The sequence below is a fragment of the Streptomyces sp. NBC_00461 genome, from assembly GCF_036013935.1.
GTDB lineage: Bacteria > Actinomycetota > Actinomycetes > Streptomycetales > Streptomycetaceae > Streptomyces.
In genome coordinates, this window is record NZ_CP107902.1 from 8100344 (window position 1) to 8215686 (window position 115343).

The 115343-nt window shown below is 70.3% G+C and carries 93 protein-coding genes, 1 tRNA gene and 6 pseudogenes (2 of these 100 running past the window's edge); 61 read left to right on the forward strand and 39 right to left on the reverse strand.

Annotated elements, in window-relative coordinates:
- The 8 genes in view from pqqC to OG870_RS37605 are tightly spaced (at most 12 nt apart) and all read left to right on the forward strand, a layout consistent with a single transcriptional unit that may run on beyond the window.
- Positions 1-608 carry the 3' portion of a pyrroloquinoline-quinone synthase PqqC gene (gene pqqC / locus OG870_RS37570; RefSeq protein WP_266591314.1) on the forward strand. 127 nt of this gene lie to the left of the window's left edge, so the window shows 608 of its 735 coding nt (coding positions 128-735); its start codon lies off the left edge, out of view; it ends in the stop codon at positions 606-608.
- Positions 605-859 (forward strand): pyrroloquinoline quinone biosynthesis peptide chaperone PqqD, encoded by a 255-nt coding sequence (pqqD, locus tag OG870_RS37575; protein WP_266525257.1) that lies wholly within the window; start codon positions 605-607, stop codon positions 857-859. The genes pqqC and pqqD overlap by 4 nt, the downstream gene beginning before the upstream one ends.
- A complete protein-coding gene (pqqE, locus tag OG870_RS37580) occupies positions 856-1932 on the forward strand; it encodes a pyrroloquinoline quinone biosynthesis protein PqqE (protein ID WP_266591316.1) in 1077 nt (358 codons plus the stop codon). Before pqqD ends, pqqE begins: the two co-directional genes overlap by 4 nt.
- On the forward strand, positions 1929-3122 hold the full coding sequence (locus OG870_RS37585; RefSeq protein WP_266591318.1) for a glycoside hydrolase family 88/105 protein: 1194 nt from the start codon (positions 1929-1931) through the stop codon (positions 3120-3122). Before pqqE ends, OG870_RS37585 begins: the two co-directional genes overlap by 4 nt.
- A gap of 4 nt (positions 3123-3126) precedes the next feature.
- Complete coding sequence (locus OG870_RS37590; protein ID WP_266591320.1) at positions 3127-3915, forward strand: heparin lyase I family protein; 789 nt, start codon at positions 3127-3129, stop codon at positions 3913-3915.
- Positions 3916-3927: 12 nt separating this feature from the next.
- On the forward strand, positions 3928-7179 hold the full coding sequence (locus tag OG870_RS37595; RefSeq protein ID WP_266591321.1) for a glycosyl hydrolase family 28 protein: 3252 nt from the start codon (positions 3928-3930) through the stop codon (positions 7177-7179).
- The gene (locus OG870_RS37600; RefSeq protein ID WP_266843300.1) at positions 7176-9443 is read left to right on the forward strand and encodes an alpha-galactosidase; all 2268 of its coding nucleotides are present in this window, start codon (positions 7176-7178) and stop codon (positions 9441-9443) included. The genes OG870_RS37595 and OG870_RS37600 overlap by 4 nt, the downstream gene beginning before the upstream one ends.
- Before the next feature lie 11 nt (positions 9444-9454).
- Complete coding sequence (locus OG870_RS37605) at positions 9455-11485, forward strand: PQQ-dependent sugar dehydrogenase (RefSeq protein ID WP_266843298.1); 2031 nt, start codon at positions 9455-9457, stop codon at positions 11483-11485.
- Positions 11486-11522: 37 nt separating this feature from the next.
- Here the strand turns inward: OG870_RS37605 and OG870_RS37610 are convergent, their stop codons facing one another.
- The 3 genes and pseudogenes from OG870_RS37610 to OG870_RS37620 all read right to left on the reverse strand — a co-directional run bounded on the left by OG870_RS37610 (position 11523) and on the right by OG870_RS37620 (position 15086).
- Entirely contained in the window at positions 11523-13349 is a 1827-nt protein-coding gene (locus tag OG870_RS37610; RefSeq protein WP_266591324.1) for an AMP-dependent synthetase/ligase, read from the reverse strand.
- A gap of 255 nt (positions 13350-13604) precedes the next feature.
- Positions 13605-14204, reverse strand: a pseudogene (locus tag OG870_RS37615) (MFS transporter); the annotation flags it as partial.
- Between the two features lie 9 nt (positions 14205-14213).
- Positions 14214-15086, reverse strand: a complete 873-nt coding sequence (locus OG870_RS37620) for a LysR substrate-binding domain-containing protein (RefSeq protein WP_266591325.1) — start codon at positions 15084-15086, stop codon at positions 14214-14216.
- A 169-nt stretch (positions 15087-15255) separates the two neighbouring features.
- Here OG870_RS37620 and OG870_RS37625 point away from each other — a divergent pair, with 169 nt between their 5' ends.
- A complete protein-coding gene (locus OG870_RS37625) occupies positions 15256-16278 on the forward strand; it encodes a bile acid:sodium symporter family protein (protein ID WP_266525849.1) in 1023 nt (340 codons plus the stop codon).
- Here OG870_RS37625 and OG870_RS37630 read toward each other — a convergent pair.
- The 5 genes from OG870_RS37630 to OG870_RS37655 all read right to left on the reverse strand — a co-directional run bounded on the left by OG870_RS37630 (position 16214) and on the right by OG870_RS37655 (position 21766).
- Positions 16214-17440, reverse strand: a complete 1227-nt coding sequence (locus tag OG870_RS37630) for a DUF4185 domain-containing protein (protein ID WP_266591326.1) — start codon at positions 17438-17440, stop codon at positions 16214-16216. The genes OG870_RS37625 and OG870_RS37630 overlap by 65 nt on opposite strands.
- 10 nt (positions 17441-17450) lie before the next feature.
- Entirely contained in the window at positions 17451-19316 is a 1866-nt protein-coding gene (locus OG870_RS37635; RefSeq protein WP_266591327.1) for a sialidase family protein, read from the reverse strand.
- 106 nt (positions 19317-19422) lie between these two features.
- The gene (locus OG870_RS37640) at positions 19423-20184 is read right to left on the reverse strand and encodes a collagen-like triple helix repeat-containing protein (protein WP_266591328.1); all 762 of its coding nucleotides are present in this window, start codon (positions 20182-20184) and stop codon (positions 19423-19425) included.
- Positions 20181-20453 (reverse strand): hypothetical protein, encoded by a 273-nt coding sequence (locus OG870_RS37645; RefSeq protein ID WP_266591329.1) that lies wholly within the window; start codon positions 20451-20453, stop codon positions 20181-20183. The genes OG870_RS37640 and OG870_RS37645 overlap by 4 nt, the downstream gene beginning before the upstream one ends.
- Before the next feature lie 389 nt (positions 20454-20842).
- Positions 20843-21766: a quinone oxidoreductase family protein gene (locus OG870_RS37655; RefSeq protein ID WP_266591330.1), complete on the reverse strand. Its 924-nt coding sequence runs from the start codon at positions 21764-21766 to the stop codon at positions 20843-20845.
- 117 nt (positions 21767-21883) lie between these two features.
- On the opposite strand from OG870_RS37655, the gene OG870_RS37660 reads away from it, so the two are divergent.
- Both OG870_RS37660 and OG870_RS37665 read left to right on the forward strand, forming a co-directional pair.
- Entirely contained in the window at positions 21884-22342 is a 459-nt protein-coding gene (locus OG870_RS37660) for a MarR family winged helix-turn-helix transcriptional regulator (RefSeq protein WP_266591331.1), read from the forward strand.
- 16 nt (positions 22343-22358) lie between these two features.
- Positions 22359-22886 (forward strand): isochorismatase family protein, encoded by a 528-nt coding sequence (locus tag OG870_RS37665; RefSeq protein WP_266591332.1) that lies wholly within the window; start codon positions 22359-22361, stop codon positions 22884-22886.
- A gap of 183 nt (positions 22887-23069) precedes the next feature.
- Here OG870_RS37665 and fdhD read toward each other — a convergent pair whose 3' ends face one another.
- Genes fdhD through OG870_RS37690 form a run of 5 tightly spaced genes read right to left on the reverse strand, consistent with a single transcriptional unit; the run spans position 23070 to position 29496 of the window.
- Positions 23070-23918 (reverse strand): formate dehydrogenase accessory sulfurtransferase FdhD, encoded by an 849-nt coding sequence (gene fdhD, locus OG870_RS37670; protein ID WP_266525289.1) that lies wholly within the window; start codon positions 23916-23918, stop codon positions 23070-23072.
- A gap of 5 nt (positions 23919-23923) precedes the next feature.
- Positions 23924-24784 carry a 2Fe-2S iron-sulfur cluster-binding protein gene (locus tag OG870_RS37675; protein ID WP_266591333.1) on the reverse strand — a complete coding sequence of 287 codons (861 nt, stop codon included), beginning with the start codon at positions 24782-24784 and terminating at the stop codon, positions 23924-23926.
- On the reverse strand, positions 24781-26604 hold the full coding sequence (locus tag OG870_RS37680) for an NADH-ubiquinone oxidoreductase-F iron-sulfur binding region domain-containing protein (RefSeq protein WP_266591334.1): 1824 nt from the start codon (positions 26602-26604) through the stop codon (positions 24781-24783). Before OG870_RS37680 ends, OG870_RS37675 begins: the two co-directional genes overlap by 4 nt.
- A gap of 4 nt (positions 26605-26608) precedes the next feature.
- Complete coding sequence (locus OG870_RS37685) at positions 26609-28528, reverse strand: molybdopterin oxidoreductase family protein (protein ID WP_266591335.1); 1920 nt, start codon at positions 28526-28528, stop codon at positions 26609-26611.
- The gene (locus OG870_RS37690; protein WP_266525297.1) at positions 28525-29496 is read right to left on the reverse strand and encodes a 2-dehydropantoate 2-reductase; all 972 of its coding nucleotides are present in this window, start codon (positions 29494-29496) and stop codon (positions 28525-28527) included. Before OG870_RS37690 ends, OG870_RS37685 begins: the two co-directional genes overlap by 4 nt.
- Positions 29497-29748: 252 nt before the next feature.
- On the opposite strand from OG870_RS37690, the gene OG870_RS37695 reads away from it, so the two are divergent.
- The 4 genes from OG870_RS37695 to OG870_RS37710 all read left to right on the forward strand — a co-directional run bounded on the left by OG870_RS37695 (position 29749) and on the right by OG870_RS37710 (position 33121).
- Positions 29749-31089: an OFA family MFS transporter gene (locus OG870_RS37695; protein ID WP_266591336.1), complete on the forward strand. Its 1341-nt coding sequence runs from the start codon at positions 29749-29751 to the stop codon at positions 31087-31089.
- On the forward strand, positions 31058-31192 hold the full coding sequence (locus OG870_RS37700; RefSeq protein ID WP_266525301.1) for an MFS transporter small subunit: 135 nt from the start codon (positions 31058-31060) through the stop codon (positions 31190-31192). Before OG870_RS37695 ends, OG870_RS37700 begins: the two co-directional genes overlap by 32 nt.
- Before the next feature lie 173 nt (positions 31193-31365).
- Positions 31366-32304 (forward strand): beta-ketoacyl-ACP synthase III, encoded by a 939-nt coding sequence (locus OG870_RS37705; RefSeq protein ID WP_266591337.1) that lies wholly within the window; start codon positions 31366-31368, stop codon positions 32302-32304.
- Positions 32305-32443: 139 nt separating this feature from the next.
- Positions 32444-33121 carry a GntR family transcriptional regulator gene (locus tag OG870_RS37710; RefSeq protein WP_266525305.1) on the forward strand — a complete coding sequence of 226 codons (678 nt, stop codon included), beginning with the start codon at positions 32444-32446 and terminating at the stop codon, positions 33119-33121.
- Here OG870_RS37710 and OG870_RS37715 read toward each other — a convergent pair.
- Positions 33100-34278, reverse strand: coding sequence for a low temperature requirement protein A (locus tag OG870_RS37715; protein WP_266525307.1), 1179 nt, complete (start codon positions 34276-34278; stop codon positions 33100-33102). The genes OG870_RS37710 and OG870_RS37715 overlap by 22 nt on opposite strands.
- A 202-nt stretch (positions 34279-34480) precedes the next feature.
- On the opposite strand from OG870_RS37715, the gene OG870_RS37720 reads away from it, so the two are divergent.
- The 16 genes from OG870_RS37720 to OG870_RS37795 all read left to right on the forward strand — a co-directional run bounded on the left by OG870_RS37720 (position 34481) and on the right by OG870_RS37795 (position 54782).
- The gene (locus OG870_RS37720) at positions 34481-35662 is read left to right on the forward strand and encodes an ROK family transcriptional regulator (protein ID WP_266525309.1); all 1182 of its coding nucleotides are present in this window, start codon (positions 34481-34483) and stop codon (positions 35660-35662) included.
- Between the two features lie 88 nt (positions 35663-35750).
- Positions 35751-37268: a sugar ABC transporter ATP-binding protein gene (locus OG870_RS37725; protein WP_266591338.1), complete on the forward strand. Its 1518-nt coding sequence runs from the start codon at positions 35751-35753 to the stop codon at positions 37266-37268.
- The gene (locus OG870_RS37730; RefSeq protein WP_266525313.1) at positions 37265-38284 is read left to right on the forward strand and encodes an ABC transporter permease; all 1020 of its coding nucleotides are present in this window, start codon (positions 37265-37267) and stop codon (positions 38282-38284) included. The genes OG870_RS37725 and OG870_RS37730 overlap by 4 nt, the downstream gene beginning before the upstream one ends.
- Positions 38285-38349: 65 nt before the next feature.
- Positions 38350-39390 carry a substrate-binding domain-containing protein gene (locus OG870_RS37735; protein ID WP_266525315.1) on the forward strand — a complete coding sequence of 347 codons (1041 nt, stop codon included), beginning with the start codon at positions 38350-38352 and terminating at the stop codon, positions 39388-39390.
- A gap of 59 nt (positions 39391-39449) precedes the next feature.
- Positions 39450-40658, forward strand: a complete 1209-nt coding sequence (locus OG870_RS37740) for a Gfo/Idh/MocA family protein (RefSeq protein WP_266591339.1) — start codon at positions 39450-39452, stop codon at positions 40656-40658.
- Between the two features lie 15 nt (positions 40659-40673).
- A complete protein-coding gene (locus OG870_RS37745) occupies positions 40674-41672 on the forward strand; it encodes a sugar phosphate isomerase/epimerase family protein (protein WP_266525319.1) in 999 nt (332 codons plus the stop codon).
- A gap of 164 nt (positions 41673-41836) precedes the next feature.
- Positions 41837-44341 (forward strand): PQQ-dependent sugar dehydrogenase, encoded by a 2505-nt coding sequence (locus tag OG870_RS37750; protein ID WP_266843287.1) that lies wholly within the window; start codon positions 41837-41839, stop codon positions 44339-44341.
- Between the two features lie 14 nt (positions 44342-44355).
- Positions 44356-45714 carry a ThuA domain-containing protein gene (locus OG870_RS37755; RefSeq protein WP_266591341.1) on the forward strand — a complete coding sequence of 453 codons (1359 nt, stop codon included), beginning with the start codon at positions 44356-44358 and terminating at the stop codon, positions 45712-45714.
- Positions 45715-45840: 126 nt separating this feature from the next.
- Positions 45841-47166 (forward strand): inositol-3-phosphate synthase, encoded by a 1326-nt coding sequence (locus OG870_RS37760; protein WP_327691943.1) that lies wholly within the window; start codon positions 45841-45843, stop codon positions 47164-47166.
- The gene (locus OG870_RS37765) at positions 47163-48425 is read left to right on the forward strand and encodes an SCO3242 family prenyltransferase (protein ID WP_327691944.1); all 1263 of its coding nucleotides are present in this window, start codon (positions 47163-47165) and stop codon (positions 48423-48425) included. Before OG870_RS37760 ends, OG870_RS37765 begins: the two co-directional genes overlap by 4 nt.
- A complete protein-coding gene (locus tag OG870_RS37770) occupies positions 48422-49396 on the forward strand; it encodes a sugar phosphate isomerase/epimerase family protein (RefSeq protein WP_327691945.1) in 975 nt (324 codons plus the stop codon). The genes OG870_RS37765 and OG870_RS37770 overlap by 4 nt, the downstream gene beginning before the upstream one ends.
- A gap of 62 nt (positions 49397-49458) precedes the next feature.
- Complete coding sequence (locus OG870_RS37775; protein WP_266843282.1) at positions 49459-50184, forward strand: EboA domain-containing protein; 726 nt, start codon at positions 49459-49461, stop codon at positions 50182-50184.
- Positions 50184-51032: a TatD family hydrolase gene (locus OG870_RS37780; RefSeq protein ID WP_266525333.1), complete on the forward strand. Its 849-nt coding sequence runs from the start codon at positions 50184-50186 to the stop codon at positions 51030-51032. Before OG870_RS37775 ends, OG870_RS37780 begins: the two co-directional genes overlap by 1 nt.
- A 3-nt stretch (positions 51033-51035) precedes the next feature.
- Positions 51036-52241, forward strand: coding sequence for a metabolite traffic protein EboE (gene eboE, locus OG870_RS37785; RefSeq protein ID WP_266591350.1), 1206 nt, complete (start codon positions 51036-51038; stop codon positions 52239-52241).
- Positions 52238-53635, forward strand: a complete 1398-nt coding sequence (locus OG870_RS37790) for a nucleotide pyrophosphatase/phosphodiesterase family protein (protein ID WP_266843279.1) — start codon at positions 52238-52240, stop codon at positions 53633-53635. The genes eboE and OG870_RS37790 overlap by 4 nt, the downstream gene beginning before the upstream one ends.
- A gap of 100 nt (positions 53636-53735) precedes the next feature.
- Complete coding sequence (locus tag OG870_RS37795; protein WP_266843277.1) at positions 53736-54782, forward strand: sugar phosphate isomerase/epimerase family protein; 1047 nt, start codon at positions 53736-53738, stop codon at positions 54780-54782.
- 110 nt (positions 54783-54892) lie between these two features.
- On the opposite strand, the gene OG870_RS37800 is transcribed toward OG870_RS37795, so the two are convergent.
- The 5 genes from OG870_RS37800 to OG870_RS37820 form a co-directional block, all read right to left on the reverse strand.
- On the reverse strand, positions 54893-56299 hold the full coding sequence (locus OG870_RS37800; RefSeq protein ID WP_266591356.1) for an OFA family MFS transporter: 1407 nt from the start codon (positions 56297-56299) through the stop codon (positions 54893-54895).
- 1 nt (position 56300) lies between these two features.
- Positions 56301-57689: an OFA family MFS transporter gene (locus OG870_RS37805; RefSeq protein WP_266843274.1), complete on the reverse strand. Its 1389-nt coding sequence runs from the start codon at positions 57687-57689 to the stop codon at positions 56301-56303.
- A 119-nt stretch (positions 57690-57808) separates the two neighbouring features.
- Positions 57809-59953, reverse strand: coding sequence for an acetate--CoA ligase family protein (locus OG870_RS37810; protein ID WP_327692357.1), 2145 nt, complete (start codon positions 59951-59953; stop codon positions 57809-57811).
- Between the two features lie 4 nt (positions 59954-59957).
- The gene (frc, locus tag OG870_RS37815) at positions 59958-61199 is read right to left on the reverse strand and encodes a formyl-CoA transferase (protein WP_266525345.1); all 1242 of its coding nucleotides are present in this window, start codon (positions 61197-61199) and stop codon (positions 59958-59960) included.
- A gap of 10 nt (positions 61200-61209) precedes the next feature.
- A complete protein-coding gene (locus OG870_RS37820) occupies positions 61210-62892 on the reverse strand; it encodes a thiamine pyrophosphate-binding protein (RefSeq protein ID WP_266591363.1) in 1683 nt (560 codons plus the stop codon).
- 176 nt (positions 62893-63068) lie between these two features.
- Here OG870_RS37820 and sucC point away from each other — a divergent pair, with 176 nt between their 5' ends.
- From sucC to OG870_RS37840, 4 genes are all read left to right on the forward strand, one after another.
- The gene (sucC, locus tag OG870_RS37825) at positions 63069-64208 is read left to right on the forward strand and encodes an ADP-forming succinate--CoA ligase subunit beta (protein ID WP_266591365.1); all 1140 of its coding nucleotides are present in this window, start codon (positions 63069-63071) and stop codon (positions 64206-64208) included.
- A gap of 11 nt (positions 64209-64219) precedes the next feature.
- Positions 64220-65137 (forward strand): succinate--CoA ligase subunit alpha, encoded by a 918-nt coding sequence (sucD, locus tag OG870_RS37830; protein ID WP_266843271.1) that lies wholly within the window; start codon positions 64220-64222, stop codon positions 65135-65137.
- Positions 65138-65204: 67 nt separating this feature from the next.
- The gene (locus tag OG870_RS37835) at positions 65205-66767 is read left to right on the forward strand and encodes an aldehyde dehydrogenase family protein (protein ID WP_266525353.1); all 1563 of its coding nucleotides are present in this window, start codon (positions 65205-65207) and stop codon (positions 66765-66767) included.
- A gap of 623 nt (positions 66768-67390) precedes the next feature.
- Positions 67391-67478, forward strand: a tRNA-Leu gene (locus tag OG870_RS37840).
- A 118-nt stretch (positions 67479-67596) separates the two neighbouring features.
- Here OG870_RS37840 and OG870_RS37845 read toward each other — a convergent pair.
- Positions 67597-68247: a hypothetical protein gene (locus OG870_RS37845; RefSeq protein ID WP_266525355.1), complete on the reverse strand. Its 651-nt coding sequence runs from the start codon at positions 68245-68247 to the stop codon at positions 67597-67599.
- Between the two features lie 562 nt (positions 68248-68809).
- Positions 68810-69958 carry an acyltransferase family protein gene (locus OG870_RS37850; RefSeq protein ID WP_266591371.1) on the reverse strand — a complete coding sequence of 383 codons (1149 nt, stop codon included), beginning with the start codon at positions 69956-69958 and terminating at the stop codon, positions 68810-68812.
- 92 nt (positions 69959-70050) lie between these two features.
- Between OG870_RS37850 and OG870_RS37855 the strand changes: the two genes are divergently transcribed.
- Entirely contained in the window at positions 70051-70488 is a 438-nt protein-coding gene (locus OG870_RS37855) for a BlaI/MecI/CopY family transcriptional regulator (RefSeq protein WP_266525359.1), read from the forward strand.
- Between the two features lie 220 nt (positions 70489-70708).
- On the opposite strand, the gene OG870_RS37860 is transcribed toward OG870_RS37855, so the two are convergent.
- On the reverse strand, positions 70709-71164 hold the full coding sequence (locus tag OG870_RS37860) for a tellurite resistance TerB family protein (protein ID WP_232650709.1): 456 nt from the start codon (positions 71162-71164) through the stop codon (positions 70709-70711).
- Positions 71165-71734: 570 nt separating this feature from the next.
- Here OG870_RS37860 and fusA point away from each other — a divergent pair.
- Positions 71735-73777: an elongation factor G gene (gene fusA, locus OG870_RS37865; RefSeq protein ID WP_266591373.1), complete on the forward strand. Its 2043-nt coding sequence runs from the start codon at positions 71735-71737 to the stop codon at positions 73775-73777.
- A gap of 45 nt (positions 73778-73822) precedes the next feature.
- Here fusA and OG870_RS37870 read toward each other — a convergent pair whose 3' ends face one another.
- Positions 73823-75595, reverse strand: coding sequence for a coagulation factor 5/8 type domain-containing protein (locus tag OG870_RS37870; RefSeq protein WP_353962343.1), 1773 nt, complete (start codon positions 75593-75595; stop codon positions 73823-73825).
- On the opposite strand from OG870_RS37870, the gene OG870_RS48300 reads away from it, so the two are divergent.
- The 7 genes and pseudogenes from OG870_RS48300 to OG870_RS37900 all read left to right on the forward strand — a co-directional run.
- On the forward strand, positions 75486-75764 hold the full coding sequence (locus OG870_RS48300; RefSeq protein ID WP_353962344.1) for a hypothetical protein: 279 nt from the start codon (positions 75486-75488) through the stop codon (positions 75762-75764). The two genes, OG870_RS37870 and OG870_RS48300, sit on opposite strands and share 110 nt — an antisense overlap.
- Positions 75765-75836: 72 nt before the next feature.
- A complete protein-coding gene (locus OG870_RS37875) occupies positions 75837-77153 on the forward strand; it encodes an ABC transporter substrate-binding protein (RefSeq protein WP_266591375.1) in 1317 nt (438 codons plus the stop codon).
- Between the two features lie 5 nt (positions 77154-77158).
- Entirely contained in the window at positions 77159-78184 is a 1026-nt protein-coding gene (locus OG870_RS37880; RefSeq protein WP_266591377.1) for a carbohydrate ABC transporter permease, read from the forward strand.
- A gap of 7 nt (positions 78185-78191) precedes the next feature.
- On the forward strand, positions 78192-79031 hold the full coding sequence (locus OG870_RS37885) for a carbohydrate ABC transporter permease (RefSeq protein ID WP_266592588.1): 840 nt from the start codon (positions 78192-78194) through the stop codon (positions 79029-79031).
- 41 nt (positions 79032-79072) lie between these two features.
- Positions 79073-80437 carry a GH1 family beta-glucosidase gene (locus OG870_RS37890; protein WP_266591379.1) on the forward strand — a complete coding sequence of 455 codons (1365 nt, stop codon included), beginning with the start codon at positions 79073-79075 and terminating at the stop codon, positions 80435-80437.
- Positions 80438-80447: 10 nt separating this feature from the next.
- Positions 80448-81074 (forward strand): annotated as a pseudogene (locus OG870_RS37895) (ABC transporter permease); the annotation flags it as partial.
- Positions 81032-81328 (forward strand): annotated as a pseudogene (locus tag OG870_RS37900) (MFS transporter); the annotation flags it as partial. The pseudogenes OG870_RS37895 and OG870_RS37900, both read left to right, overlap by 43 nt.
- A 278-nt stretch (positions 81329-81606) precedes the next feature.
- On the opposite strand, the gene OG870_RS37905 reads toward OG870_RS37900, so the two are convergent.
- On the reverse strand, positions 81607-82392 hold the full coding sequence (locus OG870_RS37905; RefSeq protein ID WP_266525372.1) for a CDP-alcohol phosphatidyltransferase family protein: 786 nt from the start codon (positions 82390-82392) through the stop codon (positions 81607-81609).
- Positions 82393-82500: 108 nt separating this feature from the next.
- On the opposite strand from OG870_RS37905, the gene OG870_RS37910 reads away from it, so the two are divergent.
- The 5 genes from OG870_RS37910 to OG870_RS37930 all read left to right on the forward strand — a co-directional run bounded on the left by OG870_RS37910 (position 82501) and on the right by OG870_RS37930 (position 87578).
- On the forward strand, positions 82501-83484 hold the full coding sequence (locus tag OG870_RS37910) for a zinc-dependent alcohol dehydrogenase (RefSeq protein WP_266525374.1): 984 nt from the start codon (positions 82501-82503) through the stop codon (positions 83482-83484).
- 164 nt (positions 83485-83648) lie between these two features.
- Complete coding sequence (locus tag OG870_RS37915) at positions 83649-84047, forward strand: 6-pyruvoyl trahydropterin synthase family protein (protein WP_266591381.1); 399 nt, start codon at positions 83649-83651, stop codon at positions 84045-84047.
- Positions 84044-85234, forward strand: a complete 1191-nt coding sequence (locus tag OG870_RS37920) for a glycosyltransferase family 4 protein (protein WP_266525378.1) — start codon at positions 84044-84046, stop codon at positions 85232-85234. The genes OG870_RS37915 and OG870_RS37920 overlap by 4 nt, the downstream gene beginning before the upstream one ends.
- Positions 85231-86217, forward strand: coding sequence for a class I SAM-dependent methyltransferase (locus OG870_RS37925; protein WP_266525380.1), 987 nt, complete (start codon positions 85231-85233; stop codon positions 86215-86217). Before OG870_RS37920 ends, OG870_RS37925 begins: the two co-directional genes overlap by 4 nt.
- 236 nt (positions 86218-86453) lie before the next feature.
- Complete coding sequence (locus OG870_RS37930) at positions 86454-87578, forward strand: lysylphosphatidylglycerol synthase transmembrane domain-containing protein (RefSeq protein ID WP_266592590.1); 1125 nt, start codon at positions 86454-86456, stop codon at positions 87576-87578.
- Here OG870_RS37930 and OG870_RS37935 read toward each other — a convergent pair.
- Positions 87464-88210, reverse strand: a pseudogene (locus tag OG870_RS37935) (creatininase family protein); the annotation flags it as partial. The gene OG870_RS37930 and the pseudogene OG870_RS37935 sit on opposite strands and share 115 nt — an antisense overlap.
- Before the next feature lie 38 nt (positions 88211-88248).
- On the opposite strand from OG870_RS37935, the gene ribA reads away from it, so the two are divergent.
- From ribA to OG870_RS37950, 3 genes are all read left to right on the forward strand, one after another.
- A complete protein-coding gene (ribA, locus tag OG870_RS37940; RefSeq protein ID WP_266525382.1) occupies positions 88249-88908 on the forward strand; it encodes a GTP cyclohydrolase II in 660 nt (219 codons plus the stop codon).
- Between the two features lie 158 nt (positions 88909-89066).
- Positions 89067-90146 (forward strand): saccharopine dehydrogenase, encoded by a 1080-nt coding sequence (locus tag OG870_RS37945; protein ID WP_266591383.1) that lies wholly within the window; start codon positions 89067-89069, stop codon positions 90144-90146.
- The gene (locus tag OG870_RS37950) at positions 90139-91302 is read left to right on the forward strand and encodes a saccharopine dehydrogenase family protein (protein ID WP_327691946.1); all 1164 of its coding nucleotides are present in this window, start codon (positions 90139-90141) and stop codon (positions 91300-91302) included. The genes OG870_RS37945 and OG870_RS37950 overlap by 8 nt, the downstream gene beginning before the upstream one ends.
- 6 nt (positions 91303-91308) lie before the next feature.
- Here the strand turns inward: OG870_RS37950 and OG870_RS37955 are convergent, their stop codons facing one another.
- The gene (locus OG870_RS37955; RefSeq protein WP_266525388.1) at positions 91309-92538 is read right to left on the reverse strand and encodes a serine hydrolase domain-containing protein; all 1230 of its coding nucleotides are present in this window, start codon (positions 92536-92538) and stop codon (positions 91309-91311) included.
- A 65-nt stretch (positions 92539-92603) separates the two neighbouring features.
- Positions 92604-92795: pseudogene (locus OG870_RS48305) on the reverse strand (hypothetical protein); the annotation flags it as partial.
- Between the two features lie 66 nt (positions 92796-92861).
- Here OG870_RS48305 and OG870_RS37965 point away from each other — a divergent pair.
- Together OG870_RS37965 and OG870_RS37970 are read left to right on the forward strand one after the other, a co-directional pair.
- Positions 92862-93299 carry a PPOX class F420-dependent oxidoreductase gene (locus OG870_RS37965; protein WP_266525389.1) on the forward strand — a complete coding sequence of 146 codons (438 nt, stop codon included), beginning with the start codon at positions 92862-92864 and terminating at the stop codon, positions 93297-93299.
- Between the two features lie 227 nt (positions 93300-93526).
- A complete protein-coding gene (locus OG870_RS37970) occupies positions 93527-93871 on the forward strand; it encodes a VOC family protein (protein WP_327691947.1) in 345 nt (114 codons plus the stop codon).
- Between the two features lie 148 nt (positions 93872-94019).
- On the opposite strand, the gene OG870_RS37975 is transcribed toward OG870_RS37970, so the two are convergent.
- Together OG870_RS37975 and OG870_RS37980 are read right to left on the reverse strand one after the other, a co-directional pair.
- Complete coding sequence (locus tag OG870_RS37975; RefSeq protein WP_266525393.1) at positions 94020-95378, reverse strand: MFS transporter; 1359 nt, start codon at positions 95376-95378, stop codon at positions 94020-94022.
- 186 nt (positions 95379-95564) lie between these two features.
- Positions 95565-96230 carry a TetR/AcrR family transcriptional regulator gene (locus OG870_RS37980; protein WP_266525394.1) on the reverse strand — a complete coding sequence of 222 codons (666 nt, stop codon included), beginning with the start codon at positions 96228-96230 and terminating at the stop codon, positions 95565-95567.
- Between the two features lie 143 nt (positions 96231-96373).
- On the opposite strand from OG870_RS37980, the gene OG870_RS37985 reads away from it, so the two are divergent.
- Positions 96374-97255, forward strand: coding sequence for a shikimate dehydrogenase (locus tag OG870_RS37985; RefSeq protein ID WP_327691948.1), 882 nt, complete (start codon positions 96374-96376; stop codon positions 97253-97255).
- Positions 97256-97282: 27 nt separating this feature from the next.
- The gene (locus OG870_RS37990) at positions 97283-99133 is read left to right on the forward strand and encodes a bifunctional sugar phosphate isomerase/epimerase/4-hydroxyphenylpyruvate dioxygenase family protein (RefSeq protein ID WP_327691949.1); all 1851 of its coding nucleotides are present in this window, start codon (positions 97283-97285) and stop codon (positions 99131-99133) included.
- Here OG870_RS37990 and OG870_RS37995 read toward each other — a convergent pair.
- Both OG870_RS37995 and OG870_RS38000 read right to left on the reverse strand, forming a co-directional pair.
- Positions 99120-100583, reverse strand: coding sequence for a membrane-associated oxidoreductase (locus OG870_RS37995; protein WP_266591393.1), 1464 nt, complete (start codon positions 100581-100583; stop codon positions 99120-99122). The two genes, OG870_RS37990 and OG870_RS37995, sit on opposite strands and share 14 nt — an antisense overlap.
- A 127-nt stretch (positions 100584-100710) precedes the next feature.
- A pseudogene (locus OG870_RS38000) lies at positions 100711-101412 on the reverse strand (peroxidase family protein); the annotation flags it as partial.
- A gap of 256 nt (positions 101413-101668) precedes the next feature.
- On the opposite strand from OG870_RS38000, the gene OG870_RS38005 reads away from it, so the two are divergent.
- Positions 101669-101884, forward strand: coding sequence for a hypothetical protein (locus OG870_RS38005; protein WP_266591395.1), 216 nt, complete (start codon positions 101669-101671; stop codon positions 101882-101884).
- A gap of 33 nt (positions 101885-101917) precedes the next feature.
- Here OG870_RS38005 and OG870_RS38010 read toward each other — a convergent pair whose 3' ends face one another.
- Genes OG870_RS38010 through tkt form a run of 7 tightly spaced genes read right to left on the reverse strand, consistent with a single transcriptional unit; the run spans position 101918 to position 110793 of the window.
- A complete protein-coding gene (locus OG870_RS38010; protein WP_266525402.1) occupies positions 101918-102505 on the reverse strand; it encodes a histidine phosphatase family protein in 588 nt (195 codons plus the stop codon).
- Between the two features lie 7 nt (positions 102506-102512).
- Positions 102513-103388, reverse strand: a complete 876-nt coding sequence (gene gnd, locus OG870_RS38015; protein ID WP_266525404.1) for a phosphogluconate dehydrogenase (NAD(+)-dependent, decarboxylating) — start codon at positions 103386-103388, stop codon at positions 102513-102515.
- Position 103389: 1 nt separating this feature from the next.
- Positions 103390-105078: a glucose-6-phosphate isomerase gene (pgi, locus tag OG870_RS38020; protein WP_266591397.1), complete on the reverse strand. Its 1689-nt coding sequence runs from the start codon at positions 105076-105078 to the stop codon at positions 103390-103392.
- Entirely contained in the window at positions 105071-106006 is a 936-nt protein-coding gene (gene opcA / locus OG870_RS38025; RefSeq protein WP_266591399.1) for a glucose-6-phosphate dehydrogenase assembly protein OpcA, read from the reverse strand. Before opcA ends, pgi begins: the two co-directional genes overlap by 8 nt.
- A complete protein-coding gene (gene zwf, locus OG870_RS38030; RefSeq protein WP_266525410.1) occupies positions 106003-107556 on the reverse strand; it encodes a glucose-6-phosphate dehydrogenase in 1554 nt (517 codons plus the stop codon). The genes opcA and zwf overlap by 4 nt, the downstream gene beginning before the upstream one ends.
- Positions 107553-108698 (reverse strand): transaldolase, encoded by a 1146-nt coding sequence (gene tal / locus OG870_RS38035; protein WP_266591401.1) that lies wholly within the window; start codon positions 108696-108698, stop codon positions 107553-107555. Before tal ends, zwf begins: the two co-directional genes overlap by 4 nt.
- Before the next feature lie 19 nt (positions 108699-108717).
- A complete protein-coding gene (tkt, locus tag OG870_RS38040; protein WP_266591407.1) occupies positions 108718-110793 on the reverse strand; it encodes a transketolase in 2076 nt (691 codons plus the stop codon).
- A 146-nt stretch (positions 110794-110939) separates the two neighbouring features.
- Between tkt and OG870_RS38045 the strand changes: the two genes are divergently transcribed.
- From OG870_RS38045 to OG870_RS38060, 4 genes are all read left to right on the forward strand, one after another.
- Positions 110940-111845 (forward strand): helix-turn-helix transcriptional regulator, encoded by a 906-nt coding sequence (locus tag OG870_RS38045; RefSeq protein ID WP_266591409.1) that lies wholly within the window; start codon positions 110940-110942, stop codon positions 111843-111845.
- 193 nt (positions 111846-112038) lie between these two features.
- Entirely contained in the window at positions 112039-112929 is an 891-nt protein-coding gene (locus OG870_RS38050; RefSeq protein ID WP_266591411.1) for an alkaline phosphatase family protein, read from the forward strand.
- 5 nt (positions 112930-112934) lie between these two features.
- The gene (locus OG870_RS38055) at positions 112935-114230 is read left to right on the forward strand and encodes an MFS transporter (RefSeq protein ID WP_266525418.1); all 1296 of its coding nucleotides are present in this window, start codon (positions 112935-112937) and stop codon (positions 114228-114230) included.
- Positions 114227-115249 carry a TolB family protein gene (locus OG870_RS38060; protein WP_266525420.1) on the forward strand — a complete coding sequence of 341 codons (1023 nt, stop codon included), beginning with the start codon at positions 114227-114229 and terminating at the stop codon, positions 115247-115249. The genes OG870_RS38055 and OG870_RS38060 overlap by 4 nt, the downstream gene beginning before the upstream one ends.
- Before the next feature lie 85 nt (positions 115250-115334).
- Here the strand turns inward: OG870_RS38060 and OG870_RS38065 are convergent, their stop codons facing one another.
- Positions 115335-115343: the final stretch of a glycoside hydrolase family 16 protein gene (locus tag OG870_RS38065; protein WP_266591415.1), read on the reverse strand. The gene runs 1377 nt beyond the window's last position; only the last 9 of its 1386 coding nucleotides appear in the window; its start codon lies off the right edge, out of view; its stop codon occupies positions 115335-115337.

Sequence of the window (115343 nt, forward strand, 5' to 3'; positions counted from 1 at the left end):
GCGGTGAACTGAGCCCTGCCGAGCTGCGCCGCTGGATCGCCAACCGCTTCCACTACCAGCGCCACATCCCCGTCAAGGACGCCCTGATCCTTGCCAAGCTGGACCGGCCGGAGCTGCGCAGATCGTGGTTGCGCCGTATCCAGGACCACGACGGTACGGCCGAGGGGGAGGGCGGGATCGAGCGCTGGCTGCGGCTCGGCGAAGCGGCCGGCCTGCGCCGCGACGAGCTGTGGGACGGCTCCCGGGTGCTGCCCGGAGTGCGCCTCGCCGTCGACGGATACGTCAACTTCTGCCGTCTGCGTCCGGCGCTGGACGCGATCGCCGCCTCCCTGACCGAGCTGTCCGCACCCGACCTGATGCGCACCCGCATCGCCGCCTTCGAGCGCCACTACAACTGGATCGACCCCGACGGCCTCGCCTACTTCCGCACGCGCATCGGACAGGGCGGCCGCGACGGAGCCGAGGCCCTGGCCCTGGTCCTCGACCTCGCCCGCACCCACGAGCAGCAACAACGCGCCCTGGCTGCACTTGAGTTCAAGTGCGACGTGCTGTGGTCGCTGCTGGACGCGATGGACGGTTCCGACGTGGTGCACGGGAGCGGGCCATGAGGTGGCTCCCGGCGCTCTCCCGCGGCGTCGTCCTGCGCCACGACCGCGTGCGGGGCACCGATCTGCTGCTGCTCCCCGAGCGCGTGGTCGTGCTGCGCGGCAGCGCCGGCCCTGTCGTCCGCCTCTGCGACGGGACACGCGCGGTGGACGACATCGTCACCGAACTCGGCGAGCGGTACCCCGGCGCGCCCGTCGCCGGCGAAGTCCCCGGCTTCCTCACGGCGTTGAGAAAGGAGGGCTGGCTGACATGACCGTGGAGGCCCCCTGGGCGCTGCTCGCCGAACTCACGCACGGCTGTCCACTGCGCTGCGGATATTGCTCCAATCCCGTCGAACTGGTCGGTCGGTCAAAAGAGTTGGACTCTGGTCAGTGGTCCGACGTGTTCCGGCAGGCTGCCGACCTCGGCGTCGTACAGACACACCTGTCCGGCGGCGAACCCCTGCTCAGACGCGACCTGCCCCGCATCGTCACGGCCGCGGACGGCGCCGGCCTCTACACCCAGCTGGTCACCAGCGGGGTGGGGCTGAGCGAGCGGCGCATGTCGGAACTCGCCGAGGCCGGCCTGCGCAGCGTCCAGCTCTCGGTGCAGCACGCCGATCCGCGGGTCTCCGAACGCATCGCGGGCGCCCGCTCGTTCGCGGCCAAGGAGCGCGCCGCCCGGCTGATCCGCGCCTCCGGACTCCCCTTCGGCCTCAACATCGTGCTGCACCGCGCCAACCTCGACGCCCTGGACGACCTGATCGACCTCGGTCTGCGGTGGGGCGCCGGCCGTATCGAACTCGCGCACACCCAGTTCCACGGCTGGGCGCTGCGCAACCGCGCCGCCTTGCTGCCGACCCGCGAACAGGTCGAGCAGGCCCGGGCCTCGGTCGCACATCGGCGTGAACTCCTCGACGGATCGGTGGAGTTGGTGTGGGTCGCTCCCGACTGGGTGGACGCCACGGCGAAACCCTGCATGGGCGGCTGGGGTGCGCTCTCGCTCACCGTCACCCCGGACGGCACGGTCCTGCCCTGCCCTGCCGCGGCAGCGCTGCCGGACCTCGACCAGCCCAACGTGCGCGACAGTCGACTCGCCTGGATCTGGCGGGAGTCGAAGGCCTTCAACGCCTACCGCGGCGAGTCCTGGATGCCGGACCCCTGCCGCGGCTGCGCGCTCCGCTCCACCGACCACGGCGGCTGCCGCTGCCAGGCCCACGCGCTCACCGGCGACGCGACCCGCACCGACCCCGCCTGCCGGCACGCCCCCGACCACCATCTCGTACGTGAACTCGTGCAGGGGCCGCGCGGCGGCCTCGCGTACGCCTACCGAAAGGGAGGAACATGAGACGCAGTCGTCTGCGGACGGCACTGACGACCCTCACTCTCGTCACCGCCGGCCTGGTCACCCTGCCGGCGGCCGTCCCACCTCCGGCCGCCTCCGCGTCCGTCGTCCCAGCGCACCGTCCGGCCGCCGCCCCCGACTGGTCCGTGGCGATGGTCGACTCCACCATGGCCCGCTACACGTCGAGCACCATCGGCGGCTGGTCCTATCCCGTGGGCCTCTACCTCTACGGCCAGTACCTCACCTACCGGCGCACCCACGACGCCCGCTACCTGACGTACATCAAGAGCTACGTCGACCGGTTCGTGAGGAGCGACGGCTCCATCGACCAGTCCTTCAACAGCCTGGACAGCATGCAGGCCGGCCGACTGCTGGTGATCCTGCACCACGAGACGGGCCAGGACCGCTACCGCAAGGCGGCGAAGAAGATCCTCGACCGCCTGCGCACCTACCCGCGCACGGATGACGGCGGCTTCTGGCACGCGGACACCTCCAGCCGCGCCCACCAACTCTGGGCGGACGGCGTCTACATGGTCAACCCGTTCCTGGTCGAGTACGGCAAGGAGTTCCGCAACGGCGGGTACACGGATGACGAGGCGACGAATCAGCTCTCCGTGTACGGCAGCCACCTACAGGTCGCGAACGGGCTGCTCAAGCACGCCTACGACGAGTCGAAGAGCGTGAGCTGGGCCGACCCGCAGACCGGGCTCGCCCCCGAGCACTGGTGCCGCGCGGTCGGCTGGTACTCCATGGCGATCGTGAACGTCCTCGACGCCGTCCCGGCCGATCAGCCCCGCCGACCCCAACTGCTCACGATATTGCGCAAGTTGGCGGTCGGTCTGGAGAAGTACCAGGATCCGGCGACCGGACGCTGGTTCCAGGTGATGGACAAGGGCGGCCGCAGCGACAACTGGACCGAGACCTCCTGCTCCAGCATGTTCACCTACGCCCTCTCGCGCGGCGTCCAGCAGGGCTATCTCGATCCGCACTACGCGGCCGTGGCCCGTCGCGGCTACCAGGGTGTGCTGGCGAAGCTGTCGGTCGGCTCCGACGGCCGGACGAACCTCGCCGACATCACGATCGGCACGAACGTCGGCGACTACGCGTACTACATCGACCGCACCCGGGCCACCAACGACTTCCACGGCCTGGGCGCCTTTCTGATCATGAACGAACAGCTGCGAGGTGACTAGTGTCATGAACGCATCCAGAAGGGTGCTGCTGGGCGCAGCCCTGGGCGGAGCCGCCACCGCGGCCGTCGGGCTGCCCGCGACCACCGCCCACGCCGCATCCTGGCAGCAGAAGTGGTCCCCGTCCGCGAGCGGTGACGGGCTCGGCGCCTTCGAGACGATCGAGGACGACCGCGCCGGCTCGCATCCCGCCGGCCATCCGCACATCCTCGCCACCGGGAACAACTGGCGCTTCAACATGCACACCGTCGACCGCGACACGTCGACCGACCGCCAGCGCCAGGAGGTCACCGGCCTGCGCAACGGCAGCGGCAGCAACTACCTGAAGTGGACCCAGGGCCAGACCTGGCGGCTCACCTACTCCATGTACATCCCGAGCTCGCTGAAGGCGACCACCACCTTCACCCACATCATGCAGATGAAGCAGCCCGGTACCGGCTCCTCGCCGATCGTCGTGCAGTCGCTCCGCAGGGTGAACGGCAAGCAGACCATCGAGCTGAGGCTGGCCATCGAGGACATCCTCGTCGGCCGCACCGACCTGGACCCACTGCACGACAAGTGGACGGACGTCGACTTCCAGATCAAGGTCGGCAACGGCTCGGCCGGCTCGATCCGCTGGATCCTCAAGTCCGGCGGCTCCACCGTCATCGACGCCTCGAAGACCGGCGTCGACACCTTCCTGGCCGACCGCGTGCGCCCGAAGTGGGGCATCTACCGATCCCTCGGCGACACCTCCGGGTCCCTTCAGGACACCTACCTCCTGCTCACCGGTCTCCGGGGCTACCAGCTCGTGTGAGGAGCAGTCCACATGAAACCCCCCACCGTTCCACGACACAGAGCGGCGGCCGTCGTCCTGTTCGTCCTCGCGGTCGTCCTCGGACTCACCCACCCCGCGGCCGTCGCGGGGCCACAGCGCGCCCCACGTGCCGCCGCCGTCTTCGACGTACGCGACTACGGCGCAAAGGGAGACGGCTCCGCCAACGACACGCCGGCCATCAACAAGGCGATCACGGCAGCGAGTTCGGCCAGTGGCGGCGGCACCGTCCGCTTCCCCGCCGGCAGCTACAAGTCCAGGAACACCATCCACATGAAGAGCCATGTGACGCTCCAGGTCGACAAGGGCGCCACGATCCAGGGCTCCAGCGCGGACACCTACGACAAGGCCGAGTCCAACCCGTACGACGCCTACCAGGACTACGGGCACAGCCACTTCCACGACGCCATGATCTACGGCGACAAGCTGACCGACATCGGCTTCGTCGGACAGGGCGCGATCGACGGCATGGGCAACCTGATCACCGGCAACCCGAAGTCCGGCGAGGCCGACAAGATCATCTCGCTGACCCGCTGTGACGGCCTCCGCATCGGGGACGGGCTCACGCTCCGCCGCGGCGGCCACTTCGCGGCCCTCGTCAACGGCTGCGAGAACGTGACGTCGGACCACCTCACCATCGACACGGCGAGCGACCGCGACGGCTGGAACGTCATCTCCACCACGGACGTCACGATCACCAACGCCCACATCGAGGCCAACGACGACGCGCTGGTCTTCAAGAGCGACTACGCCCTCGGCGCCAAGCTCGCCAGCGGCCACGTACGCGTCAACGACTCCTATCTGTCGGCCCGTTGCTGCAACGCCCTGATGTTCGGCTCCGAGACCTGCGGCGACTTCTCCGACTACCGCTTCGAGAACATCCGCATCGACGGCGCCGAGAAGTCAGGGCTCGGCATGGTGTCGATGGACGGCGCGAAGATCTCCGACGTCCACTACCGCGACATCACGATGACGAACGTCCACTCGCCGATCATGCAGAAGATCGGCACCCGAAAGCGATGCGGGAACAGTCCCGGCATCGGATCGATCAGTGACATCACGTACGACAACATCACGGCCACCGGCAGCGGCCCCTCCTTCAGTCCGACCCTGTGGGGCGAGACCGGCCACCGCATCGACGGCGTCAGCTTCAACAACGTCAACATCACGGTCCCGGGCGGCAACGGCACCCTGTCCACCGCGGTGCCGGGCAACGACCCGAACGACTACAACCCCAAGAGCATCGGCACCCGGCCGGCGTACGGCTGGTATCTGCACAACGCCGACAACGTCCACTTCACCGACAGCTCGGTGAAGTTCGCGGCGAACGACGGCCGGCCGGCCGTCATCGCCAACGCGGCGAGCGGCATCCGTCTCACCCGGTTCACCGCGCAGAAGGGCAGCAACTCGCCGCACGACGTGGGCTTCCAGAACGTCACGGGCTACTGCCTGAGCGACAGCCACACCACCTCCGGCGGTGCGCTGCGGGTGTCGAGCAGCGGGTCGAGCGAGGACTGCGGTGCCGGTCCGGCCGTGAAGCCGCTCGACCTCGACAACCCCCGCCAGGACTTCCTCCGCGCCTCCGTCGGCGGCCTCTTCCTGCACTGGGGCCTGCGCACGGCGTCCGCCCACACCAGCTGCTCCGCCTGGGAGAACGACGTCACCAGCAGCGGCTGGACACCCGACTACTGGGTGGACGAGGCCCAGAAACTCCACACCCAGTACCTGGTCCTCGCCACCTTCCACAGCCGCCTCGGCTACGCCCGCCCCTGGCCCTCCAAGATCCCCGGCTCCTGCTCCACCAAGCGGGACTTCCTCGGCGAGCTGATCACTGCGGCCAAGGCCAAGGGCATGAAGGTCATCCTCTACATGACCGACGACCCCCAGTGGCACGACGAGGGCGGTCACGAGTGGCTCGACTCGGCCGCCTACTCCGCCCACAAGGGCAAGAACGTCGACCTGACCACCCGCGACGGCTTCGGGCAGTTCAGCTACGACAACTTCTTCGAGGTCATGGACCGCTATCCCGACCTCGGCGGCTTCTGGATCGACAACGACAACGCGTACTGGGAGAGCCACGACCTCTACCAGCAGATCTACCAGAAGCGCCCGAACTACACGCTCAGCAACAACAACGAAGACACGCCGATCATGGACATGATCAGCAACGAGCAGAAGACGGGAATGACCCCCGCCTACGACTACCCGCAGGCGATCTACACCGCCCAACCCCGCCTGACCGAGGCCGACTTCAAGCTGCCCTCGACCGGCGCCTGGTGGTACGACGGCTCCGACCCGGCCGTCGACAAGAAGCTCACCCTCGGCCGGCTGATCACCAACGCGGGCTCCTCCGTGAAGGCACTGATGGCCGAGACCGCCCAGGTCAACGGCCGCTTCCCCAGCAACCAGGCCTCCTTCAACACCTTCGCGAACTCCTATCTCGCCCCCATCTGGGAGTCCCTGCACGGCACCGAGGGCGGCGGCTACATGTACGGCGGCCTCAAGCCCGGCTTCTGGAACGACGGTGCGCACGGTGTCACGACGATCAGCAAGACGGACCCGAACCGGCAGTACGTGCACGTCCTGACCCCGCCCGGCACCAGCACCCTGCGTATCCGCGACAACGGCTACCGCATCGCCTCGGTCACCAACCTCCGTACGGGAGCGGCGGTTTCATGGTCGCAGTCGGGCGGCGTGCTGACGCTGACCGGACTCGGCGGCTGGGACCCGTACGACACCGTGTTCAAGGTCATCACCGCCGGACGGCAGGGCATCCTCACCGGCGTCGACGCGACCGCGAGCACCTCCGCGAGCGGCCACGCAGGGTCGGCCGCGAGCGACGGCGACCACCTCACCTACTGGGACAACAACAAGAAGCTGCCCGCGAACCTCACCTTCGACCTCGGCTCGGCCAAGAAGGTCCAGTACATCGGGCTCAACCAGCGCGAGGACTCCGTCGCCTACGCCCGCTCGGACACCGAGCAGTCGGCGCGGATCAAGGACTACAAGGTGTACCTGAGCAACGACGGCTCGACCTGGGGGAGCGCCGTCAAGACAGGGCAGCTCCCAAGTCGCCGTGGAATCCAGGGCATTGACCTCACCGCGGCCGATGCCCGCTACGTCCGCCTGGAGGTCGACACCACCTGGGCCGGGTCCGGCGACACCACGCGCTACAAGCGGCTGCGGATCGACGAGGCATGGATCGGCACCAGCTACGCGACGCCCGTGAACGGGGGACATTCATGATCCGGATCAGATCACTCGCGGCGACCGTGGCCGGCCTGCTCGTCGCCGCCGCCGTGCCGCTCATGGGCACCGCGCACACGGCGGCCGCCTCCGACAACGGCCAGTCGGTCCGCCCCGCCATGGGCTGGAGCAGCTGGAGTTTCGTGCGTCGCACGCCGACCGAGGCGAAGATCAGGGCCCAGGCGGACGCGCTCGTGTCGAGCGGCCTCAAGGACCACGGTTTCGTCTACGTCAACCTCGACGACTTCTGGCAGAAGTGCGACTCGAACGGCTTCGTCGTCGACAACTACGGCCGCTGGACGGCCGATTCGGCCAAGTTCCCGGCCGGCATCAAGGCACTGGCCGACTACGTCCACTCCAAGGGCCTGAAGTTCGGCTTCTACGTGACGCCCGGCATCGCCAAGAACGCCGTCACCAGGAACACGCCGATCGAGGGGACCTCGTACCACGCGAAGGACATCGCGGACACCTCGAAGACCGAGAAGAACTACAACTGCAAGAACATGTACTACATCGACTACTCCAAGCCGGGAGCGCAGGAGTTCGTGAACTCGTGGGCCAGGCAGTTCGCCTCCTGGGGAGTCGACTACCTGAAGATCGACGGCGTAGGCAGCCAGGACGTCCCCGACGTGCAGGCCTGGGACAAGGCCCTGCGGGCGAGCGGACGGCCCATCAACTTCGCGCTCTCCAACAACCTGCCGATCGCCGACGCCACCACCTGGCGCAAGCTCGCGAACAGTTGGCGTACCCAAGGTGACGTCGAGTGCTACTGCGGCCCCGGCTCCAACGGCAGCGGCTATCCGCTCACCGACTGGTCTCATGTCTCGGCCCGCTTCAACACGGCCGCGTCCTGGCAGCCGCACGCAGGTCCGGGCGGCTGGAACGACCTGGACTCGCTGGAGGTCGGCAACGGCGATCAGGTGGGCCTCACAGCCGATCAGCGCCGCTCCCACTTCACGCTGTGGGCGATGGCAGCCTCGCCGTTGCTGCTGGGCACCGACCTCACCCACCTCGACTCCGTCGACAAGGCGATGCTCACCAACGACCGGCTGACAGGCGTGGACCAGGATGGGGTCGCCGCGAAACGGGTTGTGAACAGTGGTGTCAAGCAGGTCTTCAGTAAACGGGAGAACAGCGGCGAGTACGTGGTCGCGCTGTTCAACACCGGGACGTCCGGCAATGCCACGGTCAGTGTGAACTGGTCGCAGGTCGGCTTCACCGGTTCCGGCGACGTCACCGACCTGTGGTCCGGCGCGCACAAGGGCGTGATCGCGGACTCGTACAGCGCAACGCTGCGACCGGGTGAAACACGACTTGTGCGTGTGAAGCCGGTTAACAGCGACAACGTTTCTGCAGCCTCGGTGACCACCGCAGCCGCCCCCGGCATGGCCGTCGCCCCCTACGAATACCTCGGCTGGGGCAACCCGCAGAACCCCACCTCCGTGATGTCCGCGACCGGCGTCAAGTGGTTCACCCTGGCCTTCGTCCTCTCCGACGGCACCTGCAACCCGAAGTGGGACGGTTCCCGTCCGCTGACGAGCGGCAGCGACCAGTCCACGATCAACGCGATCAGAGGGGCAGGCGGTGACGTCGTCGTGTCCGTCGGCGGCTGGAGCGGCGCGAAGCTCGGCGAGAAGTGCTCCAGCGCCGCCAAGCTCGCCGGCGCCTACCAGAAGGTGATCGACGCCTACAGGCTGAAGGTCCTCGACATCGACATCGAGAACACCGAGTGGTCCAACGCCACCGTCCGTCAACGTGTCGTCGACGCGCTGAAGACGGTCAAGGCGGACAACCCGGGCCTCAAGACGGTCATCACCTTCGGCACGACCACCAGCGGCCCCGACTCCACCGGCGTCGACATGATCAAGCGAGCGGCCAACTCCGGTCTGGCGAACGATGTCTGGTGCATCATGCCGTTCGACTTCGGCGGCGGCTCGACCACCATGGGCACGCTCACCACCCGGGCCATGGAAGGCCTCAAGGCCAGGGTCAAGTCGGCATACGGCTACAGCGACGCCAGTGCCTACGCGCACATCGGCCTGTCGTCGATGAACGGCAGGACCGACGACTCCGGCGAGCGCGTCCGGGTCGCCGACTTCAAGACCATGCTCGCCTATGCCCAACAGCACCACATCGGGCGCCTCACGTACTGGTCCGTCAACCGCGACCGCGCCTGCGGCTCCGGCACCGACGGCGACTCCTGCAGCGGTGTCCCGCAGCAGCCCTACGACTACCTCAAGGTCTTCACCCAGTACACGGGTTGAGGGGAACACCCATGAATCTGAAGAGAGTCCTGCCGTACGGCGTGGCCGCGGCCCTCGCCCTGCCCCTCGCGGGCCTGAGCCAGGGCACCGCGCTCGCCGCCACCGACTACCAGGCCGAGAACGCCCAGATCTCGCAGGGCACCGTGGCCACCAACCACACCGGATACACGGGCACCGGCTTCGTCGACTACACCAACGTCAAGGGTTCCTCCGTGGAGTTCACGGTGAGCGCGGCCGCCGCGGGCACCTCGGCGGTGACCTTCCGGTACGCCAACGGCACGTCAGTGGACCGCCCGATGGACATCTCGGTGGGCGGCACGGTCGTCGCCTCCGCTGTGTCCTTCCCGGCCACAGCCGACTGGAACACCTGGACCACGAAGACCGTCAACGTCCCGCTCACCGCCGGCTCCGACAAGATCCGCGCGACCGCCACCACCGCGAACGGCGGCCCCAACCTGGACCGGATCAGCGTCGACGCGGCGGCCGACGCCCAGGCTCCGACCCGCCCCGGCCCGCCCAGTTGCTCCGACATCGGGGAAGACACGCTCACCCTGGCCTGGGGTGCCTCGACGGACAACGTGGCCGTGACGGCGTACGACCTGTACGAGCACGGCAACAAGATCGGTGAGGTGCCGGGGAGTTCGACCTCCAGGACGCTGACCGGGCTGACCCCGAACACCACCTACGACCTCACCGTCATCGCCCGCGACGCGGCGGGCAACACCTCCTCCGCCAGCCCCGTCGTCGACTGCACCACCAAGCCCAGCTCCGACACCACCGCGCCGACCAGGCCGGGCACCCTGTCCGCCGCCGGCGTCACGGCGAACAGCGCCGACCTGACGTGGGGTGCCTCCACGGACGACCGGGCCGTCGTCGCCTACGACGTGCGCAGCGCCGGCACCGTCTACAAGACCGTTACCTCCGGCACGTCCACGACGCTCACCGGGCTCGCCTGCAACAGCCCGTACTCGCTGAACGTGGCAGCCCGCGACGCAGCGGGCAATGTCTCACCGGAGAGCAACACGGTGAGTTTCACGACCAAGGCGTGCGCGACGGACGGCGGCGTCCCGTCCTCCGTCTCCACCCTCTCCACCGGCTGGACCATCCCCTGGGGCACCTACTGGATGCCCGACGGGAAGACCGCGCTGGTCACCGAGCGGGACGACTTCCGGGTCTGGAAGGTGACCAAGGACGGCACGCGGACCCAGGTCGGCACGGTCCCCAACGCCGTCACCACCAACGGCGAGGGCGGTCTGCTCGGCGTGGCGGCCGACCCCAGGTGGGACACCAACCACTACGTCTACTTCATGCACACCGCGTCCGAAGGCAACCGCGTGGTCCGCATGACCTACGACGGCACGAGTCTCAGCGACTACAAGGTCCTGCTCCAGGGCATCAAGAAGAACCGCTACCACAACGGCGGCCGCCTCCTCTTCGGCCCCGACGGCTACCTGTACGTCTCCACCGGCGAGGCCCAGACGCCCGACCTCGCGCAGGACAAGAACTCCCTCAACGGCAAGATCCTGCGCATGACGACGGACGGGAAGGCGGCCCCCGGCAACCCGTTCGGCAACTACGTCTACAGCCTCGGCCACCGCAACCCGCAGGGCCTCGCCTTCGACCGCAACGGCCGCCTGTGGGAAGCGGAGTTCGGCAACAGCTCCAAGGACGAACTGAACCTCATCAAGCCGGGCGCCAACTACGGCTGGCCCACCTGCGAGGGCAACTGCAGCGTCTCCGGGATGACCAACCCGAAGGCCACCTGGAACGTCTCCGAGGCCTCGCCCAGCGGCATCGCGATCGTCCGCAACGTCGTCTACATGGCCTCGCTGCGCGGCGAACGGCTGTGGCGGATCCCGATCAACGGCGACAACGAGAGCGTCGGCACACCGACGGCGTACTACGTGGGAACGTACGGCCGTCTGCGGACCGTGACCAAGGTGCCGGGCTCCGACCAGCTGTGGCTGTCGACCACCAACTGCGACAACAACGGAAACGAGCCGGACGGATCGGACAAGCTCTTCCGGGTGAACATCAGCTGAGTGAACATCAGCTGAGCGAACGTCGCCTGACGGGACGTCAGGCCCGGTAGAGCGCCTCGACCTCGTTGGCGTAGGCGTTCTCGATGGCCTTCCGCTTCAGCTTCAGGGACGGGGTCAGCAGACCGTGTTCCTCGGTGAACGGCTGGGCCAGTATGCGGAAGGTGCGGATCGACTCGGCCTGGGAGACGAGGGTGTTGGCGGCGACCACCGCGCGCCGCACCTCCGTCTCCAGGTCGGCGTCGCGCACCAGCTGGGCCGGTGACATCTGCGGCTTGCCACGCATCGTCAGCCAGTGCTCGACGGCCTCCTGGTCGAGGGTGACCAGGGCGGCGATGTACGGGCGGTCGTTGCCGACGACTATGCACTGGTTGACCAGCGGATGGTCGCGGACACGCTCCTCCAGCACCGCCGGGGAGACGCTCTTGCCGCCGGAGGTCACGAGGATCTCCTTCTTGCGGCCGGTGATGGTGAGGTAGCCGTCCTCGTCGAGGGCGCCCAGGTCACCGGTGGCGAGCCAGCCGTCGTGCAGGGTCGCGTCGGTGGCCTTCTGGTTGTTCAGGTAGCCCTGGAAGATGTTGGCGCCGTGCAACCAGATCTCGCTGTCGTCCCCGATGTGCACGGTGACGCCCGGGATGGGCTGCCCGACGGTGCCGTAACGAGTGCGCCCCGGCGGGTTGGCGGTCGCGGCCGCCGTCGACTCCGTGAGGCCGTAGCCCTCGTAGATCTGCACACCCGCGCCCGCGAAGAACAGGCCGAGCCGCCGGTCCATCGCCGAGCCGCCCGAGATGGCGTTGCGGAGGCGGCCGCCCATGGCGGCCCGGACCTTGGAGTACACGAGCTTGTCGAACAGCTGGTGCTGCATGCGCAGACCCGCCGACGGGCCCGGACCGATGCCCCAGGCCTTCGCCTCGACGGCGTCCGCGTACTTCACGGCGACGTCGACGGCCTTCTCGAACGGCCCCGCCTTGCCCTCCTTCTCGGCCTTGCGGCGGGAGGCGTTGAAGACCTTCTCGAAGATGTACGGCACCGCGAGGATGAACGTCGGCTTGAACACCTGCAGGTCCGGCAGCAGTGCGGCGGCGTTCAGCTGCGGCTGGTGGCCGAAGCGGATCCCGTGGCGGATCGCGGTGACCTGCACCATCCGCCCGAAGACGTGCGCGAGCGGCAGGAACAGCAGGGTCGCCGCCTCGTCGCCCTTCTTGGAGTGGAACACCGGCCCCATGTGCTCGGCGACCGTGTCCGCCTCGTACATGAAGCTGGCGTGCGTGATGACACAGCCCTTGGGGCGGCCCGTGGTGCCCGAGGTGTAGATGACCGTCGCGGTCGAGTCGGGCGTGACCGCCTGACGGTGCCGGTGGACCACGTCGTCGTCGATGTACGCGCCGGCGTCGTACAGCTCCTGCACGGCGTCGGAGTCGAGCTGCCACAGCTGGTGCAGGTGCGGCAGCCGGTCGATGACGGTGGCGATCGTCATCGCGTGGTCCTCGTGCTCCACGACCGCCGCCGTGCACTCGGCGTCGTACAGCGCCCAGAAGCACTGCTCGGCCGACGAGGTGGGGTAGATCGGCACCACCTGCGCGCCGATCGTCCACAGCGCGAAGTCGAAGAGGGTCCACTCGTAGCGGGTACGGGACATGATCGCGACGCGGTCGCCGAACCGGATGCCGCGGGCGAGCAGCCCCTTGGCGAGGGCCAGCACCTCGTCCCGGAACTCGGCCGAGGTCACGTCACGCCACTGTTCCTGCTCGTCCTTGCGGCCGAGAGCGATGTGCAGCGGGTCGTCCTGGGCACGCTCGAAGACGACGTCGGCCAGGCCGCCCACCGGCGGTGACAACGCCAACGGAGGGTTGGTGAACTCGCGCAAACCCCGCTCCCCGCTCCTCAGCGCCCTGTAATGAGTGACACTCCGTGCAGCGCCGTGAAAGCTACCCCACACGGGGAGAGGGCGGGAGGGGGGTCGAAGCCGGGCGGTGGCCTCGTGCGTGCTGGTCACGGCCCGGAAAATGCGCTCACATCGGTAAGGGTCGGACAGAAACCTGACGGTTGAGTAAGTTTCGGTCCCCTAATCTCCACCGAATCTGTACGACCTTGCCGCGGCCCCCGCCGCACGTCAGCGGCCTCATCCGCGGGCCCCGGTCCTCTCCCCCGTCAGCGCAGGAACGGCGGATTCCGTCACACCCTTCCGGGGCGCCCGCACCGTCCTGACCAGCGTGGCCACGAGGGCTCCCGCGGCCGTCGCGGTCAGTCCCGCCACCACCGCCGCCGAGTTGAGCCCCGAGGCGAACGCGGCCCGCAGCGTGTGTTCGGAGAAGGTGCCGCGCAGTGCGCCGGCCGCGCCGCCCGCCAGGGCGTGGGCCGCGTCGTGCGGCAAGGTGCCTTGCATACGCGATGTCACCACGGTTCCGTAGACCGCGATGCCGAGCGCATAGCCGAGCTGGCGGAAGGTGTTGACCGCGCCGCCCGCCATCCCCGACCGCTCCGGCTCCACGGCGGCCAGCGCCGCACCCGCTATACCGGGTGAGACCAGCCCCGTACCGACACCGACCAGTACCAGTCCCGGCACCAGCGCTGTCGCCGTCGACTCCGCGCCCAGGACGGTCGTGCAGAACTGCCCGGTGCCGACCAGCAGCAGCCCTCCGCCGACGGTGATCCGGGCCGGCACACCGTGCAGCAGCCGTCCGCCGACCCCGGCCACCACGAAGGCCGGCACGGACATCCAAAACTCAAGCTAGCCGGTGCGCCGGCGCTGCAGCCGGTCCCCGCCCGCCAGGATCACTCCCGCGAGGGCGTCCGCCGCGCCCTGTGCCGAGGCGCGGCGGCGGCCGTGGACGAGGACGAAGTCGACGCGGCCCAGCTCGGGGAGGCCGGAGCGTTCGGGGACGCGGACCAGGCCCGGCGGGACCAGACCCCGGGAGTGGGCCATCACACCCAGGCCCGCGCGGGCCGCGGCGATCAGCCCGTTGAGGCTGCCGCTCGTGCACGCGATGCGCCACTGCCGCCCCTGGCGCTCCAACGCCTCCAGGGCGAGGGCACGCGTGATGCCCGGCGGCGGATACACGATCAGCGGCACCGGGCGGTCGGCGTCCAGACGCAGCCGTTCCGCGCCGATCCACACCAGCTCGTCGTGCCAGACCAGCTCGCCCCTCGGCTCCTCGGGGCGCCGCTTGGCCAGCACCAGGTCCAGCTTCCCGGCGGCGAGCTGCTCGTGCAGGGTGCCCGACAGCTCGACCGTCAGCTCCAGGTCGACCTCGGGATGATCGTGCCGGAAGCCCTCCAGGATCTCCGGCAACCGGGTCAGCACGAAGTCCTCGGAGGCGCCGAAGCGCAGCCGACCGCGCAGCCGGGTGCCCGTGAAGAACGCCGACGCCTGCTCCTGCACCTCCAGGATCCTGCGCGCGAACCCGAGCATCGCCTCGCCGTCCTCCGTCAGCTCCACGGAGTGGGTGTCCCGGGTGAACAACTGCCGCCCGGTGGCGTCCTCAAGCCGCCGCACATGCTGGCTCACCGTCGACTGGCGCAGCCCGAGCCGCCGGGCGGCCTGCGTGAAGCTCAGGGTCTGGGCGACCGCCAGGAAGGTACGCAGGTGAGAGGGGTCGTACATACCGACAACGGTAGCCGCTTATCGCGGAACGCGATGACAGTCAGAGCGGTATGACGGATTCCCGATCAGCTGCCGGAGGAGGACGATGAACAGGGGCCCTGCGGGCCTCGGACAGCGACCAGCAATCAGCAAGTGGAGCACCGTGAAACGCCTGCAATGGCCGGCTTGGATGCCGATCGACCCGTACATCCTGCTGCTGCTCGGGACGGTGGGTCTCGCGGCCCTCCTCCCGGCGCGCGGGGCCGCGGCCGACGTGGCCTCCGGCGCCTCCACGGCAGCGATCGCCTTCCTCTTCTTCCTGTACGGCGCACGGCTCTCGACCCGTGAGGCGATGGACGGGCTCAAGCACTGGCGGCTCCACGTCACCGTTCTGGCCTGTACGTTCGTGATCTTCCCGCTGCTGGGCCTGGCCGCCCGCGGTCTCGTCCCGGTCCTGCTGACCCAACCGCTCTACCAGGGCCTGCTCTTCCTCACGCTCGTCCCGTCGACCATCCAGTCCTCGATCGCCTTCACGTCGATGGCCCGCGGAAACGTGCCCGCCGCGATCTGCGCGGGCTCCTTCTCCTCCCTGGTCGGCATCGTCATCACCCCGCTCCTGGCGGCCGCCGTGCTCGGCAACAGCGCCGGCGGGTTCTCCACCGACTCGCTCGTCCAGATCGTGCTGCAGCTGCTGGTGCCGTTCCTGGCGGGACAGCTGCTGCGCCGCTGGATCGGCGGGTTCGTCGCCCGGCACAAGAAGGTCCTCGGCCTGGTCGACCGCGGCTCGATACTCCTCGTCGTCTACACGGCGTTCAGCGAGGGCATGGTCCAGGGCATCTGGCACCAGGTGAGCCCTGCCAGGCTGGGCGGTCTGCTGGTCGTCGAGGCCGTGCTGCTCGCCGTGATGCTCGCCCTGACCTGGTACGGCGGCAGGGCACTGCGGTTCAACCGGGAGGACCGGATCGCCATCCAGTTCGCCGGCTCCAAGAAGTCCCTCGCCTCCGGACTGCCCATGGCGAGCGTCCTGTTCGGCGCGCACGCCTCACTGGCCGTGCTGCCGCTGATGCTCTTCCACCAGATGCAGCTGATGGTGTGCGCGGTGATCGCCAAGCGCCGCTCGCACGATCCCGTTGAGGAGAACGCGCAGGTCACCGGGTCCGCGCCAGCCGCACCGTCACGAACCGCGGTCGGTACAGGGTCACGTTCGCGTTGATGCTCGCCGAAGCGCCGCCCGTCTCCAGCCAGTTGACGTCGTAGCTCAGCACCAGACGTCCGTCGCCGCTCAGTTCGGGATGCACCTGCGGGTTGTACGCGGCGACTCCCGCACCGGGCAGCGAGGGGCTGAAGTCCTTCGCCGGGCCGTGCCACGGCCCGGTGGGGGAGCAGGACCAGTACGAGGTCACCGTGGTCAGCCCCGCGGTGCCGGCGGCCATCGTGAACAGCACGTACGTACCGCCCTCCCGCACCACCGAGAAGGCGCTGCCCACCCCGGTGCGCCGTCCGTCGCCGAGCACCGCGCGCGGGCGCGCACCGGTCGCCCACCCGGAACCGTTCCAGTACTGCCAGGCGGCCGGCTCCCCGAGCCGCCCCCTGGGCACCCGCGCCACATACGCCGACGAGGCCGGCCGGGACGCGGCCTGCCCGTCGTCACCGCCGAACACATACGTCCAGCCGCCCTTCGCGACCAGCGTCGTGCCGAACAGGACCCGCCGCGAGGGATCGGCGACCAGGCTCTGGTCGAGCACCCTCACCACCGACTCGACCCGCAGACCGGGCAGCGAGAGGGTGGCCACCTCGGTGGCGGTCGGCACCCCGTAGATCCACGGCGGCTGCCCGGCGGCCCGCACCCACAGCAGCACCCGGACGACCTGCTCCGAGGAGCCGGGGGAGCGGGGCTCGACCCGGGCCGCCACGGGCCAACGCCACTGGCCCGGGGCGGGGTCGGGGAAGAGCGGGGCGGGAAGCGTGCGCTTCAGCCGGCCCCCGCCGTCCATCACCACGGCCGAGTTGCGCACCAGCGGAGCCGTCGCGTCCCGCCAGGCGGATGACTCGCCGACCGGGCCGGGCGGGCCGTGCACCCGGCCGAGATAGGTGTCGGAGAACAGCCACAGCAGCCGCCCGTCCGGCAGCCGCACCGAGTGGGTGCCGTCGCCGCCGGTCCAGTCGTCGCTGCGGCCGGCGTCGTCGCCGTAGCGGGAGAACTCGTCGGTGAGGCGGTCGTCCGCCGACCACGCGGCGACCGTGTGCGGGGTGCAACCGCCCTCCCGTTCACCGTCGTCCGGGAGGGCGGTGAGCAGCACGGCCCCGAGAACCAGGGCCAGCAGCAGGCCGAGGCCGGTTCCCGTCCGCTGTCGTGCTCGTACGTCGTCGGGCACCCACGGGACGTTAGTGGCTGCCGCTCACATGGTCCATGGGCAGCCACAGGACGGTGTCCCGCCTGGAGGAGTCACGGCCGGCGAGTTCCTCGTCGCTCAGCGCCCGGTCCCACACGCGGACGTCGTCGATCGCACCGGTGAAGAAGGCCCGGCTGTCCATGCGCTGCCCGATGTGCACGCCGAACGGCGAGTTGCGGCTGACCGACCCCGGTACGTCCGCGGCGCTCGACTGCACCCCGTCGACGGCGATCGTCAATTGGCCCCCGCCGCGCCGCAACGTCAGGTGGTGCCACCGGCCGTCATTGTGGGCGCCGGCCGCGCGGACGGACACCGACCGCGGGGCCGAAGCGCCGTCGCGCACGGTGATCAGGCCCTGGATACGGTCGCTCGCGGGTTCGCCGCGCAGCCAGACCTGGGGCTGAGTGGTGCCGATCCCGCCCATCCACAGCAGCGGCTGCTCACCGCCGGCAGCCGTGTACCGGAACCACAGCGATGCCGTGAAGTCCTTGGTACCGAGCGGGAGTTCATCGCGATACGGCAGCCGTACGGCGTCGTCGGCACCGTCGAACTCCAGCGCCCCGCCGAACACGCCGTCCGTCCTGCGGGCGCCGCCCAGCACGGCCGCGGGCTCGGCGTGCGGAGCGCGGTCCACTGTGGTCGGATCGGGACCGCGGCGCGGCTGCAGCCAGTCCTCGGTGAAGCGGGCGAAGCGGATCTCGTCGCGCGCGTCGACGGCACCGCCCTCGTACATCAGCCCCACCATGTCGTGGTCGATACGCACCATGTCGGAGTAGCCGGACCAGTCGGCGGTGACGACCGTGCCGCGGTCCACGCTGTCCCAGGTGCGTCCGCCGTCGTAGGAGGAGCGGATCATCATGGTGCGGCGGCGGTCGGGGTCGCCGGGGCAGGACAGCAGGATGCGCTTGCCCAGGCGGAGCGTCGCGCCCTGCACCTGCGGCGCGTAGAGGTCCGGCAGACCGCGGAAGGGGGCGGCGAAGCTGTCGCCGCCGTCGCGGCTGACCGTCTGGGTGCGGTGCCCGAGATCGGTACCGTCCTGTTCGCGGCCGCTGATCAGGATCGAGCCGTCGGTGCGCTCGGTGACCGTGACCTCCGAGGGCTTCTGCCGGAAGGTGCCGTCGTCGGCGATCGGCCAGGAGTCCGTGGCGCCGATCCGCCAGTGGTCGCCGCCGTCGTCGCTGACGATCAGCGCCGCATGGTTGGCGGTGACCCGACTCCCCTCCCAGGTCTCGGTGTTGACCCCGAGGACCAGCCGGCCGGCGTGCCTGCCGCGGGTGAGCTGGATGCCGTGCACGGGTCCGGTGGCGTACCAGGAGTTCCAGTTCGCGGGCAGGATCTCGGAGCGCAGGTCGCGGGGCCGGGACCAGGTGAGCCCGTCGTCGTCGCTGTACTGCAGGTGCGGGGTGCGGTCGCAGGGCACCGTGCAACTCGCGCCGTCCGTACGGCCCGTGTTGTACGTCTCGGCCAGCAGGATGCGGCCGGTGTCGCGGTCCACGACCGGTGCGGGGTTCCCGTGGGTGTCGCCGTCTCCGCGGGTGACGACCTGGAGCGGGCCCCAGGTGCGGCCGTCGTCCGTGGAGCGCTTGACGACGATGTCTATGTCGGCGGCGTCCCCGCAGTTGAGGACCCGCCCTTCGGCGAACGCCAGCAGAGTGCCCTCGGTGGTCCTCACCACCGCCGGGATGCGGAAGCAGGCGTAACCGGGGTCCTGGGAGGCCTTGAAGAGGACCTGCTGCTCGAAGTCGGGTGCGGGGGTGGGAGGTTGGGCGTGTGCCGTACTCGGCAGCGTGAGCAGTGCGGCCGTGGTGAACACGGCGGTGAGGGTTGCTCTCAGACGTGCGCGAAGACGTGACGGCATGGTGCGAACCTGCCCTTCAGAGGTCTGGACATCTGGACATCCCACGTCCAACGTCCGTGTCACAGAGGCTAGTTGGGGTCTCGGGAGCCTCACAAGAAGCGTGCGGCTACTCGACGGGATCGCGGCGGCGCAGTACCGGCAGGACCGGGAGTACGGCCGCGGGAGCGGGAGTCGGCGCCGGTGCGCCCGCGCCCGCCTTGCGGCAGACCAGGGCGTCCGGGTCGGTGGCGGGAACCTGGAGGCTGTAGCCGTCGGGGCAGGCGGGGCCGGGGTCGCCCTTCGGGCCGGGTTCCCCCTTCTCCCCTCTGGGGCCTTGGACGCCCTGGGTGCCATCGCTGCCCGAGCGGCCCTCGGGACCGGCGGCACCGGTGAAACCGTCGGCCCCCGCGGGACCGGGATCACCGGGCGGCCCGGACGGACCCGGGGAGCCCTCCGGCCCGTCCTGGCCCTCGGGTCCGGGTGGCCCAGACGGGCCGGGCTCGCCGCGCGGTCCCGACGCACCGCCGGCCCCGGCCGCGCCGCCCGAGCCCGTGGCCCCGCGCTCGCCCTTCTCGCCGCGCGCGCCGGGCAGGGCCGCGGGCACCCGGATCCTGTCGAGCAGGTCGTCGACCGCCTCGGAGGGATCGGGGGCCGCCGGGGTGCCGCCACCGGCCCGGACCTGGGCACGCAGGGCCCGCACGTCTCGGGCGAGCGTGGACACGGCCTTGCCGCGCCGGTCCACCTCGTCCTGCATCTGGTCGGCGCGGCGGTCGCCGGCATCGATGCGCGCCCAGAGGATCACGGCGACGCCGCAGAGCGTGATCAGCACGCAGACGAGGAAGACGCTGCGCCATCGCGGGGCGAGCAGCCGCTCGAATCGGGACCTCACGGCGCACCTCCCAGTCGGTGGATGTCCAGCCTGAGCCGCGCGATCTCCGACTGGTCGGCCGCGTGCAGCGTGGACAACTCGCTGATGCGCGTGTCCCGTTCGGCGACCTGGCGTTCCAGGCGGTCGCGCTCGGTCTGCAGCTTGTCGGTCAGGCTGGAGTAGCCGCTCAGTGCGTTCTCCCCGCGCTTGCCCAGGTACGCCACGGCGGCTGCCCCCAGCACGCCCGCGGCTGCCAGTAACGAGCCGAGCAGGGTGGTGCCGGCATCCAAGTGACTGCCTCCTACTTGGACGACGGGTCGCACCGGTCGCGACCCGCAGAACTCACCACACACAACGAGCCACTCGCCAGCGGGGTGTGCCGCGCCTGTGGACTACGCCGCACGGGTGGTGACGGGGCGTCAGGGCTGACGCATAGATGCAGGTTTCGGCATGATCTGGCGCGGAACCCAACCAGGGGCTTCTCCTCTGCCGGGCGTGCGGGGTCGTTGCCCACGCCGACCGGAACGCTTCCCACAACATCGCCACCCGTGGCGAGAGCGTGTGCAATGCGGGGCGTGAGCACGCGTCCCTGCCATCCCATAACGGGGTGTCTGGACGCAGGAGTCCACCCCAGCAGCCAGCTGGGCACTACCTCCAAGCCCGGTCCTTCAGGGCCTGGTCAAGTTGACGGGCGCAGGACCACCTTGCCCAGGTTGCTCCGCGATTCGATCACCGCGTGCGCCTTGGCCGCGTCCTCCAGCGCGAACTCCTCGTGCACGGCGGGCTTCAGCGAGCCCTCGGAGAACAGCCGCCACAGCTCCTGACGCCATCGCTCGTACACCTCCGGCTTTCCGCGGGCGATCCGCGCCATCTGGAAGCCGATCACGGACTTCGCGCCGACGAGAAGGTCGTACGCGTGGATCGTCCCGCCGCCCGAGCTGTACGCCACCAGGCGGCCGCCCGGAGCGAGCGCGGCGACGGCCGGGGTGAGCAGGTCGCCGCCGACCGCGTCGAGTGCGTAGTCGACGGGATCTCCCCAGCCCGGCTCGGCGTACGTGACGACCTCGTCGGCGCCGAGGGCCCGGACGAAGTCGGCCTTGCCCGGATCGGAGACGGCGCCCACCACGCGGGCCGCACCCCGTAGCCCGGCCAGCTGCACGGCGAGGTGGCCGACTCCGCTCGCGGCGGCTGTGACCAGCGCCGTCTCGCCCGGTTCGGGGCGCGCCGCCTCCAGGGCCCCGAGGGCGACGAGGCCGCTGCGGACGAGGGTGACCGCGTCGACCGCGGAGGCACCTTCCGGTATCGGGGAGGCCATGTCTTCCCGCAGGGGCGCGAAGTCGGCGTAGCCGTGCCCGAAGCACAGTCCGGTCACGCGGTCGCCCGCGCGGAAGCGGGTGGCGCCGTCGCCGACGGCCACGACCTCCCCGGCGATCTCGCCGCCGAGCGGGATCGGCTCAGCGGCCTCGGTGACCTTGCGGACGACGGGGAGCGTCACGCCCACCGCGTCGCAGCGTACGAGGAGCTCGCCCGGGCCGGGCTCCGGCACCGGGACGTCCTCCGGGAACAAGGGGCCGCCGGTGGACTCGTAGCGGACTCGGCGCATGGCACCTCCAGGGGTCGTGGGAATGGATCCCCGCTGAAGCCGGCTGGATTCATTGGGGATCCCAACGGTATTGCGTTTTCATTGGGAAGTCCAACGATTTCTCGCTAGGCTGCGGCCATGTCCGAAGCCCCGAAAGCCCCGGAAGCCCCCCTTGCCGAGATCCGTTCCCTGCCCAGCTGGCTGCTCGGGCGCGCCGCCGCCCGTGGCCGGGACCTGGTGGCCGAGGCGCTGGCCGTGGAGGGGCTGAAGATGTGGCACCACGTGGTGCTCTCCGCCGTCCGCGACCTCGCCCCCGTCGCCCAGGCCGACCTCGGACGCGGCGTGCGGCTCGACCCCAAGGACCTGGTCGGCATCCTCAACGACCTGCAGTCCGCGGGCCTCGCCGTGCGCGAACCGGACCCCGCGGACCGGCGCAAGAACGCGGTGTCACTCACCGAGCCGGGTGCGCGACTGCTGAAGCGCTGCGAGCGGGCGGCGCGCACGGCCAACGACGAGTTGCTCGCGCCGCTCTCGGCGGCCGAACGCGACCAGTTCATGGACCTGTTGATCCGGATCTCCGGTACGGAGGGCTCATGACGGATAACGTTCCGTCATGACCGCACCCCTGGCCCTCGATCCCGCACGCAGCGCCCTCGTCCTCGTCGATCTGATGGACCGGATCGTCGCGCTGCCCCTGGAGCCCCGCAAGGGCACCGAAGTCCTGTCCGCCGCCGAGGAGTTGGCGACCGCCTTCCGTACGGCGGGTGCGACCGTCGTCCTCGTTCGGGTCGAACGCCCCGGCGTCGCCGAACAGCCGCCAGGCAGCGGCCTCGCGGCCGGACTCGCCCAGGACGGCGACCTGGAGGTGGTGAAGCGCACGATCGGCGCATTCCAGGGCACCGGCCTCGACGGTCTCCTGCGCGAACGCGGCGTCACGACCCTCGTGTTCGGGGGCATCGCCACCAACCTCGGAGTCGAGTCCACCGCCCGCGCCGCCAAGGACCTCGGCTACGACCTGGTCTTCGCCGAGGACGCCATGGCCGCGTTCACGGCCGCCGAGCACGACGCGTCGGTACGGCTGGACTTCCCACGGCTCGGCACGGTGGTGACGGTGGGCGAGGTGCGGTTCGTGGCGGGCTGACACCCAGGCGGGCGCAGAAGGGCTTCGCACAGCCAGGCCTGCCACAGTCAGGCCTGGCACAGCAAGGCCTGGCGCAGCAAGGCCGATCCCCGCGGCCGGTCGAACAAGCTGAGGCGGGGCCCCTGCGGCGCAGGGGGCGCTCCCCGCCGGCCGGGGCCCCGCCGCCGTGTCGCGGAGAGCCGGTCACCCCTGGGCGGCCGCGGTCCGCAGAGCGATGCGGTCCTCGCCCGCGTACACGTTCATGGAGCTGCCCCGCAGGAAGCCCACCAGGGTCAGCCCGGTCTCGGCGGCCAGGTCCACGGCCAGCGACGAGGGCGCCGAGACCGCCGCCAGGAGCGGGATCCCGGCCATGACCGCCTTCTGCGCCAGCTCGAAGGAGGCGCGGCCCGAGACCAGGAGGATCGTGCGGGACAGCGGCAGGTCGCCGTTCTGCAGGGCGCGGCCCACGAGCTTGTCGACCGCGTTGTGCCGGCCCACGTCCTCCCGTATGTCGAGCAGTTCGCCGTCCTCGGTGAACAGGGCCGCCGCGTGCAGACCCCCGGTCCGGTCGAAGACCCGCTGGGCCGCACGGAGCCGGTCGGGGAGGCTCGCCAGCAGCTCGGGTTCGACGCGGACCGGGGGAGTGTCGGCGATCGGCCAGCGCGCTGTCGTACGCACCGCGTCCAGGCTCGCCTTGCCGCACAGGCCGCAGGACGAGGTGGTGTAGACGTTCCGCTCCAGCGTGATGTCGGGGATCACGACTCCCGGCGCGGTCCGTACGTCCACCACGTTGTAGGTGTTCGAGCCGTCGACCGTCGCGCCCGCGCAGTACACGATGTTCTGCAGGTCGCTCTGCTCGGCGAGTACGCCCTCGCTGACCAGGAAGCCCGCGGCCAGCGCGAAGTCGTCGCCCGGAGTGCGCATGGTGATGGCGAGGGGCTTGCCGTTGAGCCTGATCTCCAGGGGCTCCTCGGCGACGAGCGTGTCGGGGCGGGTGGAGACGACCCCGTCCCGGATGCGGATCACCTTGCGTCGTTCCGTGACTCGTCCCATGTGTCTCAGTCCCGGTTCTGTACGTGCTGGTAGCCGAAGCGGCCCTTGATGCAGAGGTTGCCGTGGGTCACCGGGTTGTCGTGTGGCGAGGTGACCTTCACGATCTCATTGTCCTGCACGTGGAGAGTGAGGTTGCAGCCCACTCCGCAGTACGCGCACACCGTCGTCGTCTCCGTCTGCGCCGACTCGTCCCAGGTACCCGCCGCGCGCATGTCGAACTCCGACTTGAACGACAGCGCTCCCGTGGGGCACACCTCGATGCAGTTGCCGCAGTACACGCACGCCGAGTCGGTGAGCGGGGCATCGTGCTCGACGGCGATACGGGCGTCGAATCCGCGGCCGGAGACCGAGATCGCGAACGAGTTCTGCCACTGGTCGCCGCAGGCGTCCACGCACTTGTAGCAGAGGATGCACTTGTCGTAGTCGCGCACATACAGATCGTTGTCGACCCTGGGTTCCTCGTCCAGGCGGGCCGCGTCCGGGCCGAAGCGGTCCGGTTTCGCCTCGTACTCCTTGATCCATCCGGCGGCTTGCGGAGTCGTCGACAAGTCGACCGAGGAGGCGAGGAGTTCGAGGACGATCTTGCGGCTGTGGCGGGCCCGTTCCGTGCCGGTGCGGACCTCCATGCCGGGCTCGGCCCTGCGGGAGCAGGCCGGGACCAGGGTGCGCGAGCCCTCGACCTCGACGACGCACACACGGCAGGCGTTCTTGGGCGTGAGCGTGTCGCCCTGGCAGAGGGTCGGCACGTCCTTTCCGGCCGCCCGGCAGGCGTCGAGGATCGTCGAACCCTCGGGCGCCCGCACCGGCTCCCCGTCGATCGTGAACTCCAGCAGCCGGCGCGGGATCCCCAGCGGTGTCACGGTCATTCGTACGCCCCCAGACGGTCGATGGCGGATTCCACGGCATTCCACGCGGTCTGGCCCAGGCCGCAGATCGAGGCGTCCCGCATCGCGCGGCCGACCTCCCTGAGGAGGGCGATGTCGTCGGCGGCGGCCGCGCCCGTGCGCTCCGCGATCCGGTGCAGCGCCTCCTGTTGCCGCACGGTCCCGACCCGGCACGGCACGCACTGCCCGCACGACTCGTCGCGGAAGAACTCGGCGATGCGCAGGAGGAGCCGGGGGAGCGGGACCGTGTCGTCGAAGGCCATGACGACGCCGGAGCCGAGCGTGGTGCCCGCCTCCCGGGTGCCTTCGAAGGTCAGCGGAATGTCCAGTTCGTCCGGCCGTACGAAGCCGCCGGCCGCCCCGCCGAGGAGCACCGCCCGCAGCCGCGGCCGCACCCCGGACAGCTCCAGCAGGTCGCCGAGCGTGGCGCCGAACGGCAGCTCGTAGATCCCCGGGCGGTCCACGCTCCCCGACACGCAGAACAGCTTCGGCCCGGTGGAGCGGCCGGTCCCGATCGCCGCGTACGCGGGGGCGCCCATGGTCAGGATCGGCAGGACGTTGACCAGGGTCTCCACGTTGTTCTCGACAGTGGGCTTGCCGAACAGGCCCTTCTCCACCGGGAAGGGCGGCTTGGAGCGCGGTTCACCCCGATAGCCCTCGATGGAGTTGAACAGGGCCGTCTCCTCGCCACAGATGTAGGCGCCCGCACCGCGCCGGATCTCGATGTCGAAGGCGTAACCCTGGCCGAGGACGTCGTCGCCGAGGAAGCCACGCGCGCGTGCCTGCGTGATCGCGTGCTCCAGGCGGCGCAGGGCCCGCGGATACTCGCCGCGCAGATACACGTGGCCGTGGTGGGCGCCGGTCGCGTACGCGGCGATCGTCATCGCCTCCACCAGCGCGTACGGGTCGCCCTCCAGGATCACGCGGTCCTTGAAGGTGCCCGGCTCGGACTCGTCGGCGTTGCACACCAGGTAGTGGGGCCGGTCGGGCTGGGACGCCGTGGCCTGCCATTTGCGGCCGGTGGGGAAGGCGGCACCGCCACGCCCGACCAGGCCGGAGTCGGTGACCTCGCGGATGACTCCGGCGGGGCCGAGCTCGAAGGCCCGGCGCAGGGCGGTGTAACCGCCGTGGGCGCGATAGTCGTCGAGGGACGACGGGTCCACGACACCGACACGGCTCAGCAGCACCAGGCCGTCCTGTCCTGCCTGCGGTACGGCCGCCCCGGCCGGCGGTTCCTCCGGCGCCGAGTCGGGCGCGCTCGCAGCGACAACGGCCTCCCGCACGGTCGACGGCGCCGACACCGCCGTACGCACCGGATCGCCCGACCTGATCGCGAGCGCCGCCGGAGCCCGCTCGCACAGGCCGAGGCAGGGGCTGCGCTCGACACTCACCCCGCTGCCGGGGCCCAGCCGTGCCTCGACCCCCGCACACAGCTCGGACGCCCCGGCCGCCGTGCACGCCAGGTCCGTGCACACGTGGAGGACGGTGGTGGGGCGCGGGGCGACCGAGAACATCGCGTAGAAGGTGGCGACCCCGTACGCCTCTGCCGGTGGCACGGTCAGCCGCCGGCACAGGTAGCCGAGGGCGCCCTCGCTGATCCAGCCGACCCGGTCGTTGATCGCGTGCAACCCCGGTAACAGCAGGTCACGCCGGTTCCGGGCGGCCCGGCCGCCGCGCGCCCACCTCAGATCGGCGTCGGAGCGGTCAGCACCCTCCCACGAGGACTCCGGGAGGCCCAACAGGGCGTCCACAGCGGCCCGTTCGTCGTCCGTCGGCTTGCTGTCGCCGAAGTGCAGGTCCACCACATCACCTCACGATGGTCGCGACCGGGAGCTTCTCGATCCGGATCGCCGACGCCTTGAACTCCGCCGTCCCCGCGATCGGACAGTTCGCCTCGATCGTCAGCTGGTTGGTGTCCACCTCGTCGGGAAAGTGCATGGTCATGAAGGCGAGCCCGGGCCTGAGCGCCGTGTCGATCCAGACGGGCGCCACGACCGCGCCCCGCCGCGAGGACACCTGGACCTCCTCGCCGACGACGACCCCGTAGCGTTCGGCGTCCTCGGGGCACAGCTCGATGTACTCGCCGCGCCGCAGCGGGGAGGCGTAACCGCCGCTCTGCACACCGGTGTTGTAGGAGTCGAGGCGCCGCCCCGTGGTCAGCCGGATCGGGTAATCCTCGTCCGTGAGGTCCACGGGCGGATCGTGCTGCACGATCCCGAAGGGCGCCGGCATTCCGCGCCGTGCGGGGTCCTTCTCCCACAACCGGCCGTGCAGATACGTCGGTTCGAGCCCGTCGGTGCTCGGGCACGGCCACTGGATGCCCTGGTGCTGCGCCAGGCGTTCGTACGTCATCCCGTAGTGGTCCGGCGAGACGGACCTCAGCTCGTTCCACACGGCCTCGGCGTCGGCGTACTTCCAGTCGTGGCCGAGACGCGCCGCCAGTTCACAGAGGATGTCGATGTCCTCGCGGGCCTCACCGGGCGGGGTCACCGCGGCCCGCACCCGCTGAACCCGCCGCTCGCTGTTGGTCGTTGTGCCGTCGGTCTCCGCCCAGCCGGCGGTCGCCGGCAGCACCACGTCCGCCAGCTCGGCCGTCCTGGTGAGGAAGATGTCCTGCACGACGAGGAAGTCGAGGGCCTGGAAACGTCGTACGGCCTGCTCGCTGTCCGCCTCCGACTGCGCCGGGTTCTCGCCGATGCAGTAGACCGCACCGAGCGTGCCTTCCTCCATCGCCTCGAACATCTCCGTCAGGGTCAGCCCGTAGTGGGGCTGGATGACGGTGTCCCAGGCCGACTCGAACTTCAGCCGGGTGTCGGGGTCGAGGATGTCCTGGAAGCCGGGCAGGCGGTTGGGGATCGCGCCCATGTCGCCGCCGCCCTGCACGTTGTTCTGGCCGCGCAGCGGCTGTAACCCGGCGCCGTACCGGCCCACCTGACCGGTCAGCAGTGACAGGTTGATCAGCGCGCGGACGTTGTCCGTGCCGTTGTGGTGCTCGGTGATGCCGAGGGTCCAGCACAGCTGGGCGCGTTCGGCGCGGGCGTAGGTGTGCGCCAACTCCCTTATGGCGCTCGCCGGTACGCCCGTCACCTTCTCGGCGAGGGACAGCGTCCACGGCTCGACCAGTGCCCTGTACTCCTCGAAGCCGGTGGTGGCCCGCTCGATGAAGGCATGGTTGGCCAGGCCCGCGTGGATGATCTCGCGGCCGATCGCGTGCGCCATCGGGATGTCGGTGCCGACGTTGATGCCGAGCCAGCTCTCCGCCCACTCGGCGGTGGAGGTGCGGCGCGGGTCGACGGCGTAGAGCCGGGCGCCGTTGTGGATGCCCTTGAGCACGTGCTGGAAGAAGATCGGGTGGGCGAAGCGGGCGTTGGAGCCCCACATCACGATGACGTCGGTGTGCTCGATCTCCTCGTACGAGGAGGTGCCGCCGCCCGAGCCGAAGGCCGCCGACAGGCCCGCCACGCTCGGGGCGTGGCAGGTGCGGTTGCAGGAGTCGACGTTGTTGGTGCCCATGACGACGCGGGCGAACTTCTGCGCCACGTAGTTCATCTCGTTGGTCGCCCGGGCGCAGGAGAACATGCCGAACGCACCGCGGTTGCGCTCCAGGCCCCGGGCCGCCCGGTCCAGTGCTTCCTCCCAACTCGCCTGCCGGAATGGCTCGTTGCGGGAGTCCCGCACCAGCGGGTGGGTCAGCCGGGTGTAGGTCTTCGGTTGCCGTTTCCTCATGCGGCGCTCCTCAGTGCGAGCAGGTCCGAGATGGCGTGCACGGTGCGCAGGGTGGGCACCTCGACGCCGGTGATCTCCGCCAACTCGACGACGGCGGCGAGCAGTACGTCGAGTTCGAGCGGTTTGCCGCGCTCCAGGTCCTGGAGTGTGGAGGTGCGGTGGTCGCCGACGCGTTCGGCCCCGGCGAGACGGCGTTCGATGGAGACGCCGACCTCGCAGCCGAGCGCCTGGGCGACGGCGAGCGTCTCGGCCATCATCGTCTCGATGACCTTGCGGGTGCCGCCGTGCAGGCACATCTGCCGCATCGTGGCGCGGGCCAGCGCGCTGATCGGGTTGAAGGAGATGTTGCCGAGCAGCTTGAGCCAGACGTCGTTGCGCAGGTCCGGTTCGACGGGGCACTTCAGCCCGCCGGCCTGCATGGCCTCGCTGAGGTCCAGACAGCGCTTCGACACGCTGCGGTCGGGCTCGCCGATGGAGAACCGGGTGCCTTCCAAGTGCCGTACGACTCCTGGTCCTTCGAGCTCGGTCGCCGCGTAGACGACACAACCGAGGGCCCGTTCCGGCGCGATCACCGCACTGACCGCGCCGTCCGGGTCCACGCTCTCGACGCGGTGGCCGTCGTAGGGGCCGCCGTGTCGGTGGAAGTACCACCAGGGGATGCCGTTCTGGGCCGCCACGACCGCCGTGGTGTCGTGCAGGAGCGGCTCGATCAGCGGCCCGCACGCCGCGTACGAGTTGGCCTTCAGACCCAGGAAGACGTAGTCGGCCGGGCCGATCTCGGCCGGATCGTCGGTGGCATGGGCGTGCGCGGTGAAGTCGCCGCGCGGGGAGAGCACCCGTACTCCGTGCTGCCTCAGGGCCGCGAGGTGCGGTCCACGGGCTACGAGATGCACATCGGCGCCTGCGCGATGGAGCGCGGCACCGACGTAGGCGCCGATCGCACCGGCGCCGAGGACTGCGACTTTCATGACGGGGGAGCTCCGTTCGGTCGAGGGATACCGCGGAGATGGCTGCACTGCCGAACTCTGGCGAGCGCGGTCGAACGAAACGCACTGTCGACTGAATATTGTCTACAGTATGGCGATGGGGGCAGCAAGGGTTCGCGCACGGTTCGGAAAACCGGTCGGTCCGACCGTTCGGCGCGTCCTGGACGCCGTTCATCGCATACGGTCGACGCGGCGCCTTCTCAACTCCCGTGGTACTCCCTAACGTTCGGGATCATGAGTCCCCCTGTCGCGCCGGCCGGCTGGAGCCGCTGGCTCGTTCCCCCCGCCGCACTCTCCGTCCATCTCTCCATCGGCCAGGCCTACGCCTGGAGCGTGTTCAAGCCGCCTCTCGAGTCGGCGCTGGGCCTCAGCGGCACGCAGAGCGCGCTGCCCTTCCAGCTCGCCATCGTCATGCTCGGCCTGTCCGCCGCGTTCGGCGGCACGCTGGTCGAGCGCAACGGGCCGCGCTGGGCGATGACCGTCGCCCTGATCTGCTTCTCGTCCGGCTTCCTGATCTCCGCTGTCGGCGCGGCCACCGAGCAGTACTGGCTGATCGTCCTCGGCTACGGCTTCGTCGGCGGCATCGGCCTCGGCATCGGCTACATCTCCCCCGTGTCCACGCTGATCAAGTGGTTCCCGGACCGGCCCGGCATGGCCACCGGCATCGCCATCATGGGCTTCGGCGGCGGCGCGCTCATCGCCTCTCCCTGGTCCGCCCAGATGCTGGAGTCGTTCGGCTCCGACCACTCGGGGATCGCGCTCGCGTTCCTCGTGCACGGACTCGCCTACGCCGTCTTCATGTCGCTGGGCGTGCTGCTGGTGCGGGTCCCGCGCGCCGACGAGCGCAAAAGCACCGAGGGCGCACCGAGCGCCGTCCAGGGCCCGCAGGTCTCCGCCAACAGCGCCGTGCGCACTCCGCAGTTCTGGTGTCTGTGGGTCGTGCTCTGCATGAACGTGACCGCCGGCATCGGTATCCTGGAGAAGGCCGCCCCGATGATCACGGACTTCTTCAAGGACACCTCGACCCCGGTGTCGGTCTCGGCCGCCGCCGGCTTCGTCGCCCTGCTGTCCGCAGCCAACATGGCGGGCCGCATCGGCTGGTCGTCGACCTCCGACCTGATCGGCCGCAAGAACATCTACCGGGTCTACCTGGGCGTCGGCGCGGTGATGTACGCGCTGATCGCACTGTTCGGCGACTCGTCCAAGCCGCTGTTCGTCCTGTGCGCGCTGGTGATCCTCTCCTTCTACGGCGGCGGTTTCGCGACGGTCCCCGCCTACCTCAAGGACCTCTTCGGCACCTACCAGGTCGGCGCGATCCACGGGCGGCTGCTCACCGCCTGGTCCACGGCCGGCGTCCTCGGCCCGCTGATCGTCAACTGGATCGCCGACCGGCAGGAGGGCGCGGGCAAGCACGGCTCCGCCCTGTACACCATGTCCTTCGTCATCATGATCGGGCTGCTCGTGGTCGGCTTCGTCGCCAACGAACTCGTCCGCCCCGTCCACACCCGCCACCACATCCCCGCCCCGCGGGAGGAGACCGTCGATGTCGAACGACAGCAGCCAGAGTCCGCCTGACCGACGCCCGCTGATCGCCTTCGCCTGGCTGTGGGTGGGGGCACCGCTCGCCTACGGGCTCTACGAACTCGTACAGAAGGCGACCCAGCTGTTCACCGGGTGACGTCCGCGCACACCGGGTGACCGTTCGGGAGGTGTCCGGGCGTCCGATCGTCTGACAGAAGCCGACAACGCGGGCGCCCGTTTCCTGTCGCCTTACCTGCCGTCGTACCCGCGAGTCACTGATCAGACTGGTGGATCCCGCAACCCAAGGCAAGGCAACGAGGGGACCCCCCAATGAACGGCTCGCGCATCGCCGCCGTCGGCCACTACCAGCCCGCGAAGGTGCTCACCAACGCGGACCTGGCGGCCCTGGTCGACACCAGTGACGAGTGGATCACGTCCCGGGTGGGAATTCGCACGCGCCACATCGCCGGGCCCGACGAGCCTGTCGACGAGCTGGCCGCCCACGCCGCCGCCAAGGCCCTCGCGGCGGCGGGCCTGGCTCCCGGCGACATCGACCTCGTCCTGGTCGCCACCTCCACCGCCGTCGACCGCTCGCCCAACATGGCCGCCCGCGTCGCCGCCCGGCTCGGCATCCCCTCGCCCGCCGCGATGGACCTCAACGTCGTGTGTGCGGGGTTCACGCATGCGCTGGCGACAGCCGATCACGCGGTCCGTGCGGGCGGATCCACCCGTGCCCTGGTCGTCGGCGCCGACAAGATGTCCGAGGTGACGGACTGGACCGACCGCACGACCTGTGTCCTCGTCGGCGACGGGGCGGGGGCCGCCGTGGTCGAGGCCTCGGACGAGTCCGGCATCGGACCCGTGCTGTGGGGCTCGGTGCCCGAGATGGGGCACGCCGTGCGGATCGAGGGCACGCCCCCGCGGTTCGCCCAGGAGGGGCAGAGCGTCTACCGGTGGGCGACCACGCAACTGCCGCCCATCGCACGCAAGGCCTGCGAGCGCGCCGGGCTGGAGCCGGCCGACCTCGCCGGAGTCGTCCTGCACCAGGCCAACCTGCGCATCATCGAGCCCCTCGCCGAGAAGATCGGCGCCGTGAACGCCGTCGTCGCGCGCGACGTCACCGAGTCCGGCAACACCTCGGCGGCGAGCATTCCGCTCGCGTTCTCCAAGCTCGTCGAACGGGGCGCGATCACCACCGGTGACCCGGTCCTGCTGTTCGGCTTCGGAGGGAACCTGTCGTACGCCGGACAGGTCGTCCGCTGCCCGTGACCTGCGCGTACGTCCCGGTGTGACGCAGACGACCCGCCGAACCACTGGTCACTGTGCGCCGTAGACTGTAGACGAAAGACAATTCATACTGGCTTTCCGGCTGCAGTTGCTCCACGCTGCCCATGAGGGGGACCGACCGATGCTGTCGACAGGACTGCCACAGGGCGCGGTACCCAAGCTCGAACGGCCCGGCCCGCTGCGCGACCGCGTCTACGAGGCGCTGCTCGAACTCATCACCACCCGCGCCCTCCAGCCCGGCCAGCATCTCGTCGAGAGTGAACTCGCGGGCCACCTGGGCGTCTCGCGTCAGCCGGTGCGGGAGGCGTTGCAGCGGCTGAACACCGAGGGATGGGTCGATCTGCGGCCCGCTCAGGGCGCGTTCGTGCACGAGCCGACGGAACAGGAGGCCGACCAGCTCCTCACGGTCCGTACGCTCCTGGAGGCCGAGGCCGCCCGGCTCGCCGCCGCCAACGCGGGCAGCGCCGGCATCACGGTGCTCGAAGAGCTGTGCGCCGAGGGCGAGAAGGCCGTCGCCGCCGACGACGTGGACGTCGCGGTCGGCATGAACGCCCGCTTCCACACGAAGATCATGGAACTGGCCGGCAACGCGGTCCTCGCCGAACTCGCCGCACAGGTGGACCGCCGGGTGCGCTGGTACTACACACCGGTCGCCCGGCAGCGCGGACAGCAGTCCTGGATCGAACACCGCGCGCTGATCGCGGCGATCGCGGACCGGGACGAGCAGCGTGCCACGCAGCTGATGCGCGAGCACACCGAGCACACGCGGCGGTCGTATCACGACCGGGCGAAGGACTGAACTTCCTTCACGCTGCCGCATGAACGGGCCTCGACCGTCAGCATGACCACCAACACCCCCACCAGGGCGAGGAGTTCGGCGACCGCCGAGACACGGACGCCGAGCAGGGTGGTGGCCAGGGCCACCGGAGCGGCGGCCGCCCGGAACCGCACCGGGTTCAGGCGCAGGACCGCCCGGAACGCCACGTCCCCCACGAGGAACAGCGCCACACCGCCCGCCAACGCAAGTGCCGGGCCCGTGTGCACATGTTCCGTGAGGTGGCCCAGCGTCTTCTTCACGCCCGTCGCCAGGTAGGCGATGCCGAGCAGCATCGGCAGGAAGGCGTAGTAGTACGCGTTCATCGCCAGACGCCAGCGATCCGGCGCCGGCGTCGCGTCGAACACCGCCTCGGCGCCCTCCTCGTCGCGCACGAAGTACGTCCACCACAGGGCGACCGCGAGCGCCAGCGAGAGGAACGCCCCGCCGAACAGACCAGGTGTGAGCGGCAGTTGGCCGACACCGGTGCCGATCGCGATGACGGACTCGCCGAACGCGACGATCAGCAGCAGGCCATGGCGCTCCACGAAGTGCGCCGGGTCCAGACTGCCCAGCTGGACGCGCATGACGGCGGCCGACCGCTGTCCGTCCGCCCTGCCCGGCCCGTGCTCGGCGAAGAACGGCGTCACGAACTGGAGGAGGAGCGCGAGCAGCCAGAGGCCGTCCGCCGCGAGCCCGTCGAAGAAGCCCGCCGCCGTGACGGAGAGGGCGGCCAGTGCGTTCGGGACGCCGTACCAGACGGAGTCCCGGCCGTGACTGCGGGTGTAGAGCGCGGTGTGCACGAGGACGACGGCCAGGAAGCCGAGACCGAAGACCACTCCGGTGTCGTCGAAGACACGCGGGATGGCGAGCGCGCAGACAAGGAACGCGCCCATGCCCAGCATCAGCAGGAGACGGCGGGAGAGGCGGTCCGGCGGTACCTGGTTGGTGAGGTACGCGTAGGCGCCGTACATCCAGAACAGCACCACGAAGATCAGCGCGACCCTGCCCGCCGTGGCGAACGTCAGGTCGCCGGCGAGCAGAACGGTGAGCTGGGTGAGGGTGAAGACGAAGACGAGATCGAAGAAGAGCTCAAGGGTCGTGACTCTGCGGCCCGGATTCTCCGCCGTTGCGCTGTTCATATGTGTCCCCCTGGACCGATGCTGACCAGATCGTATGGGGTGGCCCGGCGCCGGGCGCGCGGGTGTCCTTTGTCCTGCCAGTGGAGAAAGTCGACGGCAATCCGTGCACGGCTTCTTCTCAGCCTCGCGGTTCGCTGCTACGTTCCCCTCGAAAGCCCGAACACAGTTGGCCGATTGAGGCGGGGAGGGGCTCGTGAGACGCATGACCGCACGACCCGGGAACGCTCATCAGGCCAAGCTGCTCAAGCTGTTGCGCGACGAAGGCCCCAACTCCCGTGCCCAGCTGGGCGATCAGGTCGACCTGTCACGGTCCAAGCTGGCCGTGGAGGTGGACCGGCTGCTGGAGACGGGCCTGGTCGTGGCCGACGGACTCGCCGCCTCGCGCGGCGGCCGCCGCTCCCACAACGTCCGGCTCAATCCGCAACTGCGCTTCCTCGGCGTGGACATCGGCGCGACCTCGGTCGACGTCGCCGTCACCAACGCCGAACTGGAGATCCTCGGACACCTCAACCAGCCCATGGACGTACGCGAGGGCCCGGTCGCGGTCTTCGAGCAAGTCCTGTCCATGGCGGCGAAGTTGAAGGCCTCCGCGCTCGCGGAGGGGTACGACGGCGCCGGCATCGGCGTACCGGGACCGGTGCGCTTCCCCGAGGGTGTGCCGGTGGCTCCGCCGATCATGCCGGGCTGGGACGGCTTCCCCGTACGGGAGGCGCTCAGCCAGGAACTCGGCTGCCCCGTCATGGTCGACAACGACGTGAACCTGATGGCGATGGGGGAGATGCACGCGGGCGTGGCACGCTCCGTGGGCGACTTCCTCTGCGTCAAGATCGGCACCGGTATCGGCTGCGGGATCGTCGCCGGCGGTGAGGTCCACCGCGGGGTGACCGGCAGCGCCGGCGACATCGGGCACATCCAGGCCGTGCCCGACGGACGTCCGTGCGCCTGCGGCAACCGGGGCTGCCTGGAAGCCCACTTCAGCGGGGCCGCCCTCGCCCGGGACGCCGTGGAAGCGGCCCAGCAGGGGCTGTCCGAGGAACTCGCCTCACGCCTGGCGGCGAGCGGCACCCTGACCGCCGTCGACGTCGCCGCGGCAGCCGCCGCGGGCGACCCCACCGCCCTCGACCTGATCCGCGAGGGCGGCAACCGCACCGGCCAGGTCATCGCCGGCCTGGTCTCCTTCTTCAACCCGGGCCTGGTGGTGATCGGCGGCGGTGTGACCGGCCTCGGCCACACCCTGCTCGCCGCGATCCGCACCCAGGTCTACCGTCAGTCGTTGCCCCTCGCTACGGGCAACCTGCCCATCGTGCTGGGGGAGTTGGGGCCGACCTCCGGCGTCATCGGCGCCGCCCGGCTCATCAGCGACCACCTGTTCTCACCCGCGTAAGCACCGACGTCAGCACGGATCACATCAGTTCGGCGCCCTGCCTCGCCCTGCCCTGAAACCGGCCCGCACGCCCGCCAAGGGGAACCTCATGGCACCAGAACCACCGCTGCTCAGCATGTCCGGCATCACCAAGTCGTTCCCCGGAGTCCGGGCCCTCGACGGCGTCGACCTCGACGTCCAGGCCGGTGAAGTGCACTGTCTGCTCGGCCAGAACGGGGCAGGCAAGTCCACCCTGATCAAGGTCCTGTCCGGTGCCCACCAGCCCGACACCGGCTCCATCCGCTGGCGCGGCGAGGAGGCCACCCTCCGCTCGCCGATCGCCGCCATGCGCCTGGGCATCGCCACCATCTACCAGGAACTCGACCTGGTGGAGCACCTGTCCGTGGCCGAGAACGTCCACCTGGGCCATGAGCCGACGGCCGCCGGATTCGTCGTACGGAAGAAGGCCGCGAAGGCCTCAACAGCCAAGCTGCTCAAGCGACTTGGCCACCCGGAAATCGATCCCGCCCGTCTCGTCGGCGAGTTGTCGGCGGCCCAGCAGCAGATCGTGTCCATGGCCCGGGCACTCTCCCACGACGTACGACTCATCGTGATGGACGAGCCGTCCGCCGCCCTCGACCCGGACGAGGTCGACAACCTCTTCCGGATCGTCGGCGGCCTGACCGCCGAGGGCGTCGCCGTTGTCTACATCTCCCACCGGCTGGAGGAGATCAGGCGCATCGGCGACCGCGTGACCGTCCTGAAGGACGGACGGGCCGTCGCGGGCGGGCTGCCCGCGAAGTCGACACCGACGCGCGAGGTCGTGGCACTCATGACGGGCCGGAACGTCGAGTACGTCTTCCCCGAGCGGCCGGCGTCGGCTCCCAGTGGGGCTCCGGTGCTGCAGGTCCAGGGGCTCGCCAGGCAGGGCGAGTTCGAACCCCTCGACCTGGAGCTCCAGCCAGGTGAGATCGTCGGTCTCGCCGGACTGGTCGGCTCCGGGCGCTCCGAGATCCTGGAGACGATCTACGGCGCCCGCAAGCCCACCGCCGGTCACGTCCGCGTCGACGGACGGGCGTTGCGGCCCGGAAGCGTACGCGCTGCCGTTCGCGCCGGGCTCGGACTCGCCCCCGAGGAACGCAAGGCGCAGGCCCTGCTGATGCTGGAAACCGTCACCCGCAACGTCTCGGTGTCCTCCATGTCCCGCTTCTCACACGGAGGGTGGCTCGACCGGGGAGCCGAACTGGGGGCGGCGCGGGCCGCCACCCGCGAACTCTCGCTGCGGCCCGACGACCCGTCCGTGCCCGTGCGCACCCTGTCCGGCGGCAACCAGCAGAAGGCCGTACTCGCGCGCTGGCTGCTGCGCGGCTGCCGGGTGCTGCTCCTCGACGAGCCGACCCGCGGCGTCGACGTCGGCGCCCGCGCCGAGCTGTACGCGGTGATCCGCCGCCTCGCCGACGAGGGCCTGGCCGTGCTGCTGGTCTCCAGCGAGGTCCCCGAGGTGCTCGGCCTCGCCGACCGCGTGCTGGTCCTCCGCGAGGGCCGCGTCGTACACACCGCGCCCGCCCGCGAACTCGACGAACACCGCGTACTGGACCTCGTCATGGAAGGAAGTCCGGCGTCATGACGCAGCATGCCTCCCCGCCACGGGACAACACCGACAAGGTGCCGTCGGTGGGCCAACCCCCCGTGTGGCGCGGTCTGTTCGCCCGCACCGACGTCCGCACCCTCTCCCTGCTGGGCGTCCTCGCCGCGCTGATCCTCATCGGCGGGATCACCAAACCCGACGAATTCCTCGACACCCGCAACCTCCAACTCGTCCTCACCCAGGCCTCGGTGATCGGCGTCGTCACCGTCGGCATGACCTTCGTCATCACCTCCGGCGGCATTGACCTGTCGGTCGGCGCGATCGTCGCCCTCTCCTCCGTGTGGGCGACGACGGTGGCCACCCAGGAGTACGGCTTCGCGGGCATCCTCTTCACCGCGGTGCTCGTCGGCGTCGGCTGCGGCCTGGTCAACGGGCTGCTCGTCGCCTACGGCGGAATGGTGCCGTTCATCGCCACGCTCGCCATGCTGGCCTCGGCGCGCGGCCTCGCGCTGCAGATCACCGACGGCAAGACGCAGATCGTCACCATCACCGGCGTCCTCGACCTCGGTGAGCGCGACGCGTACGTGCTCGGCGTCCCGCCGCTCGTCATCGTCTTCGCGGTCGTGACGATCATCGGCTGGCTGATCCTCAACCGCACCACCTTCGGCCGCCGCACCGTCGCCGTCGGCGGCAACGCGGAGGCCGCCCGGCTCGCCGGCATCGACGTACGCCGCCAGCGCCTCTACCTCTACCTGCTGTCCGGGCTCTGCTGCGGCATCGCCGCCTTCCTGTTGATCATCCTGTCCGGCTCCGGCCAGAACACCAACGGCAACCTCTACGAACTCGACGCCATCGCCGCCGCGATCATCGGCGGCACGCTGCTCACCGGGGGGCGCGGCACCATCACCGGCTCCGTGCTCGGCGTCCTGATCTTCACCACGATCACCAACATCTTCGCCCTGAACAACCTGCAGAGCGACGTCCAGCAGATCGCCAAGGGCGCGATCATCGTGGCCGCCGTGCTGGTCCAGCGCCGTACCGCGAGCACGACCTGAGGAAAGGGTCAGTCCCCATGTCACATTCCACCGGTAGCGCCATGTCGCCCACCACTCGTGGTGCCATGTCGCATTCCACAAGTCGCCGAGGGCTGCTCTTCGGGACCGCAGCCGTCTCTGCCACCGCCTTCCTCGCAGGTTGCACGAGTAACGACGCCAAGGACGAGAAGCCGGCCGCGGGCGACCAGTCGGCCGCCGACGACAAGCCGGGCAAGCACGTCACCATCGGCTTCGCCGGCCCGCAGGCCGACCACGGCTGGCTCAACGCGATCAACGACAACGCCAGGAGCCGCGCAAAGAAGTACTCCGACGTCACCCTGGAGAGCACCGAGGGCTCGAACGACACGGCCGCGCAGATCGGCCAGATCGAGACCCTCATCAACAAGAAGGTCGACGTCCTGGTCGTGCTGCCCGCCGACGGCAAGGCTCTCACCCAGGTCGGACTCAAGGCGATGCGCGCCGGCATCCCCGTCGTCAACCTCGACCGGATCTTCAACTCCCCGCAGGCGTACCGCTGCTGGATCGGCGGCGACAACTACGGCATGGGTCTCAACGCCGGCACGTACATCGGCGAGAAGCTCAAGGACAAGAAGGGCGCCAAGGTCATCGAACTGGCCGGCCTCGACAACCTGGAGCTGACCAAGCAGCGCACCCAGGGCTTCGACGACGCCCTGAAGAACTACCCCAACATCAAGAAGGTGGCCCGTCAGGCGGCCGAGTTCACCGTCGAGTCGGGGCAGGCCAAGATGGCCCAACTCCTCCAGGCGCAACCCACGTTCGACGCCCTGTGGAACCACGACGACGACCAGGGCGTGGGCGCGCTGCGCGCCATCGAGCAGGCCGGCCGCGACGGCTTCCTGATGGTCGGCGGCGCGGGCGCGCTGTCCGCGTTCCAGGCCATCAAGCAGGACAACGGCGTCCTGAAGGCGACCGTCCTGTACCCGCCGTCGATGGCCGCCTCCGCGATCGACCTCGCCCGGGCGCTCGGCCAGAGCAAGGGGATCAGCGGCCTCGCCGAGTTCGAGATCCCCGGCTCGCTGACCCTCTATTCAGCCGTCGTCGACAAGGACAACGTCGACCAGTACATGCCGACGGGCTTCCGCTGACAGATCCCGCCCCGCACCCCCCACGGCGCCAACACGACCAGGACGAGGAGGACATCCGCATGGGACAGCCCCAGCAGTCGGACGGATCGGAGGGCGGGAAGCCGCCACTGCGCGTCGGCATGGTCGGCTACGCCTTCATGGGCGCCGCCCACTCCCAGGGCTGGCGCACCGTGGGCCGCGCCTTCGACCTGCCACTCCGCCCGGTCCTCGCCGCGATCTGCGGACGTGACGCGGACGCCGTGCGCCGGGCCGCCGTCCGGCACGGGTGGGCGGCGACCGAGACCGACTGGCGGGCCCTGATCGAACGGGACGACGTCGACCTCGTCGACATCTGCACCCCCGGCGACAGTCACGCGGAGATCGCCCTCGCCGCGCTCGCCGCCGGCAAGCACGTACTGTGCGAGAAGCCTCTGGCCAACACGGTCGACGAGGCCGCGGCGATGACCGAGGCTGCCGAAGTCGCTTATCGACGTGGCCAGTTGGCAATGGTCGGCTTCAACTACCGGCGCCTGCCCGCCACCGCGCTGGCCCGGAACATGGTCGCCGAGGGCAGGCTCGGCCCCCTGCGGCACGTGAGGGTGACGTACCTTCAGGACTGGCTCGTGGACCCGCAGTTCCCGCTCACCTGGCGACTGCGCAAGGAACTGGCCGGCTCGGGCTCGCTCGGGGACCTGGGCGCACACATCGTCGACCTCGCGCAGTACCTGGCGGGGGAGACGCTGACGGGGGTCTCCGCCCTGACGGAGACCTTCGTACGGGAACGCCCCCTGCCCGTCGGCGCCACCAGCGGCCTGTCCGCCGTCTCGTCCGCCGGCACCGGACCGGTCACCGTCGACGACGCCGCCCTGTTCACCGGCCGCTTCACCTCCGGCGCCCTGGCCTCCTTCGAGGCGACGCGCTACGCGACCGGCCGCAAGAACGCCCTGCGCATCGAACTCAACGGCGAGCACGGCTCGTTGGCCTTCGATCTGGAGCGCCTCAACGAACTGTCGTACCACGACGGTACGGAGCCCGGAACGCACGCCGGCTTCCGCCGCATCCTCGTCACCGAACCCGACCACCCGTACATGGACGCCTGGTGGCCGCCGGGGCACGGTCTCGGCTACGAGCACAGCTTCGTCCACCAAGCCCGCGACCTGGTCCACGCGATCGCCGAGGGCGGGCAACCGGAACCCTCCTTCGCGGACGGGCTGCAGGTGCAGCGCGTGCTGGCCGCGGTGGAGGAGAGCGCCGAGAAGAACTCCGTGTACACGCCCATAACCGTCTGAGGAGGGTTCAGGAGAATGCCGCGTCAGTTCACGCTCTTCACCGGCCAGTGGGCCGACCTGCCACTCGAAGAAGTCTGCCGCCTGGCCCGCGACTTCGGCTACGACGGCCTCGAACTCGCCTGCTGGGGAGACCACTTCGAGGTCGACAAGGCGCTCGCGGACCCTGCGTACATCGACTCCAGGAAGCAACTGCTGGACAAGTACGGCCTCAAGTGCTGGGCCGTCTCCAACCACCTGACCGGCCAGGCGGTGTGCGACGCGATCATCGACGAACGCCATCAGGCCATCCTGCCGGGCGAGGTGTGGGGCGACGGAGACCCGGAAGGAGTCCGGCGACGGGCGGCACAGCGCATGCAGGACACCGCGCGGGCCGCGGCCGCCTTCGGTGTCGACACCGTCATCGGCTTCACCGGCTCCGCCATCTGGCACCTGGTCGCCATGTTCCCGCCCGCCCCCCAGGCGATGATCGAGCGCGGCTACGAGGACTTCGCGGAACGCTGGAACCCGATCCTGGACGTCTTCGACCAGGAGGGCGTGCGGTTCGCCCACGAGGTCCACCCGAGCGAGATCGCCTACGACTACTGGACAACTCACCGCGCCCTGGAGGCAGTTGGCGGCCGCCCCGCCTTCGGTCTGAACTTCGACCCCTCGCACTTCGTGTGGCAGGACCTCGACCCGGTCGGCTTCCTGTGGGACTTCCGCGACCGGATCTACCACGTGGACTGCAAGGAGGCCCGCAAGCGTCTCGACGGCCGCAACGGCCGTCTCGGCTCCCACCTGCCGTGGGGCGACCCGCGCCGGGGCTGGGACTTCGTGTCCGCGGGACACGGTGACGTCCCCTGGGAGGACGTCTTCCGGATGCTGCGGTCCATCGACTACCAGGGCCCCGTCTCCGTGGAGTGGGAGGACGCCGGCATGGACCGGCTCCAGGGCGCCCCCGAAGCCCTCACCCGCCTGAAGGCGTACGACTTCGAGCCGCCGTCGGCCTCCTTCGACGCCGCGTTCGGCAACTGATCTTCCTGGACCGGTAACTGATCTTCCTGGACCGGCAACTCGTCTTTCAGGAGCGGCAAGGGATCTTCCTGGCGATATGTGACTGTTCGTCAGTTCTCCGGGATGACGGCGCATCCCGGCGCACCGCACCCGCCCGTACAACCGGCCCCTTACTGGAGGCATTCGTGCACGGGAACACCAGCAACACCAGCACCGACAGAATCGAGACCCACAGACGCCGCTTCCGCAGAGCCGTCGCCCTCCTCGGCGGCGCGCTCCTCGCGGGCGCATCCCTCACCTTCACGGCGCCTCAGGCCGGCGCAGCCGTCGCCGACCCGGGAGCCGCACCGGCGGCAGCCGCCGCCGAGGACTTCCAGCAGGTCACCCTCGCCAAGGGCGAACCGGAGGTCGGCGAGCCCATGTCGCTCGCAGTCCTCCCCGACCGCTCGGTCCTGCACACCTCGCGGGACGGCGAACTCCGGCTGACGGACGCCGCGGGCAACACGCGGCTGATCGGCAAGCTGAACGTCTACTCCCACGACGAGGAGGGCCTCCAAGGGGTCGGCGTCGACCCGGACTTCGCGACCAACCGCGCCATCTACCTCTACTACGCGCCCCCGTTGGACACCCCCGCCGGTGACGCCCCGGAGACCGGCAGCCGGGCCGACTTCGCGCCCTTCGACGGCGTCAACCGTCTCTCCCGCTTCGTCCTGAAGGCCGACGGCACCCTCGACGCGGCGAGCGAGAGGAAGGTCCTGGACATTCCGGCCTCCCGCGGGCTGTGCTGCCACGTCGGCGGCGACATCGACTTCGACGCGGCGGGCAACCTGTACCTGTCGACGGGCGACGACACCAACCCCTTCCAGTCGGACGGCTACAGCCCCCTAGACGAACGCGCCGAGCGCAACCCCGCCTTCGACGCCCAGCGTTCGGCCGGCAACACCAACGACCTGCGCGGCAAGATCCTGCGTATCAAGGTCGGCGCCGACGGCTCGTACAGCGTCCCCGACGGCAACCTCTTCGCGCCCGGCACGGACAGGACGCGGCCCGAGATCTACGCGATGGGCTTCCGCAACCCGTTCCGCTTCAGCGTCGACAAGAAGACCGGCATCCTCTACGTCGGTGACTATGGCCCCGACGCCGGCGCCGCCGACCCTGCCCGCGGACCCGCCGGCCAGGTCGAGTTCGCGCGGGTGACCGGCCCCGGCAACTTCGGCTGGCCGTACTGCACCGGCGCCAACGACGCCTACGTGGACTACGACTTCGCGACCAAGACGTCCGGCGACTCGTTCGACTGCAGCGCGCCGAAGAACAACTCCCCGCACAACACCGGCCTCACCGACCTGCCCCCGGCCCAGCCCGCCTGGATCCCCTACAACGGCCCGTCCGTACCGGAGTTCGGCGACGGCTCCGAGTCCCCGATGGGCGGCCCGGTCTACCACTACGACGCCTCGCTCGACTCGCCGGTCAAGTTCCCCGAGGCCTACGACGGCAACTTCTTCGCCGGAGAGTTCGGCCGCCGCTGGATCAAGCGGATCGCCGCCGACGGCAGCGGAAACGTCCAGTCGATCAACGCCTTCCCCTGGACCGGCACCCAGGTGATGGACATGGCCTTCGGCCCCGACGGCGCGCTGTACGTCCTCGACTACGGCACCGCGTGGTTCGGCGGCGACGAGCACTCGGGCCTGTACCGCATCGAGAACGCGACCGACGGCCACTCGCCGGTTCCGCAGGCGGCGGCGAGCAGGACCTCCGGGCAGGCCCCGCTGAAGGTGCAGTTCTCCTCCGAGGGCTCGACCGACCAGGACGGCGACGCCCTCACCTACAGCTGGGACTTCGGCGACGGCGGCAGGTCGACGGCGGCTGACCCGACGTACAAGTACAAGAAGAACGGCACCTACACGGCGACCCTGACCGCCAAGGACCCCACCGGCCGCACCGGCAGCGCGAGCGTGCAGATCGTCGTCGGCAACACCGCGCCCAAGGTGATGCTCGAACTCCCCAAGGACGGGCAGCTGTTCAGCTTCGGCGACGCCGTCCCGTTCAAGGTACGGGTTACCGACCCCGAGGACGGCACGGCCGTCGACTGCTCCAAGGTCAAGGTCAACTTCATCCTCGGCCACGACACCCACGGCCACCCGCAGACCTCCGCGAGCGGCTGCACCGGCACCATCCAGACGAGCGCCGACGGCGGCCACGACGAGGACGCCAACATCTTCGGAGTCCTCGACGCCGAGTACACCGACAGCGGAGGCGGCGGCCAGGCCCCGCTCACCTCGCACGACCAGAGCGTCCTCGAACCCAGGCACCGCCAGGCCGAGCACTTCGGCAACGGCTCCGGCGTCTCCGTCATCACCAAGGACACCGCGCACGGCGGCAGGACCGTCGGCGACATCGACAACGGCGACTGGATCTCCTTCACGCCGTACGTGTTGAGCAACGCGAAGAAGATCACCGCGCGCATCGCGTCGGGCGGCGCGGGCGGCACCCTGGAAGTCCGGGCGGGCTCGTCCACCGGCACCCTGCTGGGCAAGGCGACCGTCCCCGTGACCGGCGGCTGGGAGACCTTCCAGGACGTCAGGGCCGACCTGTCCCGCGCACCGAGGGGCACGACCACCCTCTACCTGGTGTTCAAGGGCGGATCCGGCGCGCTCTTCGACGTGGACGACTTCACCTTCACGACCGGCTGAGAGGAGGGAACGTGATGCGCTCAACCAACCGACTGGCAACCGCCGTTGTGGGTGCCGCGCTGCTCCTCGGCTGTGTCTCGGGGCCCGCCTCCTCACACACCGGCGGGCACCCCGCCGACGACGGGAAGCGGGTTCTGGTCTTCTCCCGGACGGCCGGCTTCCGGCACGACTCCATCCCGGTCGGCGTCGAGACGGTGAAGCAGCTGGGCGAGAGCGGCGGCTTCGCGGTCGACGCGACGGAGGACGCGGGCGCGTTCACCGCGAAGAACCTGCGCCGCTACGACGCCGTCGTGTTCCTGTCGACGACGGGAGATGTGCTCGACGCGACCCAACAGAGCGCCTTCGAGGGCTACATCCGGCACGGCGGCGGCTACGTCGGCATCCACGCCGCCGCGGACACCGAGTACGACTGGGCGTTCTACGGCGGCCTCGCCGGCGCCTACTTCCAGTCGCACCCGGCGATCCAGCCCGCGACGGTCGACGTCGAGGACCGCTCCCACCCGGCGACGTCGGCACTGGCGCGGACCTGGAACCGCACCGACGAGTGGTACAACTACCGCTCGAATCCACGAGAGCGCGCCCATGTCCTGGCCTCGCTCGACGAGTCCTCGTACACCGGCGGCACCATGAACGGCGACCATCCGATTGCCTGGTGCCAGAACTACCAGGGCGGCCGCGCCTTCTACACCGGCCTCGGCCACACCAAGGAGTCGTACGCCGAACCCGCCTTCCGACAGCACCTGTCGGGCGGAATCCGCTGGGCGATCGGCGACGCACAGGCCGACTGCCGGCCGGAGAACGGCTACCGGCCGCTCTTCGACGGTTCCGCCGCGTCCCTGGCCGGCTGGAAACAGGCGGGCCCCGGCTCCTTCACCCTCGACGACGACGGCACGCTGACGTCGTCGGGCGGCATGGGCCTGCTCTGGTACTCCGCGTCGCGCTTCACCTCGTACTCACTGAAGCTCGACTGGAGGATGACCGGCGCCGACGGTGACGACAACTCCGGCGTGTTCGTGGGCTTTCCGCCCTCGGACGACCCGTGGTCGGCCGTGGACAACGGCTACGAGATCCAGATCGACGCCACCGACGTACCCGAGAAGACGACAGGGTCCGTCTACGGCTTCCGATCCGCCGACCTGAAGAAGCGCGACCGTGCGCTGAACCCGCCGGGGGAGTGGAACACGTACGAGATCCGGGTGGAGGGCGAACACCTCCGCATCTGGCTCAACGGCGTGAAGATCAACGATTTCACCAACACCGATCCGGCCCGGAGCCTCGCCGACGGACACATCGGCCTCCAGAACCACGGAGCCGACGACCAGGTGTCCTTCCGCGACGTCCGCATCAAGGAACTGCCCGGCAAGGGCAATTGAGCGACGACGGGCGGGGGACGCCGGACCCCCGCCCGCCGTCTTCCAGCCCGGTATCTCGTCCAGCACCGATAGCCCGTCTCGGGGGCGTGCACGAGGCACAGGACGCGCTCGACAAGGAGGCTGCCCATGTCCGCGTCTGTTTCCGATTCCGATTCCGATCACGTTTCTGATTCTGATTCCGGTTCCACGCCGCGCGTCGGCGTTTGGCTGATCGGGGCGCGTGGCTCCGTGGCGACCACCGTCGTTGCGGGCTGCGCCGCCCTGGCCGCGGGCCTGCAACCGCCCACCGGTCTGGTCACCGAGACACCCGTCTTCGCAGGGGCCGGACTGCCGCCGCTCGCCTCCCTCGTCTTCGGCGGACACGACACCCTGGACTGCCCCCTGCCCAAACGCGCGGAGGCACTCGCGGCAGGCGGTGTCCTTCCCGTCGGCCTCCCCACGGCAGTGGCGGCCGAACTGGCCGCCGCCGACGGGGAGATCAGACCGGGCGGACCGACCCCCGGCGACACACGGAGCGAAGAGGAACTGATCGCCGCCTTCGCCGCGGACATGACCGACTTCGTACGGCGAGGCAGCCTGGCGTGTGCCGTGGTGGTGAACGTGGCCTCCACCGAGCCCCCGGCCACGGGCTCTGCCCTCCCGCCCAGCTCCCTCTATGCGGCGGCGGCCCTGCGCGCGGGCTGCCCGTACGTCAACTTCACCCCGTCGACCGGTCTGCACCACCCCGCTCTGGCGGACGCGGCGGCATCGAGCGGCCTGCCGTACGCGGGACGCGACGGCAAGACAGGCCAGACGCTGCTGCGTTCCGTCCTCGGCCCGATGTTCACCCAGCGGGCCCTCGCGGTTCGCGCCTGGTCCGGCACCAATCTGCTCGGTGGAGGCGACGGCGCCGCCCTGGCCGACCCGGCAGCCGCCGCGGCGAAGAACGCCGGCAAGGAACGCGTCCTCGCCGACACCCTCGCCGCCACCCCCGAGGGCGAGGTCCACATCGACGACGTGCCCGCGCTCGGCGACTGGAAGACCGCGTGGGACCACGTCGCCTTCGACGGGTTCCTCGGCACCCGCATGGTTCTCCAGACCATCTGGCAGGGCTGTGACTCGGCCCTGGCGGCCCCCCTGGTACTCGACCTGGCGCGGCTGCTCGCCCGAGCCGACGAAGCCGGGCTGTCCGGCCCGCTCGCTGAGCTCGGCTTCTACTTCAAGGACCCGGTGGGGGAGGGACCTTCGGCGCTGGGAGAGCAGTACACGGCTGTGACCGGGTTCGCGGGGCGGCTGTCGGGTTCTCGGAGCGGTGGCGAGGTTGCTGGAGGAGGGGGACGAGGAGGGGGAGGGAGAGAGGACGGGAACGGGGGCGGGCGGGGTGTCGGTTCCGGTCGTGCCGGCGGTTCCGGTGGTTTCGGCCGAGCCGACGGTTCCGGTCGTACCGGTCGGCGGCTGGGGGAGTTGTGGTGAGCCCGGCGCGGAGAAGCGCCCACCGCCTGAACCGCGGCCGTGCCTGGGCCGAACTGCTGCGTCTCCCGGCCCTGTTCACGGTTCCGGGCGACGCTCTCGCCGGAGCGGCGGCTGCCGGCGCGGCCCCGAACTCGCGCACCCTGCTCGCCATCGGCTCCTCCCTGTGCCTCTACGAAGCCGGCATGGCCCTCAACGACTGGGCGGACCGCGAGGAGGACGCCGCCGAACGCCCCCACCGCCCCCTGCCCTCAGGCCGCATCCACCCGGCCGCCGCCCTGTCGACGGCCTGCGCTCTCACCGGAACGGGATTCGCCCTCGCGGCCCGAGCGGGCCGCCCCGCTCTCACCGTCGCCGTACCCCTAGCGGCCACGGTCTGGGCATACGACCTGACCCTGAAGCACACCCCGACAGGACCCGTCGCCATGGCCGCGGCCAGGGCACTGGACCTCCTCCTCGGCGCCGCCGCCACAACGGGCCGCACCCGCGAGGCGCTGGGTTCCGCGGCACTGCTCGGCACCCACACCCTCGCGGTGACGGTCGTATCCCGTCAGGAGACGAGATTCGGCTCACCGCTGGCACCCTTGGCGGCCCTCGCCGCCACCGGGGTGCTGGCCCGGCTGGTCGCGCGCCGTACTCACCGCCCCCCGGCAGGCCCGCAGGAAGCAGCCACCCGCGGCCTGCCGGGAACCGGAGCGGAGGTCTTCGCAGCCGGCATGACCCGACACCGCCGGATCGGGCGCGGCATTGGGCGCGGTCCGGCAGAACCGGACGCAGCCGCGACCAGTCCGCACGGCTCGTTCGGTGCGCAGGGTGCGCAGGGTGCGCAGGGTGCGCAGGGTGCGCAGGGTGTGCGGGGTGCGCCGGGTGTGCATGGTGCGCCGGGTGTGCGGGGTGTTCGGGGTGCTCCGGCTGTTCCCTGCGGCACCAACGCCCCGTCAGAGGCGGCCACTTGGCGTCGGTTCACCGCTCAGGGAGCCAATCGGGCCCATCAAACCGTGCTGTCGCAGCAAGCAGCCGCCACTGCCCTGCGCCTGGCCCTCGCCGCCGCCTACGCGGCAACCCCCGCCCGCTCCTACTTCCACGCCACCCTCAACCCTTCACCCCCACTCACCCAACGAGCCGTCACCGGCGGCATCCGCGCCACGATCCCCCTCCAGGCCGCACTCACCGCCCGCTCCGGCGCCGGTGCCACCGCCCTGCTCGTCGCAGCTTTCGCCCCGCTCGGCAGAAGGTTCGCGAGGAAGGTGAGCGTCACATGAGCCACCCGCAGGCCCGGCGCCCGAGGAGCAGCGACCGCAACCCAGAGTCGGTTGATCGCGAGGCGCATGGCCACCTCCGCCGCAGCGCTCCCGCCACCTCCCTCCGTTTCGGCTACGGCACCAACGGGCTCGCCGACCTCCGTCTCGACGACGCCCTCGCCCTGCTCGCCGACCTCGGCTACGACGGCGTCGGGCTGACCCTCGACCACATGCACCTCGACCCGCTGGCCCCCGACCTCACCGCCCGCACCCACCGGCTGGCCGGGCGGCTCGGCGCGCTCGGTCTGGGCGTGACCGTGGAGACGGGCGCCCGCTACGTGCTCGATCCGCGGCGCAAGCACGGCCCCTCGCTGCTGGACCCGGATCCGGACGACCGGGCCCGACGCGTCGGCCTGCTGATCCGCGCCGTCCAGGTCGCCGCCGACCTCGGTGCCCACGCGGTGCACTGCTTCAGCGGGATCACACCGGCAGGGACGGACACCGACACGGCGTGGAAGCGCCTGGCCGAGGCGCTCACCCCCGTCCTGGACGTCGCCGCCACCGCCGGCGTCCCCCTCGCCATCGAGCCCGAACCGGGCCACCTCCTTGCCGCACTCGCCGACTTCCACCGACTCCGCGCCCTCCTCGGCGACCCCCAGGACCTGGGTCTGACCCTCGACATCGGCCACTGCCAGTGCCTCGAACCGCTCTCTCCCGCCGGATGCGTACGCGCCGCTGCCCCCTGGTTGCGGCACGTCCAGATCGAGGACATGCGCCGCGGCGTCCACGAACACCTCCCTTTTGGAGACGGCGAGATCGACTTCCCGCCCGTCCTCGCGGCCCTGGCAGCGACCGGCTACCAAGGCCTGACCGTCGTCGAACTGCCCCGCCACTCGCACGCGGGCCCCCACTTCGCCGAGCACTCCCTCCCGTTCCTCCGCCGCGCGGCCGAAACAGCCGTCGCCCTCCCCGACACCGCCCCCTCCCCCTGAGATCCCTCCGCCACCCCCTCTCACGGCGATCCCTCCGCCACCCCCGAAGGGAGCAGCACCGCATGACGCACCCGAACACCACCTGGGACACCCCCGCGGCAGACCTTCCGGGCACCACCCCCGCCCTCACCTCGCCGACCGACCTGCACGAGCACCTGACGGCCCACCTCGGCGGAGCCGCCCGCGCCTGGCTCGACCAGGCCCTCGACGAGGCCGCAGCCCATCCCGGCATCCACGGGCCCATCTCCGTGTGGGAGCTGCGCGTCGCCGAAGCCGGACGCCGGTGCGGACCCGAACACGCCGACGCCGCCCGCGTGCTGATCCTGCACGCAGCCCGCGCCGGCACCGGCGCCCTCACCCGTGTCTACTTCCAGGGCACCGCCGCCGAACGCCGCTCCGTCCTGCACGCCCTGCCCCACCTGGTCGATGGCCCCGACGCCCTACCGCTGGTCGAGGACGCCCTGCGCACCAACGACACCCGCATCCTCACCGCCGCCGTCGGCCCGTACGCAGCCCGGCACCTCGCTCCCCACCACTGGCGTCACGCCGTCCTGAAGTGCCTCTTCACCGGCGTGGCCGTCGACGAGGTCGCCGACCTGGAGCGCCGCGCCCACGCCGACTCGGAACTCGCCCGCATGCTTCGCGACTGCGCCACCGAACGCACCGCTGCGGGCCGTCCCGTGCCCGAAGACCTGCACCGCGTCCTGACCCTGACCGACCCTACGGCCACCCCACCCACGCACGCCGTCCGGCACGGCGTGCGCGGCACCGACGGCAAGGAGTCCTGATGCGCATCTTCGACCCCCACATCCACATGACGTCACGGACCACCGACGACTACCAGGCCATGCACGCCGCGGGCGTCCGTGCCGTCGTCGAACCGGCCTTCTGGCTCGGTCAGCCCCGCACCTCACCCGCCTCCTTCTTCGACTACTTCGACTCCCTTCTGGGCTGGGAGCCCTTCCGCGCCGCCCAGCACGGCATCGCCCACCACTGCACGCTCGCCCTCAACCCCAAGGAGGCGAACGATCCGCGCTGCGTGCCCGTCCTCGACGAACTGCCCCGCTATCTCGTCAAGGACCAGGTCGTGGCCGTGGGCGAGATCGGCTACGACTCGATGACCCCCGCCGAGGACACCGCCCTCGCCGCCCAGCTCCAGCTCGCCGCCGACCACGAACTGCCCGCGCTCGTGCACACCCCGCACCGGGACAAGCTCGCCGGACTGCGCCGCACCCTCGACGTCGTGAAGGAGTCCGCGCTCGCCCCGGACCGCGTCCTGGTCGACCACCTCAACGAGACCACCGTCAAGGAAGCCAAGGACAGCGGCTGCTGGCTCGGATTCTCCGTCTATCCCGACACCAAGATGGACGAGGAGCGGATGATCACGATCCTGCGCTCCCACGGGACCGAGCAGGTGCTCGTGAACTCCGCCGCCGACTGGGGGCGCAGCGATCCCCTCAAGACCCGCAGCGTCGGCGACCTGATGCTGGCCGAGGGCTTCACGGAGGACGAGGTCGACCTGGTGCTCTGGCGCAACCCCGTGGCCTTCTACGGACTCAGCGGCCGTCTGAACCTCGACATCGCCGCCACGGAGGCCACCCACGAGGGCAACTCCGTCCTGCGCGGCGGTGCGTGAGCCATGCGATTCCGCCACCCCGACGGCACCACCGTCCACCTCGCCTACTGCACCAACGTCCACCCGGCCGAAACCCTCGACGGTGTCCTCGCGCAACTCCGTGACCACTGCGAACCCGTCCGCCGCCGCCTCGGCCGCGACCGCCTCGGCATCGGCCTGTGGCTCGCCAAGGACGCCGCACACGCCCTCGTCACCGACCCCTCCGCCCTGCGCGGCCTGCGCACCGAACTCGACCGGCGCGGCCTCGAGGTCGTCACGCTCAACGGCTTCCCCTATGAGGGCTTCGGCGCCGAGGAGGTCAAGTACCGCGTGTACAGGCCGGACTGGGCCGACCCCGAGCGCCTCGACCACACCACCGCCCTGGCCCGCGTCCTCGCCGGACTCCTCCCCGACGACGTCACCGAGGGCACCATCTCCACCCTGCCGCTCGCCTGGCGCACCGCCTATGACGAAGGCCGCGCCGAGAAGGCCCATGCGGCCCTCCTCACCCTCGCCGAACGCCTCGACGCCCTCGACGAACTGACCGGCCGCTCCATCCGCGTCGGCCTCGAACCCGAACCCGGCTGCATCGTCGAAACCACCGGCGACGCCCTCGCCCCGCTCACCGCGATCTCCCACCGGCGCATCGGGATCTGCGTCGACACCTGCCACCTCGCCACCTCCTTCGAAGACCCGCACACCGCCCTGGACGCACTCACCGAGGCCCGTGTCCCCATCGTCAAATCCCAGCTCTCAGCTGCCCTGCACGCCGAGCAGCCCCATCTCCCCGAGGTCCGCGCAGCCCTCGCCGCCTTCGACGAACCCCGCTTCCTGCACCAGACCCGCATGTCTCCCCCTCTCCACTCCGCGCGAACGGGAGCGACCCCCACCGCCGCCGGTCCGCGTGGCACCGACGACCTCGGCGAGGCCCTCGCGGCCGACGCCCTGCCCGACGAGGCACCCTGGCGCGCCCACTTCCACGTCCCGCTGCATTCGGCCCCCGCCGCGCCCCTCACCTCCACGCTCCCCGTACTCCAATCCGCGCTGACCCGGCTCGTGGGCGGCCCGCATCCGCTCACCCACCACCTCGAAGTGGAGACCTACACCTGGCAGGCGCTGCCACCCGGCCTGCGGCCCCGCGGCCGCGCCCAGCTCGCCGACGGCATCGCCGCCGAACTCACCCTCGCCCGCGACCTGTTGACGGACCTCGGTCTGAAGGAACTCCCATGAGCACCCACCGGGCCGGCCCGGACCCCACCCCGCTCCTCGTCCTTGACGTCGTCGGCCTCACCCCCCGCCTCCTCGACCACATGCCTCACCTCAAGACGCTCGCCCAGTCCGGTTCCCGGGCCCCACTCGGCACCGTCCTGCCCGCCGTCACCTGCGCCGCCCAGTCCACCTTCCTCACCGGCACCCACCCCTGCGAACACGGCATCGTCGGCAACGGCTGGTACTTCCGCGAGCTCGGCGACGTACTCCTGTGGCGGCAGCACAACGGACTGGTCGCCGGAGACAAACTCTGGGACGCGGCCCGCCGAGCCCACCCCGGTTACACGGTCGCCAACATCTGCTGGTGGTACGCCATGGGCGCCGACACCGACATCACCGTCACCCCCCGTCCGGTCTACTACGCCGACGGCCGCAAGGAACCCGACTGCTACACCCGACCCACGGCCCTGCACGACGAACTCACCGAGAAACTGGGCACGTTCCCCCTCTTCCACTTCTGGGGCCCCGGCGCCGACCTCGTGTCCAGCCAGTGGATCATCGACGCGACCCGCCACATCATGGGCACCCGGCACCCGGACCTGACGCTCTGCTACCTCCCCCACCTCGACTACGACCTGCAGCGCTTCGGCCCCGACGACCCGCGCTCCCTCAAGGCGGCCGCCGACCTGGACTCCGCCCTGGCCCCGCTCCTGGACGACGCCCGCACCGAGGGCCGTACCGTCGTCGCGCTGTCCGAGTACGGCATCACCCGCGCGGACCGCCCCATCGACATCAACCGGGCCCTGCGCCGCGCCGGACTGCTGGAAGTGCACACGCAGGACGGCATGGAGTACCTCGACCCGATGGCGTCCCGCGCCTTCGCGGTCGCCGACCACCAGATCGCCCACGTCTACGTGCGCCGCCCCGAGGACCTCGAAGCCACCCGCGTGGCACTGTCCGACCTGCCCGGAATCGAGCAACTCCTCGACGACGAGGGCAAGAAGACCCATCACCTCGACCATCCGCGCTCCGGCGAGCTGGTCGCCGTGGCGGAGCCGGACGCCTGGTTCACGTACTACTACTGGCTCGACGACGCCCGTGCGCCCGACTTCGCGCAGCTCGTCGAGATCCATCGCAAGCCCGGCTACGACCCGGTCGAGTTGTTCATGGATCCGCTCGACCCCTACGTCAAGGTCAAGGCGGCTACGGCGCTCGCCCGCAAGAAGCTGGGCCTGCGCTACCGGATGGCGGTCGTGCCCCTCGACCCATCACCTATTCGAGGCAGCCACGGACGCCTCCCTGCGAGCGACGACGACGGTCCGCTGCTCATCTGCTCCACCCCCCGCGCTGTCGGCGACCGCGTCGCGGCCACCGATGTGAAGTCACTGCTGCTCCAACTCGCCGGTCTCACCTGACAGACCGGCCTCACCGGCCCGTCCGATCCAGGGGATCCGACTGGTCACAAGTGAAGCACTCACCTCTGACAACGCCCTCCGACACCGAGGAGTTCCAGGCATGAGCCGCATCAACCAGACGGATCCCGAACTCGCCCACCGCCTCACCAGACGAGGCATGCTAGGCGTTGCCGCGGGCGCCACCGCCGCCGCGCTGCTGGGCGCCGCCGCGTCCCCCGCCACCGCGTCTGCCGCCACTGCGGCCGACGCCTCCACCGGCGGCCGCGGACGTCCCGTCCTGCCGCCCGGGCGTCTCGGCATCCAGCTGTACAGCCTGCGCGACAAGGTCTCCACGCTGGGCTTCGCACCCGTCTTCGCCGAACTGGAGAAGTACGGGTACGACGAGGTCGAGTTCGCCGGATACACCCAGGGCTCCGCGGGCCCCATCACCCTCGCCCAGCTCAGGCGGCTGGCGAGGAACCACGGCCTCAACCCGATCGGCAGCCACGTCGGCTACTACGCCGCCGACCCCAACGCCTACACCTTCGCCCAGAACCTCACCCAGGTCCTGGACGACGCCGAGGCCCTCGGCCTCAAGCACATCGGCACCGCATCCGGTCCGGGCCGCTACGGCAACACCGTCGACGGCTGGAAGCGAGCCGCCGAGGAATTCAACACCTACGGCGCCGCGGCCAAGGCGCGCGGCATGAAGTTCTACCAGCACAACCACTCCGACGAGTTCGGCTTCGCCACCGACAACCCCAAGGTCCGCCTCTACGACGTGCTGCTCGCCGAGACCGACCCCCGTCTCGTGTACCTGGAGATGGACATCTTCTGGGCGTACGCGGGCCAGTTCCGTTTCTCGACGCGGCCCGACGGCAGCCCCGCGCCCTTCGAACCCCTCGACTACGTACTCAAGCAGCCCCACCGCTACCCGCTCTTCCACGTCAAGGACGGAGTGAGCGACCCGGCCAACGAGTTCGGCTACCGCATGGTCGACGTCGGCGACGGCGACATCGACTACCAGAAGTTCATCTCCGCGGTGACCCGACTGCGCGGCGAGCGCCTCGCCCACCACTGGCAGACCGAACACGACCAGCCCACCGAGTCGTTCACCTTCGCCCGCCGCTCCAGCGCGTACCTGCACTCCCTGTGCGAGAAGTGCTGAGCCGCACGGTGCCCCATGGACATGGGGCACCAGAGGCGTAAGGACGACCCATAGACGTGAGGAGGCCCTCCCCACAGCCGGGGAGGGCCTCCTCACGCGCGCGCGTGCCGTCAACCCGCGGGCTGCGGCTGCGGAGTCAACGCGTCCGCGCTGCTGTGCCCCGGCTGCCGCAGCAGCAGCGCGATCGCCGCCGCGACCATCGAGACGCCGCCGGCCAGCGCGTACGCACCGTTGTAGCCCCAGGCCGCGACCACCATGGAGCCGAGTCCGCCGCCGAACAGGCCGCTGACCAGCTTGCCGCTGTACACCAGCCCGTAGTTGGTGGCGTTGTAGTTCTCCCCGAAGTAGTCCGGAGTGAGCGCCGCGAACATCGGGTAGAACGCGCCGCCGCCGAAGCCGGAGAGGAAGGCGAAGAACAGGAACATCCACTCGCTCTTCATCTCGCCGGCCAGGATCACGCCGAACTGGGCGAGCCCCAGGACGACGATGACGAACACCAGGGTCGACTTGCGGCCCCACTTGTCGGACAGCCAGCCGACCACGCCGCGTCCGACGCCGTTGATGACCGCCATGACACCCATCGAGGAGGCGGCCACGAGCGGGCCGAAGCCGACGTCCTTGGCGTAGTCGACCTGGAAGGAGATACCGAAGATCGACACACCGGCGGTCATCACGATGGCCACCCACATCAGGGGCAGCATGCCCGTCCTGATGGCCTCCTTGGGCGTGAACTGCCGTACCGCCGGAGGGTTCTTGGCCAGGCTGTCAGCGTTCTTCCGGCTGCCGGAGAACGTCAGCGGGTCGATGTCCGCGGGCCACCAGTTCTTCGGCGGGTCCTTGAAGACGAACGCGCACCCGATGACGACGATCATCACGTAGCAGCCGATCAGGTCCAGCACGCGGTGGTAGTTCGCGGTGTCGAAGGCGTAGTTGAAGATGAAGATGAACGGCAGCGATCCGTAGGCGAAGCCGCCGTTGACGAAGCCGGTCCTGGCGCCGCGCCGCTCGGGGAACCACTTGCCGACCATGTTGATGCAGGTCGCGTAGACGAAACCGGAGCCCAGGCCGCCCACCACTCCGAAGCCGAGGATCGCCAGCCACACGTTGCCCAGGTGCGACAGGGAGAGGAAGCCGATCAGGCACATCCCTGAACCGAGGTACATGGCGTTGCGCGCCGTCAGGATGCCCTTCTCGCGCATCCAGCCCGCCGGGAAGGCGATGCCCGCCTGGAAGAACACCCAGACGCTGAGGATCCAGAAGGTGTTGCTCTGCGTCCAGCCGTGCGCGTGGGACAGGGTGTCCTCCGCGGAACCGTACGCGTATTCGGAGACGCTGATGGCCATCATGGCGATCCACGGGAGATAGACCATGAACGTGCGGGAGTGGCCGAGGATGTCGCGGTCGCTCTCGCCGACGCGATAGACGCGGCCGTGGGAGTCGGTCACTTCACGGTAGGAACGGTGTGCGGCGTCGGGGTCTGCCGACGAACTGCCGGCTGCGATGGGGTCCGCGGTCATGTCAGGCCATCTCCTCGCCGAGCGGGTGCGGGTTGGGGACGATGCGCCGGGCCTTCGGCCTGCCCGGGGACTTCAGGAAGAGCGCCAGTACCGCCGAGGCCAGGCCGATCGAACCGGCCAGCACGAACGCGCCGTGGTAGTCCCACGCGCCGACGACGACCGCGCCCATACCGGAGCCGACGAGCCCGGAGATCAGCTTCGAGCTGTAGACGATTCCGTAGTTGGTGGCGTTGTTGTTCTCGCCGAAGTAGTCGGCCGTCATCGCGGCGAACAGCGGGAAGATCGCCCCGCCGCCGAAGCCGGAGATCATGGAGCAGAACAGGAAGAACGGCATGCTCCCCGTCTGGCCGGAGACCAGCACGCCGAACTGCGCCGAGCCGAGCACGATGCACACGATGATCAGCGTGTTGCGGCGCCCGTAGCGGTCGGAGATCCAGCCGACGACACCGCGTCCGGTGCCGTTGACGACGGCCTTCAGGGACATCGCAGTGGCCACGATCCCGCCCGCGAATCCCATGTCCTTGCCGAACGGCACCTGGAAGGCGATGCCGAAGATGTTGATGCCGGCCGTGCACAGCAGACAGAACCACATCATCCACAGGACGGGTGTGCGGGCGGCCTCCTTCGGGGTGTACTGCTTGACCGCCGGCGGGTTCTTCTCCAGCGCCCGGCGGATCTTCGGGTCGTCGGTCATCTTCAGCGGGTCGACGTGCGGGGGCCACCAGTTCTTCGGCGGATCCCTGAAGACCCAGCCGGCCGCGGCCACCACCAGGCACAGTCCGATGCCCACACAGACGAGCACGGTCCGGTAGTTGCCCAGGTCCATGTACGAGGTGAACAGGAAGACGAAGGGCACGGACCCGTAGGCGAAGCCGCCGTTGACGAAGCCCGTCTTGCCGCCCTTGCGCTCCGGATACCACTTGCCGACCATGTTCACGCAGGTCGCGTAGACGAGACCGGCACCGATGCCGCTGCACATGCCGAAGCCGAAGTAGGCCACGGCCGCATTCGGCGCGTACGCCAGCGCCAGATAGCCCAGCAGCGTGCCGGCGGCGCCGATCAGCATCGCCGTACGGGCGGGCAGTTTGCCGCTCTCCCGCAGCCGCCCGGCGGGGAAGGCCACGGCCGCCTGGAAGAACACCCAGACGCCCATCAGCCAGAAGATGTGTCCGCTGCTCCACAGATGAGCCTCGCGGAGCGTGTCCTCCGCCGAGGTGAACGCGTACTCCGCGGAGCTGATGCCCATCATGCCCACCCAGGGCAGGATGACCATCCACTTGCGTGTTCGGCCCATGATGTCCGTATCGGACTCGCCGATCCGGTACGTGCGGCCGTTGCGATCCGTCACCTCCCTGTAGAGGACGGACGTCGAGTAGTCGGTGGTTGTCATCGCTCAGTGCCCCTTGCGTCGAAAGCTCTGGCCAGCGCCCCCTGTCCAATGCCTTTCGCGTGCGCACGGGTCCCCGGGCCGGCCGACCGCACTGCCGGCCGGCCCCGTGTTCGCTCACCTCATGAACCGCCCCCCAACCGCACCGCCGCCCGCGCCCAGCGATACTTCGCGCCGAGCACGGCCACCGGCTTCTCGGTCGTGTACGGGTACGCCACGACCCCTCGCTCGTAGAGGTACTGGCAGGCCTCCTCGACCTCGACGTCGCCCGCGAGTGACGCCACGACGGGCTTCTCGATGCCTCGCTCCCGGAACTCGGCCACCACGCGCGCGGTGAGCTCCGCGAAGACCATCGGGGGAGTGACGATGGTGTGCCAGTAGCCGAGGACGAGCGCGTGGATGCGCGGGTCCTCCAGGCCCAGCCGGATCGTCGCCTCGTACGTCGACGGCGGCTCTCCGCCGGTGATGTCGACCGGGTTGCCGGCCGCCCCGAAGGGCGGGATGAACTTCCGGAACGCCTCGTCCAGGTCCGGCGGGATCTCCATCAGGGACAGTCCGTTGTCGGTCACCGCGTCGGACAGCAGTACGCCGCTGCCGCCGGCCCCGGTGATGATCACGACGTTGTCGCCCTGAGGGGCGGGAAGCACCGGCAACGCGCGCGCGTACTCGAGCATTTCGTTCAGCCCGGGCGCCCGGATGACACCGGCCTGCTTCAGGATGTCGTCGTACACGGCGTCGTCGCCCGCGAGCGCCCCGGTGTGCGAGCCGGCCGCCCTGGCACCAGCCGCCGTACGACCGGCCTTGAGTACCACGACCGGCTTCTTCGGCACGGTCGCCTGCGCGGCCGCCACGAAGGCCCGCCCGTCCTTGAGGTCCTCCAGGTGCATGGCGATGCACTGGGTGTGCGGGTCCTCGCCGAACCAGGTCAGCAGGTCGTCCTCGTCCAGGTCCGACTTGTTGCCGAGGCCCACGATCGCCGACACACCCGTCTTCGTGGTGCGGGCGAAGCCGAGGATGGCCATCCCGATGCCACCGGACTGCGAGGTCAGGGCGACACCGCCCTTGACGTCGTACGGCGTGCAGAACGTGGCGCACAGGTCCTGCCACGTCGAGTAGTAGCCGTAGATGTTGGGGCCGAGGAGGCGGACGCCGTGCCGCTCGGCGATCGCGACGATCTCCTCCTGGAGTTCGTGCTCGCCGGTCTCCGCGAAGCCGGAGGGGATCAGCACGGCGTTGGGGATGTTCTTGCGTCCCACCTCCTCAAGGGACGAGGCCACGAACTTGGCGGGGATAGCGAAGACCGCCACATCCACCTCACCGGGAACGTCCGTGACGCTCTTGTACGCCTTGCGGCCCAGAATGTCATCGGCCTTGGGGTTCACCGGATGGATCTCCCCGGCGAAGCCGCCGTCGATGAGGTTGCGCATCACCGAATTGCCGATCTTGCCCTGCTCGTTGGAGGCACCGATGACGGCGACCGACGAGGGCTGCATCAGCCGGCGCATCGAGGTGAGGATCTCCTCGCGCGTGTACGTGCGCCGGGGCTTCGGCACCGAGTCGGCGAGGATCACGCGGATGTCCGCCGCCACGGCGCCCTCAGGGGTGGCGATCACCGGGTTGAGGTCGACCTCCGCGATCTCCGGGAAGTCCGCGACCAGTTGGGACACCCGGCGGATCTGCTCGGCGATCGCCCACCGGTCCACGCCCGCCCGGCCGCGCACACCGCGCAGGATCTCCGCCGCCCTGATCGAGTCCAGCATGGACAGCGCCTCGTCGGCACTCACGGGCGCCAGCCGGAACGTGACGTCCTTGAGGACCTCGACGAGCACCCCGCCGAGCCCGAACGCGACGACCTTCCCGAACGTCGGGTCCGTCACCGCGCCGACGATGACCTCCTGCCCCTGCGGGAGCAACTCCTGGACCTGTACGCCTTCAATGCGCGCGGACGCGGCGTACGCGCGCGCGTTCTCGATGATCTTGTGGAACGCGGCCCGCACGTCCGCAGCGCCCTCGACGCCGACGATCACCCCGCCCGCGTCGGTCTTGTGCAGGATGTCCGGAGAGACGATCTTCATCACGACGGGCCCGCCGAACCGCGCCGCGTACGACACGGCCTCGTCGACGTCGGTCGCCAACTCCTCCCCGGGGACGGCGATCCCGTACGCGTCGGCGATCACCTTGCCCTCGGGCGCGGTGAGCGCGGTCCGCCCCTCGGCCCGCACAGCGTCGAGGAGCGACTGCACCCTCAGCTCCCGGTCTTCGGCCATCACGTCAGATCACTCCGTTCGACTTGAGCAGGCGCAGTTCCTCGTCGCCGAGGCCGAGTTCGCCGATGTAGACCTCTGCGTTGTGCTCGCCGAGCAGGGGTGAACCGGTCACCTGCACGGGGGAGTCGGAGAGCTTGAGGGGGCTGCCCACCGTCACGAACTCGCCCCGCTCGGGGTGCGGCACGGTGACGACCATCTCGTTGGCGACCAGCGAGGCGTCCTCGATGATCTCCCTGGTGGACAGGATCGGCCCGCACGGGATGTTGTGGGCGTTGAGCCGCTCCAGCACCTCCCACTTGGGCAGCGTCGAGGACCACTCCTCGATCAGCTGGAACATCTTGTTGAGCTTGGGCAGCCGGGCCGCGGGCGTCGCCCACTCGGGGTCCTCCGCCAGCTCCGGCCGGCCGATGAGCTCGCTCAGCGGCTTCCAGCCGACGGGCTGCACGATGACGTACACGTAGTCGTTGGGGCCGCCCGGCGCGCACTTGACCGCCCAGCCGGGCTGGCCCCCGCCGGACGCGTTTCCGGACCTGGGAACCTCGGTGCCGAAGTCGTCGTTGGGATATTCAGCGAGTGGGCCGTGGACCAGACGCTGCTGATCGCGCAGCTTCACCCGGCAGAGGTTGAGCACAGCGTGCTGCATGGCCACGTTCACCCGCTGACCACGCCCGGTGTGCTCACGCTGGAACAGCGCCGCGAGTATCCCCGCCACGGCGTGGACGCCCGTGCCCGAGTCCCCGATCTGGGCCCCCGTCGCCAGCGGCGGCCCGTCCTCGAAACCGGTGGTCGACATCGACCCGCCCATGGCCTGTGCGACGACCTCGTACGCCTTGAAGTTGGTGTACGGGCCCTCGCCGAACCCCTTGATGGAGGCATAGACGATTCGCGGATTGATCTCCTGGATGCGGTCCCAGGTGAAGCCCATACGGTCGACCGCGCCCGGTCCGAAGTTCTCGACCATGACGTCCGAGCGCCGGATCAGCTCGGTGAGGATCTCCTTGCCGCGCTCGGTCTTGGTGTTGAGGGTGATGCTCCGCTTGTTGCAGTTGAGCATCGTGAAGTAGAGGGAGTCGACGTCCGGGAGGTCGCGCAACTGCCCGCGCGTGATGTCACCGGTCGGCGCCTCCAGTTTGACGACGTCCGCGCCGAGCCAGGCGAGCAGCTGGGTCGCGGACGGCCCGGACTGGACGTGGGTCATGTCGAGGACGCGGATGCCTGCGAGGGCCTTGGTGGGCGTTCCAGTCATGCGGGCCACCTCACTTGTACATGGTCTGGTTCATGGTTCCGGGGGCGTATGCGTCCGGGTCGACCCAGACGTTGATCAGCGACGGCTTGCCCGACTCGCGGGCACGCCGCAGCGCCGGGCCGATGTCGGCGGGGTCGCGGACCTCCTCGCCGTAACCGCCCAGCATCTGGGCGAACTTGTCGTAGTGGACGTCGCCGAGGGTGTTGCCGATCCGCTCGCGCTCCAGGCCGTACTTCTGGGCCTGGCCGTAGCGGATCTGGTTCATGGAGGAGTTGTTGCCGACGATGCCGACGAAGGGGAGGTCGTAGCGGACGAGAGTCTCGAAGTCCCAGCCGGTGAGGGAGAAGGCGCCGTCGCCGAAGAGGGCCACCACCTCCTTGTCGGGGCGGGCCTGCTTGGCCGCGAGCACGAAGGGGACGCCGACGCCGAGGGTGCCGAGCGGGCCCGGGTCCATCCAGTGCCCGGGTGACTTGGGCTGGACGACCTGTCCGGAGAAGGTGACGATGTCGCCGCCGTCGCCGATGTAGATGGAGTCCTCGGTGAGGAAGTCGTTGATCTCGCTGACCAGGCGGTACGGGTGGATCGGTGAGGCGTCCGACCTCAGGCTCGGCAGCCGCTTCTCGATGGCGCTCTGCTCGGCCGCGCGCAGCTCGTCGATCCACTCCTTGCGCCTGGACGCACCGCCGTTGATGCGCCCCGAAGCGGCGTCGGCGACCGACTTGAGGACGAGTCCCGCGTCGCCGACGATCCCGAGGTCGATGTCGCGGTTCTTGCCCACCGTCCGGTAGTCGAGGTCGATCTGCACGACGGTCGCCTCCGGCGACAGCCGCTTGCCGTAGCCCATGCGGAAGTCGAAGGGCGTGCCGACGATGACGATGACATCGGCGTTGGAGAAGGCGTAGCGGCGCGACAGCTGGAAGTGGTGCGGGTCGCCGGGTGGGAGGGTGCCGCGGCCGGCACCGTTCATGTAGGCCGGGATGTTCAGGGCCCGTACGAGGTCGATGGCGGCTTCGGTGCCCCTGGTCGTCCAGACCTGGCTGCCGAGCAGGATGGCCGGTTTCTCGGCGTGCACGAGCAGGTCGGCGAGCTTCTCGACTGCCTCGGGGTCGCCGGCCGAGCGGGTCGAGGCGCGGTAGGCGCCCTGCTTCGGCACCCGCGCCTTGCTCACCGGCACCTTGGCGTCCAGCACGTCGCGCGGGATCTCCAGGAAGGAGGGCCCGGGCGCACCGTGATAGCACTCGCGGAACGCCATCGACACCATGTCGGCGGCGCGGGCCGTGTCCGGCACGGCCGCCGCGAACTTGGTGATCGGCGTCATCATGTCGACGTGCGGCAGGTCCTGCAGGGACCCCATCTTGTGCTGGGTGAGGGCGCCCTGGCCGCCGATCAGCAGCATCGGGGACTCCGCGCGGAAGGCGTTGGCGACACCGGTGACGGCGTCCGTCGTGCCAGGACCCGCGGTGACGACCGCGCAGCCGGGTTTGCCGGTGAGGCGGGCGTAACCGTCGGCGGCATGGGCGGCGACCTGCTCGTGGCGGACGTCGACGACCTCTATGCCCTCGTCGACGCAGCCGTCGTAGATGTCGATGATGTGGCCGCCGCACAGCGTGTAGATGCGGTCGACCCCCTCGGCCTTGAGTGCCTTGGCAACGAGATGACCACCGGAAATCACGTCCTGGGTGTCGTCGGGCATGGCGAAGTCCTGTCCCTTCGTAGGGGGTTGGAACGCTCTCTCGTACATTGCATACAGTCGACGAATACTGTATGAAGCTTGTTATCCCGCATCCGGTGGGTGGTGTCCAGGGGGCGTGCGGCACTTTTCGGGGACCTGGGGTCGGCCCCCGGAAGATCCAACAGACAGGAGCCGGAATGGACCTGTACGAACACCAGGCAAGGGAACTCTTCGAGGAACACGGCATCGTGGTGCCGAGGGCCGAGGTCACCGACTCGCCCAGGGAGGCACGCGAGATCGCCCGCAGGCTGGGCGGGCGAGTAGTGGTGAAAGCCCAGGTGAAGACCGGTGGGCGGGGCAAAGCGGGCGGCGTGAAGCTCGCTGCCGACCCGGCCGCCGCGGAGCTCACGGCACGCCAGATCCTCGGCATGGACATCAAGGGCCACACGGTCGGCAAGGTGATGCTGGCCCAGCCCGTTGAATTCGCGGCCGGCGAGAGCGAGTTCTACGTCTCCTACGTGCTCGACCGCGCGGCGGGCACCTTCCTCGCGATCGCCTCGGCCGAGGGCGGCATGGAGATCGAGGAGGTCGCCGCGAGCCGCCCGGAGGCCGTCGCCCGTATCCACATCGACCCGGCGGAGGGCGTCACCTCGGCGAAGGCGGGTGAGATCGCCGAGGCTGCGGCGCTGCCGCCGCAGACCGTCGACGTTCTCGTACGACTGTGGGAGGTACTCGTCCGCGAGGACGCGCTGCTCGTCGAGGTCAACCCGCTCGTGATGACGAAGCAGGGGCAGATCCTCGCCCTCGACGGCAAGGTCACCCTCGACGACAACGCCCGCTTCCGGCAAGCACGCTGGGGCACGCAGGACGTGGAGCACGACGTCGCGCTGGAGGCGACGGCAGCAGCCAAGGGCCTCAACTACGTGAAACTGGACGGCGAGGTCGGCATCATCGGCAACGGCGCCGGCCTGGTCATGTCGACCCTCGACGTGGTCGCGGGCTGCGGAGCGCGGCCCGCGAACTTCCTCGACATCGGCGGCGGGGCCTCCGCCCAGATCATGGCCGACGGCCTCTCGGTCATCCTCTCCGACCCGGCCGTGAAGTCGGTCTTCGTCAACGTCTTCGGCGGAATCACCGCCTGCGACGCGGTCGCCGACGGCATCGTGCAGGCGCTGGACGCCGTCCGGTTGACCAGACCGCTGGTCGTGCGCCTCGACGGCAACAACGCGGCCCGCGGCCGCGCCATCCTCGACGAGCGCGCGCATCCCCTGGTCCAGCAGGCTACGACCATGGACGGCGCCGCCCGCCGCGCCGCCCGACTCGCCACCACTGGTTGAAGGAGCCCGACATGGCCATCTACCTCACCAAGGAGAGCAAGGTCCTCGTCCAGGGCATGACCGGCGGCGAAGGCATGAAGCACACCCGGCGCATGCTGGCGGCCGGAACGAACGTCGTCGGCGGCGTCAACCCGCGCAAGGCGGGCCACACCGTCGACTTCGACATCCCCCAGTTCCTGAACGGCCCGGGAGGCGTCCCCATGACCGTCCCCGTCTTCGGGACGGTCGCCGAAGGCATCCACGCGACCGGTGCCGACGTCACCGTCGTCTTCGTGCCGCCCGCCTTCGCCAAAGCGGCCGTCATCGAGGCCGCCGACGCCGGCATCGGCCTCGCGGTCGTCATCACCGAGGGCATCCCCGTCCATGACTCCGTCGCCTTCCACGCCCACGCGAAGGCGAAGGGCACGCGCGTCATCGGCCCCAACTGCCCGGGCCTGATCACCCCCGGCCAGTCCAACGCGGGCATCATCCCCTCCGACATCACCAAGCCCGGCCGCATCGGCCTGGTGTCCAAGTCCGGCACCCTCACCTACCAATTGATGTACGAACTGCGCGACATCGGCTTCTCCACCTGCGTCGGCATCGGCGGCGACCCCGTCGTGGGCACCACGCACATCGACTGCCTGGCGGCCTTCGAGGACGACCCCGACACCGATCTGATCGTCCTCATCGGCGAGATCGGCGGCGACGCCGAGGAACGCGCGGCCGCGTACGTGCGCGCCCACGTCACCAAGCCCGTCGTCGGCTACATCGCCGGGTTCACCGCCCCCGAGGGCAAAACGATGGGACACGCGGGAGCCATCGTGTCCGGGTCCTCCGGCACCGCACGGGCGAAGCAGGAGGCGCTGGATGCGGCCGGGGTGAGTGTGGGAAGCACACCGACCGAGACGGCGAAACTTGTGCTCGCCCGTCTCGAAGAGGGGCGATAGAACCCTCATAGTCGATGTTAGCCACGCATTCCCGCCCCCGACTGTGCACCGAGAGCGGAGCAACCCGATGGCAACCACCCTCACCCCGAACACCCGTACCCTCACCCTCAAATCAGGCACGTCCTGGACCGACGCCTGGCAACGCTGCCTCGCTGCGGCCCCCGAGGCCTTCCAGGACGACCGCGTCCTCAACCTCTGGAACTCCGCCTGGCAGGCGGACGGCCGGGCCCTGCCCGCCACCAGTCCCGTCGACGGCAGCCCCATCGCCGGTCCGCCCCGTCTGGACCGGGACACCGCGCACCAGGCCGTCCGCGCCTCGCTCGACCAGCACCGCGCCTGGCGCCACGTCCCGCTGGGGGAGCGCCGCGCCCGCGTGGCGGCCACCCTCGACGCGCTCACCGAACACCGTGAACTCCTCGCGCTGCTGCTGGTCTGGGAGATCGGCAAGCCCTGGCGGCTCGCGCAGGCGGACGTCGACCGGGCGATCGACGGGGTGCGCTGGTACGTCGACGGCATCGAGCCGATGGTCGACGGCCGGACCCCGCTGGACGGACCGGTCTCCAACATTGCGAGCTGGAACTATCCGATGAGCGTGCTCGTTCACGCAATGCTGGTCCAGGCTCTGGCCGGCAACGCGGTGATCGCCAAGACCCCGACCGACGGCGGTGTCGCGTGCCTGACCCTGGCCTGCGCGCTCGCCGCCCGTGAGGGGATTCCCGCCACCCTCGTCAGCGGCAGCGGGAGCGAGCTGTCCCAGGCGCTGGTGCGAGCCCCCGAGATCGGCTGCGTCTCCTTCGTCGGCGGACGCGACACCGGCGCCGCCGTGGCCACCGCGGTCGCCGACCTCGGCAAGAGGCACGTACTCGAACAGGAAGGACTCAACACCTGGGGCATCTGGAACCACTCGGACTGGGACGCGCTCACCGCGGTGATCCCCAAGCTCTTCGACTACGGCAAGCAGCGCTGCACGGCATACCCGCGCTTCGTCGTGCAACGGCGGCTGTTCGACGAGTTCCTGGCGGCCTACCTGCCGGCGGTGCGCACGCTCAGGGTCGGACACCCGCTCGCCGTCGAAGAGCGCGACGATCCGTATCCGCAACTGGACTTCGGACCGGTGGTCAACGCGGCCAAGGCCAAGGAGCTGCACGACCAGATCGCCGAGGCCATCGACCGCGGCGCCGTCCCGCTGCACCGCGGCAGTGAGACCGACGCGCGCTTCCTGCCCGGCCAGGACACCTCGGCGTACGTCCAGCCGGTCACGCTCCTTGGCCCGCCGCCGTCCTCACCCCTCCACCACGCGGAGCCGTTCGGCCCGGTCGACACGATCGTCCTGGTCGACACGGAGGCGGAGCTGCTGGCGGCGATGAACGCCTCCAACGGCGCGCTCGTGGCCACGCTGTCCACGGACGACAGGGCGACCTTCGACCGACTGGCCCCGCAGATCCGCGCGTTCAAGGTCGGCCACGGCAAGCCCCGCTCCCGCGGCGACCGCGACGAACTGTTCGGCGGCTTCGGAGCGTCCTGGCGCGGCGCGTTCGTCGGCGGGGAACTGCTCGTGCGTGCGGTGACGCAGGGCCCGTCGGCGGAGCGGCCGCCCGGGAACTTTCCGGACTACCACCTCATGCCGTGACGGCCGGCCGGGTGGCGTCCCCGGTGTCCTCGTCTCGTCGAGGACGCCACCCGGCGATGACCTCGCATGACATCAGATGACCTCGGATGACCTCAGGGGCCAACCACCGTGCCAGGCCCCGCGGGCAGGGGCGCGGCAGACTCGGTACGGCGCGATGCACCGGGAATTCCGCCGGCGCCCGGCGCCCGGCGCCCGGCGCCCTGCGGCTGATGTGTGCCTCCGACCCCTGCCCGACCCCGAGCCCCATCACCCGTCGCCCGCCCGAGATCACGTCCGTCCGTGGACGTGATCCTGCCCAGCACGCCCGGGGGACGGATCCGGTTGCTGGTCACCAGCCCCACCCGAGCCGAAGGCGCTCCGTCTGCGCGGCAGGCGCGCTGAGCAGGGGTCGGTGGTCGGCCTTCATGTCTGTCCGTCCTCGGGGGCAGCCCGCCTTCTCCGCCTGACACACGGACTCGCGGCCGTAGCGGACCGATCACTTCCGGTGACGTTCCAGTGCCCGGTCAGGCCCGTCCGGGGCCGAGCTCCGTGGCCCGGATATGCAGGTGAAGGGCACTCCGAAACATTGGTATTGTTGTCCATGTCGCCGCGGGGAACACCCCAGTCCAGGCGGCAGACACCTTGTCCGGGTGGCGGAATGGCAGACGCGCTAGCTTGAGGTGCTAGTGCCCTTTATCGGGCGTGGGGGTTCAAGTCCCCCCTCGGACACCAGTTAGGCAGTTACCAGCTGAGACCCCTGTTGATCAGGGGTCTTTTGCATGTCCGGAAGTGGGTCGGCGGCCCGACGGGCGTCGGCCGACCCGACTTGCGCTAGCCGGCCCGACTTGCGCTAGCCGGCCCGGCGGCGCCGGCCGCCGTAGAAGGTGGCGCCGGCCGTCAGCAGGGCGAGGCCCGCGCTGATCGCGACGGTCAGTTCGGTGGTGTGCTGCTGGTCCGGGCTGTCGGGCAACCGGGGGTCCAGCAGGCCGAGTGGGTCCTTGCGGATCTCGACGTGGTCGCCGACCTTGGCCTGGCCGAAACAGTTCTCCTGCTGGGACACCTCGTACGTCCGGTGCTCGCCGCCGGTCTCCCGGACGGTGCAGAACATGTCCGCACCGTGTCGGTTGTGCCGGTCGGTCACCTCCGTCACCACGGCGGCGACGGGCTCACCCACGGACTTCATGTAGACCTCGTACACCGCCGGCCCGGCGAAGAGCATCAGCGCGAAGCCGCCGACGGAGGCCAACGACGCGGCACCGGCTCGATGCCAGGAGCCCCCGATCAGACAGGCGGCGACCGCGACGGACACCAGCATGGCGACCACGCCGATCCAGGTCATCCACTGGCCGATCCCCGCGCCCAGGATCATCGAGCCCGGCAATGCAACCGCCCAGGCAAGGGAGTTGAGCGCCTTGCGCGCACCGGACCTCGGTGGACGCGGGCCGCGTGCCGCACTTTCGCGCGCCCCGCTCGGTGCCACTGCCGTCTCGTACCTGCTCATGTCCCCCGCTTTGACCACCTGCATCATCCGACGCCACCGTATCCGCTCCCCGATCGGGAGCGAACACGGTGGCGGCCGACGCCCCGGCGACCTTGGTGTCCTCGTTCAGTTCGCGCACCGGGCGGGCCGGGCCGCGGGCGCTCGTGGTGCGGCCCTGGGCGTGGGCCACCAGCGCGTCCCAGGCGTGGACGGAAGAACCCGGCACCGCGTCCCCGTAGTGCAGCAGCGAGGAGAGTGCGTGGGGGATCGCGGGCTTGGACACCGAGCCCAGGCCCAGGGCGCGGACAGAGATGCCGAGTTGGGCGCGGGCCAGGGGCGAGGCGGTCGGCGGAGACGTAGGCGAACCCCTGGGCGACGAACCAGCCGGTGCGCGCGGTCAGTACGAACATGGCCAGCAGGCCCAGGAGGGGGCTGGTGGTACTTACAGGCGGGTCGATCGGGAGAGGTTACCCCGCTGGGTGCCGCGATCGGGCTCGCTGCTGCGGGAGGGCAGAGGACCCTGCCCCGCAGGGTCCGTCGGTCGGGGGCGGACAACGCAGTGGCCCCTGTTGCTCGGTAGGTGTCAGGACAGCGCTCGTGACGCGGATCGAGTTCCCTGCTCGCGGGCCGGCTGCGGCGCCCCGCGTGTGTCTCGTCGAAACGCCCACCCCAATGTCGGCTCCACGGCGAAGCGGAAGATCCGCCGGACGGGCGGTGTGCACAGCACGGTCACGATGGCACCGGCGCCGAGTGTGACGGTGATCTCGCCGAGCGGCCCATGGATCCAGCCGGGGGTGTACCAGCCCCAGAACTTCGACCCCTGGGCGACGAAACCGTGCAGCAGGTAGCCGTACAGGGTGCCCGCACCCAGTGCGGTGAACCACATGCGGCGCCCCGGCACCCAGGCGAGGAAGCAGGCGACCAGGACCATCGAGCAGCCGAAGACGGCCAGCGTCATCACCGGCCCGTACCAGGCGGGCGCACCCAGCTCCTGGGCGCTGTCGCGGTGGAAGAACCAGGCGCCGGTCATCCGGGGGGCCGCCCAGTACGACACGGCGAGCGCGCCGGCGAACACCGGCACGGCCAGCGCACGCACCCGCCAGCGGCGCACCAGCCGGAAGTGCTCGGGCCGCAGGCACAGGCCGAACACGAAGTAGGGCAGGAACTGCAGCACACGCTGCAGATCGAGGTCGTTGCCGATGGACGGGGAGACGGTCGCCAGCATCGCGACGACGAGCGCGGCCGGAAGCGGCCACCGTGCGTTCCGCCAGATCGGCGTCGTCAGCCGCCAGATGAACAGCGCGATCAGGAACCACGTCAGATACAGGGGGTCCAGTACGGAGACCGGCCGGTCCGGGACTCCGTCGGTCCAGCGGGTGAAAAGGGTGTATGCCGCCTCGAAGACGACGTACGGGACGGCGATGCCGGTCACGAGCCGTCTGATCTTCGCCGGGCTCGCGTCGAACCCACGGGAGAAATAGCCGGAGATGACGATGAACGCCGGCATGTGGAAGGCGTAGACGAGGTTGTAGAGCGCGGTGACGGTCCGGCTGCCGTCCCGCAGCGGCTCCCACGAGTGGCCCATAGCCACCAGCACGATCGCCAGGTACTTCGCATTGTCGAAATAGGCGTCGCGCTGTGTCGCCCGCCCTTCTTGCGCACCCCGTGCGGAAACCTCGCTTCCGGGGGAGTGTCGGGCCTGGGTCACGGCTGTGGTCTGGGGGTGGGACATCCCACGCGCCTCACCGGTTCTGTGAGACGTAAACCCCCTCTCACTACGATGGAGCGGGCGCCGGCCGGTGCGGCGCACTACCGGGAGGTGGCGTGGGGACGCAGGACAGGAGTGGCGGCCCGGACGCGGACGTGCCTGCTCGCCGGCGCGGACAGGGGGAGCTGGAGGCCCAGGTGCTGTCCACCCTGCGGGCCGCGCCGGAGCCGGTGCCGGCGGGCTGGGTGCGCGAGCGCCTCGGCGGCACCCTCGCCTACACCACCGTCATCACCATCCTGACCCGGCTCCATGCCAAGGGCGTGGTGACCCGGCGGCGGGTGGGCCGCTCCTTCGCGTGGACGGCCGCGGCAGGCGAGGCGGGCCTGGCCGCGCACCGCATGCGCAGGGTGCTGGACGGTGAGGCCGACCGGGAGGCGGTGCTGGCCAGCTTCGTCTCCTCCCTGCCGCCCCAGGACGAGGAACTGCTGCGCAAGCTCCTTCAGGAGACCGGAGCCAGTGACGGTGACTCGCGTGAGGAAGGCCGGGAGCCCTGATCCACGGGCGTGAGCGGGTCGCCACCCGCGCGATCGCCAAGGCAGCCCGTCCCCCCCGGCCGGCGCCCGCGCCCACCCCTGGCCGCTCTCTCCGCCATGTCCTCGGCGAACTCGGCGAACTCGGCGAACTCGGCGAACTCGGCGAACTAGGCGGTCACGATGTTCCTGGTCCTCAAGGCGGCGACCCCGCTGTAGACAGCCGGGGGCGCCGCCGGGCCGGTCAGAGGTCGAACTCGTGCGGCGGCAGGTCGAGGGTGAAGCACGCCTCCCGCACGACGGCCTGCTCCGTCTTGTCGAAGTCGCCGTCGGCGCCGCCGATCACGATGCCGATCTGGACGACGGCACGGGCCTCGGCGGGCTTCTTCTTCGCCTTGGCGATCTCCTGCAGCACGCTGACCTTGCCGAAGGCGAAGTCGGTCGTCAGCTTGTTCAGGTTCTCCTCGAAGCGGCGGCGCAGGTCGTCGGCGGGGAAGTTCTGGAGGACCTCGTTGGTGGCGATGAGCTGGGCGACGCGCTGCCGCTCGGCCGGGTCGATGGTGCCGTCGGCCGCGGCGACCAGGGCGCACATCGCCATGCTGGCGTCGCGGAAGGCGCCGCTCTTCAGGTCGTTCTTCTTCGCCACGAGCTGGGTCTGCATCGTCGACGCGGATTCCTTGATGCGGTCCCACAGGGCCATGAGAACTCCAGACGTTCAGGTCGGGGCTCGGCCCGCCCGGTCGGCGGCCCGATACCTCATCGGTATCTACAGCAACGTAGAAACTATTGGCCCGGCGGATAAGTTCCGACCGTTTCCGCAAAGTTCACGAGGCTGCCGGGGCCCGCGGAAGCCGGGGCCCGCAGAAAATGCGGTGACCCGCTCCCCTCGCGTTCCCTACACTCACCACGCATCGTGCGTCGCCGTGACGTGCGGGACGAGTGACGAGGGGAGACCGGCCGTGCAGTACCGCACCGCTGTCGTCGTCCCCCGCTCGCAGTACGAGGTGATCCTCGTGTCCTCGTCCTCCCGGTGCCCGCTGCGCGGCCGGCACCGGATGCCCGTGACGAGCGACTGAGCACCTCAACACCAGCCGTACGACGGCCTGTTGACGTCCCATCAAGCCATGGTCATGCCGTGGTCATGCACCCATGCATGCCTCTCATGGCCTCTCATGGCCCCTCATGGCCCTCAAGGCTTCTCATGCTCCTCGTACGGGAATCGCGCCGTCCCTGTTCCGATCGCCAAGATCAGCAGAAAGGCCAACCGGCCGTGCGTACCAACCTCAACACCCTCGCCGTCGTCCGCAACCTCGGCATCCTCGCCCACGTCGACGCCGGCAAGACCACCGTCACCGAGCGGATCCTGTACGCCACCGGCACCACGCACCGGCGCGGCGAGGTCCATGACGGCACCACCGTCACCGACTTCGACCCGCAGGAGCGCGACCGTGGGATCACCATCTTCGCCGCGGCGGTGAGCTGCGCCTGGGACGGCCACCGGATCAACCTCATCGACACTCCTGGGCATGTGGACTTCGCGGACGAGGTGGAGCGCTCCTTGCGGGTGCTCGACGGCGCGGTTGCGGTGTTCGACGCCGTGGCGGGGGTCGAGCCGCAGAGCGAGTCGGTGTGGCGGCAGGCCGACCGGCACGGCGTGCCGAGGATCGCCTTCGTCAACAAGCTGGACCGCGCGGGCGCCGACCTCGACGCGGCCGTAGCGTCGATCCGGGAACGGCTCCATCCGGCGCCGCTGGTCGTGCAGTTGCCGATCGGCGCGGAGGACGGGTTCAGCGGTGTCGTCGACCTCGTGCGCATGCGGTCGCTGATCTGGGGCGAGGGGAGCGACACGGCCGTGGAGGGGCCGGTGCCCGAGGAGTTGCGCGAGGAGGCGTACCGGCGTCGACGGCAGTTGGAGGAGACAGTGGCCGAACTGCACACCGGCGCGCTGGAGGAGTTCTGCGCGCAGTCGGCCCTTTCCCCGCAGACCCTGGTCGCCGCCCTGCGCGAGCTGACCCGCAGCGGCGAAGGCGTGGTCGTGCTGTGCGGTTCGGCCTACCGCAACCGCGGGATCGAGCCGCTGCTCGACGCCGTGGTCTCGTATCTGCCCTCGCCGCTCGACGTGCCCGCCGTACGGGGCACGTTCGAGGGTACGGAGCAGGAGCGGGTGGCCGATTCGGCGGCGCCGTTCGTGGCGCTGGCGTTCAAGGTGAACGCCACCCCGACCGGGCGGCTGACGTATCTGCGGGTGTATTCGGGAACGATCGAGAAGGGAGACGCCGTGTGGGACGCGGGCGCGCGCCGCAGCGAGCGGATCGGGCGGATCCTGCGAGTCCAGGCCGACCGTCACGCCCGCCTGGACCGGGCGGTCGCCGGGGACATCGTCGCCGTGGTCGGGCTGAAGTCCGCCCGCGCCGGCTCGACCCTGTGCGCCCCCGGCGCCCCGATCGTCCTCGAACCGCCCGGTGCCACCGAGCCGGTGGTCTCCGTGGCGGTCGAGGCCCGTACGTCGACCGACGCCGACAAGCTGGCCTCGGCGCTCGCGCGGCTGACCGAGGAGGACCCCTCGCTGGTCGTGCGGACCGACCCCGAGACCGGCCAGACGGTGCTGTCGGGGATGGGTGAACTGCATCTGGAGATCGCCGCGGAGAAGGTCCGTCGCGCCCACGGGGTGGAGGTCAACGTCGGCCGTCCGAGGGTGAGTTACCGCGAGACGGTCGGACGCGGGGTGTCCGGGCTGATCTTCCGGCATGTCAAACAGGACGGCGGAGCGGGGCAGTTCGCGCATGTCGTCCTCGATGTCGAGCCGCTGGAGGACGGGTTCGAGTTCCGCTCGGCCGTCGTCGGCGGGCGGGTGCCGCAGGAGTACGTCCGGGCGGTCGAGGCCGGCTGCCGCGACGCCCTCGCCGAGGGCCCGCTGGGTGCGCATCCCGTGACCGGGCTGCGCGTCACCCTCACCGACGGGGCGACCCATGTGAAGGACTCCTCGGACACCGCCTTCCGCACGGCAGGCAGGCTCGGTCTCCGGGAAGCCCTGCGCACCTGCGCGATGGTCCTTCTGGAACCGGTCGTGGAGGTCACGGTCACCGTTCCCGAGGACGCCGTCGGCGGAGTGCTCGGCGACCTCGCCGCCCGCCGCGGCCGGGTCTCGGGCTCGGCCACGCGCGGCGGCGCGGCGGTCGTCACGGCCACCGTGCCGCTGGCCGAACTCTTCGGCTACGCGACCCGGTTGCGCAGCCGGACGCAGGGCCGGGGCACCTTCACCGCCCGGCCCACCGGCTACACACCGGCACCGGCCGTGACACCGGTCCGGTGACCGTCCGGGCGGCCCCTCCCGCAAGCGGGAGGGGCCGCCTCCGGCTCACGGGTACGACACCACCGTGGAGGGCACCGTCGACGTCCCCGACGTGGGGGAGCCCGTCTCGTTGATGACGCGCTCGTACTGGCCCTTGCCGCCCAGGGAGACCACCAGCAGGTCGTGGAAGCGCACTCCGGCCCGGTTGGGCGCGGCGAAGCCGCTGTGCTGCACGATCGTCGGGTCGACGTTGTAGTAGCAGTAACTGCCCAGGCCCCAGCCCTCGTGCGCGGTGACGCCGTCGCCGACCTTGTAGGCGGCGTACCCCTTCACCGAGCCGTTCTGGATGGCGGCCTGGTTCGGGGCGTCGTAGGCCTTCTCGTTCTGGAAGAAGATCGTGCGCCCCCGCTGCCCGTTCCACTGCACGTCGTACTTGTTGAAGTGCTCCACGAACAGGCCGGTGCACAGTACGTCGTCGCCGTTCACGACCACCCCGTAGTCGGCCCGGTTGGTCTCCCAGCCGACGCCTTCGCCGTGGTCGGCGCGCCACACCCAGGTGTGGTCGACGATGGTGTGCCGGCTGTTGACGACCATGCTGGTGGTGGCCTTGCCGGCGCCCGCGCCGCCGATGCGGACGAAGACGTCCTGGACGGTGGTCGGGTTGGCGGAGTGGTCGCGTGAGGCGCCGCGCGGGCCGATCTCCAGCAGGGTGGGGGAGTTGACCTGCCCGGCGTCGACCAGAAACCCCGCCAGCCGTACACCGTCGACATCGGCGACGCGCAGAGCGGTGACTCCGTTGTCGGGTACGAGAGTCGCGTAACCGAGGCCCAGGACGACCGTGTTGGCACGGTTCACCTGGACAGGCTGGTCGAGGTGGTAGATCCCCGGCGTCAGCAGCAGGTGAAGTCCCTGCGCGAGCGCCTGGTTGAGGGTCGCCGCCGAGACGCCCGGTTTGGCGACGTAGAACTGCGACAGGGGCAGCGAGGTGCCGCGCGGGGTGCCGTTGCCCCAGGTGACCCCGCGGGCGTTCGTCCGCTTCTCCGGCAGGAAGACGTGGAGATCCGAGCTGCCGGTGACATGGAGGAAGGGCTTCTCCCGGGAGACCGGGGTGGTGTCGAGCGTCGTGTACGGCGGGTTCGGGAAGCTCTGCGCGGGGGCGCCCTCGACGCCGGAGAACACCATGTTCCAGACGCCGTTGAGCCAGCTGCCGATCGCGCTGTCCCGGGTGTACCACTGCTGCTGCGAGTACGGGCCGACCTGGCCGTCGATGCGGCTGTCGGCAATGTAACCGCCGCTCGCCCAACCGTAGCCCGTGGGCGAGAGGTTGAGGCCGCCGCGGACGTGCATACGGCGGAACGGGGCCGCCTGGGCGACCGCCCACCGGTTGGTGCCGTTGGCCGGTGCCAGGGCCAGGTTCTCCGCCGAGCGCCAGAAGTTCTGCGTCGCGTTGCCGTTGAACCAGCCCGCGTCGACGGTGACGTCCCCGTTGATGGTCGTGTCGTCGGGGGAGAGGCCCAGGCCCATGATCGAGGTGTAGAAGCCGAGTTGGGCGTTGAGGCCGTTGTACGTGCCCGGCTTGAACAGCAGCGCGTAGCGGCCGGTGCCGAACTGGGCCGACTCCTGCTGCCTGAACACCTCGTCCAGCTTGGCCTGGATGCCCGCCGTGGACGGGTCGAAGACGAGGACGTTCGGGCCGAGGTCGCCGCCGCCGGGGAGCCGCCGCGGCTTCCTGACGGAGTGCGGAGCAGGGGTGGCGGGGGCCGCCGTGGCCGGAGCTGCGGAGGCAGGGGCGGACAGACCGAGTGCGGCGGGGGCTGCGGCGGCCGCCGCGGCGAGCATGGATCTCCGGCCGATGTCAGGCATGGGCATGGGGCGGCTCTCCTGTTCAGGAAGTGAACGGGGTGGGGTCTGGGAGCGCTCTCTTGCCGGTGAATGCTTCAACTACCCGAACGGGCGCGTCAAGAGGTGCGGCCGGAGTTCCACAAGGGTTGCCGTACCCCTTGACTAGCCCATCCCCTGAGGTTTAACTCACGTCCTAAATTAAGTCATGAGTGCAATCCCTGAAGGGACACCGGGAGCCATGCGCAGCATCCGAGCCGCGGCCGTAGGCGCCGTCACCATGTCACTCGCCCTTGCCGCCTCGGCCTGCGGAGGCGGTTCGTCGACGGGCGGCGGGTCCAACGACTCGCCCAAGACACTCACGTACTGGGCCTCCAACCAGGGCGCCAGCATCGCCGTCGACAAGAAGGTCCTGCAGCCCGAGCTCGACAAGTTCGAGAAGCAGTCGGGCATCAAGGTGAAGCTGGAGGTCGTGCCCTGGTCCGACCTGCTGAACCGGATCCTCACCGCGACCACCTCAGGTCAGGGCCCCGACGTCCTGAACATCGGCAACACCTGGAGCGCCTCCCTGCAGGCGACCGGCGCGCTGCTGCCGTGGGACGCCAAGAACTTCACCAGGATCGGCGGCCGTGACCGCTTCGTGGACTCGGCGCTCGGCTCGACCGGCGCGGAGGGCAAGGACCCGGCCGCGGTCCCGCTGTACTCGATGGCCTACGCCCTCTACTACAACAAGGAGATCTTCGCCGACGCCGGCATCACCAAGCCCCCTGCCACCTGGGACGAGCTGATCGCCGACGGCAAGAAGATCAAGGCGAAGGGCAAGTCGCCGCTCGGCGCCGAGGGTTCGAACCTGTCGGAGAACATCCACCATGTCTTCGTCTTCGCCAAGCAGCACGGCGCCGACTTCTTCACCGCGGACGGCAAGGCCGACTTCACCAACGACGGCGTGGTCACCGCGGTCAAGCAGTACGTCGACCTGATGGCCAAGGACAAGGTCATACCGACCGGCGACGCCGAGTACGCGCAGAACCAGTCGGTGAGCGACTTCGCCAAGGGCAAACAGGCGATGCTGCTGTGGCAGTCCGCCGCCGCCAACCTCAAGTCGCAGGGAATGAGCGACAGTTCGTACGGTATCGCCCCCGTGCCCGTGCAGTCCGGCACGCCTGGCACCGGCACTCAGGTCAACTCGATGGTCGCGGGCATCAACCTCGCCGTCTTCAAGAACACCGACAACCTCGACGGCGCCACCAAGTTCGTGACGTTCATGACGAGCGACGCGGAACAGAAGATCCTCAACACGGCGTACAGCTCGATTCCGCCGGTCAGGGCGGCTCAGCAGGACCCCACCTTCAACTCCGCGTCCAACTCCGTACTCAAGAACACCCTCGCCACGAGCGCCGCGGCGCTGCCGCAGGTCGCCGACGAGTCGCAGTTCGAGACGACCGTCGGTACGGCCGTCAAGGACCTGTTCGCCGATGTGGCGGCCGGACGCGCGGTCACCACCGACTCGGTGAAGGCCAAGCTCCTGAAGGCCCAGCAGCAGATGCCGGCGAAGTGAGCCCGATGACCACCACAGCCCTCAAGGAACCGGTGAGGGGGGCTTCCCCCGGTGCGGCGGCGCGCGAACCGCGTCGCCGCACCGGGCGGATCCGCCGGATCGGCCTGCCCTACCTGCTCCTTCTGCCCGCCCTGCTGCTCGAACTCCTCGTCCACCTCGTGCCGATGGTCGTCGGCATCGTGATGAGCTTCAAGGAACTCACGCAGTTCTACATCCGCGACTGGGGCGCCGCGCCCTGGTCCGGCCTCGACAACTACAAGGTGTCGGTGGACTTCGACGCCCCCGTCGGCAGCGCGCTGCTCCACTCCTTCTTCGTCACCGTCGGCTTCACCCTGCTGTCGGTCGGCCTGTGCTGGCTGATCGGCACGGCGGCCGCGGTCTACATGCAGGACGCCTTCCGCGGCCGGGGCCTGCTGCGGGCGCTGTTCCTGGTGCCGTACGCGCTACCGGTCTACGCGGCCGTCATCACCTGGGTGTTCATGTTCCAGCACGACAACGGCCTGGTGAACCACGTCCTGCACGACCAGCTGCACCTCACCGACAAGCCGTCCTTCTGGCTCATCGGCGACAACAGCTTCTACGCCCTGCTCACCGTGTCCGTGTGGAAGGGCTGGCCGTTCGCCTTCCTGATCGTGATGGCCGGACTCCAGAACATTCCCCGGGAGTTGTACGAGGCGGCGGCACTGGACGGCGCCGGCATGTGGCAACAGATCCGCCGCATCACCCTGCCGTCGCTGCGACCGGTCAACCAGGTCCTGGTCCTGGTCCTGTTCTTGTGGACCTTCAACGACTTCAACACACCCTTCGTCCTGTTCGGCAGGGCCGCCCCGGAGGCCGCGGACCTCATCTCGGTCCACATCTACCAAGCGTCCTTCGTCACCTGGAACTTCGGCACCGGCTCCGCGATGTCCGTACTCCTGCTGCTCTTCCTGCTGGTCGTGACGGGCGTCTACCTGCTGCTCACGTCGCGAGGACCTCGTGGATCCCGAGGACCCCGTGGATCCCGGGGAAGGCAGACGGCCGATGTCTAGATCCCCCATGGCGCCGCCGAGTTCATTCCTCTGGTCCCGGCGCGTCTTCCTCACCCTGCTCACCGGATTCGTGCTGGTGCCGGTGTACGTCATGATCTCCAGCTCGCTGAAGCCACTCGCCGACGTGACGGGCGAATTCCACTGGCTCCCCAGCAATCTGACGGTCCGTCCGTACATCGACATCTGGTCGACGGTCCCGCTCGCGCGGTACTTCGTGAACTCGCTGATCGTGGCCGGCTCGGCAACCGTTCTCTCCGTGGTGATCGCGGTGTTCGCGGCGTACGCCGTCAGCCGCTACAACTTCCGCGGCAAACGCGTGTTCACGGTCACCGTCCTGTCCACGCAGATGTTCCCGGGCATCCTCTTCCTGCTCCCGCTGTTCCTCCTCTACGTCAACATCGGCAACGCCACCGGCATCGCCCTGTTCGGCTCCCGCGGCGGCCTGATCCTCACCTACCTCACCTTCTCGCTCCCCTTCTCCATCTGGATGCTGATCGGCTACTTCGACTCGGTGCCGCGCGACCTCGACGAGGCGGCGCTGGTGGACGGCTGCGGCCCGCTGGGCGCGCTGTTCCGGATCGTCGTACCCGCCGCGATCCCCGGCATCGTCGCCGTCGCCGTCTACGCCTTCATGACCGCCTGGGGCGAGGTGCTCTTCGCCTCCGTCATGACCAACGACGCCACCCGCACCCTCGCCGTCGGCCTCCAGGGCTACTCCACGCTCAACGACGTCTACTGGAACCAGATCATGGCCGCCTCGCTGGTCGTCAGCCTGCCCGTGGTCGCGGGTTTCCTCCTGCTGCAGCGCTACCTCGTCGCCGGGCTGACGGCGGGAGCAGTCAAGTGAACCCTCGCGCAACCAACTCCACGTATCTCGAAGGGACTTCCGTGTCCGACCGCATAGACCTCGCCGCCTTCCCGCACGACTTCCTGTGGGGCACGGCCACAGCGGCGTACCAGATCGAGGGAGCCGTCGCGGAGGACGGGCGCGCTCCGTCGATCTGGGACACCTTCTCGCACACGCCCGGCAAGGTCGCGGGCAACGACAACGGCGACGTCGCCTGCGACCACTACCACCGCTGGCGCGAGGACATCGGCCTGATGCGCCAACTGGGCACAAACGCCTACCGGTTGTCGATCGCCTGGCCGAGGGTGCTGCCGGCCGGCGACGGTCCGGTCAATCCCAAGGGCCTTGCTTTCTACGACGAGTTGATCGACGGTCTGTTGGAGGCTGGCATCACACCTTCCATCACCCTCTACCACTGGGACCTCCCGCAGGCTCTCCAGGACCGGGGCGGCTGGCCGGAGCGGGACACCGCCCTCGCGTTCGCCGACTACGCGGCGGTCGTCGCCGAACGCCTCGGCGACCGCGTGACCCACTGGGCCACCCTCAACGAACCCCTCTGCTCGGCCTGGATCGGCCACCTGGAAGGCAGGATGGCCCCAGGCCTGACCGACCTGACGGCCGCTGTCCGGGCCTCCTACCACCTACTCCTTGGCCACGGTCTCGCCGTCGGGGCGATCCGCGCCGCGGCCCCGTCCGCACAGGTCGGCCTCGTCACCAACCTGTCCACGGTCCACCCGGCCACCGACCGCGACGAGGACGTACAGGCCGCCCGACGCATGGACGGCCACGTCAACCGCTGGTGGCTGGACCCGGTGCACGGCCGCGGCTTCCCGTCCGACATGCGCGAGGTGTACGGAGTCGAACTCCCGGAACGGCAAGGCGACTTGGCGACCATCGAGGCTCCCCTCGACTGGCTCGGGCTGAACTACTACATGCCGGCCACCGTCGCCAACGCCCCGTCCGCCCCCGCACCCCACGTCCGGTCCGTCCGCCGCCTCGGCGTCCCGCGCACCGGCATGGACTGGGAGGTCGACCCGACCGGCATCGAGACCCTCCTGCTCCGCCTCACCGACGAGTACGGCGCCCGACGCCTGTACGTCACGGAGAACGGCTCCGCCTATCCCGACGTCGTACGCGCCGACGGGAGGGTGGACGACCCCGAGCGCCGGCACTACCTCGAACGCCACCTGGCCGCCTGCGCCTCGGCCGCCAGGAAGGGCGCCCCGCTCGCCGGCTACTTCGCCTGGTCGCTGCTGGACAACTTCGAGTGGGCGTACGGCTATGACAAGCGGTTCGGGTTGGTCCATGTGGACTACCGGACGCAGGTGCGGACCATCAAGGGGACGGGGTATCGGTACGCGGACATCATCCGTGAGCATCGAGGGCGGGTCCGGCACGCCGCCTGACGGCGGCTCGCGGTATCGGGCCGACCTCGTCGACACCGTCAACGCCGTCCCGCCGGTGCTCGGCGCACTCCTCGTCACCGCCGTCGCGGGCAGCGGACCGGCCACGCCCGCGCTCGCCGTGAGTGCCGTCGCCTGGGCACCTCTCGCCGTGCACACCTCCGCGCTGTTGAGGCAGGAACGCGCGGCCCTGCACATCACCGCCACCCGGGGCCTCGGCGCGGGCCGCCGACACCTGCTCCGCCACGAGCTGCTGCCCGCCGTCCTGCCGCCCGTCACCCGCCATGCCCTGCTGCGCCTGCCCGGCACCGCCCTCGCGCTCTCCTCGCTCGCCTTCCTCGGTCTGGGCGCGCAGCCGCCCTCCCCGGAGTGGGGCCGGCTGCTCGCCGAGAACCAGCCCTACGCCGAACGCGCCCCCTGGGCGGTCATCGCCCCCGCCGCCGTCCTCGCCCTGCTCGGCGCGCTGGCGGTCAGCGCGGGTGGGGGAGTGCGACGACCGAGGCGTCGTACCGCCGAGGGGACCTTGGCTTCCGAACTCTCTTTGTGTACAAGGGAGTTGGTGGACGCAAAGGGACGACCTCACAGTCGTAGGTCGGCATGCGCGGGGCGGAGGGCCGTACCCGTCTCACCCTCTTGCTGAGACTTCTGATCCTCACCCAACTCGCCTTCAACCTCGGCTTCTTCGCGGTGCTGCCCTTCCTGGCGGAGCACCTTGGGCAGGCGATGGGGACGGCGGGCCGGCCGGTCGGGTTCGTGCTGGGGCTGCGGACCTTCAGTCAGCAGGGGCTGTTCGTGGTGGGTGGCCTGCCGGTGGCCGGCGTGCTCCTCGGGGTGGGGCTGCCTGTGGCCGTGTCCTGGCTGGTGTCGGCCGCGACAACGGCCGTGGCGAGCGGGATGTCGGCGCGTCGCGCAGCGTCGGTGGGCCGGCGTCATGGAGATCCAGGTGGAGCTCACCCGGCAGGCGAATCAGGAACCTGGCGCGGGGTCGCGGAGTGGTCGGGGCGGTGCGGCATGAGGTGCTGGGCCCCGCTCGCCTGCCAGGGCGCGCGTGCGGGCCGTCGACCTGTCCTCCCGGGTCGACCGGGAGGAGGCGAACCGGATCCAGGGGTGTCTCGGGCTCCAGGTGCGGGAGCTCACGGTGTACCGGCCGGTGCCGGAGGGGCGAGGGGCGTTCAGGACGCCACCGTCTCGCGCTCCGGCAGCACCGTCTCCCGCTCCAGCATCTCCTCGACCTCGCCCTCCTGGACCCGCGAGGTCCGCCACAGCCACGAAACGTCCCGGCCGAACGACCACAGGAGCGTGGTCAGCGCCATGGCGACGACGGCGAAGGCCGCCGTGTAGGGCAGCAGCCCCGAGGCGGCCGTCAGCAGGAAGATGCCCTGGAACGCGGCGACCGCCTTGCGGGCCGTGCTCGGTGGCAGCGAGGCGTTCAGCCACGGCCAGACACGGGCCGCGGCGACGAAGCCGTAGCGCATGCCGCCGATGAGCATGACCCAGAGGCCGAGATGCATCGACACGTACACGCTGAGCACCAGGATCAGGAACGCGTCGACCTCCATGTCGAAACGGGCGCCCAGCGCGGTCGACGTGCCGGTCCTGCGGGCCACCTTGCCGTCGACGCCGTCCAATATCAGGGCCACCGCCGTCAGGCCGACGAACAGCGTGACCGGCGGGGAGCTCTCGAAGGAGTCCGCGACCAGGGCCGTGACACCGCCGACCAGCGTGGCCCGGCCGAGGGTCACCCGGTTGGCCGGGCCGAAGGAGCGCAACCGGGAGCGGTGCAGCGCCCGGGAGAGCACCGCCCAGCTGGCGACGGCGAAGGCGAGGCCGGTCAGCCACCCTGCCGGCCCCATGCCGATCGCCGTGCCGAGCAGGGCCAGCAACAGGATCTGAACGCCCGCTCCCACAGCGGTCTCCTGCTGGACCAGCCTTGCGTCGTATGTGTTGTTCAGGGCCACCGCACACCCTCCGGCCGTATGACAGAGTCGATCAACGCCGCGCTCTGTGCGCGGCCTGTGCACACCTCGGTACGTGAACAACTTCCAGATGGTTCAGGAGGAGGCCAGATGAACTACATCGCACGCGCGTTCTGGCTCAGTCGTCAGGGTCTCGGTGAGATACGGAGCACCGATCTGGCGGGGCCCGCGGAGGGCGAGGTGCTGGTGCGCTCGCTCTTCTCGGGAGTCAGCCGTGGCACGGAGACACTCGTCTTCCGCGGCGGCGTCCCGGAGAGCCAGCACGCGGCCATGCGGGCACCGTTCCAGGAGGGCGACTTCCCGGCACCGGTGAAGTACGGCTACCTCAACGTCGGCGTGGTCGAGGAGGGGCCGGACGAACTCGTCGGCCGGACGGTGTTCTGCCTCTACCCGCACCAGACGCGATACGTCGTCCCGGCCGCCGCCGTGACCGTCGTACCGGACACCGTGCCCGCCGAGCGGGCCATCCTCGCCGGCACCGTCGAGACCGCCGTGAACGCCCTCTGGGACGCGGCGCCCCTGGTCGGCGACCGGATCGCGGTGGTCGGCGGCGGAATGGTCGGCTGCTCGGTGGCCGCCCTGCTGGCCCGCTTCCCCGGCGTCCGCGTCCAGCTGGTCGATGCCGACCCCACCCGCGCCAAGGTCGCCCAGGCCCTCGGTGTCGACTTCGCCCTGCCCGGCGACGCCCTCGACGGACGTGACCTCGTCGTCCACGCCAGCGCCACCGAACAGGGCCTCGCCCGCTCCCTGGAACTGCTCAACGCCGAGGGCACCGTCCTCGAACTGAGCTGGTACGGCGACCGGAAGGTCAGCCTGCCGCTCGGCGAGGCCTTCCACTCCCGGCGACTGGTCATCCGCAGCAGCCAGGTCGGCACCGTCTCCCCGGCCGGCCGCGCCGGCCGTACGTACGCCGACCGGCTCGCCCTCGCCCTCGACCTGCTCGCCGACCCCGCGCTCGACGCCCTCGTCACCGGTGAGTGCGCCTTCGAGGAACTGCCCGACGTCATGCCGCGTCTGGCCTCCGGGGAGATTCCGGCGCTGTGCCACCGGGTCAGGTACGAGGACACAGACTGACGGAGTCGTTCAATTTGGGACGACTTTCGGGTTGCAAGGCCGCCTGACCTGAGAAAAGAGTGAGGGGCGGTTGAACGCGGGAAACCGAAGAGCCGTATTACTAAGGCATCCCCCGGCGGCCAACAGTCGGGGGGCCAGACGTGCCGCACCTGGAGGGTCGTCCGTTGTTCAGTGTCACCGTCCGCGATCACATCATGATCGCCCACAGCTTCCGTGGCGAGGTCTTCGGACCCGCGCAGCGTCTGCACGGAGCGACGTTCCTGGTGGACGCCACATTCCGGCGCGAGCAGCTGGACGACGACAACATCGTCGTCGACATCGGACTCGCCACACAGGAACTGGGCGCCGTGGTCAGCGAGCTGAACTACAGAAACCTCGACAACGAGCCCGAGTTCGCCGGAGTCAACACCTCCACGGAGTTCCTGGCCAAGGTCATCGCCGACCGGCTCGCCGAGCGGATCGAGAAGGGCTCGCTCGGCGAGGGCGCCAGGGGCATCGCGGGGATCGCCGTGACCCTGCACGAGTCGCACATCGCCTGGGCGAGTTACGAGCGTGCCCTGTGACCGACGTGACCCTGGAGAAGGTGGAGCAGCCGGCGCTCGGCTATGTGCCCATCAAGCACTCCGCCCTGAAGAACGCCGAGATCATCCCCATGTCCCTGCGCTCCGTGCACTTCGTCCTGCCGGGCGGTGTCGACGACCCGGCCGCGCCGAGCGGCGGCAACGCCTACGACCGGCGGGTGAGCCTGGATCTGCCCGGCTTCGGCTGGCAGGTCCACCAGCACGCCGTGGCCGGCGAGTGGCCCCGGCCGGGAGCGGCGGCCCGTGCGGAACTCGCCCGTACGCTGCGGGAGTTCCCGGACGGGACGGTCGTCCTGCTGGACGGGATCGTCGCCTGCGGCGTCCCGGAGATCGTCGTCCCGGAGGCCGAGCGGCTGCGCCTCGCGGTCCTCGTGCACCTTCCACTCGGCGACGAGACGGGTCTCGAACCCGCCGTGGCCGCCGAGCTGGACGCCAAGGAGCGCGACGTGCTGCGGGCCGTGCCCGCTGTCATCGCCACCAGCGACTGGGCGGTGCGCCGCCTCGTCGCCCACCACGGCCTCGCCCCCGAGCGGGTCCACGTCGCCGCCCCCGGCGCCGACATCGCGCCCCTCGCCTCCGGCACCGACGGCCTCTCCCGTCTGCTGTGCGTGGCCGCGGTGACCCCGCGCAAGGGGCAGCACCGGCTGGTGCAGGCGCTGGCCGCGGCGAGGGACCTGCCGTGGAGCTGCGTATGCGTCGGCGGACTCGGGCACGACCCCGAATACGTCGCCCAACTGCGGCTGCTGATCAAGGAGCACGGCCTGCAGGACCGCATCGAACTCGCGGGCCCGAAGGCCGGCGCCGAGCTCGACGCCAGCTACAACACCGCCGACCTCATGGTCCTCACCTCGTACGCGGAGACGTACGGGATGGCGGTGACGGAGGCCCTCGCGCGCGGTATCCCCGTGCTGGCCACCGATGTGGGCGGGCTCCCGGAGGCGGTCGGGCGTGCCCCCGACGGCGGTGTCCCCGGCATCCTCGTCCCGCCGGAGAACCCCGCGGCCCTCGCCGCCGAACTGCGCGGCTGGTTCGGCGAGGCCGACGTACGACGCCGGCTGAAGGCCGCCGCCCGGGGCCGACGGGCCGCCCTGGACGGTTGGGCGACCACGGCCCGCAGCCTCGCCGGAGTACTGGGCCGGCTGCCGAGTGAACCCCGGAGGGCGGCATGAACAGGACCGTACAGATCGGTGAGAAGATCCCGGCACAGTCCGGGCCCAGGGAGGACGCCGTGCCCGTGGACTCCGTGATTCCCGGCGCCGGCCCCGCCGCCCCGGGCTCCGGCGAGCGCGCCACCGTACGGCTGCGGGACACCGGGCCGGCGGAGCCGCCCCGTTACGCGCCCGAGTGGCTCGAACTGCGCGAACCGGCCGACGCCGCCGGGCGGGCGCACGATCTGCTCGTCCCGCTGCGGATCCGGCTGGCCAACCTGCCGGGCAAGGCCGGGCTCGTCATCCACGACCTGGGCTGCGGCACCGGCTCGATGGGCCGGTGGCTCGCGCCCCGCCTGGACGGTGCCCAGCACTGGATCCTGCACGACCGCGACCCCTACCTCCTGCACTTCGCGGCCGTCGCCTCGCCGCGCTCCGCCGCCGACGGCAGCCGGGTCACCGTGGAGACCCGCCGCGGCGACGTCGCCCGGCTCACCCCGGACGGCCTGGCCGGCGCCTCCCTGGTGACGGCCTCCGCGCTCCTCGACGTCCTCACCCGCGAGGAGATCGAGACCCTCGCCGACGCCTGCACCGGGGCCGGCTGCCCGGCCCTGCTCACGCTCTCGGTCGCCGGACGTGTCGAGCTCACCCCGTCCGACCCGATGGACGCGGAGATCACCGACGCGTTCAACGCCCACCAGCGCCGGGACGGCATGCTCGGCCCGGACGCGATCACGGTGGCGTGCGAGGCGTTCTCGGAGCGGGGCGCGACCGTACAGGTCAACCCGAGCCCCTGGCGGCTCGGCCCCGGTGAGGCCGCGCTGACCGCCCAGTGGCTGCGCGGCTGGGTCGGCGCCGCGGTCGAGGAGCGCCCCGAGCTGAAGGCACGTGCAGAACGGTATCTGCGGGAGCGCCTGGCGGCCTGCGAGGCGGGCGAGCTGCGCGTCACGGTCCACCACAGCGACCTGCTGGCGCTGTCCCGGCCGACGGACGGGGCGTCATGAGCGTGGAGACGGTCAGGGCGGTCGTGGTGCTGCCGGAGCAGCGTGAACGAGGCGTGCAGGCCGAGCGGGGCATGGCGGTCGACACGTGGACCGGGGCCGCAACCCCGGCGGCCGACGGGCGCACCGGTGCCGTGCGGACCGGTGACGTCGTCTCCGTCCCGCCCGCCGGACCCGCCGTCTCCAAGGCCCGTATCGGCGTGATCGTCTCCTCCGAGCGGTCCGGGGCCGCCACCGGGATGTCCCGGTGGCGCGGTGTCCTGGCACGGCTCAACTCCCGTGCCGTACGCACCCACTTCGGCACCGTCGCAGGCGTCGTCATCCTCGGCGCCCTGCTGTGGCATCTCGGTACCGGCGTCCTGCTGGACGGGCTGCGGCGCATCGACGCCACGACGCTGCTGGTGTCGCTCGTGATCGGTGTGGCCACCACCGTGCTCAGCGCCTGGCGCTGGGCGCTGGTGGCCCGGGGCCTGAAGATCCGGCTGCCGCTCGGCGCGGCAGTCGCCGACTACTACCGGGCACTGTTCCTGAACGCCGCCCTGCCCGGCGGTGTCCTCGGCGATGTGCACCGGGCGGTCCGGCACGGGCAGAGCGCAGGCGACATGGGCCGCGGCGTACGCTCCGTGGTCCTCGAACGGGTCGCAGGGCAGGCCGCGTTGACGGTCGTCGGAGCGGCGATGCTGCTGACGATGGACTCGCCGGTACGGGACGAGGTGCGGCACTTCGCACCGCTGGTCGCGCTAGCCGCCGTCGGCGCGCTCGCCGTCGTGATCGCGCTGCGGATGAACCGCGCGCCCTCCCGGCGCGGACGCGCCCTGCGCTCGACGCTGGCCGAGGCCCGCGAGGGGCTGCTGTCGCGCCGCAACTGGCCGGGCGTGACCGTCTCGTCGCTCCTCATCCTCGCCGGTCACCTCGGGATGTTCGTGCTCGCCGCCCGGGTCGCGGACTCCCACGCCTCCGTCGCCGCCCTGCTGCCCCTCGCGGTACTGGCGCTGGTCGCCATGGGGCTGCCGCTGAACATCGGCGGCTTCGGGCCCCGGGAGGGCGTCACCGCCTGGGCGTTCGGGGCGGCCGGCCTCGGCGCGAGCAGCGGCGTGGCCGTCGCCGTGGTGTACGGCGTACTCAGCTTCGTGGCCGCGCTGCCGGGCGCCGTCGTCCTCGTGGCCCGCTGGTACACGGGCCTGCGCGACGGTTCCGTGACGGCCCAGGCGGCCCCGGAACCCGGCTCCGGCTATCCGCGCCCGTCCGCCGACGTGAGGAGCGAGAAATACGCGCCGAACGAATCCGCGAGGCTCGCGAGCAGTTCCTTCCCTTTTTCCGCGGAACCCAGCGAAGGGCGCCCGATGACCCCCGAATCGGTATAGCCGGACATACCGAGGGTGAGCAGATGACGGCGGTCGTCCGCGACGAAATCGGAGGTTTCATAACCGGGGCGGAGAAATTCCGGGTGAGCGTGCAGAAGGATGGAGGTCTCGATTTCTCCCGCGTGCATGTCGGTCAGCAGCGAGGTGGCCACCCCAGCCCGCTGCAACGCCGCTTCCCAGTCCTCCACGGCCGGGAAGAGCGCCATGCGCTCGCCGCGGGCGGAGGATTCCTGAACGACGTTGCCCAGTACGTAGTTTCCGCCGTGGCCGTTGACCACCACCAGGGCGTCGACGCCGGAGCGACGGAGCGAAGCCGCGATGTCCGACACCACCGCATGAAGGGTCACCGAGGAGATGCTGACGGTCCCGGGCCAGGCCGCGTGCTCGTGCGAGCAGGAGATCGTCACCGGGGGCAGGAGGTGCACCGGGTACGCCGCGGCGATCTCCCGGGCCACGGCACAGGCGACGAGCGTGTCGGTCGCCAGCGGAAGGAAGGCACCGTGCTGCTCGAAGCTCCCGACCGGAAGGACGGCGACCTGCGTTGAGACACCCGCCGCCCTGGTCCGTACCTCTTCCGTAGTGTCCGCCGGCACCAGCCCGTTCGCCGCCGTACGCCCGCCCGAATCACTCATTTCTTCACGGCCCTTCGTCTCTGCTTAGGAATCAGATCATGACAGATAAAATCGGCGTCCTCGGCAAGAAGTCCGCGCAGCGCACGGGCGTGGAGCGGATTGTGAATGCACCGCTGCCCACGGTGTACGGCCAATTCCGGGCGGTCGGCTACATGGACCATGACCGCGGTGACGAACAAGTGGCCCTGGTCCACGGCGAGATCGGCACGGACAACGTACTCACCCGACTCCATTCCGAGTGCCTGACCGGTGACGCGTTCGGCTCGCAGCACTGCGAATGCGGCGACCAGCTCGCCTCCGCGCTGAAGGCCGTGGTCGCCGAAGGCAGCGGCATCGTCGTCTACTTGAGGGGCCACGAGGGCCGCGGGATCGGTCTGCTGGCCAAGTTGCGGGCGATGGCGCTGCAGGCGGAGGGCCTGGACACCGTCGAGGCGAACCTCGCGCTCGGACTGCCGGTGGACGCCCGTGACTACGGCGTCGCCGCCGGGATCCTCCAGGACCTGGGCGTGAACTCGGTCCGGCTGATGTCCAACAACCCGCGCAAGCGGGAGGCGCTGGTGCAGCACGGCATCCAAGTGGCCGAGACCGTACCGCTGTTGATCCCGCCGTGCGAGAGCAACATCACCTATCTGCGCACCAAGCGCGAACGCCTCGACCATGTCCTGCCGCATCTGGACGCGGTGGCGCACCTGTCCTGATCACGCCCACCACCTCGCCGCCGCCCGTGTCCGCCGCGACCTGCCGTCGGCGAGGTGGGCCGTGACCCGCGCCCCGGCCGCGTACCCTTCGTGGACGTCAGCCCCTTGAGCGCCGGCCCTCTCGCGGCCGACGCCCCGCGCCCGGAGGCCCACCTCGTATGACAGAGCTCCATCTGTGGCTGCGCCACGAGGTCCGCAGCACCGAACGCCGCACGCCCCTCGTGCCGTCCGACGCCCGCCGGCTCGTCGACAGCGGGGTGACCCTGACCGTGGAGGAGTCCCCGCAGCGGATCTTCCCGATCGAGGAGTACGAGGCGGCGGGCTGCCGCGTCGCACCCGCGGGCTCATGGGTGTCGGCTCCGCACCGGGCCGTCGTCATCGGCCTGAAGGAACTCCCGGACGAGCCGGCCGAACTGACGCACCAGCACATTTTCTTCGGGCACGCCTACAAGCGGCAGCCCGGCGCTGAGGCCCTGCTGCGGCGCTTCGCCGCCGGGGGAGGGGCGCTCCTCGACCTGGAGTACCTGGTGGACGACGACGGCCGCAGGCTCGCCGCGTTCGGGTTCTGGGCCGGCTATCTGGGCGCCGCCCTGGCCGTGCTGCAGCAGCGGGGCAGGCTCGCGGCGCCCCTGACGCCCACGTCCAAGGAGGTCTTGGACGAGACGCTCCGACGCGCCGACGGGGACGAGGAGTTCACGGCTGTGGTGATCGGCGCCCTGGGCCGCAGCGGCCGGGGTGCGCGCGTCGCCTTCCGGACGGCCGGGGTCGAGCCGACCTGCTGGGACCTCGCCGAGACCCGCGACCTGGACCGGCCGGCCCTGCTCGCCCACGACGTCTTCGTGAACGCGGTCCTCGCCACCACCCCCATCCCGCCCTTCCTCCGGGAGCAGGACCTCGACGACCCCGCCCGCCGCCTGCGCACCGTCTGCGACGTCACCTGCGACGTCGGCTCCGAGCTGAACGTCCTGCCGGTCTACGACCGCACCACGGACTGGGAGCACCCCGTGCGCCGCCTGCGCGAGAACCCCCCGCACTCCCCGCACCCCCCACTCGACCTGATCGCCATCGACAACCTGCCATCCCTCCTCCCGCGGGAGTCCAGCACCGACTTCTCGGCGGCTCTGGTGCTCCAGCTCCTGGAGTTCGGTGCCGACGGGCCCTGGGGCCGCTGTCTGGACCGCTTCCGCCAGGCCTGCCGCGAACTCGGCATCACAGAAGGGGAGTTCCGCCATGTCTGACAGCACCGACAGGGTCACCGCGAGCGGCACCGTGCACTGGATCGGCGCCGGTCTGTCCACGGGCAGCGGCCTGGCCCGCCTGTGCGAGACGGCCGAGCGGGTACGGCTGTGGCACCGCACCGAGGAACGCGCCGCCCAGGCCCTCGACCGCCTGGGCCTGACCGGCCGCGCCGAGCCCCGCGCCTACACGCTCACCGCCCTCGCCGCCGAACTGGCCCCCGGCGACGTCGTCGTATCGATGCTGCCCGCACCGGAGCACGCCGCCATCCTGGCCGTCTGCGTGCGCGAGGGGGCCCACTTCGCCTGCTCCAGCTATGTGTCGGACGCCGTACTGGAACAGGTGCCCGGCGCCGCGAAGGCCGGCCTCGTCGTCCTCACGGAGGCGGGGCTCGACCCGGGCCTCGACCACCTCTTCGCGCACAGCCTCGTCGCCCGTGCCCGGGAGGCGATCGGCGCCGGCACGCCGGCCTCGTACCGCTTCACCTCGTACTGCGGCGGCATCCCGGCCGTCCCGAACGACTTCAGGTACCGCTTCAGCTGGGCGCCCGCGGGGGTGCTCAACGCGCTGCGCTCGCCCGCCCGTTACATCGAGGACGGCGCGCAGACCACCGTCGACCGGCCCTGGGAGGCCACCCGGCCGCACGTCCTCGACGGCGAGAGGTTCGAGGTCTACCCGAACCGGGACAGCGTCCCCTTCGTCGAGCAGTACGAACTGCCCGCCACCTGGCAGGCACGGTCCTTCGTCCGCGGCACCCTGCGTCTCGACGGCTGGCTGCGAGCCTGGGACGCGGTGTTCGAGGAGCTGAAGGCCGGTGACGACGCCCGCATCGCCGCGCTGGCACAGGAGTTGGCGGCCCGCCATCCCACCACCGACGCCGACCGCGACCGGGTGGTGCTCGCCGTGTCGCTGGAGGTCCGGGGCGAGGGGGAGCGGAGCTGGTCGGGGAGTTACCTCCTGGACCTGGTGGGCGACGCTCAGGAGAGCGCGATGGCCCGCTGCGTCTCCCGTCCCCTGGCCCTGGGCATCCGCCACATCCTTGACGGCACCCTGCCCGCCGGGCTCGACCGGGCGGCGGAGACGGCCGCCCGGTCCCAGCAGTGGCTGGACGAACTCGCCCACGAGGGGCTGGAGTTCACCCTGCGCACCGCGCCGTAGCCGGACTCAGTCCGTGACCGCCTCGTGGACCAGCCTCTTGAGGTCCGGGAAGAGCCTGAGTGACGACTTCGGCCGGACCTGAGTCATGAACTGCACGGTCAGATCACGGCTCGGGTCCACCCAGAACGTCGTGGTCGCCACCCCGCTCCAGCCGTACGTGCCCAGGCCCGACGGCGCCTGGGTGTGCTCGGGATCGATGACGACGGAGACGCCGAGGCCGAAGCCGACGCCGTCGTTGCCGGGCTCGTCGTGGGCCGGGCGGCTGCCGAAGGCGCGCAGGTCGGCGCCGCCGGGAAGGTGGTTGCGGGTCATCAGCTCCACCGTCTCGGGGGCCAGCAGACGCACCCCGTCGAGCTCGCCGCGGCGGCGCAGCAGCTCCATGAAGCGGTGCACGTCGTACGCGGAGGCCACCATGCCGCCGCTGCCGGACAGGAAGCGAGGCCGTCCGCGCAGCGGCAGCCCGGCGATCGGCTCGATGCCGCCCTCGGCGGTCTCGCCGTACAACTCGCTGAGCCGGGGCGCCTGTTCGTCAGGGACGCAGAAGCCCGCGTCGGTCATGCCGAGCGGGCCGAAGACGCGCTCGGCGAAGAACGCGTCGAGCGGCTGCCCGGACACGACCTCGATCACTCTGCCGAGCACATTGGTGGCGACCGAGTAGTTCCACTGTGTGCCCGGCTCGAACTGCAGCGGCAGGCGGGCGTACGCCTCGACGGTCCCGGCCAGGTCCGAGCCCGGCAGCACCGCCGAGTCGAGGCCGGCCGCGCGGTAGAGGGCGTCGACCGGGTGGGTGCGGTAGAAGGCGAAGGTCAGGCCCGCCGTGTGGGTCAACAGGTGCCGGATCAGCAAGGGTTGGGTTGCCGGGCGGGTCTGGACGTCGGTGCCCGAGCCGCTCTCGTACACCTGCGGGTCGGCGAAGGCCGGGAGATGGCGGGCGACCGGGTCGTCGAGCGACAGGCGGCCCTCCTCCACGAGTATCAGCGCGGCGACCGTGGTGACCGGTTTGGTCATGGAGTAGATCCGCCACAGGGTGTCGGCCTCGACGGGCAGATCCGCCGCGACGTCGCGGCGGCCGTGGGTGGTGAGGTGGGCGACGCGTCCGCCACGGGCCACCGCCAGCAGAAAGCCGGGCAGGCGTCCTTCGTCGACGTAGTGGGCGACGTGCTGGTCGAGGCGGTCCAGCGCCTTCGCGTCCAGCCCGGCCTCGCCCGGGTCGACCTCTTGTCGCAGCTGTGCCATCGCTCTCCTCCGAATGCGCTCGTCGAGGTGCGGTCCGGCAGTACCCCGCCCGACCGACCTCGGACTCATCGTCGCGCAGGAACGCGGGCACGGTCCCCTTCTTGACCATGATTGATCATCGGGGCCGAACGTTTCGGCAGCGCGCGGCCCGCCATGCCCCCGCCACCCCACAGCTGGGCGATGCCGTGCAAGTTCGCCCAAAGCGAGCCCGCGACGAGCCGGGCGTCCACGTAAGGCCGGGCCCGCCCGACCAGCTCAGCCTCGCGTATGCAGACAGTGTCCACCCGGGAATGCGGGAATCGGCCCGACGGGTTGACCCGGGTATGACTCAGGACACACTGCTCAGGCTGCTCTCCGACGACCGCAGCGGGGTGCTCGTCACCCTCAAGCGCGACGGCCGGCCCCAGCTGTCGAACGTCAGCCATCACTACTATCCCGACGAGCACATCGTCCGGATCTCGGTCACCGACGACCGCGCCAAGACCCGCAACCTGCTGCGCGACCCACGGGCGTCGTACCACGTGTCCACCCCCGACCGCCTTGCCTACACGGTCGTCGAGGGCACCGCCGACCTCTCACCCGTCGCGAAGGACCCGCACGACGACACGGTCGAGGAGCTGATCCGCCTCTACCGCGACGTCCTGGGCGAGCACCCGGACTGGGACGACTACCGTGCCGCGATGGTCCGCGACCGACGCCTGGTGGTGCGGCTGAGGGTGGAGCGGGCGTACGGAATTCCCAAGGGGGCCAACAGGGGCTGAGCGCACCACACCGTCCGCGCACCCCGGCCGCCCCTGAATCCGGCCGGAGCGCGCGGAGGCCCCCATGATTACCGCACTACGCGCGGTGCCTCAACGGCGCCTTTTGCCCCGAGCCCCACGAAGGCCGGTACGACGCCGGGCGGGGTGGCGTACGCCCGAGCGGGCCTGGTGCAACGCGTAGCGCGCGGGTGCTTGCCGTCTCCTCCCCGCGCGCATAGCCTCCGCGCGTGATCAATGGGGCACATGTGGTGATCTACACCCGCGACGCCGAGGCGGACCGGGCCTTCTTCCGGGACGTCCTCGGCTGGGCGCACGTCGACGCGGGACTCGGCTGGCTGATCTTCAGGGCACCGCCCGCGGAGGTCGCCTTCCATCCGGCCGAGGGCGAGCCGTCGCACGAACTGATGCTGATGTGCGACGACATCGACGCGACGACCGCCGAACTCACCGAAAAGGGAGTGGAGTTGACGCGGCCCCTGGAGGACGCCCGCTGGGGTCGGGTGACGGGTTTCCGGCTGCCGGGTGGGGGCGAGGTCGGCTTGTACGAGCCGCGTCACCCGCGAGCGACGTAGGGCGACACGGGGCCGCGTACGCACCCGCGACGCCGCGGCGCCGAAACCCCCGGGCTCCGGAGCCTTCGTGGCGTCCAGGGCCCGGGGGTGCCCGGGGTGATCGTGGAATCCCGGCCCGTGGTGGCCCGGGGGTGATCGTGCGGAGCGGTCAGGCCCTGACCGTCTCCGGCTGTGACGCTCCCTGGGGTGTGCGCTCACCCAGGTGTTCCGTCGGGATCCTGTGAGTCTCGCGGGCCGAGAGGGCGGCGATCACCGGCGGGACGCACAGGGCCGCCGTGAACAGCGCCACCGACGACCAGTCGCTGCCGTCGGGGCCCGCGATCTGGGCGGCGAACGTGACCGCGAAGCCCGCCACGGCGAAGCCGATCTGGGTGCCGATCGCCATGCCGGACAGGCGGACGCGAGTGGAGAACATCTCGCCGTAGAAGGACGGCCAGACGCCGTTCGCGGCGCTGTAGACCATGCCGAAGGTGACTATGCCCAGGATCAGGATCAGGGCGTAGTTGCCCGTCGAGATCGCCCAGAGGTAGAGGAACATGGTGATCGCGCTGCCGACCGCGCCGATCAGGAACACGGGGCGGCGGCCGATGCGGTCCGACAGGGTGGCCCACAGGGGGATCGCACCGAGTGCCACGAGGTTGGCGAGCGCGCCCACCCACAGCATGGAGGAGCGGGACATGCCGACCGAGTCGCTGGTGGCGTAGGCGAGGGCCCAGACCGTGAAGATCGTGGAGACCGAGGCGATGAGCGCGCCCCCGATCACCCGCAGCACGTCCACCCAGTGCTCGCGCAGCAGCACGACCAGCGGCAGCTTCACGACCCCCTCGGTGGCCGCCTGCTTCGCGAAGGCCGGAGTCTCCTCCAGCCTGCGACGGATGCCGTAGCCGACGACGGCGACGGCGACGCTCGCCCAGAACGGCACTCGCCAGCCCCATGACAGCAACTGGTCCTCGGGAAGCGCGGCGACCGGGATGAAGACCAGCGTGGCGATGAGCTGGCCGCCCTGTGTGCCACTGAGGGTGAAGCTGGTGAAGAAGCCGCGTCGGTCCGGTGGCGCGTGTTCCAGCGTCATGGAGTTGGCGCTGGCCTGCTCGCCGGCGGCCGAGATGCCCTGCAGGACACGGCAGGCGACCAGCAGGACCGGGGCGAGGGAGCCGACCTGGGCACGCGTGGGCAGACAGCCGATGAGGAACGTCGACAGGCCCATCAGGATCAGCGTGAAGACCATGATCTTCTTGCGGCCCACCCGGTCGCCGAAGTGCCCGAGGAAGAGCGCGCCGACGGGACGGGCCGCGTACGCGACGCCGAACGTGGCCAGCGACAGCAGGGTCGCGGTGGCCGGATCGGACTCGTCGAAGAAGACCTTCGGGAAGATCAGCGCGGCGGCGCTGCCGTAGATGAAGAAGTCGTAGTACTCCAGGGCGCTGCCGATCCAGGCGGCTGCTGCCGCCTTTTTCGGTTGCCCGACGGCGTCGGCAGGGTCGCGGGGTGCGACGGCATGCGTCACGGCGTGCTCCTTCGGGGGAACTCCAACGTAGGCGGAGTGAGCGGAGAGGGGAAGCAGAGGAAGCAGAGGCAGAGGGCCGTGATGGGGCCGGATCTCGGCTTAATTAACCCACTGGGTAGTTAGTCCCGGTGGGTAGGGATGTTGCGCCGACGTTTCCCGGGTGTCAAGAGGTGGCGCCGTACGGCCTCAGCCGGCCGTCCGCTCCGCCGTCAGGTAGGCGATCACCATGTCGCCGAGCATGGCGCGGTAGTGCTCGCGCTGGGCCGGGTCCACCAGGTCGCGGCCGAACAGGGCACCGAAGGTGTGCCGGTTGGCGACCCGGAAGAAGCAGAACGAGCTGATCATCGCGTGCAGGTCGACGGCGTCGACATCGGCCGTGAACAGGCCGGACTCCTGCCCGGAGACCAGGATGCGACGGATCACGTCGAGCGCGGGGGAACCGATCTTGCCGAGCTTCTCGGAGGCGGCGATGTGCTCGGCCCCGTGGATGTTCTCGATGCTGACCAGGCGGATGAAGTCGGGGTGCTGCTCGTGGTGGTCGAAGGTCACCTCCGCGAGGCGGCGGATCGCGGCGACCGGGTCGAGGTGCTCGACGTCCAGCTCCTGCTCGGCCTCGCGGATCACGCCGTACGCCCGCTCCAGGACGGCCGTGAAGAGCTGCTCCTTGCCGCCGAAGTAGTAGTAGATCATCCGCTTGGTGGTACGGGTGCGGGCGGCGATCTCGTCGACGCGGGCGCCGTCGTAGCCCGCGCGTGCGAACTCCTGCGTGGCCATGTCGAGGATCTCGGCCTGGGTGCGGGCGGCGTCGCGGATCCGCCCGTTCGGTCGTGCCGGTTCGTCGACGCTGGTCATCGGGTTCCTTCGGGAGTGCGGCCGGTGCCGCAGATTCTAGAAGGCGGGCCGGGCGTCGCCTCCAGGGTCTTCCCCGAGAACCCGACAGGCTGATATAGCTAACGTACTAGTTCGTACATTAGTGCTCAGCTCGGGAGGGCCACGTGGCCAAGGACTCGTATCTCGTCGGACTGATCGGCGCCGGCATCGGCCCGTCGCTCAGCCCGGCGCTGCACGAGCGGGAGGCGGACCGGCAGGGCCTGCGCTACGTGTACCGGCTCATCGACATCGACACCCTCGGTGTGCCTCCCGAGGCGGTGGGCGACCTGCTGCGGGCCGCCCGCGACCTGGGTTTCGACGGGCTGAACATCACGCACCCGTGCAAGCAGCTGGTCATCGAGCACCTGGACGCACTCGCCCCACGGGCCGAGGCGCTCGGCGCGGTCAACACCGTCGTCTTCGAGGACGGCCGTGCGATCGGCCACAACACGGACGTCACCGGTTTCGCCGCCGCCTTCGCGCGCGGCCTGCCGGACGCTTCGCTGGAGCGGGTGGTGCAGCTGGGCGCCGGCGGGGCGGGCGCGGCGGTCGCTCATGCGACGCTCACCCTGGGTGCGGAGCGGGTCACCGTCGTCGATGCGCTGGCCGATCGGGCCGCGGATCTCGCCGCTGGGCTGAACCGGCACTTCGGCCCCGGCCGGGCGGCCGCGGCCACGCCGGATCAGCTCGCCCAGCTGCTCGGCTCGGCCGACGGCGTCGTGCATGCCACGCCAACCGGAATGGCCGCCCATCCGGGGATGCCGTTCCCCGCCGAGTTCCTGCACCCTGGGCTGTGGGTTGCCGAGGTCGTCTACCGCCCCTTGGAGACGGAGTTGTTGCGCACCGCGCGTGCGGTTGGCTGCGCCACTTCGGACGGCGGTGGGATGGCTGTCTTCCAGGCTGCGGACGCGTTCCGGTTGTTCACCGGACGTGAGCCCGACAGCGCGCGGATGTTGGTGGACATCGCGGAGCTGGCCGGCGCCGCGGAGAGCTCGGTCGGCAAGTGACACCCGGCAGTTCGAAGGAGCAGGACCATGCGTACGTCCATCGCCACCGTCTCCCTCAGTGGCTCCCTCACCGAGAAGCTCACGGCCGCCTCGCGGGCCGGGTTCGACGGCGTCGAGATCTTCGAGAACGACCTGCTCGCGAGTCCGCTCACCCCCGAGGAGATCCGCGTCCGTTGTGCCGACCTCGGGCTCACCATCGACCTCTATCAGCCGATGCGGGACATCGAGGCCGTGCCCGAGGACGAGTTCGGGCGCAATCTGCGCCGGGCCCGGCACAAGTTCGAGCTGATGCGGCGGCTCGGTGCCGACACCGTTCTCGTCTGCTCCAGTGTCTCGCCGCTCGCCGTCGACGATGACGCCCTCGCCGCCGGACAGCTGAGTCAACTCGCCGATCTGGCACAGGAATTCGGCATCCGCGTGGCCTACGAGGCGCTTGCCTGGGGCCGGCATGTCAGTACGTACGACCATGCCTGGCACATTGTCGAGACGGCGGACCACCCCGCCCTCGGCACCTGCCTCGACAGCTTCCACATCCTCTCGCGCGGTTCCGATCCCAAGGGCATCGAGGACATCCCCGGCGAGAAGGTCTTCTTCCTGCAGCTCGCGGACGCCCCGCTGCTCGCGATGGACGTGCTGCAGTGGAGCCGTCACCACCGTTGCTTCCCGGGACAGGGCGGCTTCGACGTCGCCGGGCTCGTGCGGCACGTGCTGCGCACGGGATACGCCGGTCCGCTCTCCCTGGAGGTGTTCAACGACGTCTTCCGCCAGGCCGAGGCCGGCCCGACGGCCGTGGACGCGCACCGCTCCCTCCTGGTCCTGCAGGAGACGGTGGGCATGGCCGGCCTGCCCGCCCCCGTCGTCCCCACGGGCGTCGCGTTCGCCGAGCTGGTCACCGCCGACGCCGAGCCGGTCACGGACGTACTCGGCGCCCTGGGCTTCGCCCGCACCGCCCGCCACCGCAGCAAGCCGGTCGACCTGTGGCAGCAGGGCGACGCCCGTATCCTCATCAACACCGGTCCGGCAGCCCAGCCCCACGCTCGGCTTCGTTCGAGCGGGGGGACCCCCGTCGACGGCACCGGGCTCGCCGCGATCGGTCTGGAGTCCCCGGACCCGGCCGGCGCCGCCCGCCGCGCGGAGGCGCTGCTGGCACCGGTGCTGCCGCGCCGCCGCGCGCCCGAGGACGCCCCGCTCGACGCCGTGGCGGCCCCCGACGGCACGGAACTCTTCTTCTGCGCCACCGGCCGCCCCGAACTCCCCAGCTGGCGTGCGGACTTCGAGAACACCGAGAACACCGTGGACTCCGCGGACATCACGACGGACTCCGGCGTGACCCGCATCGACCACCTCGCCCTCGTCCAGCCCTGGCACCACTTCGATGAGGCGACCCTCTTCCACCGCAGCGTTCTCGGACTGTCCGCCCAGGAGAGCGTGGACGTCGCCGATCCGTACGGCCTGCTGCGCAGCCGTGCCGTGACCAGCGCCGACGGTGACGTCCGCATCGCTCTGTCCGTCGGCGCGGGGCCCGCCGACGACACGGTCCACGCCCAGCACATCGCCTTCGCCACGCACGACGTGGTGTCCGCGGCGCGCCGCTTCCGGGAGGCGGGCGGGCTGCTGCTGACGATGCCGGCGAACTACTACGACGACCTGGCCGCCCGGTTCGCGTTCGCCGAGGGCGAGTTGGAGACGTATCGCGAGCTGGGCATCCTCTACGACCGTGACGCGTACGGCGAGTTCCGGCACTGCTACACCCGGACCGTCGGCCGTGTCTTCTTCGAACTCGTCCAGCGCGACGGGGGTTATCGGGGGTACGGCGCGGCGAACGCTCCCGTGCGCCTCGCCGCCCAGCACATCGCGCGGCGCCTCACTGGCGGCTGACGGTTCTGGTCACGCCGGTGACGACCGTCGTGGCGAGGATCCAGCCGGTGATGATCAGCGCGTAGGCGAGGTACTGGTACCAGCCGTCCGGCGCGAACGCCTCCTCCTGGCCGAAGGAGATCACCGGGAGGAGGAGGTCGAGAGTGTAGAAGACCGGGTTGAAGTGGGGGGCCTCGGACGGCTTGAGGGCGGGCGGGTGGTGCAGCCCGTACGCGAGCGAGCCGACGGCCAGCAGGGACAGCAGCCAGACGGCGGCGCGCAGGGGATGGAAGCCGTAGCCGACAGTGGCGTCCTGGACATAGCCCCAGAGGCGGCCGTACCAGGCGCGGGTGCGGCGCAGGCGGCGCTGCTTGGCGAGTTGGACGAGGCGGGCGGCGTGGTCGTCGCCGACCCGGCGGTAGGCCGCGGACAACTGCTCGTAGGCGTGCGGGACATAGCCGTCGCCGTCCCGCTCCAGCATCGGCAGGCGGTGGTCGGCGGGCACGTGCGGGGTGAGCGAGGTGTAGACGAGGTCGCCCAGGAACACCTCGGTGGGCAGCATCTCCGGTTCCAGGAAGAGGACCTCGATCTGGGCGCGGCGCAGATTCAGCGCACCGTCCATGGGAGGTCCCTTGCGCAGCCACAGTTCCCCGATGGTGCAGCTGCTCGCCCGCAGCGCGGTGTCTCCGCGATTCGACAGGCGTGCGTGCGACAGCTCCAGACGGCCCGCGATGCGAGCGCCCCGGAGGCCGATCCACCCGTCGCTGTGCACCTGCCGCATGAGGACGTCGCCCTGTACCGTCAGGGTCTCCCCGTCGAGGGCGGCACCGCCCGGCCGGTTGAGCCGTGCGCCGTTCAGCCTGACCGATCCGGCGACCTCGGCGCTGTTCAGGCGCACCTCGCCGTCCGCCCGCAGGCCGGGTGCCCACAGATCGTCGCCGATGGTCACGTGGTTGAGGTGAAGGGCGCCCTCGGAGTCGTCCGGTGCCGCGCACTCGGCCCGGTCCATGAACAACGCCCCCGTGATGTGCGCCCCGCCCAGCCGCACCTGGCCCCCGAACCGGCAGTCCGTCAGCCGGAGCACACCGTCCACCCGCATGGTGGCGGCGACCAGTCCGGGCAGTACCGAGTTGCTCAGGTTGAGCTGGCGCAGCCGGGCGCCGTACAGCTGTGGGATCTCGTCGAAGTGGCAGTGGCTCAACCGGACGGCGAAGTCGCTCGTGCCGTACCGCAGGTCCAGGGGGCCGGTGATCCGGGCGCCGGACACCTTGAGTGCGGCTATCTCACCGGGATCCTGCGGCCCGTTGAGCAGCAGGGCCCGCAACACGGCTGCCCGGACGGTCCGTTCGGGCCCCCAGCGCGCGCCCTCAGCCGTGTCCTCGTCCGTTCCCTCACGGAAGTCGACCGGCGCTCCCGTGGGGAACGCCCGCCACACCCGCTCCTCGGCCGGCGTCAGATCATTGATCTCCACACAGCGGGACTCTAATCCCACAACTCCGCATGCCGCCGGTGGGTTTCGGTGAGACCGTTCACGAAGAACCGCTCGTAGTACTCCGGCTCCACGTGGTGCGTCTGCAGCCAGATGCCCGGCACGTGGGCAGGGCCTCCGCGTCGCGGCGGTCCGGGACGGGCGCCGGCGGGCTGCCGGGCGCGGGCCGGAACAGGTACCGCACCGGTCCCGCCTCCCCCCACAGGATCGCGCCGCGGCTCCAGAACGTCTCGTTGGCAAGGGAGTTGACGGTGCGGCGGGTCGCGGCCCGGACATTGCGGCGCATGCGGTTCGCGGTGCCGAGGCCCACGGCCAGCGGCAGCTTCACCAGCAGCCCGAACACCTTCTGCGCGGGACTGCCGGCGCCGGCCATCGCCTTCGCGAAGGCCACGAACTCCCGTGCGTCGCGGGCGTGCGAGACCGGATGGCCGGTCGCCAGCAGGTCATGGCTCTCCTCGTCCGAGACCTGCACCCGCACGGCAGCCCCGTGCAGATCGGGCGAGCCGTCGCCCTGCCGGATGCCGCTCGCGTTGGACAGCCGCACCACCGCCGGATACTCCGCGCCCGGCCGGGCGAACCCCACCCGCAGCGCGGCGGGGAGATCGTCGTGGAAGCGCAGCCGCGCGTTCTCCACGGCCACCGGCGCCTTGGCATGGAAAGTCCGGGCGATCCCACCGCCCCCGGCCCGCCGGTTCTTGACCTGCACCTTCATCAACTCGGCGGCCAGCTGCTCGAACACCAGCCGCTCCGCCTCGGGACTGCCGCCTTCGTACCGCTCGTACTGCGGTTCTTGCTGCCCGGTCTCGGCCATCGGTGGTTTCCTCACGTACGGATACGTTCGGGACAGGGGGCAGCACGCTACCTTCGGCCCCAGGCGGTCACAGCGATGGTTCGCGCCGATGTGCTCTACCTTGCGCGCGATGCGAACAATTGCACGGGCGGCATTTGGGCACGTCAGCCGAGCCTGTGAAGGAGCCGTAACCTGCTGTGTCCGCCTCGCGGCCGTCCCCGCTTCCCAGCAACCCCTCCCGCCGCCCCGCCATGGCCGGGGAACGACTCCTTCTCGGTTGACGGTTCACCGTCGCGGTGGTGTGCTCACCACCCGCAGACGTCCCGGGGGAGGTCCCAGATGCGGCCTCGCCGGTCTCGCCGTCGTGGCGCCGCTGGCGTTCCTCACGACCCGGCTGGCGCTGACCCGCACGATCCCGTTCAAGTACTCCTTCGACGACCACGGCCCGGGCCACTACGTCAACGCGCTTGCTCCACCAGGGGTGTTGAGCTAGTTCGGGGACGTGCTGTAGCCCGGGGCGCAGGAGTTACGCGCGGGTGTTCCACTCGGCAATGACCGGTCGGCCGTGTTCCGTCGACAGACGGCTGACCGTGCCCGTCGCCAACTGGAAGAGACGCCCGTCCGCGGCCGGCAGGCCCAGCCGGCGGGCCGTCAGCACCCGTAGGAAATGTCCGTGGGCCACCAGGACCACATCGCCGTCCAGGAGCGCCGCGTCCACCCGGGACAGCACCCGGTCGGCGCGCTGCCCGATCTGCTCCGGCGACTCTCCCGGCTGCCCGACCGGACCGGGCGGCACCCCGTCGGTCCACAGGTCCCAGTCGGGCCGGGTGCGGTGGATCTCGACGCTGGTGACGCCCTCGTAGGCGCCGTAGTCCCACTCGTGCAGGTCGGAGTCGACGACGGCCCCGGTGACGCCCGCGAGTTCGGCGGTGCGTATCGCGCGGTCGAGCGGGCTGGTCAGCGCGCGTGCGAAGGTCCGCCGGGAGAGGAGTGGAGCGAGGGACTTGGCCTGCTCCTCACCGTGCTGGGTGAGGGGCAGGTCGGTCCAGCTGGTGTGCTGTCCCGACACGCTCCACTCCGTCTCGCCGTGGCGGACCAGGAGAAGGTCCCCCACGGCGGGCCTACTTCGACTCGACGGCGTGCCCGCCGAACTGGTTGCGCAGCGCGGAGATCATCTTCATCTGCGGGGAGTCGTCCTGGCGGGAGGCGAACCGCGCGAAGAGCGAGGCGGTGATCGCGGGCAGCGGCACCGCGTGGTCGATGGCCGCCTCGACGGTCCAGCGGCCCTCGCCGGAGTCCTGCGCGAAGCCCTTCAGCTTGTCTAGGTGCTCGTCGTCGTCGAGGGCGTTGACCGCGAGGTCCAGCAGCCAGGAACGGATGACCGTGCCGTCCTGCCAGGAACGGAACACCTCACGGACGTTGTCCACCGAGTCGACCTTCTCCAGCAGCTCCCAGCCCTCGGCGTAGGCCTGCATCATGGCGTACTCGATGCCGTTGTGGACCATCTTGGAGAAGTGCCCGGCGCCGACCTTGCCCGCGTGGACATAGCCGTAGGGGCCCTCCGGCTTGAGCGCCTCGAAGATCGGCTGCAGCCGCTCGACGTGCGCCTTCTCGCCGCCGACCATCAGCGCGTAGCCGTTCTCCAGACCCCACACACCACCGGAGACACCCGCGTCGACGAAGCCGATGTCCTTGGCGCCCAGCTCCGCGGCGTGCTTCTCGTCGTCCGTCCAGCGGGAGTTGCCACCGTCGACGACCGTGTCGCCGGGGGAGAGGAGGCCGCCGAGTTCGTCGACGACGGACTGGGTGGCGGGGCCGGCCGGGACCATCACCCAGATCACGCGAGGGGCTTCGAGCTGCTCCACCAGTTCGGCGAGGCTCTTGACGTCGGTGACCTCGGGGTTGCGGTCGTAGCCGATGACGGTGTGGCCTGCGCGGCGGATCCGCTCGCGCATGTTGCCGCCCATCTTGCCCAGACCGATGAGACCGAGCTGCATGTCAGTTGCCTTCCTTGAGTTCGCGGTACGCGGCCACGAGAGCGGTGGTGGATGGATCGAGGCCGGGGACGGACCCCGCCGCGGCAGCGGCTGACGTATACGTCTCGGTCAGGGCGGGCTCGACGCGCTTGGCGAGGACCTTGCCGAGTTCGACGCCCCACTGGTCGAAGGAGTCGATGTTCCAGACGGCGCCCTGGACGAACACCTTGTGCTCGTACAGGGCGATCAGCTGCCCCAGCACCGAGGGGGTCAGCTCGCGCGCCAGGATCGTGGTCGTGGGGTGGTTGCCCAGGAAGGTGCGGTGCGCCACCTGTTCCTCGGCGACCCCCTCCGCGCGCACCTCGTCCGCGGTCTTGCCGAAGGCCAGCGCCTGGCCCTGAGCGAACAGGTTGGCCATCAACAGGTCGTGCTGGGCCGCCAGTTCGTCGCTCAGCTCGCCGGCCGGACGGGCGAAGCCGATCAGGTCGGCGGGGATGAGCCGGGTGCCCTGGTGGATCAACTGGTAGTACGCGTGCTGACCGTTGGTGCCGGGCGTGCCCCACACCACCGGGCCGGTCTCCCATCCGACCACCTGGCCGTCACGGTCCACCGACTTGCCGTTGGACTCCATGTCCAGCTGCTGCAGATACGCGGTGAACTTCGACAGGTAGTGGCTGTACGGCAGCACGGCATGCGACTGGGCGTCGAAGAAGTTGCCGTACCAGATGCCCAACAAGCCCAGAATCAGCGGGGCGTTGGCCTCGGCGGGCGCGTTTCGGAAGTGCTCGTCGACGATGCGGAAGCCGTCGAGCAGCTCGCGGAAGCGGTCCGGACCGATGGCGATCATCAACGACAGGCCGATCGCCGAGTCGAAGGAGTAGCGGCCGCCGACCCAGTCCCAGAACTCGAACATGTTGTCCGGGTCGATGCCGAACTCGCCGACCTTGCCGGCGTTCGTCGACAGCGCGACGAAGTGCCGGGCGACCGCCTTGTCGTCGCCGCCGAGGCCGGCCAGCAGCCAGGTGCGGGCCGACGTGGCGTTGGTGATGGTCTCGATCGTGGTGAACGTCTTGGACGCGACGATGAACAGCGTCTCCGCCGGGTCCAGGTCCCGCACCGCCTCATGGAGGTCGGCGCCGTCCACGTTCGAGACGAAACGGAACGTCAACTCCCGTGCCGTGAAGGTGCGCAGCGCCTCGTACGCCATCGCCGGACCGAGGTCGGAGCCGCCGATGCCGATGTTGACGACGTTGCGGATGCGCTTGCCGGTGTGACCGGTCCACTCGCCCGAACGGACCCGCTCGGCGAAGGCGCTCATCTTGTCGAGGACCGCGTGGACCTCGGGCACGACGTTCTCGCCGTCGACCTCGATCACCGCGTCTCGGGGCGCGCGCAGTGCGGTGTGCAGCACCGCCCGGTCCTCGGTGACGTTGATCTTCTCGCCGCGGAACATGGCGTCGCGCAGACCGGACACATCGGTGGCGACGGCCAGTTCCCGCAGCAGAGCGAGGGTCTCGTCGTTGACCAGGTGCTTGGAGTAGTCGATGCGCAGGTCACCGACGCGCACGACGTACCGCTCGGCGCGCCCGGGGTCCTGCGCGAACAGCTCACGCAGCCGCGGGCGCTGCAGCACGTCCGCGCGGTGGTCCTCCAGCGCCGTCCACTCGGGCCGGCGGCTGAGCCTGGGGGAGTCGGACGAAGAGTCAGACATGTGAGGGGGTCTCCTTGGTGGCCTCGCCGCGCAGGGCGACGGCGTACATCTCGTCCGCGTCGAGGCGCCGCAGCTCCTCGGCGATGAGTTCGGAGGTGGTGCGGACCTTGAGCGCGAGGGTGCGCGGAGGCTGGTCCGGCAGGGCCAGCGTGGCCAGCGGGCCCTCGGGGCGGTCGATGACGATCTCGCCCTGCTCGGTCCCGAGACGGACGGCCGTCACGACCGGGCCGGCGGTGACGACACGGTCGATCCTCACGTTCAGCCGCGCCTCCAGCCAGCGCGCCAGCAGCTCCGCCGCCGGGTTCTCGGCCTCCGCCTCCACGGCCCCCGAGATGATCCTGCTGCGGGCCTGGTCCAGGGCCGCAGCCAGCATCGAACGCCACGGGGTCAGCCGGGTCCAGGCGAGGTCGGTGTCACCGGGCGCGTAGGAACGGGCCCGCTGCTCCAGCGCCTCCATCGGGTTCTCCACCGCGTACAGGTCGGTGATCCTGCGCTGGGCGAGGGCGCCCAGCGGGTCCTTGGCGGGCACCTTTGGCGCGTCCACCGGCCACCACACCACGACCGGCGCGTCCGGCAGCAGCAGCGGCAGGACGACGGAGCCGGCGTGGTCGGACACCTCGCCGTAGGTGCGCAGCACCACTGTCTCGCCGGTGCCCGCGTCGGCGCCCACCCGCACCTCCGCGTCCAGCTTGGACGCCATGCGGTCGCGCGGGGTGCGGGCGTGTCGCTTGATGACGACCAGGGTGCGCGAGGGGTGCTCGTGCGAGGCCTCCTCGGCCGCCTTGATCGCGTCGTAGGCGTTCTCCTCGTCCGTGACGATGACCATCGTCAGGACCATGCCCACGGCGGGGGTGCCGATGGCGCGGCGGCCCTGCACCAGCGCCTTGTTGATCTTGCTTGCCGTGGTGTCGGTCAGGTCGATCTTCATGGCCTGCGCCAGCTCCGTCCGTCTCGTGCGAGCATCTCGTCGGCTTCCTCGGGTCCCCAGCTTCCCGAGGGGTACTGCGGGGGCTTGCCGTGCTGCGCCCAGTACTTCTCGATCGGGTCGAGGATCTTCCAGGACTCTTCCACTTCCTGGTGACGGGGGAACAGGTTGGCGTCGCCGAGCAGCACGTCCAGGATGAGGCGCTCGTACGCCTCCGGGGAGGACTCGGTGAACGACTCGCCGTAGGCGAAGTCCATCGACACGTCCCGGATCTCCATGGAGGTGCCGGGCACCTTGGAGCCGAACCGCACCGTCATGCCCTCGTCGGGCTGGACGCGGATGACGATCGCGTTCTGGCCGAGCTCCTCCGTGGCGGAGGAGTCGAAGGGGGAGTGCGGGGCCCGCTGGAAGACGACCGCGATCTCGGTGACCCGGCGGCCCAGGCGCTTGCCGGTGCGCAGATAGAACGGGACGCCCGCCCAACGGCGGTTGTCCACCTCCAGCTTGACGGCCGCGTAGGTGTCGGTCTTCGACCGCGGGTCGATGCCGTCCTCCTGCAGGTAGCCGGGCACCTTGGCGCCGCCCTGCCAGCCCTCGGCGTACTGCGCGAGAACGGTGTGCTCGCCCAGCTTCTCCGGCACCCGCACCGACTTGAGGACCTTGAGCTTCTCGGTGAGCAGCGACTCGGCGTCGAAGGCGATGGGCTCCTCCATCGCGGTGAGCGCCATCAGCTGGAGGAGGTGGTTCTGGATGACGTCACGGGCGGCGCCGATGCCGTCGTAGTACCCGGCCCGGCCGCCGATACCGATGTCCTCGGCCATCGTGATCTGGATGTGGTCGACGTAGGACCGGTTCCAGATCGGCTCGTACATCTGGTTGGCGAAGCGGAGCGCCAGGATGTTCTGGACGGTCTCCTTGCCCAGGTAGTGGTCGATGCGGAACACCTGGTCCGGCTCGAACACGTCGTGCAGGAGCGCGTTCAGGTCGCGCGCGCTCGCCAGGTCGTGCCCGAACGGCTTCTCGATCACCGCACGCCGCCAGGAGCCCTCCCGGGCCCGTGCCAGACCGTGCTTCTTCAGCTGCTGGACGACCTTGGGGAAGAACTTCGGCGGTACGGAGAGGTAGAAGGCGAAGTTGCCGCCCGTGCCGCGGGAGGCGTCCAGCTCGTCAACGGCCGACTTCAGCTGCTTGAACGCCGTGTCGTCGTCGAAGTCGCCCGGAACGAAGCGCATGCCCTCGGCCAGCTGCTGCCAGACCTCCTCGCGGAACTCGGTGCGCGCGTGCTCGCGGACCGCGTCGTGCACGACCTGCGCGAAGTCCTGGTCCTCCCAGTCCCGGCGGGCGAACCCGACCAGGGAGAAGCCCGGCGGCAGCAGGCCGCGGTTGGCGAGGTCGTAGACGGCGGGCATCAGCTTCTTGCGGGACAGGTCGCCGGTGACACCGAAGATGACGAGACCGGACGGACCCGCGATACGCGGCAGCCGGCGGTCGCGCTCGTCGCGCAACGGGTTGGTCCAGTCGAGTCCGGCCCCGACCACTGCTTTCTCGGTCATGCTGCGTCAACTCCCTTGCTGTCCAGGGACTTCGTCACGGCGTTCAGCAGGTCCTGCCAGGCCACCTCGAACTTGGCGACGCCCTCGTCCTCCAACTGCTTCACGACCTGGTCGTAGGAGATCCCGAGCGCTTCCACGGCCGCCAGGTCGGCGCGGGCCTGCGCGTAGCCGCCGGTCACCGTGTCGCCGGTGATGTCGCCGTGGTCGGCGGTGGCGTCGAGGGTGGCCTCCGGCATGGTGTTGACGGTGCCGGGGGCGACCAGCTCGTCGACGTACAGGGTGTCCTTGTACGCCGGGTCCTTCACGCCGGTCGAGGCCCACAGCGGGCGCTGCCTGTTGCCCTTGGCGCCGGCGAGGGCGGCCCAGCGCTCGCCTCCGAAGACATCCTCGTAAGCCTCGTAGGCGAGCCGCGCGTTGGCGAGCGCCGCCCTGCCCTTGAGCGCGAGGGCCTCGGCCGTGCCCAGCACGGTCAGCCGCTTGTCGATCTCGGAGTCGACACGGGAGACGAAGAAGGAGGCCACGGAGTGGATGGCGGAGAGGTCCAGGCCCTTCGCGGCGGCCTTCTCCAGGCCCGCCAGATAGGCGTCCATGACCTCGCGGTAGCGCTCCAGGGAGAAGATCAGCGTGACGTTGACGCTGATACCGAGGCCGATGACCTCGGTGATCGCCGGGAGGCCCGCCTTGGTCGCCGGGATCTTGATCATGACGTTGGGGCGGTCCACGAGCCAGGCGAGCTGCTTGGCCTCGGCGATCGTGGCCGCCGTCTGCTGGGCGAGGCGCGGGTCGACCTCGATGGAGACCCGGCCGTCGCGGCCGCCGGTGGCGTCGTGCACGGGCCGCAGTATGTCGGCGGCGGCACGCACGTCCGCGGTGGTCATCATGCGTACGGCCTCGTCGACCGTGACGCCGCGCACGGCGAGGTCGGCGAGCTGCTCCTCGTAGCCCGCGCCGGAGCCGATGGCGGCCTGGAAGATGGACGGGTTGGTGGTCACGCCCACCACGTGCTTGTTCTCGACGAGTTCGGCGAGGTTGCCGGACTCGATCCGCCTGCGCGACAGGTCGTCGAGCCAGATGGAGACGCCTTCGTCGCTGAGGCGCTTGAGTGCTCCCGCAGGCGCGGTTGCTTCGGTCACAGTGATCATCTTCTTTCTGGCGATCGGATCAACCGCGGGCGGCGGCGAGGGATTCCCGGGCGGCGGCGGCGACGTTCTCGGGGGTGAAGCCGAACTCGCCGAACAGGGTCTTGGCGTCGGCGGAGGCGCCGAAGTGTTCGAGGGAGACGATGCGTCCTGCGTCACCCGTGAACCGGTACCACGTCAGACCGATCCCGGCCTCGACAGCGACACGCGCTCGCACGGACGGCGGAAGGACCTGCTCGCGGTACTCGCGCGGCTGCTCCTCGAACCACTCCACGGACGGCATCGACACCACGCGGGCGCCGATCCCCTCGGCCTCCAGCTGCTCACGCGCGGCGACGGCGAGCTGGACCTCGGAGCCGGTGGCGATCAGGACGACGTCCGGAGTCCTGGTGGAGGACTCCTTGAGGACGTAACCGCCCTTCGCCGCATCCGGGTTGGGCGCGTACGTCGGCACGCCCTGACGGGTGAGCGCGAGTCCGTGCGGAGCGGGGTCGGTGGCGTGCCGCTTGAGGATCTCGGCCCAGGCGATCGCCGTCTCGTTGGCGTCGGCGGGGCGGACGACGTTCAGGCCGGGGATGGCGCGCAGCGAGGCCAGGTGCTCGACCGGCTGGTGGGTCGGCCCGTCCTCGCCGAGGCCGATGGAGTCGTGGGTCCAGACGTACGTCACCGGAAGCTGCATGAGCGCCGACATCCGTACCGCGTTGCGCATGTAGTCGGAGAACACCAGGAAGGTGCCGCCGTAGATGCGGGTGTTGCCGTGCAGGGCGATGCCGTTCATCTCCGCGGCCATCGAGAACTCGCGGATGCCGAAGTGGACCGTTCGGCCGTACGGGTCGGCCTCGGGCAGCGGGTTGCCCTTCGGCAGGAAGGACGACGTCTTGTCGATGGTGGTGTTGTTCGAACCGGCCAGGTCGGCGGAGCCGCCCCACAGCTCGGGCAGCACCGGGCCGAGGGCCTGCAGCACCTTGCCGGAAGCGGCACGAGTGGCGACCGCCTTGCCCTCCTCGAAGACGGGGATCTCGGACTCCCAGCCCTCGGGCAGCTGCCCGGCCACGATCCGGTCGAACAGCTCGGCGCGCTCGGGGTTGGCGCCGCGCCACTTGTCGAGCTGCTTGTCCCAGGCGGCGTGCGCCTCGGTACCGCGGTCCAGGGCCCCCCGGGCGTGGGCGAGGACGTCGGCGTCCACCTGGAAGGACTGCTCGGGGTCGAAGCCGAGGATGCGCTTGGTGGCGGCGATCTCGTCGGCGCCGAGCGCGGAGCCGTGGGAGGCCTCGGTGTTCTGCGCGTTCGGGGCGGGCCAGGCGATGATCGTGCGCATCGCGATGATGGAGGGCCGGCCGGTCTCGGCCTGCGCGGCCCTCAGCGCCGCGTACAGAGCCGGTACGTCGGTGTCGCCGCCGAGCGAGGGCTCGACGCGCTGCACGTGCCAGCCGTAGGCCTCGTACCGCTTCAGCACGTCCTCGGAGAACGCGGTCGCGGTGTCGCCCTCGATGGAGATGTGGTTGTCGTCGTAGAGGAAGACCAGGTTGCCGAGCCTCTGGTGGCCGGCCAGGGAGGAGGCCTCGGCGGATACGCCCTCCTCCAGGTCGCCGTCGGAGACGATCGCCCAGATCGTGTGGTCGAAGGGGGAGGTGCCCTCGGGGGCCTGAGGGTCGAACAGCCCGCGCTCGTACCGGGCGGCCATCGCCATGCCGACGGCGTTGGCGACGCCCTGGCCGAGCGGACCGGTGGTGGTCTCGACGCCGGCGGTGTGCCCGTACTCGGGGTGACCGGGCGTCTTGGACCCGTGCGTCCGGAAGGCCTTCAGGTCATCCAGCTCGACTTCGTACCCCGACAGGAAGAGCTGGGTGTAGAGGGTCAGCGAGGTGTGGCCCGGGGAGAGAACGAAACGATCCCGACCGGTCCACTCGGGGTCGGCGGGATCGTGACGCATCACCTTCTGAAAGATCGTGTACGCGGCCGGGGCCAGGCTCATCGCCGTGCCAGGGTGACCGTTGCCGACCTTCTGCACGGCGTCGGCCGCCAGCAGACGGGCGGTGTCGACGGCACGCCGGTCCAGGTCGGTCCATTCGATGCTGTCCGGTGTCTGCGTACTCATCTTCAAGAAATCCTCGATCGAAGCGTCGTAACTGCTCTGATGCCTTCAAACTTAAAAGTCTGACTTTTACGGTGGAAGGTCGGCGTGTGTCAGCCTGTGGTGAAAGTGGGACACGGAGAGCTTCGGCCGGGCGGCGTGAGAAGGACATGGCGGACAGAACCATCCAAGGTGGAGACGATGACGGCCAGGTGGACGGCATTCGAACGTTCCCCTTCCCGGTCGAGCTGAGCGTGGGTGGAGTCGGCATCCAGGTCGGCCCGATGGGGGCCGGACGGACCTGGCACGCCGAGGCTCCGCTGGAGCGTGTGCACCGCATCGACTTCCACGTGGTGATGCTCTTCGAGGGCGGGTCCGTCCGCCACATGATCGACTTCGCGGAGCACGAGGCGTCGGGCGGCGATGTGCTGTGGATCCGTCCGGGACAGGTCCACCGTTTCTCGCGCACCAGCGAGTACCGCGGAACCGTCCTGACCATGCAGCCCGGCTTTCTGCCCCGCGCCACGGTGGAGGCGACCGGCCTCTACCGCTACGACCTGCCGCCCCTGCTCCACCCGGACGCACCCCGGCTGGACGGCCTCCGCTCCTCCCTCGCCCAGCTGCAACGCGAGTACGAGGACACCGCGACGCTGCCGCTGAGCCTGCACACCGCGGTACTGCGCCACTCCCTGACGGCGTTCCTGCTGCGCCTCGCGCATCTGGCGGCCAGTTCGGCGGAGGCGGCGCGCCGTCAGTCGGACACGACCTTCACGCTCTTCCGGGACGCCGTGGAGAAGAGCTTCGCCACCAACCACAGCGTCAGCGCCTACGCCGACTCCCTCGGGTACTCCCGCCGCACCCTCGTCCGCGCGGTCCGCGCCGCCACCGGCGAGACCCCCAAGGGCTTCATCGACAAACGGGTCGTCCTGGAGGCCAAGCGCCTCCTGGCCCACACCGACATGCCGATCGGCCGCGTCGGCGCCGCGATCGGCTTCCCGGACGCCGCGAACTTCTCCAAGTTCTTCCAGCAGCACACGGAGTTGACACCGGCGGCGTTCCGGGCGGAGCTGCGCTGACGGAGTGCGCCGGTACCGACGACGGGTCGGTGCGTGCCCGACGCGTCCTTTGCTGTGCATGGGCTGTGCATGACGTGATCTTTGCCTGGTGGGCCCAACGGTTCGTCTGGCCTTCACTCAGAGGCGGGTAAAGAACCTCTAGCGTTACGGCGCCTCCCCCCGCGCGTCCGTCACCTCTGTCCGGAGGACAGTTATGACCGCCGTCAAGGCACCCAAGCGCAACAGCCGTTCCCTCACCGCTCTCGCCGGGGCCGTCGCCCTCACCGCCACGTCGATCGGGCTGTGGACCGTCACGGCCTCCACGGCTCAGGCAGCCGCTCTCCCGACCCCCGACCACGTGGTGGTCGTGGTGATGGAGAACCACGCCTATTCGCAGGTGATCGGCAGCTCCAGCGCCCCGTACCTCAACAACACCCTCAAGGCGGGTGGCGCGAACCTCACGCAGTCCTACGGTCTCACCCACCCCAGTGAGCCGAACTACTACATGCTGTTCTCGGGCTCCAACCAGGGCCGCACCGACGACAGTTGTGTGGGTGTCGGATCCATCTCCGCACCCAACCTCGCCTCCGAGCTGATCGCCGCCGGCAAGAGCTGGAAGAGCTACAACGAGTCGCTGCCCAGCCAGGGTTCGACGACCTGCAGCAGCGGCAACTACGCGCAGAAGCACAACCCTTGGTTCGGCTTCTCCAACGTGCCGACCAACACCGCGATGACCTTCGCGCAGTTCCCGACCGACTACACGACCCTGCCCAAGGTCTCCTTCGTCACCCCGAACCTGTGCAGTGACATGCACGACTGCTCGGTCTCCACGGGCGACACCTGGATCAAGGACAACCTGGGCGCGTACGCCACCTGGGCCCAGACCCACAACAGCATCCTCGCCGTCACCTTCGACGAGGACAACAAGCAGTCCGGCAACCGCATCCCCACTCTCTTCTACGGGCAGCACGTCACGCCCGGCAGCTCCAGCGCGACCACCTACAACCACTACAACGTCCTGCGGACCGTGGAGGACCTGGCCGGTCTGAGCGCGCACGCGGGCAACGCCGCCTCCGCCTCCGACATCAGCGGCATCTGGAACTGACGCCCGTGTATCTCGCGGACTCCCGCAGCACCAAGGCCGCCGTCGCCCCGGACTCCCGTCCGGGGCGGCGGCCGGCCGCCGTGCCCGCCACCGTGCTGGCCCTGGGCGCGGTCAGCCTGATCACGGACATCTCCTCGGAGATGGTCACGGCCGTGCTTCCGCTCTACGTGGTCGCGGGCCTCGGTCTGTCGCCGCTCGGGTTCGGTCTCCTCGACGGCATCAACAACGGCGTCGGCGCCCTGGTCAGGCTGGCCGGCGGTCACCTCGCCGACCGGGGAGGCCGCCGACACAAGATCGTGGCCGGCGTCGGCTACGGCCTGTCGGCGCTGTGCAAGCCACTGCTGCTGCTCGCCCACACCCTCCCCGTGATCAGCGCCGTGCTCGCGGCCGACCGCACCGGCAAGGGCCTGCGCACCGCACCCCGGGACGCGATGATCTCCCTGGCCACCGAACCCGAGCACCGGGGACGGGCGTTCGGGGTGCACCGCGCCATGGACACCACCGGTGCGCTGCTCGGCCCGCTCGTCGCCTTCGCCGTCCTGCGCGCCACCGTCGACGGTTATGACGCGGTCTTCGCGGTCAGCGGCTGCGTCGCCGTACTCGGCGTCCTGGTCCTGGTGCTGTTCGTGCCCCGCCGCATCGTCGCCCCCGCCGATGCCGTACGGCCGCCCGAGCCCGGCCCCCGGCCGACACTGCGGGACGCGCTCGCGCTGCTGCACCGCCCGCAGCTGCGCCGGCTCACGGTGTGCGCGACCCTGCTCGGCCTGACCACCGTGAGCGACTCCTTCCTGTATCTGCTGCTCCAGCGCGAAAGCGACCTGCCCGCCCACCTGTTCCCGCTGCTGCCGTTGGGCACGGCCGCCTTCTTCCTGCTGCTGGCCGTCCCGCTCGGCGCCCTGGCCGACCGCGTCAACCGCCGCCGCCTCTTCCTGGCCGGCCACGGCGTCCTGCTGCTCGGCTACGGCCTGGTGCTCTCCCCGTGGCACGGCGTCCCCGCCGTGGTCGCCGTCCTCGTCCTGCACGGCACCTTCTACGCGGCCACCGACGGAGTGCTCGCTGCGGCCACCGCGGGGGCTGTTCCGGCACAACACCAGGGTGCCGGGCAGGCGTTGGTGGGCACCGGGCAGGCGCTGGCCCGGTTCGCCTGCTCCCTCGCCTTCGGTGCGGCCTGGAGCCTGTGGGGCGGTCGGAGCGCGCTCGCCGTCACCGCCGCCGCACTGGCCGTCAGCGCCGTCGTGGCCTCGTTCGTCCTCCGTACCGCCGATGAGGCGCCCGCAACCGCCGATGAGGTGCCCGCATGACCCGAACAACCCGCCTGGTGATCCTGCTGGCCGCCGTCGTCCTGCTCGGCGCGGTCGGCACCGGCTCCGTGCTGTACGCCGCCCACCGGTCGGGCATCAAGGACCAGCAGCAGGCGGACGGTCCGACCGTGCGGGCCGGCACCGTCTCGCTCCGGCCGACGGCTCAACGCCGCCTGCTGGTGCGCAATCTGGCCTGGGGCCCGCACCGCGACGAGATCGCCACGGTGCCCGCCGACGATCCGCGGGGCCCGCGCACCGTGTCCGGCGTCAAGTGCCTGCGCTTCCACGCGGCAGCCGGCACCGGCATCTGCCTGCAGTCCGTGCACGGCCCCCTGGAGGACACCTACCGCGCGGTGGTGCTCGACACGCACCTGCACAAGCGGCACAGCTTCCCGGCAGCCGGAATCCCCACCCGGGCCCGGGTCTCGCCCTCCGGCCACATGGCCGCCTGGACGGTCTTCGTCAGCGGAGACTCGTACGCCGGCACCAACTTCTCCACCCGAACCGCCATCGTCGACACCCGCACCTGGGCCGTCGACGACAACCTGGAGACCTTCCGCGTCGTCAAGGACGGCCGGTCCTACCACGCCGCGGACACCAACGTCTGGGGTGTCACCTTCGCCGACGACAACCGCTTCTACGCCACCTTGGCGACCGGCGGCCAGACCTACCTGGTCCGGGGCGACGTCACCGCACGCACCCTCACCACCCTGCACCGCAACGTCGAATGCCCCTCCCTCTCACCCGACGGCACCCGGATCGCGTACAAGAAACGCGTCAAGGGAGCTTCCCCCGACGCCCCTTGGCGGCTGTACGTCCTGAACCTGCGGACCATGAAGGAGACCGTGACCGCCGAGTCGCGCAACATCGACGACCAGGCCCTGTGGTCCGACGACTCCACCCTCGTCTACGCCCTCCCCGGCGACTACGGCTCGGACCTGTGGACCGTCCCCGCCGACGGCACCGGCACGGCCCGCCGCCTGATGACCTCCGCCCTCGCCCCGGCCTATCTGGGGTGACGGGCCGGGGCGGGGCGAGGCGGGCCACGACCTGCCGATGCCCCGCGAGGCCGACCGGTCTCGCGGGGCGACGTCAACGCGTCGGTCAGTGCCC

What these genes read in the sequence shown, in the direction of transcription:
- OG870_RS37955 (WP_266525388.1), bottom strand. Translation starts at nt 92,538, where the DNA reads ATGGCACAGCTGCGACAAGAGGTCGACCCGGGCGAGGCCGGGCTGGAC.
- OG870_RS37805 (WP_266843274.1), bottom strand. Translation starts at nt 57,689, where the DNA reads ATGACAACCACCGACTACTCGACGTCCGTCCTCTACAGGGAGGTGACG.
- OG870_RS37780 (WP_266525333.1), top strand. Translation starts at nt 50,184, where the DNA reads ATGCGCATCTTCGACCCCCACATCCACATGACGTCACGGACCACCGAC.
- OG870_RS37745 (WP_266525319.1), top strand. Translation starts at nt 40,674, where the DNA reads ATGCCGCGTCAGTTCACGCTCTTCACCGGCCAGTGGGCCGACCTGCCA.
- OG870_RS37715 (WP_266525307.1), bottom strand. Translation starts at nt 34,278, where the DNA reads ATGAACAGCGCAACGGCGGAGAATCCGGGCCGCAGAGTCACGACCCTT.
- OG870_RS37620 (WP_266591325.1), bottom strand. Translation starts at nt 15,086, where the DNA reads ATGTACGACCCCTCTCACCTGCGTACCTTCCTGGCGGTCGCCCAGACC.
- OG870_RS37845 (WP_266525355.1), bottom strand. Translation starts at nt 68,247, where the DNA reads ATGAGCAGGTACGAGACGGCAGTGGCACCGAGCGGGGCGCGCGAAAGT.
- OG870_RS37705 (WP_266591337.1), top strand. Translation starts at nt 31,366, where the DNA reads ATGAACGGCTCGCGCATCGCCGCCGTCGGCCACTACCAGCCCGCGAAG.
- OG870_RS37965 (WP_266525389.1), top strand. Translation starts at nt 92,862, where the DNA reads ATGACTCAGGACACACTGCTCAGGCTGCTCTCCGACGACCGCAGCGGG.
- OG870_RS37710 (WP_266525305.1), top strand. Translation starts at nt 32,444, where the DNA reads ATGCTGTCGACAGGACTGCCACAGGGCGCGGTACCCAAGCTCGAACGG.
- OG870_RS37770 (WP_327691945.1), top strand. Translation starts at nt 48,422, where the DNA reads ATGAGCCACCCGCAGGCCCGGCGCCCGAGGAGCAGCGACCGCAACCCA.
- OG870_RS37665 (WP_266591332.1), top strand. Translation starts at nt 22,359, where the DNA reads ATGACCGCACCCCTGGCCCTCGATCCCGCACGCAGCGCCCTCGTCCTC.
- OG870_RS37820 (WP_266591363.1), bottom strand. Translation starts at nt 62,892, where the DNA reads ATGCCCGACGACACCCAGGACGTGATTTCCGGTGGTCATCTCGTTGCC.
- pqqE (WP_266591316.1), top strand. Translation starts at nt 856, where the DNA reads ATGACCGTGGAGGCCCCCTGGGCGCTGCTCGCCGAACTCACGCACGGC.
- OG870_RS37605 (WP_266843298.1), top strand. Translation starts at nt 9,455, where the DNA reads ATGAATCTGAAGAGAGTCCTGCCGTACGGCGTGGCCGCGGCCCTCGCC.
- OG870_RS37760 (WP_327691943.1), top strand. Translation starts at nt 45,841, where the DNA reads ATGTCCGCGTCTGTTTCCGATTCCGATTCCGATCACGTTTCTGATTCT.
- OG870_RS37735 (WP_266525315.1), top strand. Translation starts at nt 38,350, where the DNA reads ATGTCGCATTCCACAAGTCGCCGAGGGCTGCTCTTCGGGACCGCAGCC.
- OG870_RS37720 (WP_266525309.1), top strand. Translation starts at nt 34,481, where the DNA reads ATGACCGCACGACCCGGGAACGCTCATCAGGCCAAGCTGCTCAAGCTG.
- OG870_RS37850 (WP_266591371.1), bottom strand. Translation starts at nt 69,958, where the DNA reads ATGTCCCACCCCCAGACCACAGCCGTGACCCAGGCCCGACACTCCCCC.
- OG870_RS37990 (WP_327691949.1), top strand. Translation starts at nt 97,283, where the DNA reads ATGCGTACGTCCATCGCCACCGTCTCCCTCAGTGGCTCCCTCACCGAG.
- OG870_RS37600 (WP_266843300.1), top strand. Translation starts at nt 7,176, where the DNA reads ATGATCCGGATCAGATCACTCGCGGCGACCGTGGCCGGCCTGCTCGTC.
- OG870_RS37810 (WP_327692357.1), bottom strand. Translation starts at nt 59,953, where the DNA reads ATGGCCGAAGACCGGGAGCTGAGGGTGCAGTCGCTCCTCGACGCTGTG.
- OG870_RS37675 (WP_266591333.1), bottom strand. Translation starts at nt 24,784, where the DNA reads ATGACCGTGACACCGCTGGGGATCCCGCGCCGGCTGCTGGAGTTCACG.
- OG870_RS37740 (WP_266591339.1), top strand. Translation starts at nt 39,450, where the DNA reads ATGGGACAGCCCCAGCAGTCGGACGGATCGGAGGGCGGGAAGCCGCCA.
- OG870_RS37655 (WP_266591330.1), bottom strand. Translation starts at nt 21,766, where the DNA reads ATGCGCCGAGTCCGCTACGAGTCCACCGGCGGCCCCTTGTTCCCGGAG.
- OG870_RS37625 (WP_266525849.1), top strand. Translation starts at nt 15,256, where the DNA reads ATGCCGATCGACCCGTACATCCTGCTGCTGCTCGGGACGGTGGGTCTC.
- OG870_RS37925 (WP_266525380.1), top strand. Translation starts at nt 85,231, where the DNA reads ATGAACAGGACCGTACAGATCGGTGAGAAGATCCCGGCACAGTCCGGG.
- OG870_RS37730 (WP_266525313.1), top strand. Translation starts at nt 37,265, where the DNA reads ATGACGCAGCATGCCTCCCCGCCACGGGACAACACCGACAAGGTGCCG.
- OG870_RS37660 (WP_266591331.1), top strand. Translation starts at nt 21,884, where the DNA reads ATGTCCGAAGCCCCGAAAGCCCCGGAAGCCCCCCTTGCCGAGATCCGT.
- sucC (WP_266591365.1), top strand. Translation starts at nt 63,069, where the DNA reads ATGGACCTGTACGAACACCAGGCAAGGGAACTCTTCGAGGAACACGGC.
- OG870_RS37870 (WP_353962343.1), bottom strand. Translation starts at nt 75,595, where the DNA reads ATGCTCGCCGCGGCGGCCGCCGCAGCCCCCGCCGCACTCGGTCTGTCC.
- OG870_RS37860 (WP_232650709.1), bottom strand. Translation starts at nt 71,164, where the DNA reads ATGGCCCTGTGGGACCGCATCAAGGAATCCGCGTCGACGATGCAGACC.
- OG870_RS38060 (WP_266525420.1), top strand. Translation starts at nt 114,227, where the DNA reads ATGACCCGAACAACCCGCCTGGTGATCCTGCTGGCCGCCGTCGTCCTG.
- OG870_RS37695 (WP_266591336.1), top strand. Translation starts at nt 29,749, where the DNA reads ATGAGTCCCCCTGTCGCGCCGGCCGGCTGGAGCCGCTGGCTCGTTCCC.
- OG870_RS37980 (WP_266525394.1), bottom strand. Translation starts at nt 96,230, where the DNA reads ATGACCAGCGTCGACGAACCGGCACGACCGAACGGGCGGATCCGCGAC.
- OG870_RS37775 (WP_266843282.1), top strand. Translation starts at nt 49,459, where the DNA reads ATGACGCACCCGAACACCACCTGGGACACCCCCGCGGCAGACCTTCCG.
- tal (WP_266591401.1), bottom strand. Translation starts at nt 108,698, where the DNA reads ATGATCACTGTGACCGAAGCAACCGCGCCTGCGGGAGCACTCAAGCGC.
- OG870_RS37685 (WP_266591335.1), bottom strand. Translation starts at nt 28,528, where the DNA reads ATGAGGAAACGGCAACCGAAGACCTACACCCGGCTGACCCACCCGCTG.
- pgi (WP_266591397.1), bottom strand. Translation starts at nt 105,078, where the DNA reads ATGTCTGACTCTTCGTCCGACTCCCCCAGGCTCAGCCGCCGGCCCGAG.
- fdhD (WP_266525289.1), bottom strand. Translation starts at nt 23,918, where the DNA reads ATGGGACGAGTCACGGAACGACGCAAGGTGATCCGCATCCGGGACGGG.
- OG870_RS37595 (WP_266591321.1), top strand. Translation starts at nt 3,928, where the DNA reads ATGAAACCCCCCACCGTTCCACGACACAGAGCGGCGGCCGTCGTCCTG.
- OG870_RS37635 (WP_266591327.1), bottom strand. Translation starts at nt 19,316, where the DNA reads ATGCCGTCACGTCTTCGCGCACGTCTGAGAGCAACCCTCACCGCCGTG.
- OG870_RS37880 (WP_266591377.1), top strand. Translation starts at nt 77,159, where the DNA reads ATGACCACCACAGCCCTCAAGGAACCGGTGAGGGGGGCTTCCCCCGGT.
- eboE (WP_266591350.1), top strand. Translation starts at nt 51,036, where the DNA reads ATGCGATTCCGCCACCCCGACGGCACCACCGTCCACCTCGCCTACTGC.
- OG870_RS37590 (WP_266591320.1), top strand. Translation starts at nt 3,127, where the DNA reads ATGAACGCATCCAGAAGGGTGCTGCTGGGCGCAGCCCTGGGCGGAGCC.
- OG870_RS37725 (WP_266591338.1), top strand. Translation starts at nt 35,751, where the DNA reads ATGGCACCAGAACCACCGCTGCTCAGCATGTCCGGCATCACCAAGTCG.
- zwf (WP_266525410.1), bottom strand. Translation starts at nt 107,556, where the DNA reads ATGACCGAGAAAGCAGTGGTCGGGGCCGGACTCGACTGGACCAACCCG.
- OG870_RS38050 (WP_266591411.1), top strand. Translation starts at nt 112,039, where the DNA reads ATGACCGCCGTCAAGGCACCCAAGCGCAACAGCCGTTCCCTCACCGCT.
- OG870_RS38045 (WP_266591409.1), top strand. Translation starts at nt 110,940, where the DNA reads ATGGCGGACAGAACCATCCAAGGTGGAGACGATGACGGCCAGGTGGAC.
- OG870_RS37700 (WP_266525301.1), top strand. Translation starts at nt 31,058, where the DNA reads ATGTCGAACGACAGCAGCCAGAGTCCGCCTGACCGACGCCCGCTGATC.
- gnd (WP_266525404.1), bottom strand. Translation starts at nt 103,388, where the DNA reads ATGCAGCTCGGTCTCATCGGTCTGGGCAAGATGGGCGGCAACATGCGC.
- sucD (WP_266843271.1), top strand. Translation starts at nt 64,220, where the DNA reads ATGGCCATCTACCTCACCAAGGAGAGCAAGGTCCTCGTCCAGGGCATG.
- OG870_RS37885 (WP_266592588.1), top strand. Translation starts at nt 78,192, where the DNA reads ATGGCGCCGCCGAGTTCATTCCTCTGGTCCCGGCGCGTCTTCCTCACC.
- pqqD (WP_266525257.1), top strand. Translation starts at nt 605, where the DNA reads ATGAGGTGGCTCCCGGCGCTCTCCCGCGGCGTCGTCCTGCGCCACGAC.
- OG870_RS37945 (WP_266591383.1), top strand. Translation starts at nt 89,067, where the DNA reads ATGACAGAGCTCCATCTGTGGCTGCGCCACGAGGTCCGCAGCACCGAA.
- OG870_RS37930 (WP_266592590.1), top strand. Translation starts at nt 86,454, where the DNA reads ATGTCCCGGTGGCGCGGTGTCCTGGCACGGCTCAACTCCCGTGCCGTA.
- OG870_RS37835 (WP_266525353.1), top strand. Translation starts at nt 65,205, where the DNA reads ATGGCAACCACCCTCACCCCGAACACCCGTACCCTCACCCTCAAATCA.
- OG870_RS37875 (WP_266591375.1), top strand. Translation starts at nt 75,837, where the DNA reads ATGCGCAGCATCCGAGCCGCGGCCGTAGGCGCCGTCACCATGTCACTC.
- OG870_RS37800 (WP_266591356.1), bottom strand. Translation starts at nt 56,299, where the DNA reads ATGACCGCGGACCCCATCGCAGCCGGCAGTTCGTCGGCAGACCCCGAC.
- OG870_RS37950 (WP_327691946.1), top strand. Translation starts at nt 90,139, where the DNA reads ATGTCTGACAGCACCGACAGGGTCACCGCGAGCGGCACCGTGCACTGG.
- opcA (WP_266591399.1), bottom strand. Translation starts at nt 106,006, where the DNA reads ATGAAGATCGACCTGACCGACACCACGGCAAGCAAGATCAACAAGGCG.
- ribA (WP_266525382.1), top strand. Translation starts at nt 88,249, where the DNA reads ATGACAGATAAAATCGGCGTCCTCGGCAAGAAGTCCGCGCAGCGCACG.
- OG870_RS37690 (WP_266525297.1), bottom strand. Translation starts at nt 29,496, where the DNA reads ATGAAAGTCGCAGTCCTCGGCGCCGGTGCGATCGGCGCCTACGTCGGT.
- tkt (WP_266591407.1), bottom strand. Translation starts at nt 110,793, where the DNA reads ATGAGTACGCAGACACCGGACAGCATCGAATGGACCGACCTGGACCGG.
- OG870_RS37790 (WP_266843279.1), top strand. Translation starts at nt 52,238, where the DNA reads ATGAGCACCCACCGGGCCGGCCCGGACCCCACCCCGCTCCTCGTCCTT.
- frc (WP_266525345.1), bottom strand. Translation starts at nt 61,199, where the DNA reads ATGACTGGAACGCCCACCAAGGCCCTCGCAGGCATCCGCGTCCTCGAC.
- OG870_RS37755 (WP_266591341.1), top strand. Translation starts at nt 44,356, where the DNA reads ATGCGCTCAACCAACCGACTGGCAACCGCCGTTGTGGGTGCCGCGCTG.
- OG870_RS37910 (WP_266525374.1), top strand. Translation starts at nt 82,501, where the DNA reads ATGAACTACATCGCACGCGCGTTCTGGCTCAGTCGTCAGGGTCTCGGT.
- OG870_RS37585 (WP_266591318.1), top strand. Translation starts at nt 1,929, where the DNA reads ATGAGACGCAGTCGTCTGCGGACGGCACTGACGACCCTCACTCTCGTC.
- OG870_RS37795 (WP_266843277.1), top strand. Translation starts at nt 53,736, where the DNA reads ATGAGCCGCATCAACCAGACGGATCCCGAACTCGCCCACCGCCTCACC.